General features: G+C 65.2%; 87 protein-coding genes and 8 pseudogenes (1 of these 95 only partly in view). 53 read left to right on the top strand and 42 right to left on the bottom strand.

Going from position 1 to position 115,343, the window contains the following annotated elements:
* Nucleotides 1-95: 95 nt before the first annotated feature.
* Together ACQPZ2_RS28690 and ACQPZ2_RS28685 are read left to right on the top strand one after the other, a co-directional pair.
* Nucleotides 96-721: pseudogene (locus tag ACQPZ2_RS28690) on the top strand (DUF401 family protein); the annotation flags it as partial.
* A gap of 9 nt (nt 722-730) precedes the next feature.
* A complete protein-coding gene (locus ACQPZ2_RS28685) occupies nt 731-1,351 on the top strand; it encodes a gluconokinase (protein ID WP_433521306.1) in 621 nt (206 codons plus the stop codon).
* A gap of 413 nt (nt 1,352-1,764) precedes the next feature.
* Here ACQPZ2_RS28685 and ACQPZ2_RS28680 read toward each other — a convergent pair whose 3' ends face one another.
* Complete coding sequence (locus tag ACQPZ2_RS28680; protein WP_433521305.1) at nt 1,765-5,073, bottom strand: protein kinase domain-containing protein; 3,309 nt, start codon at nt 5,071-5,073, stop codon at nt 1,765-1,767.
* A gap of 999 nt (nt 5,074-6,072) precedes the next feature.
* Nucleotides 6,073-7,248, bottom strand: a complete 1,176-nt coding sequence (locus ACQPZ2_RS28675) for a PucR family transcriptional regulator (RefSeq protein WP_433521304.1) — start codon at nt 7,246-7,248, stop codon at nt 6,073-6,075.
* A gap of 313 nt (nt 7,249-7,561) precedes the next feature.
* Here ACQPZ2_RS28675 and ACQPZ2_RS28670 point away from each other — a divergent pair, with 313 nt between their 5' ends.
* The 5 genes and pseudogenes from ACQPZ2_RS28670 (at nt 7,562) to ACQPZ2_RS28650 (ending at nt 12,063) form a co-directional block, all read left to right on the top strand.
* Complete coding sequence (locus ACQPZ2_RS28670) at nt 7,562-9,250, top strand: thiamine pyrophosphate-binding protein (protein ID WP_433521303.1); 1,689 nt, start codon at nt 7,562-7,564, stop codon at nt 9,248-9,250.
* A complete protein-coding gene (locus ACQPZ2_RS28665; protein WP_433521302.1) occupies nt 9,247-10,269 on the top strand; it encodes a pyridoxal phosphate-dependent aminotransferase in 1,023 nt (340 codons plus the stop codon). The genes ACQPZ2_RS28670 and ACQPZ2_RS28665 overlap by 4 nt, the downstream gene beginning before the upstream one ends.
* Before the next feature lie 193 nt (nt 10,270-10,462).
* Nucleotides 10,463-10,738: an isopentenyl transferase family protein gene (locus ACQPZ2_RS28660; RefSeq protein ID WP_433521301.1), complete on the top strand. Its 276-nt coding sequence runs from the start codon at nt 10,463-10,465 to the stop codon at nt 10,736-10,738.
* Entirely contained in the window at nt 10,726-11,151 is a 426-nt protein-coding gene (locus tag ACQPZ2_RS28655; RefSeq protein ID WP_433521300.1) for an isopentenyl transferase family protein, read from the top strand. The genes ACQPZ2_RS28660 and ACQPZ2_RS28655 overlap by 13 nt, the downstream gene beginning before the upstream one ends.
* Nucleotides 11,152-11,525: 374 nt before the next feature.
* Nucleotides 11,526-12,063: pseudogene (locus ACQPZ2_RS28650) on the top strand (TIGR00730 family Rossman fold protein).
* A 147-nt stretch (nt 12,064-12,210) separates the two neighbouring features.
* On the opposite strand, the gene ACQPZ2_RS28645 reads toward ACQPZ2_RS28650, so the two are convergent.
* Nucleotides 12,211-12,618, bottom strand: a complete 408-nt coding sequence (locus ACQPZ2_RS28645) for a TerD family protein (protein ID WP_433521299.1) — start codon at nt 12,616-12,618, stop codon at nt 12,211-12,213.
* A 1,095-nt stretch (nt 12,619-13,713) separates the two neighbouring features.
* Here ACQPZ2_RS28645 and ACQPZ2_RS28640 point away from each other — a divergent pair.
* Both ACQPZ2_RS28640 and ACQPZ2_RS28635 read left to right on the top strand, forming a co-directional pair.
* A complete protein-coding gene (locus tag ACQPZ2_RS28640) occupies nt 13,714-16,635 on the top strand; it encodes a hypothetical protein (RefSeq protein ID WP_433521298.1) in 2,922 nt (973 codons plus the stop codon).
* A 19-nt stretch (nt 16,636-16,654) separates the two neighbouring features.
* On the top strand, nt 16,655-21,877 hold the full coding sequence (locus ACQPZ2_RS28635) for a hypothetical protein (protein ID WP_433521297.1): 5,223 nt from the start codon (nt 16,655-16,657) through the stop codon (nt 21,875-21,877).
* A gap of 150 nt (nt 21,878-22,027) precedes the next feature.
* Here ACQPZ2_RS28635 and ACQPZ2_RS28630 read toward each other — a convergent pair whose 3' ends face one another.
* Nucleotides 22,028-22,777 (bottom strand): IclR family transcriptional regulator, encoded by a 750-nt coding sequence (locus tag ACQPZ2_RS28630; protein WP_433521296.1) that lies wholly within the window; start codon nt 22,775-22,777, stop codon nt 22,028-22,030.
* A gap of 298 nt (nt 22,778-23,075) precedes the next feature.
* On the opposite strand from ACQPZ2_RS28630, the gene ACQPZ2_RS28625 reads away from it, so the two are divergent.
* The gene (locus ACQPZ2_RS28625) at nt 23,076-23,897 is read left to right on the top strand and encodes a hypothetical protein (protein WP_433521295.1); all 822 of its coding nucleotides are present in this window, start codon (nt 23,076-23,078) and stop codon (nt 23,895-23,897) included.
* 683 nt (nt 23,898-24,580) lie between these two features.
* Here ACQPZ2_RS28625 and ACQPZ2_RS28620 read toward each other — a convergent pair.
* From ACQPZ2_RS28620 to ACQPZ2_RS28610, 3 genes are read right to left on the bottom strand one after another with little or no spacing between them, the layout of a single operon-like run.
* Nucleotides 24,581-25,456 (bottom strand): TniQ family protein, encoded by an 876-nt coding sequence (locus tag ACQPZ2_RS28620; RefSeq protein WP_433521294.1) that lies wholly within the window; start codon nt 25,454-25,456, stop codon nt 24,581-24,583.
* A complete protein-coding gene (locus ACQPZ2_RS28615; RefSeq protein WP_433521293.1) occupies nt 25,453-26,502 on the bottom strand; it encodes a TniB family NTP-binding protein in 1,050 nt (349 codons plus the stop codon). The genes ACQPZ2_RS28620 and ACQPZ2_RS28615 overlap by 4 nt, the downstream gene beginning before the upstream one ends.
* Nucleotides 26,493-27,380 carry a Mu transposase C-terminal domain-containing protein gene (locus tag ACQPZ2_RS28610; RefSeq protein WP_433521292.1) on the bottom strand — a complete coding sequence of 296 codons (888 nt, stop codon included), beginning with the start codon at nt 27,378-27,380 and terminating at the stop codon, nt 26,493-26,495. Before ACQPZ2_RS28610 ends, ACQPZ2_RS28615 begins: the two co-directional genes overlap by 10 nt.
* A 26-nt stretch (nt 27,381-27,406) precedes the next feature.
* Between ACQPZ2_RS28610 and ACQPZ2_RS28605 the strand changes: the two genes are divergently transcribed.
* The 3 genes from ACQPZ2_RS28605 (at nt 27,407) to ACQPZ2_RS28595 (ending at nt 30,717) form a co-directional block, all read left to right on the top strand.
* On the top strand, nt 27,407-27,655 hold the full coding sequence (locus tag ACQPZ2_RS28605) for a DUF5372 family protein (protein ID WP_433520634.1): 249 nt from the start codon (nt 27,407-27,409) through the stop codon (nt 27,653-27,655).
* Between the two features lie 189 nt (nt 27,656-27,844).
* A complete protein-coding gene (locus ACQPZ2_RS28600; RefSeq protein WP_433520635.1) occupies nt 27,845-28,330 on the top strand; it encodes a helix-turn-helix domain-containing protein in 486 nt (161 codons plus the stop codon).
* 287 nt (nt 28,331-28,617) lie between these two features.
* The gene (locus ACQPZ2_RS28595) at nt 28,618-30,717 is read left to right on the top strand and encodes a recombinase family protein (RefSeq protein WP_433520636.1); all 2,100 of its coding nucleotides are present in this window, start codon (nt 28,618-28,620) and stop codon (nt 30,715-30,717) included.
* Here the strand turns inward: ACQPZ2_RS28595 and ACQPZ2_RS28590 are convergent.
* A complete protein-coding gene (locus ACQPZ2_RS28590) occupies nt 30,694-31,932 on the bottom strand; it encodes a hypothetical protein (RefSeq protein ID WP_433521291.1) in 1,239 nt (412 codons plus the stop codon). The genes ACQPZ2_RS28595 and ACQPZ2_RS28590 overlap by 24 nt on opposite strands.
* Complete coding sequence (locus tag ACQPZ2_RS28585; RefSeq protein ID WP_433521290.1) at nt 31,929-32,657, bottom strand: TnsA-like heteromeric transposase endonuclease subunit; 729 nt, start codon at nt 32,655-32,657, stop codon at nt 31,929-31,931. Before ACQPZ2_RS28585 ends, ACQPZ2_RS28590 begins: the two co-directional genes overlap by 4 nt.
* 356 nt (nt 32,658-33,013) lie before the next feature.
* On the opposite strand from ACQPZ2_RS28585, the gene ACQPZ2_RS28580 reads away from it, so the two are divergent.
* The gene (locus ACQPZ2_RS28580) at nt 33,014-33,493 is read left to right on the top strand and encodes a transposase family protein (RefSeq protein ID WP_433521289.1); all 480 of its coding nucleotides are present in this window, start codon (nt 33,014-33,016) and stop codon (nt 33,491-33,493) included.
* Between the two features lie 220 nt (nt 33,494-33,713).
* Here ACQPZ2_RS28580 and ACQPZ2_RS28575 read toward each other — a convergent pair whose 3' ends face one another.
* On the bottom strand, nt 33,714-34,127 hold the full coding sequence (locus ACQPZ2_RS28575; RefSeq protein ID WP_433521288.1) for a transposase: 414 nt from the start codon (nt 34,125-34,127) through the stop codon (nt 33,714-33,716).
* Between the two features lie 131 nt (nt 34,128-34,258).
* Between ACQPZ2_RS28575 and ACQPZ2_RS28570 the strand changes: the two genes are divergently transcribed.
* Nucleotides 34,259-35,716, top strand: a complete 1,458-nt coding sequence (locus ACQPZ2_RS28570; protein ID WP_433521287.1) for an AAA family ATPase — start codon at nt 34,259-34,261, stop codon at nt 35,714-35,716.
* Nucleotides 35,717-36,186: 470 nt separating this feature from the next.
* Here ACQPZ2_RS28570 and ACQPZ2_RS28565 read toward each other — a convergent pair whose 3' ends face one another.
* The 5 genes from ACQPZ2_RS28565 to ACQPZ2_RS28545 all read right to left on the bottom strand — a co-directional run bounded on the left by ACQPZ2_RS28565 (nt 36,187) and on the right by ACQPZ2_RS28545 (nt 45,360).
* Complete coding sequence (locus tag ACQPZ2_RS28565; RefSeq protein ID WP_433521286.1) at nt 36,187-37,416, bottom strand: TIGR02679 family protein; 1,230 nt, start codon at nt 37,414-37,416, stop codon at nt 36,187-36,189.
* Nucleotides 37,413-41,531 (bottom strand): TIGR02680 family protein, encoded by a 4,119-nt coding sequence (locus tag ACQPZ2_RS28560; RefSeq protein ID WP_433521285.1) that lies wholly within the window; start codon nt 41,529-41,531, stop codon nt 37,413-37,415. Before ACQPZ2_RS28560 ends, ACQPZ2_RS28565 begins: the two co-directional genes overlap by 4 nt.
* Nucleotides 41,528-42,766 (bottom strand): TIGR02678 family protein, encoded by a 1,239-nt coding sequence (locus ACQPZ2_RS28555; RefSeq protein ID WP_433521284.1) that lies wholly within the window; start codon nt 42,764-42,766, stop codon nt 41,528-41,530. Before ACQPZ2_RS28555 ends, ACQPZ2_RS28560 begins: the two co-directional genes overlap by 4 nt.
* Entirely contained in the window at nt 42,763-44,292 is a 1,530-nt protein-coding gene (locus ACQPZ2_RS28550; RefSeq protein ID WP_433527544.1) for a TIGR02677 family protein, read from the bottom strand. The genes ACQPZ2_RS28555 and ACQPZ2_RS28550 overlap by 4 nt, the downstream gene beginning before the upstream one ends.
* A gap of 801 nt (nt 44,293-45,093) precedes the next feature.
* Complete coding sequence (locus ACQPZ2_RS28545; RefSeq protein WP_433521283.1) at nt 45,094-45,360, bottom strand: hypothetical protein; 267 nt, start codon at nt 45,358-45,360, stop codon at nt 45,094-45,096.
* On the opposite strand from ACQPZ2_RS28545, the gene ACQPZ2_RS28540 reads away from it, so the two are divergent.
* From ACQPZ2_RS28540 to ACQPZ2_RS28515, 6 genes are all read left to right on the top strand, one after another.
* The gene (locus ACQPZ2_RS28540; protein WP_433521282.1) at nt 45,271-46,092 is read left to right on the top strand and encodes a hypothetical protein; all 822 of its coding nucleotides are present in this window, start codon (nt 45,271-45,273) and stop codon (nt 46,090-46,092) included. The two genes, ACQPZ2_RS28545 and ACQPZ2_RS28540, sit on opposite strands and share 90 nt — an antisense overlap.
* Before the next feature lie 507 nt (nt 46,093-46,599).
* Complete coding sequence (locus ACQPZ2_RS28535; RefSeq protein WP_433521281.1) at nt 46,600-47,667, top strand: hypothetical protein; 1,068 nt, start codon at nt 46,600-46,602, stop codon at nt 47,665-47,667.
* A 789-nt stretch (nt 47,668-48,456) separates the two neighbouring features.
* A complete protein-coding gene (locus ACQPZ2_RS28530) occupies nt 48,457-49,200 on the top strand; it encodes an SAM-dependent methyltransferase (protein ID WP_433521280.1) in 744 nt (247 codons plus the stop codon).
* Between the two features lie 107 nt (nt 49,201-49,307).
* Nucleotides 49,308-49,790 carry a hypothetical protein gene (locus ACQPZ2_RS28525; RefSeq protein ID WP_433521279.1) on the top strand — a complete coding sequence of 161 codons (483 nt, stop codon included), beginning with the start codon at nt 49,308-49,310 and terminating at the stop codon, nt 49,788-49,790.
* A gap of 15 nt (nt 49,791-49,805) precedes the next feature.
* Nucleotides 49,806-50,543: an ABC transporter ATP-binding protein gene (locus ACQPZ2_RS28520; protein WP_433521278.1), complete on the top strand. Its 738-nt coding sequence runs from the start codon at nt 49,806-49,808 to the stop codon at nt 50,541-50,543.
* Complete coding sequence (locus tag ACQPZ2_RS28515) at nt 50,540-51,379, top strand: ABC transporter permease (RefSeq protein ID WP_433521277.1); 840 nt, start codon at nt 50,540-50,542, stop codon at nt 51,377-51,379. Before ACQPZ2_RS28520 ends, ACQPZ2_RS28515 begins: the two co-directional genes overlap by 4 nt.
* 135 nt (nt 51,380-51,514) lie before the next feature.
* On the opposite strand, the gene ACQPZ2_RS28510 is transcribed toward ACQPZ2_RS28515, so the two are convergent.
* The gene (locus tag ACQPZ2_RS28510) at nt 51,515-52,828 is read right to left on the bottom strand and encodes a cytochrome P450 (protein ID WP_433521276.1); all 1,314 of its coding nucleotides are present in this window, start codon (nt 52,826-52,828) and stop codon (nt 51,515-51,517) included.
* 539 nt (nt 52,829-53,367) lie between these two features.
* On the opposite strand from ACQPZ2_RS28510, the pseudogene ACQPZ2_RS28505 reads away from it, so the two are divergent.
* The 5 genes and pseudogenes from ACQPZ2_RS28505 to ACQPZ2_RS28485 form a co-directional block, all read left to right on the top strand.
* Nucleotides 53,368-53,541: pseudogene (locus ACQPZ2_RS28505) on the top strand (three-helix bundle dimerization domain-containing protein); the annotation flags it as partial.
* A 621-nt stretch (nt 53,542-54,162) separates the two neighbouring features.
* On the top strand, nt 54,163-54,591 hold the full coding sequence (locus ACQPZ2_RS28500) for an ester cyclase (RefSeq protein WP_063043916.1): 429 nt from the start codon (nt 54,163-54,165) through the stop codon (nt 54,589-54,591).
* Nucleotides 54,592-54,754: 163 nt separating this feature from the next.
* A complete protein-coding gene (locus ACQPZ2_RS28495; protein ID WP_433521275.1) occupies nt 54,755-56,005 on the top strand; it encodes a TetR/AcrR family transcriptional regulator in 1,251 nt (416 codons plus the stop codon).
* Nucleotides 56,006-56,176: 171 nt separating this feature from the next.
* Nucleotides 56,177-58,009 carry an acyl-CoA dehydrogenase gene (locus ACQPZ2_RS28490; protein ID WP_433521274.1) on the top strand — a complete coding sequence of 611 codons (1,833 nt, stop codon included), beginning with the start codon at nt 56,177-56,179 and terminating at the stop codon, nt 58,007-58,009.
* A gap of 2 nt (nt 58,010-58,011) precedes the next feature.
* Nucleotides 58,012-58,857, top strand: coding sequence for an SGNH/GDSL hydrolase family protein (locus ACQPZ2_RS28485; protein ID WP_433521273.1), 846 nt, complete (start codon nt 58,012-58,014; stop codon nt 58,855-58,857).
* Nucleotides 58,858-59,067: 210 nt separating this feature from the next.
* On the opposite strand, the gene ACQPZ2_RS28480 is transcribed toward ACQPZ2_RS28485, so the two are convergent.
* Nucleotides 59,068-60,081, bottom strand: a complete 1,014-nt coding sequence (locus tag ACQPZ2_RS28480; RefSeq protein ID WP_433521272.1) for an NAD(P)-dependent alcohol dehydrogenase — start codon at nt 60,079-60,081, stop codon at nt 59,068-59,070.
* A gap of 4 nt (nt 60,082-60,085) precedes the next feature.
* Nucleotides 60,086-61,594, bottom strand: coding sequence for a mannitol dehydrogenase family protein (locus tag ACQPZ2_RS28475; protein ID WP_433521271.1), 1,509 nt, complete (start codon nt 61,592-61,594; stop codon nt 60,086-60,088).
* Nucleotides 61,595-61,681: 87 nt separating this feature from the next.
* On the opposite strand from ACQPZ2_RS28475, the gene ACQPZ2_RS28470 reads away from it, so the two are divergent.
* From ACQPZ2_RS28470 to ACQPZ2_RS28450, 5 genes are all read left to right on the top strand, one after another.
* On the top strand, nt 61,682-62,686 hold the full coding sequence (locus tag ACQPZ2_RS28470; protein ID WP_433521270.1) for a sugar-binding transcriptional regulator: 1,005 nt from the start codon (nt 61,682-61,684) through the stop codon (nt 62,684-62,686).
* A complete protein-coding gene (locus tag ACQPZ2_RS28465) occupies nt 62,683-64,035 on the top strand; it encodes an ABC transporter substrate-binding protein (RefSeq protein WP_433521269.1) in 1,353 nt (450 codons plus the stop codon). Before ACQPZ2_RS28470 ends, ACQPZ2_RS28465 begins: the two co-directional genes overlap by 4 nt.
* A gap of 2 nt (nt 64,036-64,037) precedes the next feature.
* The gene (locus tag ACQPZ2_RS28460; RefSeq protein WP_433521268.1) at nt 64,038-65,006 is read left to right on the top strand and encodes a carbohydrate ABC transporter permease; all 969 of its coding nucleotides are present in this window, start codon (nt 64,038-64,040) and stop codon (nt 65,004-65,006) included.
* Nucleotides 65,007-65,080: 74 nt separating this feature from the next.
* Nucleotides 65,081-65,875 (top strand): carbohydrate ABC transporter permease, encoded by a 795-nt coding sequence (locus ACQPZ2_RS28455; protein WP_433527543.1) that lies wholly within the window; start codon nt 65,081-65,083, stop codon nt 65,873-65,875.
* A 9-nt stretch (nt 65,876-65,884) separates the two neighbouring features.
* The gene (locus tag ACQPZ2_RS28450; RefSeq protein WP_433521267.1) at nt 65,885-66,997 is read left to right on the top strand and encodes an ABC transporter ATP-binding protein; all 1,113 of its coding nucleotides are present in this window, start codon (nt 65,885-65,887) and stop codon (nt 66,995-66,997) included.
* On the opposite strand, the gene ACQPZ2_RS28445 is transcribed toward ACQPZ2_RS28450, so the two are convergent.
* Together ACQPZ2_RS28445 and ACQPZ2_RS28440 are read right to left on the bottom strand one after the other, a co-directional pair.
* Nucleotides 66,987-67,133: a hypothetical protein gene (locus tag ACQPZ2_RS28445; protein ID WP_433521266.1), complete on the bottom strand. Its 147-nt coding sequence runs from the start codon at nt 67,131-67,133 to the stop codon at nt 66,987-66,989. The genes ACQPZ2_RS28450 and ACQPZ2_RS28445 overlap by 11 nt on opposite strands.
* A gap of 707 nt (nt 67,134-67,840) precedes the next feature.
* Nucleotides 67,841-68,206, bottom strand: a complete 366-nt coding sequence (locus tag ACQPZ2_RS28440) for a hypothetical protein (RefSeq protein WP_433521265.1) — start codon at nt 68,204-68,206, stop codon at nt 67,841-67,843.
* A 319-nt stretch (nt 68,207-68,525) separates the two neighbouring features.
* Here ACQPZ2_RS28440 and ACQPZ2_RS28435 point away from each other — a divergent pair, with 319 nt between their 5' ends.
* Nucleotides 68,526-70,223 carry a phospholipase D-like domain-containing protein gene (locus ACQPZ2_RS28435; protein WP_433521264.1) on the top strand — a complete coding sequence of 566 codons (1,698 nt, stop codon included), beginning with the start codon at nt 68,526-68,528 and terminating at the stop codon, nt 70,221-70,223.
* Nucleotides 70,224-70,767: 544 nt separating this feature from the next.
* Here ACQPZ2_RS28435 and ACQPZ2_RS28430 read toward each other — a convergent pair.
* Nucleotides 70,768-71,274 (bottom strand): hypothetical protein, encoded by a 507-nt coding sequence (locus tag ACQPZ2_RS28430; protein WP_433521263.1) that lies wholly within the window; start codon nt 71,272-71,274, stop codon nt 70,768-70,770.
* 28 nt (nt 71,275-71,302) lie between these two features.
* On the opposite strand from ACQPZ2_RS28430, the gene ACQPZ2_RS28425 reads away from it, so the two are divergent.
* Together ACQPZ2_RS28425 and ACQPZ2_RS28420 are read left to right on the top strand one after the other, a co-directional pair.
* On the top strand, nt 71,303-71,809 hold the full coding sequence (locus ACQPZ2_RS28425) for a hypothetical protein (protein ID WP_433521262.1): 507 nt from the start codon (nt 71,303-71,305) through the stop codon (nt 71,807-71,809).
* Complete coding sequence (locus ACQPZ2_RS28420) at nt 71,806-72,444, top strand: hypothetical protein (RefSeq protein ID WP_433521261.1); 639 nt, start codon at nt 71,806-71,808, stop codon at nt 72,442-72,444. The genes ACQPZ2_RS28425 and ACQPZ2_RS28420 overlap by 4 nt, the downstream gene beginning before the upstream one ends.
* A gap of 799 nt (nt 72,445-73,243) precedes the next feature.
* Here ACQPZ2_RS28420 and ACQPZ2_RS28415 read toward each other — a convergent pair.
* Nucleotides 73,244-74,089, bottom strand: a complete 846-nt coding sequence (locus tag ACQPZ2_RS28415; protein WP_433521260.1) for a 3-hydroxybutyryl-CoA dehydrogenase — start codon at nt 74,087-74,089, stop codon at nt 73,244-73,246.
* A 603-nt stretch (nt 74,090-74,692) separates the two neighbouring features.
* On the opposite strand from ACQPZ2_RS28415, the gene ACQPZ2_RS28410 reads away from it, so the two are divergent.
* The 7 genes and pseudogenes from ACQPZ2_RS28410 to ACQPZ2_RS28380 all read left to right on the top strand — a co-directional run bounded on the left by ACQPZ2_RS28410 (nt 74,693) and on the right by ACQPZ2_RS28380 (nt 82,344).
* Nucleotides 74,693-76,018, top strand: a complete 1,326-nt coding sequence (locus tag ACQPZ2_RS28410; RefSeq protein ID WP_433521259.1) for an MFS transporter — start codon at nt 74,693-74,695, stop codon at nt 76,016-76,018.
* A gap of 849 nt (nt 76,019-76,867) precedes the next feature.
* A complete protein-coding gene (locus ACQPZ2_RS28405; protein ID WP_433521258.1) occupies nt 76,868-77,365 on the top strand; it encodes a MarR family winged helix-turn-helix transcriptional regulator in 498 nt (165 codons plus the stop codon).
* Nucleotides 77,366-77,402: 37 nt separating this feature from the next.
* A pseudogene (locus ACQPZ2_RS28400) lies at nt 77,403-78,914 on the top strand (MDR family MFS transporter); the annotation flags it as partial.
* 48 nt (nt 78,915-78,962) lie between these two features.
* Complete coding sequence (locus ACQPZ2_RS28395) at nt 78,963-79,946, top strand: MSCRAMM family protein (protein WP_433527542.1); 984 nt, start codon at nt 78,963-78,965, stop codon at nt 79,944-79,946.
* A complete protein-coding gene (locus ACQPZ2_RS28390) occupies nt 79,946-80,767 on the top strand; it encodes a YceI family protein (protein ID WP_433521257.1) in 822 nt (273 codons plus the stop codon). Before ACQPZ2_RS28395 ends, ACQPZ2_RS28390 begins: the two co-directional genes overlap by 1 nt.
* Before the next feature lie 576 nt (nt 80,768-81,343).
* A complete protein-coding gene (locus ACQPZ2_RS28385) occupies nt 81,344-81,553 on the top strand; it encodes a zinc transporter Slc39a7 (RefSeq protein ID WP_433521256.1) in 210 nt (69 codons plus the stop codon).
* 50 nt (nt 81,554-81,603) lie between these two features.
* Nucleotides 81,604-82,344 (top strand): class I SAM-dependent methyltransferase, encoded by a 741-nt coding sequence (locus ACQPZ2_RS28380; RefSeq protein ID WP_433521255.1) that lies wholly within the window; start codon nt 81,604-81,606, stop codon nt 82,342-82,344.
* Nucleotides 82,345-82,382: 38 nt separating this feature from the next.
* Here ACQPZ2_RS28380 and ACQPZ2_RS28375 read toward each other — a convergent pair whose 3' ends face one another.
* The 6 genes and pseudogenes from ACQPZ2_RS28375 to ACQPZ2_RS28350 form a co-directional block, all read right to left on the bottom strand.
* Nucleotides 82,383-82,559 (bottom strand): hypothetical protein, encoded by a 177-nt coding sequence (locus ACQPZ2_RS28375; RefSeq protein ID WP_433521254.1) that lies wholly within the window; start codon nt 82,557-82,559, stop codon nt 82,383-82,385.
* Nucleotides 82,560-82,740: 181 nt separating this feature from the next.
* Nucleotides 82,741-83,664 carry an esterase/lipase family protein gene (locus ACQPZ2_RS28370; RefSeq protein WP_433521253.1) on the bottom strand — a complete coding sequence of 308 codons (924 nt, stop codon included), beginning with the start codon at nt 83,662-83,664 and terminating at the stop codon, nt 82,741-82,743.
* A gap of 198 nt (nt 83,665-83,862) precedes the next feature.
* Nucleotides 83,863-85,587: an enoyl-CoA hydratase-related protein gene (locus tag ACQPZ2_RS28365; protein WP_433521252.1), complete on the bottom strand. Its 1,725-nt coding sequence runs from the start codon at nt 85,585-85,587 to the stop codon at nt 83,863-83,865.
* Between the two features lie 129 nt (nt 85,588-85,716).
* Nucleotides 85,717-85,950: pseudogene (locus ACQPZ2_RS28360) on the bottom strand (GTP cyclohydrolase I); the annotation flags it as partial.
* 49 nt (nt 85,951-85,999) lie between these two features.
* Nucleotides 86,000-86,425 carry a hypothetical protein gene (locus tag ACQPZ2_RS28355; RefSeq protein ID WP_433521251.1) on the bottom strand — a complete coding sequence of 142 codons (426 nt, stop codon included), beginning with the start codon at nt 86,423-86,425 and terminating at the stop codon, nt 86,000-86,002.
* 27 nt (nt 86,426-86,452) lie between these two features.
* The gene (locus ACQPZ2_RS28350; protein ID WP_433521250.1) at nt 86,453-86,965 is read right to left on the bottom strand and encodes a DUF2231 domain-containing protein; all 513 of its coding nucleotides are present in this window, start codon (nt 86,963-86,965) and stop codon (nt 86,453-86,455) included.
* Between the two features lie 120 nt (nt 86,966-87,085).
* On the opposite strand from ACQPZ2_RS28350, the gene ACQPZ2_RS28345 reads away from it, so the two are divergent.
* Entirely contained in the window at nt 87,086-87,805 is a 720-nt protein-coding gene (locus ACQPZ2_RS28345; protein WP_433521249.1) for a helix-turn-helix transcriptional regulator, read from the top strand.
* Between the two features lie 330 nt (nt 87,806-88,135).
* Here the strand turns inward: ACQPZ2_RS28345 and ACQPZ2_RS28340 are convergent, their stop codons facing one another.
* On the bottom strand, nt 88,136-88,402 hold the full coding sequence (locus tag ACQPZ2_RS28340; protein ID WP_063038195.1) for a hypothetical protein: 267 nt from the start codon (nt 88,400-88,402) through the stop codon (nt 88,136-88,138).
* Here ACQPZ2_RS28340 and ACQPZ2_RS28335 point away from each other — a divergent pair, their 5' ends adjacent.
* Nucleotides 88,403-88,594 carry an Rv1535 domain-containing protein gene (locus ACQPZ2_RS28335; protein WP_433521248.1) on the top strand — a complete coding sequence of 64 codons (192 nt, stop codon included), beginning with the start codon at nt 88,403-88,405 and terminating at the stop codon, nt 88,592-88,594. It abuts the gene before it with no gap.
* Nucleotides 88,595-88,692: 98 nt separating this feature from the next.
* On the opposite strand, the pseudogene ACQPZ2_RS28330 reads toward ACQPZ2_RS28335, so the two are convergent.
* The 5 genes and pseudogenes from ACQPZ2_RS28330 to ACQPZ2_RS28310 form a co-directional block, all read right to left on the bottom strand.
* Nucleotides 88,693-90,918: pseudogene (locus tag ACQPZ2_RS28330) on the bottom strand (cation-translocating P-type ATPase); the annotation flags it as partial.
* A gap of 1,976 nt (nt 90,919-92,894) precedes the next feature.
* The gene (locus ACQPZ2_RS28325; RefSeq protein WP_433521247.1) at nt 92,895-93,323 is read right to left on the bottom strand and encodes a hypothetical protein; all 429 of its coding nucleotides are present in this window, start codon (nt 93,321-93,323) and stop codon (nt 92,895-92,897) included.
* A 386-nt stretch (nt 93,324-93,709) separates the two neighbouring features.
* Entirely contained in the window at nt 93,710-93,985 is a 276-nt protein-coding gene (locus ACQPZ2_RS28320) for a hypothetical protein (protein ID WP_433521246.1), read from the bottom strand.
* A 180-nt stretch (nt 93,986-94,165) separates the two neighbouring features.
* Nucleotides 94,166-94,321: pseudogene (locus tag ACQPZ2_RS28315) on the bottom strand (hemerythrin domain-containing protein); the annotation flags it as partial.
* 323 nt (nt 94,322-94,644) lie between these two features.
* Nucleotides 94,645-95,109, bottom strand: coding sequence for an aminoacyl-tRNA deacylase (locus tag ACQPZ2_RS28310; RefSeq protein WP_433521245.1), 465 nt, complete (start codon nt 95,107-95,109; stop codon nt 94,645-94,647).
* A gap of 256 nt (nt 95,110-95,365) precedes the next feature.
* On the opposite strand from ACQPZ2_RS28310, the gene ACQPZ2_RS28305 reads away from it, so the two are divergent.
* From ACQPZ2_RS28305 to ACQPZ2_RS28295, 3 genes are all read left to right on the top strand, one after another.
* Complete coding sequence (locus ACQPZ2_RS28305; protein ID WP_433521244.1) at nt 95,366-96,826, top strand: cytochrome P450; 1,461 nt, start codon at nt 95,366-95,368, stop codon at nt 96,824-96,826.
* An 8-nt stretch (nt 96,827-96,834) separates the two neighbouring features.
* Nucleotides 96,835-97,260 (top strand): hypothetical protein, encoded by a 426-nt coding sequence (locus ACQPZ2_RS28300; RefSeq protein ID WP_433521243.1) that lies wholly within the window; start codon nt 96,835-96,837, stop codon nt 97,258-97,260.
* 125 nt (nt 97,261-97,385) lie between these two features.
* Complete coding sequence (locus tag ACQPZ2_RS28295) at nt 97,386-98,378, top strand: D-alanyl-D-alanine carboxypeptidase family protein (protein ID WP_433521242.1); 993 nt, start codon at nt 97,386-97,388, stop codon at nt 98,376-98,378.
* A 338-nt stretch (nt 98,379-98,716) separates the two neighbouring features.
* Here ACQPZ2_RS28295 and ACQPZ2_RS28290 read toward each other — a convergent pair whose 3' ends face one another.
* Nucleotides 98,717-98,971 carry a putative quinol monooxygenase gene (locus ACQPZ2_RS28290; protein WP_433521241.1) on the bottom strand — a complete coding sequence of 85 codons (255 nt, stop codon included), beginning with the start codon at nt 98,969-98,971 and terminating at the stop codon, nt 98,717-98,719.
* A 17-nt stretch (nt 98,972-98,988) separates the two neighbouring features.
* On the opposite strand from ACQPZ2_RS28290, the gene ACQPZ2_RS28285 reads away from it, so the two are divergent.
* The 3 genes and pseudogenes from ACQPZ2_RS28285 to ACQPZ2_RS28275 form a co-directional block, all read left to right on the top strand.
* Complete coding sequence (locus ACQPZ2_RS28285) at nt 98,989-99,768, top strand: WD40 repeat domain-containing protein (RefSeq protein WP_433521240.1); 780 nt, start codon at nt 98,989-98,991, stop codon at nt 99,766-99,768.
* A gap of 170 nt (nt 99,769-99,938) precedes the next feature.
* Nucleotides 99,939-100,097, top strand: a complete 159-nt coding sequence (locus tag ACQPZ2_RS28280) for a hypothetical protein (protein WP_433521239.1) — start codon at nt 99,939-99,941, stop codon at nt 100,095-100,097.
* A gap of 202 nt (nt 100,098-100,299) precedes the next feature.
* Nucleotides 100,300-100,407 (top strand): annotated as a pseudogene (locus tag ACQPZ2_RS28275) (MBL fold metallo-hydrolase); the annotation flags it as partial.
* A gap of 60 nt (nt 100,408-100,467) precedes the next feature.
* Here the strand turns inward: ACQPZ2_RS28275 and ACQPZ2_RS28270 are convergent.
* The 5 genes from ACQPZ2_RS28270 to ACQPZ2_RS28250 all read right to left on the bottom strand — a co-directional run bounded on the left by ACQPZ2_RS28270 (nt 100,468) and on the right by ACQPZ2_RS28250 (nt 105,807).
* Nucleotides 100,468-101,160, bottom strand: a complete 693-nt coding sequence (locus ACQPZ2_RS28270; RefSeq protein ID WP_433521238.1) for a response regulator — start codon at nt 101,158-101,160, stop codon at nt 100,468-100,470.
* Nucleotides 101,157-102,392 (bottom strand): sensor histidine kinase, encoded by a 1,236-nt coding sequence (locus ACQPZ2_RS28265; protein ID WP_433521237.1) that lies wholly within the window; start codon nt 102,390-102,392, stop codon nt 101,157-101,159. The genes ACQPZ2_RS28270 and ACQPZ2_RS28265 overlap by 4 nt, the downstream gene beginning before the upstream one ends.
* A 96-nt stretch (nt 102,393-102,488) precedes the next feature.
* A complete protein-coding gene (locus ACQPZ2_RS28260; RefSeq protein WP_433521236.1) occupies nt 102,489-104,720 on the bottom strand; it encodes an MMPL family transporter in 2,232 nt (743 codons plus the stop codon).
* A 212-nt stretch (nt 104,721-104,932) separates the two neighbouring features.
* Nucleotides 104,933-105,535: a hypothetical protein gene (locus ACQPZ2_RS28255; protein ID WP_433521235.1), complete on the bottom strand. Its 603-nt coding sequence runs from the start codon at nt 105,533-105,535 to the stop codon at nt 104,933-104,935.
* Nucleotides 105,536-105,627: 92 nt separating this feature from the next.
* Entirely contained in the window at nt 105,628-105,807 is a 180-nt protein-coding gene (locus tag ACQPZ2_RS28250; RefSeq protein WP_433521234.1) for a hypothetical protein, read from the bottom strand.
* A 624-nt stretch (nt 105,808-106,431) separates the two neighbouring features.
* Here ACQPZ2_RS28250 and ACQPZ2_RS28245 point away from each other — a divergent pair.
* Nucleotides 106,432-107,673 carry a lipase family protein gene (locus ACQPZ2_RS28245; RefSeq protein ID WP_433521233.1) on the top strand — a complete coding sequence of 414 codons (1,242 nt, stop codon included), beginning with the start codon at nt 106,432-106,434 and terminating at the stop codon, nt 107,671-107,673.
* A gap of 463 nt (nt 107,674-108,136) precedes the next feature.
* On the opposite strand, the gene ACQPZ2_RS28240 is transcribed toward ACQPZ2_RS28245, so the two are convergent.
* The gene (locus tag ACQPZ2_RS28240; protein WP_433521232.1) at nt 108,137-108,883 is read right to left on the bottom strand and encodes a hypothetical protein; all 747 of its coding nucleotides are present in this window, start codon (nt 108,881-108,883) and stop codon (nt 108,137-108,139) included.
* A 364-nt stretch (nt 108,884-109,247) separates the two neighbouring features.
* Here ACQPZ2_RS28240 and ACQPZ2_RS28235 point away from each other — a divergent pair, with 364 nt between their 5' ends.
* The 3 genes from ACQPZ2_RS28235 (at nt 109,248) to ACQPZ2_RS28225 (ending at nt 114,951) form a co-directional block, all read left to right on the top strand.
* Nucleotides 109,248-111,116: a peroxidase family protein gene (locus ACQPZ2_RS28235; protein ID WP_433521231.1), complete on the top strand. Its 1,869-nt coding sequence runs from the start codon at nt 109,248-109,250 to the stop codon at nt 111,114-111,116.
* The gene (locus ACQPZ2_RS28230) at nt 111,113-112,237 is read left to right on the top strand and encodes a catalase family protein (protein WP_433521230.1); all 1,125 of its coding nucleotides are present in this window, start codon (nt 111,113-111,115) and stop codon (nt 112,235-112,237) included. The genes ACQPZ2_RS28235 and ACQPZ2_RS28230 overlap by 4 nt, the downstream gene beginning before the upstream one ends.
* 113 nt (nt 112,238-112,350) lie before the next feature.
* Complete coding sequence (locus ACQPZ2_RS28225; protein WP_433521229.1) at nt 112,351-114,951, top strand: LuxR C-terminal-related transcriptional regulator; 2,601 nt, start codon at nt 112,351-112,353, stop codon at nt 114,949-114,951.
* Between the two features lie 73 nt (nt 114,952-115,024).
* Here the strand turns inward: ACQPZ2_RS28225 and ACQPZ2_RS28220 are convergent, their stop codons facing one another.
* Nucleotides 115,025-115,343, bottom strand: partial view of an LmeA family phospholipid-binding protein gene (locus tag ACQPZ2_RS28220; RefSeq protein WP_433521228.1) — the 3' end only. The gene runs 332 nt beyond the window's last position; the window shows 319 of its 651 coding nt (coding positions 333-651); its start codon lies beyond the right edge, outside the window — the gene reads right to left on this strand; it ends in the stop codon at nt 115,025-115,027.

Below are 115,343 nucleotides of genomic sequence, written 5' to 3'. Positions count from 1 at the left end.
GCCGGGAGAATCGCCGCCGGTCTGCCAAGCTAGGCGGTGACAGGCCACGGGGAGATCATGGCTCGGTGCACGTCGTCGGCGGCGGCGGAACATACGTCTTCCTGATGCTGGGTAGCGCCGTATTCGACGTAGTGTCACCGAAATCCGGAGCGACCGCCAAGAAGGTCGTGGACGTGCTCGGCACGCCGGTCGTGGCCCTGGGGATCGCGCTCATCGTCGGCATGATCGTGCTCGGCCGGGCGGCCGGATGAGCCGAGACGCTTTGTCCGACACTATGAACAGTGCCCTGCCACCGATCACGGGGATCCTCCTGATCGTGGGCGCAGGCGGTGGTTTCAAGCAGGTGCTCGTGGACACCGGCATCGCCAACTCGATCGCCGACGCCATTCGCGACAGCAGTCTGCCGGTTCTGCTGCTGGCCTGGTTCGTGGCCTTACTCATCCGCATCGCCACGGGCTCGGCGACAGTCGCGACCGTGACCGCGTCCGGCATCCTCGCCCCGGTGGCCGCCGAACTGACCAATACCCATGTCTCCCTCATGGTTCTCGCCATCGGCGCGGGCTCGCTGTTCCTGTCGCATGTGAACGACGCCGGATTCTGGCTGGTCAAGGAATACCTGCGCATCGATGTCGTGCAGATCTTGAAATCCTGGACCGTGATGGAATGTCTCATCTCGCTCACCGGCCTGGCGGGCGTACTCGCCCTCAGCGCGATCATCTGAGCGGCGCCCATGACGTCCACCCCCACCTTGCATCCGCACATCGTGATCGTCATGGGCGTTTCCGGCTCCGGAAAGTACACGATCGCGGGCATTCTCGCCACCAGCCTCGGCTGGGATCTACTCGAAGGCGACGACCTGCACCCTCCGGCCAATATCGCGAAAATGACCAGTGGCCAAGCCCTCACCGACGCCGACCGCCTGCCCTGGTTGCAAGCCATCGCACACTGGATGTCAGATCACATCCACGACGGCCGATCCGCCATCGTCACCTGCTCGGCACTCAAGCGCTCGTACCGAGATGTCCTGCGCCACACCATGACCAGCCATCCCGAGGCGCTCCTGACGTTCATCCACCTCAGCGGCAACCGCGAACAACTGCAATGCCGCCTCACCGCCCGCATGGACCATTTCATGCCACCGGGTTTGCTCGACTCCCAGCTCGACGCTCTCGAGGCCCCGGTCGCCGAAGACGACGTCGTCGCCCTCGAAATCGGGCCGCCGCTGAACGAAGTCGCAACCGCCGCGCTGACACTGCTGTCCAGGCAAGGCAGGCAGTCGATGAGCCAGCGGGACCGGCGGAGGACTCTTCGTGGTGATACAAGTCCATGTGGGTCGCGCCGTCGATGTTGAAGAGCTCGGTGGTCCCCCGGTCCTGGCGACGGCATCTTCGCTGAAGTGGCGTGCATCTGCGATGGTGCCAGCGATTATGAACAGCGGGGCGCGGTGCGATCCAGTCGATATTGCGGTACCGGTCGATTGAGCGAAGACGCCGAAGCGGAAGGTTCTCCACCTGGTCAACCGAATGTGACGTCCGAGCAGGCCGCAGCAGTCGGCATAGCTCTCGCCGGACATCATGCTCGTCGCTGCTACTCGCTTCGATCCACAGCACCGGTCGCATGCGCCCGCTGATCACCAGAGCCGCTAGATGCAGGGACAGGACCGGTCTATGGCAGAGCGCCCGCTCATCTTCAACTATCAAGCACCGGAACGTATTCGATCACGTTGGGGCACGAGCCTCGCTGGATCGTGGTCGGCGGTCGTAGTCAGGCGTCGGTGGCATTCGGTCGTGGTTCTGAAGGTTGCTTTTGCGATGCCGCGATCCAAGCGGCGATCTGTGCCCGCGATGTGAACTCTAGCTTGGTCAGCAGATTCTCGACGTGTCTCTCTGCAGTGCGCGGCGAGATCACCAGGCGGGCGGCGATCTCCCTGTTCGTCAGCCCTTCGGCTACCAGTTCGGCGACTTGCCTCTCGCGTTTGGTGAGTTTGCCGCCGCCAGCGTCTGCTGACGCAGGTGAGAAGTGTTCACCAAGCGCGTACGCGATCGCGGCGTCGAAACCGAGCGCGGCGCCTTCCCGCTGGGCTGCGGCGTAGGTCTGGCTGCTCATTGCCCGTCGGGCTCGGCGCTCGCACGCTTCTTGGTGGACCTGCAGGTCTGAAAACATTGCGGGCGGGGTCCCCACTGACTGGCCGATCTGCTCAGCAGCGGCTGTCAACACGACCGCACGCTCGGCATTTTCTGCCTCGGCGGCAATCCACGCCAGTGCTTGTAGGCACAGGCTCGTGTTCATGCGGTCTTTTGCAGTCCGGCTTACCTGCAAAGCCTGTGCAAGTAATCGAGTCGCCTGCGCGGGATCGCCCTGCAGCCACAACGCAGTAGCTAGCCAGTACAGTACGTACGACCGATATAACAACTCTCCGTGTTCCTCGGTGATCGCGAGCGCGCGCTCATAGTATTTGATCGCCCTTTCGCTGTCATGGCGCAGTTCATACGTGAGCCCTAAGGCGGTGACAGCCAAGACCTGGAAGAGGAGGTCGCCGCTTTGAGCGTACACATGGGCAGCCCCTTCGAAATACTGGGCTGCATCGGAGAAATTCCCGCTGAACAATGCGTGGGCTCCGTCGGCGAAATCGATGTGTGCGTGGGCTAGAGGGTCGGTTGTCTGCTCGACGAGCGCACGCCCGTCGCCCACGAGAACGGCCACGGCGGGAAGGTCGCCCTGCAGCCCTGCCATTTGACAGGCGGCGAAGAGCGCTGCGGCATATTCGACAGTGGCTTGCCCGGTTCGGCGTGTCAGGAGGCGGTCCATCCAGCGTCGCCCCTCGCTGAGCCAACCTTGGGTTACCCAGAACGGAAACAATGCGACGGCGATCCGGATTCCGGTTTCAGGGCTGCCGGACGCGCAGAATTCCAGCGCTTGCCGCAGGTTTGGTAGCTCCCGGCGAAACCTGGCGATCCATTCGAGCTCCCGGGGACTTATCCAGTCGGCGACGGCATCGATCGCCAGTCGTTCATACCAGTCGCGGTGGCGGCGGCAAAGCTCGAGGTATTCACCGGCCTGCTGTGCCTTTTCCTTGCCGTAGTCGCGCACGGTGTCGAGCATTCTGAACCGCACTACGGTACCCGACTCCTCCCGTGCCAGGATAGATTTGTCGACCAGGTCGGTTACCGTGTTCAGGAACTCCTCTGCTGCAAGATCATCGCCACACACGTATTGGGCGGCCTCGAGTTCGAAGCTGCCGGTGAAGACCGACAGCTGGGCCCACACTTGTTGGCCCGTCGGTTCGCAAAGGTCGTAGCTCCAGTCGATACATATGCGCAGTGTCTGTTGCCGTGGCGGGGCGCTCCTACTGCCCCGCGTCAGTAATGCGAACCGATCGGTCAACCGCTGCAGTATCTGCTCGGGCGACATTACCCGCAACCAAGCCGTGGCCAGCTCGATCGGCAATGGCAACCCATCCAGCCGCCGACAAATCTGGGCGATGGTGACTTTGTTGTCTTCGGTGAGCTCGAACCCCACGACAGCCGTGGCAGCTCTTTCGGCGAACAATCTCATCGCGTCGTTATGGGTCAGGTTCCTCGGTCGATCGGGATCGGGGACAGCAAACGGATGAATCGGCAATACAGCCTCCCCAGCGACCCCGATCGGTTCGCGGCTTGTCGCGAGAATCCGCAACCCGGGACACGAGCGAAGCAGCGAATCGGCGAGCTCGGCGACTGCGGCCACCATGTGCTCGCAATTGTCCAGCACCAGCAGTAGTTCCCGATCGGCGAGGAATTCGACGAGGACCTCGTGCAAGGGGCGCTCCGACCGGTCCTGCAATCCCAGCGCGCCCGCAACGATACCCAGCAGCAGCGACTCGTCACGCAGTTCGCCCAGCACCACAAAAGCCACACCGTCGGCGAAGTCACGCCGCACGCCGGTGGCGACCCGCACCGCCAGCCGCGTCTTGCCGACGCCGCCGATCCCGGTCAAGGTCACTATTCGCGAAGTCGACAACGAGTTCGTTGCTGCGGTCAGTTCCGTGCGCCGGTTGACGAAACTGGTCAGTTCCAGTGGAATTCGCCCTGGCCGGGCTGAACCCGATGAAGTATCCGACGGTCGAAGGTCAGGCGATCCGGCCGGGACGGACTTCTCGGGCCCGGATGAAGTGGCCCCGTGCGCGGCTGCAGATGGAGGGTACAGAACCAACTCATCGACGGAGAAGCCATGGTGGAGTTGGGATGCCTGGAGTTGTTCACCCAGTTCTGCTGCGGACGGGCGGCTGCCCGGGGCGCTGGACATGGCGCGTTCGATCATGGTGCTGACGTCCTCGGGAATGCCCGGCCGCCGCAGGTCCGGGACCGGCTCGGAGGTGATCCTGAGGAATTGGGCCACCAACTGTTCACCGCTACGACGTTCAAAAGCGGCATGACCGGTGATCGCAGCGAACAACGTCGCGCCCAAGCTGTAGACATCCGCAGCAGGACTCGGTGGCTCGCCGGCGACCACCTCCGGAGCAGTGAAAGCCGGTGTACCTGTCACAATACCGGTGCCAGTAACAAACCCTCCCGCGACATGGGCGATTCCGAAATCCGCCAGCGTCGGCTCGTCATAGTCGGTGAAAAGTATGTTCGCGGGTTTGACGTCGCGATGGAGAACCCCGTAGCGATGTGCCGTCTCGAGAGCCCCTGCCATCTTTACCCCGAGCCGCAGCCCTTCCAGTAGTTCCAGCGGCCCGTTGCTGCGGATCCGTGCGTCGAGGGAGCCCTGTGGATAGTACGGCATGACGATATAGGGACGACCGTTGTCGGTGGCACCGGCATGAAGGACACTCACGATGTTGGGGTGTCCGGTCAACCTGCCCGCTGCCTGCTGCTCGCGGTAGAACCGCGCCCGATTGTCCTCATCGAGATCGGCGGTGAGGACCTTGACCGCCACAACGCGGTCGAGCGAACCCTGTTTGCAACGGTAGACAGTGCCGAACCCCCCGCGGCCGATCTCTTCAGCCTCATCGAACCCGGCGGCTGCCAGTTCCGCCACGACCGAACCGGACATGTCGCGTTGCGTTGCGAAGGGATCGATATCGGTCATTTACTCCTGCACCGATTCAAAGACCATGGCGAAACACCACTGCTCACCTCTCGATGATGTGTCCCCTCAGGATAGCCCCGGTTGAGGGATGGCCATTGCTTACGTTCGATCGTTCGGCACCGTTACTTACCGGCGCGCGGACCAGACTTTATACCTTGCCCCCGTCACCAGGGCTCACCGCCCGGTTGGTGGGACGTTGGTGGAGATCCAGGCTGTGGCCGTGATCGAATGACCGAGGTCACACGACGTTGTGTCTTCCGAGAGGATCAGAATTCGACGCGCTGCCTTCCATTGCACGCGGATTCCTTGTGCGGGGATCACCACAACTCCGAGCCGAGGCGTGCGGGCAGCGCAGTGAGTAGCGTCATTATCACAAGGGTGGTCGACTGGCAGGACACCGACGCAGCCGGGCAATACCACCGCAGCACTGTCATCAGGTGGAGGCAGCTGAGACCCGTCCTACTGGGACGCCTCGGGTTGCAGTGGTTGTTCGGCCGGATTCCACGGTCCGATACGAAGTCGACTACCTCGATAGGCTCTGGTTCGGTGAGACTGTCTCTGTCGAATGTCCTTCGGCGATATTGGGCGCACTTCGGTGCGCTATGACTTTCTGATCACCAGAGTGCCGGTGGGAGCCACGGTGCTGCTGTCGGACCCGCCGACGCCAGCGGTACTCGGTGTTCTTACCGCTGTCCATGCGCCCGATCCCGAGACCGGCTCGCAACCGTGATCGCCTTGTGTAGCAAGCCGCTCTGCGGGCGCGTGGCCGCTGCCCCATAGGGCTTGCAAAGACAATTTCTTCCGAACCGCGTTTCCGCGTATGTAGCTAGGCCTCGATGCGTAGCTTCGTGATCGGCGGAGGGGCGTGGGCCAGCACTTCTCCGCCTTGATTGACAGCTCGCACCGAACCACAAGATCGCCATCTGTATCGTGCTCTCCGACTGCAGCGAACAAGTCGATGACGAATCCCCGTTGGCAAGCAGTGCGATACCGGGCCGCTCATCGGTCGGCGGACCACGCTATTGCCGCGATGCGCAGCAGCGGGAAGGTGGAATAGTCGGCGGGGTCCAATTCGATGACTGCGCGGATGCGCCGCAGCCGGTAGTCCAGGGTTCGCGGATGTATCCCGAGATATCGAGCGGTTGTCCCGCGCCGAGCGTTGAGTGCGATCCAGGCGTACAGGGTTTCGGCCAGTTTGGGCTGGTTCTGTACGTCCAGTAAGAGTGCTTGTGCCTTGCGTAGGAGCGTTGGATCCGCGCTGAGGATGATTCTTTCGAAGAGAATCAACCTCGATTCGTAAACTCTGGGCGGATATCCTAGACGATGAATGCAGCGGATGCTTTCCTTGCATTCGGCAGTGGCTTTCGGGATATCAGATGCGGGCACCGGGGGGGAGACGGCCGCCCAGCATGGTTTATTCATTCGCTGTGCCGCCATGTCTCGCGCAATTTCCGCCGATCGGGCGTCCAGCGAATGCGGGTAGATCAGTACGAGGTCGTTGTCGGCCAATGACCAGTAGACGTCGGATTCCTTCAGGTCATCGGCGACGCGGAGCCAGATACTTCGGATGTACTCGGTTCGGTCTTCTTCGGTCCGCGTCGTGATTCGCAGGATTGAATACGAGGCTTCGAGATCTGACTCCGTGAGTGTGGGGTCGGTCGTATCGCCGCGTAACAAGGCATTTCCGGTCAGCATCCGTACAGGATGATCTCTGCCCAGTTCGAGCAGGCGGGTTCGAAATTCCGTTATCTTGACCTGGTTGAATACCGTCGCTGCGGGGCGGTTGTATGATGCGTACTCCATCAGCCCGGACACCATGTTTTCTGCTCCGTGTTCGAAGACATATCGCATCGTGGTCTTTATGGCGACGGTCGTGGATAAGCACAATTCGTGCTCGGCGAGGCCCGAATCCGCATAGATACTTGCCATTTCACGTACCGGTTCGGTATCCACTCGATCGAAGCTCCTGCTCAGCCGGAACTCTTCAACAATACTCGAGCCGAGTCGATGCATCAGTTGCTTGAAATGCAGGCGCTGTCGAGCAGAGAGCTCGTTATGTGCAGCGATGGTGTGATCGTTCGCGGTCATCGTCACGTCGCCGATATTCGAGAGATGTGATGTCAGGAACTCGACGAGCCGATCGGTCTCGTTGTCGGTCGTGATTCGATCCGCCATACAAAAAACCCATATCTTTCAGGCTGTTTCCTCAGCGGGTCAGCCGGTTGCGATGTACCTGTGGATCCAGGACCGAGAATCTATGTCGGTCCACAGGAGCAACCACCACACTGGTTCAATTATTTCCGTAAGCGGACCCATGTTCAATGTATTGTTGATTACATACCAACCGGTCGTATTTTTCGAAGCGCCGTCGGGCATTATGCTTATTGACACATTGCGCAATTCGCTGCCTCGGATCTAACTATTGTGAGCATTGCGCAGGTTTGAATGCCCGGCATAGGTTCGGTATCTGAGTCGTTTCAGATTCGGTGTGGCGGAAAAGTTTCCAGCAATTCTCCTGCTATTTTCAGAGGTCAGTGTGCGTGTGCGTGAAGGTTTAGCCGACGCCGTCCGCGATGCGGGTGTCGATGTCATATTCGGACTGATGGGCAGCGCTAATCAGAATTTGATGTGCGACCTGGGTTTCCGACACCGTATGCGAATCGTGCGTGGTCGACATGAGAGTGCCGTGGCGAGTATGGCCGACGGGTTCGCTCGCTTCAGTGGCCGGTTCGGGGTCGCGACGGTGACGGCAGGTCCTGGGCTGACCAACACGGGGACGGCGCTCGCCGTTGCGCGTGGGCACAGGTCGCCTGTGCTGGTGTTGGCGGGAGAGGTCGCCAGGGGAGACAAGCGCAATCCACAACAGTTGGACCAGTTACGGTTCGGCCACCTCGTTGCCGGCGGCTCGGGCCGGATATCCGACGCGGCGCAGTGGCGCGCTGAATGGGAGCGTGCGGTCACGATGCTGCGATCCGGCCGCCCGTATGTATTGAGCGTGCCGGTGGACGTGCAGGAGTCGCCGATTCCCGCGACCGCGACTCCACCAACGCGCGCAGAGCCGGATACGTTGCCGTCGGAAGCCGTTGCCGCAGCGGCGGTGTTGGCCGACGCCGAACAGATCGGCGTAGTCGCCGGCTCCGGAGCCCGCGCGGCCGCGCACGAATTACGTTGCTTCGCAGATCGATTCGGCGCCGTTTTGACCACTACCCTGCCAGCGGCCGGACTGTTCGCCGGGCATCGCCTCGATGCCGGAGTATGCGGGGGCATGGGCGACGGTCGGGCGTTGCGTGCCTTGGGCGAGTGCGACGTCGTGCTCGCCGTCGGAACGAGTTTGCACCCCATGGCGATATCCGGGTTCGCTGACTCCACGCGGGTGGTGCGCATCGATAGTGATCGATCCGTCGTCGCCGAGGTTCGCGACACGGAGATCGCTCTTCATGCGACGGCCGCCACCGGCGTCGCCGCTGTGCTCGCCCTCCTCGACGGTACTCCGGCCCGCACACCGTGTGCTGCCGTTGTCGACATAGTCGCGGACCGGCGCCCCATCGACGATCGGCCGTGGCACAACACCGAGAGCACTCTCGATCCGCGGTGTGCGTTGGAGGCCGTGCTCGGGCAGCTACCCCACAAACGTGCGGTGGTGATCGGTGGTGGACACGCCGCGGTCACGGCAGCTCAGCTCATACCACCGACAGGAGCCCGGGAATGGGGTTGCGTCTCTACCGATTTCGGTGCGATCGGGCAAGCCCTTCCGGTAGCGATCGGAGCCTGCGTGGCCCGGCCCGAGCTGCGTGTCTTCCATATCACCGGAGATGGCGAACTGATGATGAGCTTGGCCGAACTTGATTCGGCAGTGCGCCAGCGGTTGTCGCTGACCGTCGTCATCCTCAACGACGGTGGTTTCGCGCAGGAACGGCACAATCTTCGGCGCGCAGAGCTGCCGCTCGACTACGCCGATTACGAATCGCCCGACTTCTGCTCTCTTGCTGCGGCTTTCGGAGCCCGGTCCGTCCGGGTCGCTGGCCCGAACGATTTGCTCAGGCTGCGTTCCGCGCTCGGTCACTCGTCGGGAGTAGTCGTCATCGATGTCGCGGTGACCCCGGAATACTTGAATCCCGCGTCGCAGTCGATAGCGCACGCACTACATCGTGGTGCTGGAGAAGGTGCACAGCGATGACGGAAATTCCGACCTTACCGCTGTATCTGCACACGAACGAGTCGCCATACGGTCCACCCGATGGCGTGTGGGAGGCGGTATCCGACGAGGTCATGGCGAACTGCCACCGGTATCCCGATAGCGAGTGTCGGGATCTTCGTGCAGCCATCGCCCGCCACGTGGACCTGCCCGATGACATGGTCGCGGTGGGCAATGGGCTCGATGAGCTGATATTGCTCGCCGTACACGCCTACGCGGGGCACGGCGGCAACGTCGTGCTGACCGATTGCACCTTTCCGGGCTACGCCGCGTGCTCGGCATTGGTCGGCGCCAAGACCCGCATCGTCCAGTTGGAGAACTATCGCGTTGCTGCGTCGGCCATGGTCGAGGCCATCAGCGCGGGAACCGATCTGGCCTTCGTTTGCAACCCGCACAATCCGACCGGAACTCTCCTCACGCCGGACCAGATCCGTGACCTCATCGACGCGGCCGAGGCGACCGGTGCCGTTCTCGTCGTCGACGAGGCCTACATGGATTTCGTTGCAAACCAGTCCGCGATCGACGCGGTACGGGCAGGTCGGCAGGTGATCGTCTTGCGCACCTTTTCCAAGGCATGGTCCATGGCGGCACTGCGAATTGGTTACGCGGTCGGGCCGACGCGACTCATCGACAAGTTGTGGCAAGCGCGGCGTCCGTTGCCGTTCAGCGTGAACCCGATGGCGCAGCGAGCAGTTCCGATCGCGGTGCGAGATGAGAAGTTCATCGACACAGTCCGGCGGCAGACCGCTCGCGCGCGGGGACTGATGTTCTCTCGGCTGCACGAGGCGCGAGTGCGTTATCTGCCGTCGGTGACCAACTTTGTTATGGTTTCCACCGGTGATCGAAACAGTGCAGCGGTCACCGCTCGACTGGCCGACGAACACCGGATCTACGTTCGTGATCTCGCCGGGTTCGAGTTACCCGGATGGATCCGCGTCACGATCGGGACCCAGGCGCAAACCGAGTACACCTGCGCAGTCTTGGCGGCCGTGCTCACCTGAGTCGGCCACGGTCTTCCCTATACCGAGGGCGGGTGGACAGTGCTGCCCACTCGTCGCGCAAACCTTCGCACCCGAACTACTGAATCGGTGAATTATGTTCGAGCATAATCAATCTGACCACGTATCAAGTCGAATTGCGACGACATCGGTCGTCGAGGTCTCGGCATCGTTACCCGGCCGAGGTGAGACATCCATGGAGAGCGGCATTTTCCCGGAGACGGCGGATGTGTTGTTGATCGCCGGACCCACCGGATCGGGGAAGACCGAAGTAGCCATGGAGCTGGCCGATGCGATGCAGGCGCCGGTCGTGGTCGCCGATCGCATCCAATGCTATGTGGATCTGTCATCGACCAGCACGCGATTCGCCGACGCGGCGAACAGATTTCACCTGAGTGACCGAGTTGTCCCGGACGGTGACTACCGGCTGCCGAGGCCGCCTAATCGCTGTGGAACCACGTGCAGACACTGACCCGACACCACCAGCGCATTGTCATCGAGGGCGGCTCGATCTCGGTGCTGCGTAGTTTCGCGCGGCACAGAGACCAGTTCGCGTTCCGGTTCGCCGCACGCGTTCTTGACCTGCGCGATGAATCGACCTACCTCGATCGCCTCCGCGACCGGGCGCTGCGGATGCTCGGCAATGGAATGTTGGAGGAGTTCGCCGCGGCCTGGCAGCACACTGGGCACCGGCGATTCGTCGCCTCCATCAACGGATTCGAGGCGCTTGTGCAATGGTGCGAGCAGACCGAGACGGACCCGCGGGATCTGGTGGGCATCACCCCCGATGAACCCATGGCGGTCGAACTCGCTGAACGCATAGCCCAAGTCCACGCCGAGCACGGCCACGAACAGTACGCGGTATTCGCCCACCTGTTCGGCTGAGGATTCCCGCCGCCGTTCCATATCTGGAGTGATTCGCACAAATCTGAAACTCGCGGCCTACACCGACATCGAAGAGGGCGGCCCCTTCTCGTTCCGTCTTCGGCGGATAGGAGTCGAAGCCGTCCGTTGGACCGGTACCAGCTGCACCGAAATCGCGGAGTGGGCTGGAAATCTCGTTCATATCGAACAGGCGCGGCCGGGCGGCCGATCGGTGCCGGTGTTGCTACTGCATCGAATCCACGGCGTGCAGACCATCCCGATCGGCCACTGGATCATGCGGGTTCGCACCATGTCTATGACCCGCACACATTCGCTGTCAGCTACGTGCGAACTGACGCGGACGATAGCCATCGCCGTGGAATGGAGGGAAAACGGTGCGCGGGACCGCGCGCCGATATTCGGTATTCGGGTGTTGCTCGGTGAGCACATTCGATCCCGTACACCTGGCCTTGGCCCAGGAGGGCACCGAAATCGCGGACCGGAGTTGGCAATTGGTCTCTGGCGGCGGTCGCGTCGCCATGATGGGCGCTATCGCAACCGCGGAGCGAGCTGGCGGTACACACACGTTGGTGTAAGCCCGAGACACTTGGTGCACCGTGAGGTCGCCGACATCCACGCTCATGAAACACTCGTCACACAAACCATGCGAGAAGGCAAGCAGATCATGGCCGATCGCGCCGACGCCTTCCTGACCCTCCCCGGCCGCATGGCACTCTCGAGGAGTTCCTCGAGATCTGGACCAGCGTTGATCTCGGCGTGCATGACAAGCCCGTGGTCGTGCTCGATCCACACGGCCACGACCGCAGGCTCGTCGAATGGATCGCTGAACTACATTTGCGCGGGTTCGGCGGAAAAGCAGTGCTGGAGCGGATGACGGTAGCCACCGGCGTGCCTGATGCATTCGCGGCGTAGGGAACCCGCTCGCAATGGTGGATCACCATTCCACCAGCGGCAGATGATACGCGGTGGGTATTCCTGCAGCGCAGCGTAGTTGGGCTCGAGCGGATGGTCCCACCGGAGGTCGTGGCGGGTGGGTCGTCGATCTCGACGCCGAACTCCTCAGCTAGTCCACGTAGCCCGCCTGCCCATCCCTGGCCGACCGCCCGGAATTTCCATGCCCTGTTTCATCGGTAGAATTCGCCGCATTATCGCTGTCACAGCATCGGGCTGGTCGACCTCGAACAAGATCGGTGTGCTGTTCGTGTCCTGGACAGCAGCGTGAGATCGGAGACATCTCGGAACGATCCCCGGTCGACCGATCCAGAAAATGACGATTCGGGAAATGATGCCTTCGACATTAGTCAGGGCGACAGTGATTTTCGCGCGCCCCACCGCCGAATCGTCAAGCGATGCGGCACCAGTCGGATGTTTCGCAGCGTTGTAGAACACGAAGTCGTCGTTCGTCCGAATCTTTCCGGGTTCGGTCAGCAGCAGCGCTTGGGGGTCGACCTCGCACTGGGACCCCATTCGAGTGTCACGGTCACGGTCGACGCGGTAACTGGAGCGTTTCCGCCGCGTACGAGCTTCACGTTGTGCACACCGTTCCCGCGGGGCCCGCTGTTACGCGCTGCAGCGGCGTGTCTGCTTTGCCGATGGAGTCTTGCGTGTCGTCGCCCCCGGGTGCGTGTGGGCGATCGGTGGCGCACACATCGGCTACTTAGAATACGTTTACCTGACGCGGCTCGCCCACTGCGACACACTGGTCCTCGACGTGACTTTTCGCCGATACAAATGGATCTCGGCCGCGACAGTCGGCGTCGTAGTCCGCCGACCGACGACGTCGGGAGTTTACCGATGTCCGCCGCAGGCGGGCGAACGCCGCGGCGGACCAGGAATACGAGATCCGTTGTGGACGCGCGTGGTGGAGACGGTCTGGGGTCAGGCGGCGGCACGGCAGTGGTCGCTGCAGGCGCGTCCGCGGAAGCAGTGGACACTCACCCAGCCTTGCGGCGGTGGCAGGGGTGTGGTCGTAGTCCACGCCGTTGGCGAGGAAGGCGGGCAGTCGTCGTCGCGGATGTCGGCCTGGTTCGGGTGCGGACGATCATGTCGGCGTCGAAGTCGTCGCGGGTCCGTTCACCGGCACTGTCGCGTTGGGCGCGGATCGCTCGGCGACCTAGCGTAGTGCCGATCCCTGTGCTGAGGGCTCGTAGGGGCGGTCGGTTCCTGGGAGGAAGCGGGTGCGGATGTAGTTGGTGACGACCGGGTCCTCGTGCACCGGACGACGTTTCGTTGCGAATGCTCCCGGCAGATTCTTGGGAGGACACCCAGACGGTCACGATCTACAACTTCACGAACGGCACCGCCTACCTCCACACCAACTGCCGGTGAACCCACGACGAGAATGTCCATAGCAGACCGGTCTCGTGAGCCGTCACGCGAGACTGAGTAGCCAAGTCCTGGAGTCGGTTCGGTAGCCGGACCACAGGGTCCGCTGGTTCGAACACACCCTGTCCGGGGAGGGCGGCTCGGGTCACTATGGGTCCGTCGATCCGTGCCGACGCCGGGGGTTGTTGTCGGGTCGGCAGTGATCGGGGGAATCAACACCGAGACCGGGGAGATCCGATGGTTGAGCTTTTTCGTTTTATTCAGCAGGAGTTCGTCGTTCCAGACGGCGGCGACGCGGTGGATCTGACAACGAAGTCGGCGTTCCAGATCAAGCTGCGTGACCTGATCAAGACCGGACCGTACAGCGCGGTTCGCGTCGAGGCTGAGAAGTACATTGACGGTGTGGTGGCGGGATCGACCGCGACCCTCGTCGACCCGGGGCTGGCCCGCCTGGCCAAATACACCGACCTGCGGGTGAAATTGCTCGCGCTACCCGCCTCGGCGCAGGGGTTGACCGGTACGCCGCCACCCACCCTGTCCACCCGGGTGAGCAAGGCGATCAAGGATGTGTTCGCCCAGGAGCCCGCCGATCTCGTCGCCTCGCAGAAGTTCAAGGACGAGTTGGCGGTGTCGAGCGACGTACTGGTGGCCGTGAAGATCACCACCCGGTTCGACCGAGTGGATGCGCCGGCGATCACCGCGATGCGCCAGGTGGTGGCATTCATCGCCGATTTCGTGGCCGGTCGGGCTGATCCGCTGAGCGTCGACAGGATTCGCGCGCTGTTGGAGCGACCGGTGCGGATTCCCGAGGAGTTCTTTCCGCGCAAGGCCCCGGATCCACAGCTGGCCGCGGCACCCGCGCCCGATTCTCAGGTGATCCGCCGCGCGGCACTGGCGACCGAGCAGGCGGCCTTCCAGCAGGCTTACGACACTTTGATGGCGGCACGGCCGAGCCAGCTGGCCATTCATCGACCGTTGGTGGTCGAGGACCCTGTCGTGCACGCGACGCAGGACCAGGAGCAGGCGTTCGCCCGCGCAAGCGCGGTGCCCAGTGTCCTCGGCGTCGCTCCGGAGACTATCGAGTCTATGAATTCGGTTGTCCAGGAACATCTTCGGGTGGAACTGGGCGATGCCGCGACCGCTTCGGTACAGGACATTCTCGACGTCGTGAAGCGCCGCTGGCTGACCCTCGCGCGCGAAGTGGAACCGAGCAGGGTGCCCAAGCCCGCGCGGGTCTACCGGCTCGGCGCGAATCTATTCGCGATCGAAGATACCAGCCCGAACCTGTCCGTGATCGAAGAGCTCGGCTCGGGAACCGCAGCCACCGATCCGCCGCCGGATTTCAGTCATGCGATCACCCGTCCGGTCGGTGTCGGTGATCTGCAGGTTGTCCGCCAGGAGCTCATCGGCTATGTGCCCGCGGACATTTCGCACATCGAGAACGTGCTGCCCGGTGAGCTGCTGCGCAAGACGACCAAGCGCGAGGAGACCTCGGAGCTGACTCTCACCTCGGAAACCGAGACGGTGCAGAGCAACGAGCGCGACGGTCAGACCACAGACCGCAACGAGCTGGCGACCGAGGCGCAGCAGGAGGCGGGCCAGCAGAGCTCGACCACGCAGGATCAGACCTCCACGAGCAACTACGGCAGGCTGGTCGAGAACAGCAAGACCGATTACGCGCGCAGTGTCACCGACCGGGCCGTCAACAAACTCACTCAGTCGGTGAAACAGCAACGGGTGCAGCGGGAAAAGAAGGTGTACACCGAGGAGACGGTGCACCAGCTGGACAACAGCCACGGCATCAGCCCGCTGCGCGGCATTTACCAGTGGGTCGACAAGAAGTACAAGACCAAGGTGTTCAACTACGGCAAGCGGCTGCTGTACGACGTAGTTGTCCCCGAGCCCGCTGCTTTTCTGATCCAGTCGCTCGAGTCGGCCGCGCAGCCGGAGAACTTCCAGCTGACTCGGCCGGCCGTGCCGACCATCACACCCGGCGAGCTGAATGCGGGGAACTATCTGGAGTGGGCCACCCGGTACGGGGTGACCGGGGCGGTGACGCCACCGCCGGCGGAATTCGTGCAGACCGTCGCGGAGACCCAAACCGCCGAGCCAGGCAAGGCGATGGACGGTCACTACGGCACCGGCAGTCCCGATTTCGCCCAGTACTACACGGCTTTCAAAATCCGGGTGCCCGAGAACTACACGGCAATCAGTGGTTACGTACAACATACGAACCACCACTTCGCGCTCCCCGAGACCGATTACCCGTACTTCGAGTTCTATATCGGAGAGGACACTTTCGTTCAATTCCGCAAGGGCTCGCCGATCAACCAGTCGTTTTCGTTGAAGGGGGAGACCGGTGACCTTCCGGTCACGATGAACACCTATCCGCGGGTGCTCCAGTTCAACTTCGCCATCGGCGTCAACTGCAGGCGCACCGACAAGCTGCTGGAGAAGTGGCAGCTGGATACGCACGCGAAAATCGTTGCGGGATACCAGCGACAGTACACCGAGTACCTGGATCAGCTCGGCAAGTACCAGACCGCCGTGCGCACCCAGATGAGCCTTGCGACCGCGTTCGCGCACGATTCGACGACCGAGCGTCAGGAGTTGAAGAAGGCTTTCATCCACTTGCTGATGAGCGAGCACTTCGGCGATGTGTACTACCCCGCACCTGATCCCGGGCAGTTCCCGCCGGATCCGCGATATGTCAAGCAGTGGGGTGCGGTGGTCGCCTTCTTCGAGCGGGCCTTCGAATGGGAGCACCTCATGTACATCTTCTACCCGTACTTCTGGGGCCGGCGGGATCAGTGGTCCGAGCTGGTGTTGATCCAGGACATCGATCCGCAGTTCGAGGCCTTCCTGAAGGCGGGCGCCGCGCGCGTGGTGCTGCCGGTGCGGCCCGGTTTCGAGGCGGCGCTCGCACACTTCCACGAAACCGGCGACGTGTGGATGGGTGAGGAGATCCCGGACATGTTCAGCGACCGGTACGTCTCCATCATCGCGGAGATCAAGGCTCGCAACGCCGCCGCGGATGCCGAGGTGTGCGTCGCCGAATGGGAGGTCCGCCTGCCGACGACGCTGGTCATGTTGAAGGAAGACGCGCAACTGCCGCAGTGGTCGCCCGCTGCGTGCCTGCCCGGCGACAGCAACAACTGAGAACGGGGGACCGGGGGCAATGGCCGACGAAAAGAAAGATCTGCGTGCCGAACTGGAGAAGCGGCGCCGCTGGTTCTTCGAAACCCAGCTGCGCAGGCTCAACCTCCAGACCTTCCGTGGGATCACCAGTAACAAGACCGGTCCGGAGGACCTTGCGCTGCTGAATCTGTTCACCGCGTCGCCGTTGCCCGTATCCGTGCCCAATCGACCGGGTGCGCAACCACATCCGCGCGGGCGCGTCTATCTGGACAGCGAGCGGCCGGTCTGGGACGACGACGAGCTGATGCGGCGCAACGCGTTCGCGGGCGTGCTGATCGGCAAGAACGTCGACTGGCTCGGTTACCGGGATCCGCACCGCTTGAAGGAGCGAATCGCCGGGCTCGTAACGGTTTCTGAACCGGACGTGTTCGCCTCGACCCGGGAGAAGGACGCGCTGGCCGAGTACCGGCGCAAACCGGCCACTCTGACGCCCGAGCCGCCGGCGGCGGTGCCCGAACCGGTGGATCCGTTGAAGAACGATCCACTACCCAAGGAGGTGGAGGACTTCTTCACCGATGGCCGCGGGCAGGCGATGAGCCGTGCGTTCCTCGCGCAGGCCAAGCCGTGGTTGATCCCCGAGCTGTACCACCCGGCCCATCGTGACCCGGCGAACCATGACAACTCGAAGGGCGCCGAGTGGCTCGCCGATCTGGAGAAGTTCCTCAGCGACTTCGAGACCGAGCTGCGGCTGGTTAACGGCGAAAGCGCCGCGCCGACCCTGTTTCCGCCCGACACTCCCGTCGGCTACAGCCTGTACCGGCAGCTGATCCAGGACGGGTTGCGCCGCTCGACGGCGGGCGATGCCGCGAACGCTGTGCAGGCCCGATTCCTGCACAGCTACACCGTCTTGGACGACAAGCGCGTCCCGCGGCCGCGCTATCTGTATGGAATCCAGATCGGCACAACGGGATTCGAGCTCGATAGCGTCGAGAAGTTCCCGTATTCGGAGATGACGAAGTACTGGCTGCGCTGCTTCGCGCATCCAGTGAAGGAGGTGATCGCCAGCAAACCGGACTCGGATATGGGTCTTGTGCACCTCATGCGGACCGTGTATCTGTTCGGGACCATCCCGAACAAGGTGGCCTCGGCCGACGAGCTGCGGCGGTGGCGGCAGCGAGTGAAACCGGACTCGACCTTCGACACATTCTTCGCCAACCGTCGCGCCGAGGAGGACTTCCAGAAGAGCCCCGACCTGACGACACGGCTCAATGCCGCCCAGCAGAAGCTTCGCATCATCCTCGAGGAGAGCGCCGCCGATCTGGGCAGCGCGGCGGTCACCTTCTCTCCCATCGCCCAGGAGGCGCTGCGAAAAGCCGTCCACGGCTACAAGTTCTGGCTCGACGAGCCGCTGCGGGCGACCGAGAACCAGGCCTTTCAGAAGGTTCGCGGCGACCTGGGCTACGACAGCACCGCCGAAATGGAGTACTGGTCGGAGAACCACTACATCATGTTCGCCTCGTCGGAGTATCTGGCCGGACAGTTGTGGGAGGACGACGACTTCCAGCCCGGTGCGCTCTACACCTCGTTTCCGGACACCGAGTTCGGCCTGCTGACCGGCACACAGCGCAGGGAACGCGGCAAGGCCAGGGTGCTGCGCTGGCTCAACCACCGACTCCTGTTCGGCTGGACCGAATTCAACTCCTCGGGCTACTACCGCGAGCATCTGTGGTCACTGCTGAACCTGGTGGACTTCGCCTTGGACTCCGATGTGCGGATGAAGGCGACGATGGCCGTCGATCTGCTGCTGTTCGACGTCGTGCGTTTCTCGCACCGCGGGTCGATGGGAGCGCCGGGCGGACGCAGCCAGTTCAAGTCGAAGGCCTCCGGATTCGACAATGCGCTCGGCGACGCCAGTGAGATCCTGTTCGGCGAGCGCGGATTGTTCGACGATTCCGATTCCGAGATCGGAGCTGCGCTGGCCACTTCGACCTACCAGGTACCCGACGTACTGCTCGAAATTGCCGCGCATCCACCGAAAGCGGGATTCATCGACCGCTCGCGGGTGTCGATCACCTTTGCCGAGGCACACAGGTACGGTCTGTGGTTCTCCCAGCAGTCCGACGAGATCGATTCCTACCGTGCGGGATACGCGCCAAAACTGGCCCGACACGCAGCGTTTCTCGGTGAGATGTATCGGGACATCGAACGCACCCACACCCGCGACGACACGGTTGCTTATACCGCCCACGACGACAGTGTCGTGTTCTGGTGGAGCGCATCGGGTTTCCTCAACAAGCAGGTGGTGACGGGGACCTTGGAGCGGGTCGACAAGTTCGGCCTGCACGACTGCGAGGTGTTCAAGAAGCTCGCTACACTGGTCGGCACCACACTGCCGAAGGTCAAGGGGGCCGGGCTGCTCGGCGTGGTCGGCGGCATTGTCGGCGGCGTCTATGGGGCCATCGCCGGTGCGGTGCTCGGCACCGTTCTCGACATCTCGGATGCGGAGGACATCGCCGACGATCTGTCCATCTTCGTCGAGGGCTCGACGCGCACCCGCGCCAATATCCTCACCTATCGCAATCCCGACATCATGCTGGCGAGCATCCAGAACTTCCGAGTCGGGCAGATGAACATCCAATCGAATGTCAACCAGGCGACGGTGAACGGCGCGCTCAACGTCTTCACCACATCCGGGCTGGTGAACCTGGATGTCTCGCCCGTGCTCGCGGGGCTGACGGGCGCCTTCCTCGGCAACGCGCTCGCGGGTCCCCCTGGAGCGGTGATCGGCGGTATCGCCGCGATCGTCGGGAACGAACAGGCGGTCACCGGGACCAGCCCGTTCGGTAGTGGCGCGGACGGGTTGGATTGGTGGACAGGGTATTTCGCGCTGCCCATGGTCGCGCAATACGGCCCGGCCGCGATCATCGCCTACGACTTCCATGCCGTGCAGAACGATCTCGCCGACTGCGGATCACATGTCTTCTTCCCCAAGAGCGGCTTCGACCGCACCGATGAGCTGCGCAGCTCGGCCTACGACGACGCCAACTCCGCACTGTTCGAAAACTTCGACGTATTCCATTACGGACCGAAGGGTTTCTGGGTGTTCGGCAAATACACGCACGCGGATCCCGGTGTGCCGGTTGCCGATCGGGGCGAGGCATACATCGGTGTGTTCTCCAATCAGCACCCGACCTGGCTGAGCCTGCAGGAGGACGAGGTCGACGTCTACAACAAGGCGGTGGCGAAGGAGGGCAAGGACAAGATCGGCGCGCTCGTGCTGCAGATCGCGCAAGAGAAGGACGCGACCAAGCGGACCGAACTGGCCAAGGCGCTGGCGGATCTGCAGCGGCTCTGGCCGGACCCGTTGCCGCAGGACTACTTCGCCGATCGCGATTGGCACCACGACGGCAAGAACATCTGGATCATCCAGGTGGGTAACAAGGCCGAATACGGTGACTACGAGACGTTCAAACAGCGGGTCAGCAGCGCGCGCGTGCATCTGGACGACTCCGGCGACATGGAATGCAACTACCACGTTCCGCTGCCCGGCGGCGGCAGTCGAGTGCTTGCCTTGAAATACGGTGACGGCGGCGAATTCCATTGGGCCGATGAGCCGTTGCAGACCGACCACTATCCGCGCTTCGAGAACCCGTTCGTGCGTGGCGGCCGGGTGGAGTGGGGCCAGCGGTCCTACGTGATCGAATACAACGGCAAATCGCTGCTGCACGACCTGCGCGACTTCCGCATTCCCGAACGCGCCGAGAAGTTCTCGGTCGGCGACCCCGACGCGGTGCTCGGCCTGGTGATCTTCATCCGCACCAAGGACGAGGATATGGACGAGAAGACGCTGGGCACCGCGACGGTGCGGATCGGCTGCACGACGGTAGCCGACGATCAGATCATCGCCGTCGGCCCAGTCGATGACGACACCACACACGATACCGAGTGGATATTCTTCGACACCCGCGCCGTGGCGGCACCAGATATGACAATCGACGTGCGGCACAAGGCATTCAGCGACGGTGACAACGAGGCCGACTGGAACATGGGCTTCCGGCTACAGGCGCTGATGGGCGATTTCACGCTGTGCGACTGCACTCTGAACTGGGACTCCTCGGACTTCGATGAGGACAGGCGCAGCACCGGCCCGCTTCCGTTCGCGATCCGCACCGACCGTTGGCGGCCCTGGGAAGCGGTGCCGCACAGCGGGATTCTCGGACAAACCGTGCTGGCCATCCAGGCCTCGACTGATCAGCGGTACTACGACCACAGTGAATTGCTGATCACCACACCGCAACAGGTGCGGCATCGCCGACTCGACCCGTGCTCGGCCACTGAATCGCCGGTGCTGGACATACCCGGTGGGCCCGCGTTCACGGCGGAGTGCGCGGTCCGCGCGGTATCCCGTTATCCGGGCCATCTCGTCGCGGGCGCGCTCGATGCCGGCCGGTTCTACCTCAGTGCCCTCGACCGGAACGGCACCTGGACGCACTGGGCGCAGGAGCGGCCCGATTTCGGTGGCGAGATCCCCTTGGCCACGGCCGCAACGTTTTTCGCCGGCCCGTCCTATGCGTCGTTCGACGGCATCGAACTGGTGGTCCCCGGTGCGGACGGACATCTCTACGCGCACTTCGATCGCCACCTCACACCGTCGTTCACCGTCCCGAGCGGGTCGGGTTTGCTCGGATGGGCCAAACTGATCGTCGACAAGTTCACGCTGCGCGCGGACGGCGACATCGTGCTCACCGCGGACCGACTGTTCGCCTTGGACACCGCGGGCGGGCTGTGGACCTCACCGATGCTGCGCTCCACCCTGCTTCCGCCGAGCCCGAACTGGACGAAACTCACCGAGGGCCAACAGATCCAGACCTACACCGTAACCACCGACGGGGACAACACCCGGATCGTGGCGACCTCGGTGGACGGGCAGGTGTTGGATGCCACCGTGAACGGGGACAAGGTCATGGACTGGACCATCCTCACCCCGCCCGGCGGTAAGACGCTGCCTACGGGCACGGGCGTCGCCTGCGCGGCGACCGAGGAGGGGCGCATCGATCTGATCGCCGTCACGGCCGACGGTGAGGTGGTCACCGCCGTGTGGAAGGCTCCGACCGGCTGGTCGGGCTGGACCCCGATCCCTCAGGACGCGTTGCGTTTTCGCGCCGCACCAGGCACCCCACTGCTGGTGCAGCGGGTGCGCAGGCAGCTGGAGGTGCTGGTGCGGACCGACCGAGGCGAGTTGGTACGGGCCTGGTGGTCCTGACGTCACCGCGCCCGCAATGCCACCAACACTGCGCGGGCTGCCGGCGAAATTGCCAGTGGAATGTGGTGGTCGCGCCTGCCCGACCATCACATCTGCATATCCAAAGGGGCGGGCACCCAAGATTCACCTGGATGCCTGCCCCCAGCACAGTCAGAGCGATATGACTCCTCGCGATCTGAGCAGCCTGGTGAGGTTGGTACTCACCAGGCCCGCCGCCCGCAGTACTGCTTCGGCCATAACCGGGATCCGCTGGAGTTCGGTCACAGTCGCCGCCAGCGCCGCGACGATCTCGCCCGCGGGGCCGCGCACCGGTGCGGCGACGCAGGCGAGTCCGAAACGGCTCAGATCGGTGTCGTAGGCGAGGTTCTTTTCTTTGGTCACGGCGAGTCGGCGATTCCACTCGTGCGGCGAAATGCCATCCGGTGGTGTCGGGTTCGGGTGGCCGATGGCCAAGACCTGTTCGGCGGCGGTGCCCGGTGGCAGCAGTACCCCGGCACGTAGTGGAAAGATTTCATCGATTTCGCGCCCGATGCCGCCGATGAGCATGGTGTGTCCTCGGTCGGTCACCGCGAGGCTGAAGCCACCACGATCGGACGCCGTCGTCAGTTGGCCGAGCGGATGTGCCGATGCCGCCCGCAGCAGCCGCGCGGGTTGCCAAGTTTGCCCGAGCCGGAAGACTCGGGGGCCGATCTGATAGCGGCCGCTGAGCCGCTGTACGGCCCCTTCCGCGACCAACTGGTCGAGCAGCCGGTAGGCCGTTGCCTTGGGTAGTCCCGCGGCCGACGACAGTTGGGTCAAACCCATCTCATCGCCGCGCGCGAGGACCTCGAGCAGGGCGAAGGCCCCCTCGAGGACGCCGCGGCCCCCCAAGGCCGTCTTGTCGATCGTCGCTTCGTTCACTGTCTGTCCTCCCGTGCAGATAACGCAACGAACCGAGCACCATGCGTCTTATCGCTCGTGGTCCGGCGAATGGAACGCCCGGTTCGCTCATCCGACCGGTGACTACTGCGGGGCGGCGGATCGGCTCCACCATTGATCCATCGCGCCGAACTGGCGCCGGGGGTTGCTCTTACAAGCGAGAAGTCTCCGGCTCTCGCGTCTCGCCCGCGCTTCATCGACGTCTCACGGCGCCGAAGCGGGGTGACCGGCGGTGCGACGGCTCGGGGGAAGTTTCGGCAACGAAATCGAGGGAGATCAGATGGTCGACAGCCTTTTTGCTGATGTGTCATATTTTCAGGCGCCGGTGGATGATTCCTATCCATACGCAATCCTGAGCTTCCGGTCGAACGACGGCACGTTCCGTGATCCGAACTTCGCCGCGAACTACGAATGGGCTTGCCGGGCGGTCGAATCCGGTCGTTTGGCGTGTTTCGTCGTGTACTTCTACTGGCGGCCGAACTGGCTCGACACGGTGTGCACGCACCGGGAGATGATCGAGCAGGCCGGTGGTCCGCATCGGCGGATGATCACGATGATCGACGTCGAATCCGGTGGCAATCCCGGCGGCGATCAATCCGACGGCATCAACCGCGCGTACTGGAATATCGCCGACTGGCTGGGGGATACGCGCCGGGTCGTCGGCTACGCCAACCACGGAGATTTCCACGGCATGTGGCCCGACCGTCCCGACGGGTTGCGGGTGATCGGCGCGGGTTACGGCCGCAACCCGAATCTGCCCGGTCAGATCGCCCATCAATACACCGACGGCCAGGGCTTCGGCGGTGGCCTGCCCGAGGGCTGCCCACCGTTCGGGGATTGCGACATGAACGCCGCCAACGGCATGTCGCCGCAGGATTTCGCCGCGGCGTGCGGCGTGGGAATAGAGGAGGAATTCATGTCCGCATTGACCGAGGCCGAACAGCGCGAACTGCTGGAGAAGACCCGGGAGATCTGGATCCAGCTGCGTGGACCGGAGGGTAAAGGCTGGCCGCAGTTGGGGCGGGACGCGCACGGCGCGAACCGCACTCCGGTCGATGCCCTCGCGGCGGTCGAGGACGCGCTGGAGCGCCCGCGGAAGTAGTCGCCATCCCCAGTAAAGACGACCAACTGTGTCCCAGCCGGTGCAGTAATCCTGGATTCGGAGCCCGATCATCGACTCGATACGGGGCTCCGGGTCCGCCGCTGTGCCCTCACTGTCCCTGCGCAAGGCTGGTGGCGCGGTTCACGGGATGGGGAGAAGTTCTAGACCAACCCGATCACACGGCACGCACCTCACAGACCGAGCACGCCGAGGATACCCACCACGTGCCTGCCGATCCGAGTCGGTTGCAGCGGACGGAATGGGTCACCGACCCGCTCAGTACCGTCGAGGCCCGCGCGTCAGCGCATCCCCTGAAGACCGGTGACGACCGAACCTGGTGGTATGGGCCGCTGAAATGGGGAGATCGCTAAGGTTGTTCGGCGGGAGCGGCGTGAAAATGTTTTGAAGGGCGGCTCGATTCCCCTCGCCGTGTACAGCGAATTTCGCAGACCCGCCGGGCGCCGGATACGTTGGTATCCGTCAATCACTGAACGATCGGTTGGTAGGCGCGAATACCCCTGAATGAGCCCCGAACCGTCGCAGACCGGTCCGGGGCTCATTCGGACTCTGTGGACGGGCAGGCGGCGGCTCTCATGATGCTTGTGTCCCAGCTCAGGGGATGTGGCGAACGAGTAGTTCGGTGACCTGGGGTTCGCCAGTTTGGATGAGTCTGTCGTATTGGCTTATGGCTCAGTGAATCTGGCGAGTGCGGAAATGAGGCTGGCTGGTTCGGCTTGGAGGGTGGCGAGGTCATCGAGCCAGGTGCGGAGGGGGTGGCCGGGCGGTGGCTGGTAGTGGCGGTCGCTGAGCAGGATTCGGCCGGCCTCGGCGAAGAAGGCGCCGCCGAGTCGATGGTCGAGGGCGACGTCGCGCCAGTAGGGGGAGGTGAGCAGGGTGGTGATCGTGACGAGCCGCGGGTAGATGGCTGCCTGGTATTTCGGGTCCTCGGGTGAGCCGGTTTTGCCCAGGTGGCTGGGGTCGAGGGTTGCGCCGACGGTGTCGGAAAGTTGTGGGGTGCGGGTCCAGATCCGGCGCGCGTAGGTGAAAGCGTGCGCGGTGATCGATGTCCCCCGCCGTCGGGCGAGACGTCGGTGCCGGGTCTGGGCGGCGATCACGTTGGCCGCCGCACTGATGTCGACGAATGTGCGGGGCTGGTGGTGGCGGGCGGGTTGGTGGCCGATCCAGAGGAGATGTTTCGGGCAGGTGCGGACGTGGTGGGGGTAGTAGCGGGTGACCGGTCCGCCGCGGTGGCGGCTGGTGCAGCGGGGGCAGGCGGGCATCGGCTGGCGGCGGAACAGGGTCGCGGTCGTGTGCCGGTGGTCGAGTTCGGGTAGCGCGCGAGCCAATTCGGTTGGCGGGTAGCCGGTGACGATGGAGAGCCCGTTGAGGTTGTTCGGGCTAATGGTGTCGATCGGCAGGGTGGGGTCGAAGTCGAGGTGGTGTTTGAGGTCCTCGGGGTGGACGCGATTGGTGGCGCTCAGCCGCCGCAGGTAGGACTCGAGGGTTTCGTGGAGCGCGGGAGGAATGGGGATCGGGAGTAGCCGGGGCCGTGGTGTCATGCGATGCCGCGATGGTGCTTGGCGTCTTTTCGATCGGCCGGTCGGGTTCGGTGTTGGGCTGCGCGGTCGAGCGCGATGGCGTCGAGGTGGGCTTTGGTGATTTTCTCGGTGCCGTCGAGGATGGCGTCGACGGCGGCCCCGCGGATTAGGTGGGACAGGCTGCCGAGCATCCCGCCGGTGCGCTGGTAGAGGTATTCACCGTGTCGGGCAAGGGTTCCGGGTTTGTGCCGGTGCAGGCGCAGCGCTTGTTCGAGGGTAGCGACCACGGCCCTCCATTGTTCGCGTTGGCTGGTGGTGCCATAGGCGAAGGGGTATGTGGTGATGCTGGTGAAGCGGCTGGCGATCTGGCTGCCGCGGACACCGGAGAACAGGCCGGCGTGTTCGAGGTCGATACCCGCGTAGACGAATGTCGCCCGGATGCGTTCGGAGAAGTATTTCAGTTGATCGGAAACCTCTGCGCCGGAGCGGGTTTGGAGAGAGATATTGTGGATTTCGTCGACGATAACCAGGTCGCAGCCGACGTCGCAGAGCACCCCGCAGACCGCGTCGGTGACGTCGGTGAGGTTGGCGCGGCTGGTGATGGGCAGGCCGAGGAACCGGGCGAACTCGACAGCGACCATGCGCGGGGTCGCCGCGGGCGGGAGGGTGATGTAGAGGACCGGGATGCGTGAACCGGGCACTGGATTGCGCAGGCGGACACCGAGTTCGTGGGTGCGGCCGAGTTGGGTGATCGCGGTGGTCTTGCCGGTGCCGGCGGCGCCGGTGACGATCAACCCGCGGCGGGCGGAGATCTGGCGGCGGTTCAGGATCAGTAGTCGCCGAACGGTTTTGACGACTTCCTGGATCGTCGGGGTGTTCACCACGATCAGGTCGCTGTGATAGTCCAGCCGGGCATCGTCATAGGTGGCTCGCTGCGATAGGTCCAGATCCGGCCAGTCCTCGCGTAATTCGGGTGCGCTGCGGTTGCGCGCGACCCAGTCCGACCAGCCTTCCTTGGTAGTGAGCGGTTCGTCCGGTGGCGGTTCGGCGGTGTCGGTCACGGCCATCTCTCGGCTTCGGCGGCGGCATCGAAGACGCCGAACGGGATCACCGTGGCGAGGTCGCCGGAATCGTCGCTGCCGTCGTCGAAGTCGTCGTCGGTGTCGGGCTCGGTCACCGCAGCTGTATCGACCGGTGGGTGCGCGATGGCCGCGCGGGTGCGGGCAGCGACCTTGCCGTCGATGGCGTTCGGTGTCGCCGCGACGGGCCCGGTGCCGGCGCGGTCGAGCAGGTCGGCCAATGCCCGCGCGGTCGCGGTCTCGGCGGGTTCGGTGCTGGGCGAGGCGGCGGCGAGGCGGCGGGCGTGGCGCCAGGTGAAGTCCGCGAACGGCGCGGTCACCATCGGCAGGTGTGTCCAGGCCGCGCGGATCCAGCCGCCGTGGTGGTGGTTTCGGACGAATACTTGGGTCAAGTCGTAGGGGTCGTAGCGGATCTCCCAGGCGCCGTTGCGGGTGTTCACCCCGGAATGTAGGCGGCGGTAGGGGTTCAGGGCGCGGTCGTCGTAGGTGCGTCGGTCCAGGCGGATGCCGTAGTCGTTGATGGTGCGCCATTGGCAGGGCAGCAGTTCCAGATAATCCTCGCCGGTGAGCATCAGCGGCAGATATCCGGCGGCGCTGACCAGCAGCGAATACATCTCGTTCGGTGACACCGCCCGACCGCTGTCGGGGCTTGGCAGGCCCTCGTGGGGGCGGCGCTGCCAGTGAATCACCCACTCGTCGAACAGCTCCTGCAGCTGCGCCAGCGACCACACCGCCTCGGATTCGACGGTTGCGCCGCGGCGGGTGACGTCGCGGCCGACGTAGCCGCAAATGTATTGGCAGAACAGGGTATTGATGGACTGGAAGGTCCGTTCGATCACGCTGTTGGACCGAGTCGTCGAATGCACCCGATGCCCCTGATACGCGACGTGTTGTGCGTGTAACCCATCCCTTCCATCCGTGGTGCGGGCGGGAGTTCGAGTTCGTTGCGCTGCGCAACAACTGGGGCGAGGACCGGGTGTGCTTCCACGACGAGCGCGGCGAGTTGAAGTCCCTGCCCACTGCCTGGACCGACGCGGCCGAGCCGGACCCGTTCGTGATCATGGCGGCGGGCCGCTGCGCGTTCCGGGTCGGCGATCTACTCGCCCTCGCCGTCATGATCTCCCAGCTGCACTCGGCGTGATCGGCCTGTCAATCAGACTACGCCGCGAGTGTCAGGAAGATTATGCCGAGAGGTTGGATAGCGTCCGATACATTCTGAGATGGCAGGCAGTAATTCCTTGATATGACTGGACTTTCGTAGTGCTTCTCGGCTAGCTTCCTTGATCGTGTTGACAGAATCCTATTGACACATGGAAGGGTGGAGGTTGGCGTGGCCAAGCGGCGTGAGGATCAGAAGGCGCGGGCGTTGCGGGAGTCGCGGACGCTGAACCCGCGCCCGGAGGTAGTGTCCGACGAGCGGTTCGCGTCCTCGGAGTTCTTCGACGCGCGGGACATGGTGCAGGTCAAGTACGAGATGGTGCGCCGCGTCGAGGTCGATGGCGTGCCGGTCGCCCGCGCGGCGGCGGCGTTCGGGTTGTCCCGCCAGACCTTCTACCAGGCCGCTGCCGCGCTGGCCGAGGGCGGCCCGGCCGCCTTGGTGCCCGGCAAGCCCGGCCCGAAAGGGCCGCGCAAGCTCACCGCCGAGGTCATCGACCACTTGGAGGAGCTGCTGGCCACCGACCCTGCCAGACGGCCTGGCGAACTGGCCGAGCGGATCGAGCAGCGGTTCGGAATCCGGGTGCACCCGCGGTCGGTCGAGCGGGCGCTCGAGCGCCGCCGCACCGAATTCGAGGAGGGACCCAAAAGCGGCCCCTGAACCCGCGCGGGGCGAGGGCGCCGCGGAACGATACGAGCGGCTGCGGCGGGCCGTGTTGTCCGGTCGGCCCGGTGGGCACCGGCTGGGTTGGGGTGTGCTGGCCGGGCGCGGCATGGCCGCCTGGCTCACCACGCAACAGCAGATCCTCGTTGCCCCGCAACATAATTCGCGAGATATCCCTGTCAGGCAAGCGATCGTGCCATCAGGCCGGACCGATGAGTTGGTTCGGGTGATGGCCGGCATGGCGCTGGCTTGCCTGCGCGCACCACACGATCAAGGAGCAGTTGATGCACACCCTCGCCGCGAACGCGGCAGGCAAGGTCGGCCACGAGCACCTGCGGCGTGACGCCTACCTCTATGTTCGCCAGTCCAGCCTCAAGCAAGTGCTGACCAACACCGAGTCCGCCACCCGGCAATACGCGTTGCGCGGCCGGGCAGTGGCCCTGGGCTGGGCCGAGTCGCAGATCATTGTCATCGACACCGACCAGGGCCAGTCCGGGGCCTCGGCTGCCGACCGGGAAGGCTTCCAGCGCCTCGTCGCCGAGGTCGGTATGGGCAGAGCGGGGATCGTGCTGGGCCTGGAGGTGTCCCGGCTGGCCCGCAACAACACCGACTGGCACCGGTTGCTGGAGATCTGCGCCCTGACCGGCACCCTGATCTGCGACGAGGACGGCCTCTACGACCCCGCCGACTTCAACGACCGGCTGCTGCTCGGCTTGAAAGGCACGATGTCCGAGGCCGAACTGCACTTTCTCAAAGCGCGGCTGCGGGGCGGTCAACTATCCAAGGCCCGACGCGGTGAGCTGGTCATGCCGCTGCCGGTCGGCCTGGTCCGCGACGGCACCGGCACAGTCACCCTCGATCCCGACGCCAGCGTCCAAGGCGCGGTGGCGCGGGTGTTCGACACCTTCGACGCGACCGGGTCCGCCCTGGCCGTGGTCAAGGCATTCGCCGCCGACGAACTGTTGTTCCCCCGCCGCCTGGCCACCGGGCCGCGCAAGGGCGAGCTGTCCTGGGGCGAGCTCGAGCACTCCCGGGTGCTGCAGGTGCTGCACAACCCCCGTTACGCCGGCGCGTTCTTTTACGGCCGCCACGCCCACGCGCGCAAGCCCGGCGGCGGGCAGAGCACCCGCGTGCTCCCACGCGAGGAATGGACCGTGCTGATCACCGACGCCCACGTCGGCTACATCGGCTGGGAACGGTTCGAGGCCAACCAAGCCAGACTGGCCGCCAACGCCACCGCCCACGGCACCGACCGCCGCGCCAGCCCACCCCGCGAGGGCCCCGCCCTGCTGCAAGGACTCGTGATCTGCGGCAAGTGCGGTGGCCGGATGACCGTCCGCTACCACCAGCGCAAAGACCAACTCACGCCCGAATACGTCTGCCAGTCCGAGGGCATCGCGCGGGGCAAGGCGATCTGCCAGCGCGTCCCCGGCGCCTCGATCGACGCCGCCGTCGGCACACTGCTGCTGGACACCCTCACCCCACTGGCCCTGCAGACCGCCCTCGCGGTCTCCGACGAACTGGCCGCCCGCGCCGAGGAAGCCGACCGCATCCGCGCCACCACCGTCCAACGCGCCCAATACCATGCCGACCTCGCCCGCCGCCGCTACCTTGCGGTCGACCCCGCCAACCGCCTGGTCGCCGACCAACTCGAAGCGGCCTGGAACGCTGCCCTGCGCGAACTCAACGACGCCACCGAAACCTACGAACGCGCCCACCACAGCCACAACGGGCCCCTCGACCAAGCCCAACGCGACGCGATCACAGCCCTGGCCGCCGACTTCCCCGCCCTCTGGAACAACCCCAACACCCCGATGCGCGAACGCAAACGCGTTGTCCGCCTGCTGATCGCCGACGCCACGCTCGCCCGCAACGACACCACCATCACCGTCCACATCAGACTCCGCGGCGGCCAGGACCACACACTGACCCTGCCAATCCCGTTGGCCTCCTGGCAGATCCGCCAAACCCCCACCGAAGTCGTCACCGCCGTCGACACACTGCTCGACGAACACACCGACTCCGAGATCGCCGCCATCCTGACCAACCAAGGACTCACCAGCGGCACCGGAGGACCCCTCCACCTCGGCATCATCCGCCACATCCGCCACGCCTACCAGCTACGCAGCCACACCCAACGACTGCGCGACCAGGGACTGCTCACCCTCAACGAGATCGCCCGCCACCTGGCCATCAGCCCCAACACCGTCAAGACCTGGCGCAACAGCGGGCTGCTCACCGGCAAACGCGCCAACGACAAAGGCGAATACCTCTACCAACTCCCCAGCCCCGACCTCGCCCGACCACGACCCGGACGCCCACCCCGCAAACCAACCCCCGCCACCACAACAACCACCGCATCAACCACAAGGAGCGCAGTATGAAGCCAGAGGTTTGTCGGTCGGGGTGCGCGGGTGCGAGGGCTGCAGCGAGATCCCGAGCGTCTCGCAGGACCGTATGAACGTCTCCGATAGGTAGACCTTGCCGCGGTCGCAGCCGATCACTTCCGGCACGATCACCGGCTTGCCCGCCGCCTGCTCCATGCGGTCGTCGATATCGGCCAGACTGCGATGAGGCAGCCGCGAGACCGACATCGCCAGCGCCTGCGGCCAACCCGGCCGCATCAGCTCGGGCACCAGCATCCGCGCCAACAGCAGCGACGCGTCCACCGCCTTGGTTCCCATCGGCCGAAGCACCCCGGCCCCGATCGTGCGGGTCGCGACATCGATCACCGCGGTCAACTCGACCCGGCGGGCGATCCCGTCGTCGAACACCGCCAACACATCCAAAGGGGTCGTGTCGATCTGAACATGCTGGCCCGGCCGAGACGCCCAGGTCGCAGTGAACGGCCCAGCGGGACGGTTGGCCGCCGAACGCCGCGTCTTCGCCGAGCCGAAGGTGTGCCGGCCCGTCGACAAGCCCGCGACGAGCCGGTTGAACGTCGCCTTCGACGGCAACTCCACAACGCCCTCGCCGTAACGTTCGACCAGGACCGCTTCCACCCGCCGCCGCAGCCGATCCCTCGTGCCCGTCGACCGCGTCGTCTCCCCATCCAGGATCTCCCGGATCGCTTCGGCCACCCGCTCATCGGTGCGCGCATAGGTCGAGGTCCGACGCTCCGAACGGCCGTCGACCAGCGCCCGCACTCCACCGGACCGATAACGCGCCCGCATCCGCTGAACAGTCCGAACACTGGTGCAGATCCCGGCAGCAGTGAGTTCCGCGGCTTTGCTGGCCTCTCGCTCACGCAAGGGCAGCCCCGGATCGTATTCCGGCCGCGCCCGCGCATCCGGCGAACTCCCCGGCGGCAGACCGGTGTCCAACTCGATGAGGTGACGCTCCCAGAACCGGGCCAGTTCAGCCTGTTCCTCAGGCAGATCATCGAGACTCTGCCCGGCCAGCCCGCGCGATCGCCGCACCTGGCCAGCACCTGCGCTGATGATGCGGAAGCCGTCGGAGGCGACCAAATGCATCGGTGACACCGCCATCGGCTCGCCGTCCGGATTCACCAGCCGCACCATCGTCGCCGACACCGCGACCACCTCATGCTCGACATCATCGAACATCACCCGGTCTCCGACCGCGAGCGCATTAGTCATCGGACCGTCCTGGTCACCATCGACCAACCCTCCAGGCGGACAGCAAGATCGGCGACCAGCTCTCTCGACCACAACAGGTGGTAGAGAACCGGCAGAACTGCTATCGGATCACCCACCGAACAAGCGCCCTCGATCAAGGGCCGCGGTCGCGCGAACGCCCTCGACAGTGCCGACGCCGCAGGCTCGACCCGATAGCGCAGATGTCGATACCCGCCAAGCCAGCGCACATTCGCCAACCACACCGGGTCGTGCCCGGTGACCAACCGATACGACCAGCCCAACTCCGAGCAAGCACGCTCGGTCACCGCGAACACCGCCGCGTCCTTCGGTTTGATCCGATCCGAAGGGCGACAGTCGATCACCACACCCACCCCGTCGCAGCGGCGGGCAAAGAAGTCCGGCGCATGCGACCGCGTGCGCACACCATCCGGCCATGACAGCCAAAACGGTTGCGCCGCAAACCCAACCACATCCGGATCGAAGTCCAGCGCCATCGCCTCGTCACGCTCGAGCCACGACTCGAATCCCACATGCGCCCCGGTCGTCGCCGAGTAATACAACCCCGGATTGTTCCGCTGCCCCCGAAACGACGGAATCGACCGAACCGGCGCCACCGCCTCGAACGCCACACCGGACGCCTCCGACAACGGACCCCGCGCGGTGCCGCCATCCGCGTCGGCGAACACCACCTCGAAACCCTGCAGCCCTGTCCTTGTGGCAGCCATCCTCGCCCGTTCATGCCATGCCGATGGCCAGGGATCCTGCCAGATTCGCCAGATATATTGAGCCATTCGCCAGATAATCGAACTGACTCGCCAAATACCTTGAGTCTCCGCCAGATACCTTGAGCCAGGACAGCAAAAATGGACGGGCACCTTGATCGGTTCGAGGCGTTTGCTAAATATTCACTGGCGCTAACTTTGCTCGGTGTGTCGGAAAATCGACACGCTGACGGTAGTCACCCCTGCAGGCCGGACTGGGTTCCGGCAAAGTCCGCGCACGAGGCCTGACCTGCGGTTTTATGTCCGATTTGTCCGACACGCCAGGAAAGAAATGAGGGGCGGGCACGGCAGGGCTCGAGATGATCGCCTCTTCCACAAGTGCGTCATATCCGGAGTCTGCCGTGCCCGTGTCATCATCTCCCATTCCTGCCCGTGGCGTCGAGATGTGTTGGGAGGGTGGTGCATCGGCTGCTTTTCCTGGTGTTGTGAGTTTGCTGGATTTGCTGGGAGAGGTGGCTGATCCGCGGGCTCGTTGGGGTGTGCGGTATTCGGCGCGAGCGATTCTGGCGGCCGCGTTGGCGGCGGTGGTGGCTGGTGCGCGGTCGCTGACCGCGATCGGCCAATGGGTCGGTGAGGCGTCGGCGACGGTGCTGACGCAGTTGGGTTTCGAGGGATCGGTGCCGACGGAGAATCGACGATCCGCCGGTTCCTGCAAGCCCTGGACGCTGACGCGTTGGACAAGGCGATCGGGGAATGGATGTGGCGGCGAACGGCGGGGAGGCCGGGCCGCCGAGTGGTGTCCTTCGACGGCAAGTCATTGCGTGGCATCCGTGTGGTGACAGAGAACCATCCGGCGCCATCTTCGACCTAGCGGGTGCACCTGGCAGTCCGATCCCCGGCTCGGCCTTGGCGGTCGGCACGATCGATATTGCCGCCGATAAGGTCAAAACTGCAATTCCGGCAGCTTTGACCAAACCTGCACGGGTGATGAGCGAGAGGTCTTGCAACTTCTAGTCCTGTTTCTTCTACGTCGCAGTCAGATTCAGAGCGGCAACTGTTTCACATATGGCCGAATGCACCGGAGGTCTGCCGAGAAGTTTTGAAGGACGGCTGATTCTTCGGAAGGCGAGATTCGCGCTTTGGTCTGTCGTGACCTTGAACGGCACCTTGCCGCGCTGACGCATGTGTGCGAACAACTCGGGTGCGGTCTCGATCACCGCTGTCGCGGGTCGTCGTCCCGCACGAAGAAACTCGTTGCAGCCTCGAGGATTTCGTCTGTTCCAGTTCGGCGATCTTACGTTCCTGCTCCCTGATCGCCCGCGCCGATTCAGTCGAGACGCCCTCAGTCTCACCTGCGTCGACCGCACTCTGACGGATCCATTTGTGCAGGGTCTGCGCGGTCATGCCCAGCCGGGCCGAGACGGCCTTGATCGCGGCCCACTCGCTGTCGTAGTCGTCGCAGTGATCGACCACCAGACCACCAGCCGCACAGCCTTGGCCTTGGTCGCTTCGTCGTACTTCGATGGCAGGGTCTGCCCATCCTTCTCAGCAAAGAAGATGAGCACCAAACCCGGGGCGATTCAGACTTGGTTAAGCCGGATCGGGTGTTCGATCGGGACCGTGAGTGGTCGGGGCTGGTGCGGTTCGCGACCTCGCCGAGTCCGGATGTGCGGTTGGGGATCGTCAGTGGGCGGCGGCAGGGTAAGACCTTTTTGCTGGACGCGTTGGCCGATGTAATGGGGGGTTTCTTTTTCACCGCGACCGATGCGACGGAGGTCGAGGCGCTGGAGGGTTTCGGGTCCGCGGTTGCCGCGTATGCAGGGGGTGGCCGGTATACGTTCCGGGACTGGGATGAGGCCCTCGAGCGGCTATTCGCTGTGGTGGGGGATGGGCTGGTTGTCATCGACGAGTTTCCGTATTTGAGTAAGGCGAGTCCGTCGTTGCCGTCGGTGTTGCAGCGTGCGCTGGATCCGCGTGGCTACGCGCGGCGGGCGGGTTCACGATTGTTGTTGTGTGGGTCGGCTATGTCGCTGATGGGGCGGTTGCTGGTCGGCAGTGCGCCTTTGCACGGTCGCGCGAGCTTTGAGTTGATCGTCAAACCGCTCGATTATCGGGAGTCGGCGCGGTTCTGGGGGATCGACGATCCGCGGCTGGCGGTGCTCGTGCACTCGATCGTCGGTGGCACGCCCGTGTATCGGCGGGAGTTCGTCGCGGGTGATGCGCCCGAGTCACTGGCGGATTTCGACTCCTGGGTGTTGCGGACGGTGCTCAATCCGCAGGTGCCGCTGTTTCGGGAGGCGCGATATTTGCTGGCCGAGGAAACCGAGATACGTGACGTGGCCTTGTATCACGCGGTGCTCGGAGCTATCTCCGGTGGGCACACGACGCGAGGGGGGATCGCGAACATGATCGGGCGTAGTTCCACTGATATCGTGCATCCGCTGTCGGTGCTGGGGGACGCGCAGCTGATCACTCGTGAATCTGACCCGTTCAATCAGGGCAAGTCGACCTATCGGGTCGTCGAGCCGCTGATCGTGTTCTACGAGGCGATCATGCGCCGTGAGTGGACTCGGTTGGAGCGCGGGAATCCCGAAGCGGCATGGCGTAATTCGCGCGCCACGTTCTTGTCGCAGGTGGTCGGTCCGCATTTCGAGGGGATCTGCCGGGACTGGGCGATGTCGGTGGGGCCCGAGGTGTTCGGTGATCTCCCGGGGCAGGTGGCTGCCGCCGCGGTAAACGATCCGCGGGACAAGCGGCAGGTTCAGATCGATGTGGTGGTCCTTGCGCCTGAGGACACCGGACAGCCGCGGCGCATTCTGTCGCTGGGTGAGGTGAAGTGGGACCGCACCATGACGATCGGTCACCTGAACCGACTGCGTCGAGCCCGGGAGTTGTTGTCGGACAAGGGGTACGACACCAGCCAGACCGTCCTGGCTTGCTACAGCGGGGCGGGATTCGACGAGAACCTGCGTGCCGTCGGCACAGCACCTGGGCAGCGAACAGGCAATGTAGACGACCCGATGCTGATCGATCTGAACACCGTGTACGCGCCGGTGCAGTAGAGGCCCACGCAGGCCAGCAGTAGACGGCAGGTTTCGACTGACTATCGGCTTATCCACATCCGGTGCTATGGGTCAGCAGAGCCCGAGGCCGGGTCGTCGACGGATGTCGCGATCGACGCTGGAGGTAGGTAGCCGACTACTCGTGACTGCTGTTGTGGGCGCGGCATAATCAGGTTTCGGGAAGTCGAAGGCGCTGAGGGTGGGGAGTTCCGGATGTCTGGATGGCGTAGGTCGCGGTCGTTTGCTTCGAATGGTGAACCGCCATTGCGAGGTTGTCGGCGGGGGAGGTGTGCGGGCAATCGAGACTGCGGTGGTGCCGCGTCGGACGCGGGTGCACGCCGATTCGTTCGGTGCTGTCGCGGTCGTGGCCGACGCAATGACTGTTGAGAGTGTCACTATGCGGCGATCGGGCGCGGGCGCTGCTCGACTCGTCCCGAGTGCCGCATCGCCACGATGGCAAAGCCTTTCACCTATCGGCGGAGGTCGGCGAGGAGGTCGTCGATCACCAGTTCCTCCTCGACCTGCCGGTCGTAGTGGCGCATTGTATCGCAGAGTTCGGCGTCCCAGCGTGCCGCCGTCGGTTTGCCGGTCAGTGGGCGGGTGCTGGCCACGGCGGCAGCGCGGGCGTACTCGGCTGCACCGAATCGCCATGGTGTCCAAACGAATCTGCGGTGCAGGAAGTTCGCGATGCCGATGCCGTACCAGTCGAAGTCGCCGTGATAGCGCAGTCGCGCGTCGGCCGCGACCGCGAGTTCCAGCAGGGTGAGTACGGCGCCGCCCGGTTGGCCGCCCGTGCACACCAGCGGCAGGCAGTCGGGGCCGTGCCGCCCCGCCGCGGCCGCCACCACGGCGGGGTTTTCGCAGATCGAGATTGGCTCGTCGGAGTAAAGAACCGGTGGATCGAGCATGAGCTGGCGCAGAGTGAGCACTACGGGTTGCCCGGCCGCACGCCATGCCTGTAGCGCCCGGCCGGTGGAAGTCCGCGCATCGCCCGGGAATCCGACGGTCAGGACGGTGCTGCTCAACTCGTCGACCACGACGCCCACCGCGGCCCAGACGGTGCGGCGGTCGGCGCCCTCGGGAATTCCACCGAGTGTGCGTGCCGCGCCTGTGGCGAGTGTGGACAGCGGCGTGCCCGCATCGAGGGCGTGGGCGCTATCGAGCACTTGTGCGGCCAGCTGTCCCAACAATTTCCGTTCGGCGGGCAGAGCGGCGAGGACCGACCGTAATTGCCGCACGAGTGGTCCGGCGATATCCGGTGTGCTCGTGAGTCGTCGGACCAGCCCCGTCCGGACGGTTTCGCCCCACCAGTCGAGCAGTTCGGGCCGCTCGTTCGCGTATGTCCACATGGGTTCCAGCGCGTCGGACCAGGCCTGTTCGACTCGAGCTTCAGCTTCGGCGCGATTGGCAACCGGTCCGCCGAGCGCGATCGCCGCCGCCGCCAACCCATCCGAATGGATTCCGGATTCCCGCAGTACCGCGTCGAGTTTCGCCAGCGGCACACTGACGGTCGCCCCGCTGCTCGGGCGTCGGCCGAGTAGCCGGTCGACGGCGGCGCGTTCGGCGGCGGTCGGATCGCGCAAGCTGACCGATTCGGTGAGCGAAAGCCCGCGCGCCATGCGCTCGCGCACCCGGGCCACCAGCCACGCGGTATCGGCGCCGCCGAGCACCTTCGCCAGCCGCACCGGATCGTCCGTCATTCCCACAGGCCACCCTGATCGGCGCCGCCGGCCGAGTCGTGGTCGGCGGATACCGACACCAGGGGGGCGGGGCGTTGCACTCGGCTGCGCTCGCGGCCGTCCCATTCCCAGTTGGTGACCAATACCGCGGCCACGTCGTCGGTGCGAGCCAGATGCGCGATGGCGAGTCCGGGAACCTCTGGGTAGCAACCCCATTCGCGTTCGCTGGTCATCACGACATCCAGGTCGAACGCGGCCAGCAGGCCGAGATACTTGGCGCGGGCGTTGTCGTCGACACCGGCGAACGCCTCGTCGAGCATTACCAGCCGCGGAGCATGCGGATTGCCCGCCGAGGCATAGTGCGCGGAGGCGGCCGCGAAAAGTGGCACGCTGGCCGCGAGGACGCGTTCTCCGCCGGAAGCGGGTCCGGTCGCCGACATCCATTTGCCGTGCTGATGCCGCTCGATGACGAATTTGTTCCACTGCCGATAATCGAGCGCCTTGGTCAGATGCTCTAGCCAGGTGCCCGCGACATCCGCCGAGCGGACCCGCTCGATCTCGTGCTGTAGGAATTCGCCGACCGCCGCGCGGTCGGTCTCGTTCCACACATCCGCGGTCCGGCGCAGCTGCCGCAGCGCCGCACCCGCACCCGCGGGGGCGTCGTCGCCGGGCACCCATTCCATCCGCAGCTTCATTCCGGTGCTGGTCGGCCGGGCGGCCAGTTCGGAATTCATCTGTGCCACTTGCTGTTCGGCGGTCAGGATGAGTTCCTGCAACGCGGATGCCACCTCGCTGACCAGGTGGTTCTCCAAGATCTCGCGTTCACGTTCGGTGAGCAGCCGACTGCGGTCGGCGACTTCGGCATCGAGGGTGGCGGCCAGCGCGTCCACCGTGGTGGGTTTGCCCCGGAACACGACATCGACCACGATGCCCTCCGCCCGCAGCGACGCCGAGGTCGAATTGCCCTGTCGGCTCAACAGATCGCCGAGACTCTTGTGTTCCTCGGTGACACGGCGCTGGGCGCGGTCGAGGGTCTTGTCGTCCTCGGCGACCTCGGTGAGCTCGCTGTCGAGAGCGCGAGCGAAGGTGACCGCGGGATTGGGCGCCCATGGTTCGGTGAGGTCCGGGACGACCGTCTCCGCTAGAGCGATATCGAACAGCCCGGTCTCGGCGAATCGATGCAACCCCGCCACGGCGCTGTCGCGCTCCTGGCGTTCCTGCTCGAGTAGATCGGTCAATTTGTTGAGTTCGCCGCGGGCCTCACCCGATTTGCGCAGCGTCTGCTCGAGATTCGTCGTCAGCTCGGTGTGCCTCTGACGGTTGGCGTGCAGTTCCTCGGCCACCGTCGCGAGTTTGGCCGCGAGTTCGGCGACGGCGGCGCCGACATTTTCCTCGAGAGTGTCGAATCGTTGCCGCGCTCCGATTGCCTCGAGGCGTTGGGCTGCTGCCAAGTCCGCGGCCCGTTGGTGTCGCTCGATCGCGTCGTGCAGTTCGCCTTCGGTTTCCTGGGCCCGCCGCGCGGTGTCGCGGGCCGTCGTGACCGCCGACCAGAGTTCTTCGACCGCGACGCGATAGTCCGTCAGTGCCTCGGCCACCTGCTCGAGGTCTGCGCGGTCACCGGGCAGAGCGCAGTCGGCGGCGTCGTGATCACGTTCGGCGACCGCGGTCGCATGATCGGCCTCGGCGCGATCGGCGGCGGTCACCGCGACGGCCCGTTGCTCGGTCAGTTGCTGCTGTTGACGGATCACCACGGCCAGATCCTGATGTGCCGCACGCACATCGGTGTCACCGGGCAGTTCCGCGAGTTCCGCACGCAGGGTCTGCTGCCGTGCCGAAAGCACTCTGCGCTGCTCGGTGACCTCTGCCAATTGATCGGTGACCGCAGTGATCGCCGCGCGCAATTCGGTGAGGCGTCGCTGACGCGCGTGTTCGCGCGCACCGGCGCCCAGGTACTGTGCGGCCGGTTTGTGCCAGGTGCCGTCGAGCACACCGATCTGGAATCGGCCGCTGGGGTCGACCCAGGTGTGGTGGGTGGAGTCGGCGCCTGAGCCGATGGCGCGCAACACCTTGGCGACCGTCTCCGTGCCCACGGCGCCCGCATGCGGATCCGCTTCGTTGATAGCGGCGACCATGAGGTCGGTAAGGCTGGCGCCCGGTGCCGGATCGTTCCCGGTCAGCACCGCATCGCCCGAGCTGGTGTGCAGCGTGCCATCCGGGGTCACCCACGCGTCCAGGATTCCGGCGGCCTCCAGTGCGGCCTCGATACCGGCCCGTTCGGTCGCGCCGACGGTGTCGGCGAAGTCGACGAGCTGCCACAGCGGCGCGCCGTCGCGGCCGGACCGGCTTTCGGCGTCGCGGGTGTAAGGCGTTGGCGGCGTGTCGATTCCGCCCTGTTCCAGCCGATCCCGTTCGGCGCTCGATTCGTCGAGTTCGGCCTGTAGGCGCGACTGGTCGGCCTCGGCGGCAGCGTCGGCTCGGCTGAGCTGCCCGGCAACCAGATCGGCGCGGGCCCGGGCGGCGGCCACGGCGGGGTTGTCGCCCGCGAGCACGAGTGCCCACTGTGACAACTGTCCCAGCAGTGTGTCGATATCGTCGACGGTGAGTTCGGTGGCGGCCCGCAAATATAGGCCGGTCGCCTCGGCCAGGCCGTCGGCCTCGGTTGTGACCCGCTGCCGGGCGGCATCGTACCGATCGACCAGTTCGGCGGCGCGACTGTCTATTTCGTCGATCCGGCCGCGCAGCGTGCGCAGCTCCCGTGCAGTGGCCTCGGTGCGCTCGATACGGGCCCGCAGATGTTTCACCGCTGCCTGTTGTGCGGTCACCAGTCCGGCCGCCGCGCGGCGCAATACCTCGATCGGCGCGATGTCGTCGAGCCGCGCCACGATCTCGGCGCCGTGTGTGCGGCCGATCGCGGCCCGTTCCGCCGCGTTATCGGCGGCGGCCCGGCGGGCGGTCAGCGTGCCGCGCGCCAACTCGGCCGCCGCAGTGGCGTCGGCATGCTTGCGCGTGCGTTCCCCGGCGGCCGTTTCCGCGTCCTTGCGTTCCGAATCACGCTGTCGTGCCGACTTTTCCGCGCTCTGAGCGAGGGTGCGCGCGGCCTCCAATTGGTGTGTGGCCTCCATGGCCTCGCTGTCGCGCAAGGCCTGACGGCGTTCGGTCAGCCGAGTGTGTTCCTCGTCGGTCTCGACCAAGTCCGCCCGCAGTTCGCCTTCGCGTTCCTCGGCGGCGGCGAGCGCCGCCTTGGCATCACCGAGATCGCGCCCCACCTTTTCATAACGGGAGTGGGCCTGCCGCAGCACGGTGGCCTTGCGGCGACTGGCGATGCGTGCGTAACCGCGATAGTGGCCGAGGAAGCCACGCGTGCCTGCCAGCGCGTCACGCATTTCGCTCAGCTCGTCGCGATCCTCCTGCAAGCTGCGGAACGCCTCCGCGACATCGGCCAGGATGGCCTGGTCCAGCGGCGGCAGCGATTCGGTCAGCGCCTGGGAGAGCACTTTTTCGCTGGGACGCTTGGACAATTGCGGCTGGCGCAGCTGGATCAGCAGATCGACCAGCGCGCCGTAACGTTGTTCACCGAGTCCGAACATGGTTTCGTCCACCGCACGGCGATAGTCGCGGGCTTTGTCGTAGCGCTCGCCGGTCTCGCCGAGGGCCTCGGTGAGCCGATCGCGGGTGAGCGGGAAGCCTTGACCATCGACCAGCCGCAGATCCGCGCCCATCCGGGCCGAGGTGAGAAAATACCAGTGGCCCGCGATCCCGCGCCCGGCGACGGCCTTCATACCGCACCCGATGGTGCGGAAGTGTTGCTCGCCCGCGTCGTCGACGCGGCCGAATTCCAGCCAGGAGTAGCCGATCCGCTCGGGATGCTGATGCGCACCGCCGAGCAGCAGGTTCCACTCCATCCGCTTCTTCGGATCGGCGTCGGGCTCGACGCGATGTGCGGACAGGTCGCCGTCGAGTAGGAACGGCAGCAGCAGCGCCAGCACCTTCGACTTGCCGGTGCCGTTGTTGCCGCGCAACAGCAGGCGCCCGTCGCGGAACCAGAACTCCTGCAGATCGTAGTAGAACAGGTCGACCAGTCCGGCCCGCAGCGGCTGCCAACGCGTCGAATGCGGTTGCGGCATTGGCTGTTTCATCGACGACTTTCTCTTCGGGGGGTCGGTTCGGCGACGGTGGGGGTGTCGAGTCCATACCGGGCGATGGCGGCCAGCGGGCGCACCCATGCCGGGTCGGCCCCGCGCGGTGCCCGCTCCAGCAGCCGCAACGCCGCCAGCTTGTCCACAGCGGTCTCGACCAGCCCGACCTCGGCGCCGGGCTCGGCCGAGCCCGCGCGCCACACGCGTTGTCGCACGTACTCCTTCGCGAGATCCCGCACCAAGGCGTGCAACTGGGACACTGGCACCTCGGCGCCGACCGATTCCGCCAACCGTCCGGCGATCAGCAACGTGACATGACCATCGGTGCCGACCTCGGGCATCCGGATATCGGTGAGCTCGTCGTGCGGATCGACCATGGCGATCCCTTCGGCCCGCACCTCCGGGACCAATCCGGTGAAGGCGGTGATCCGCCCGCAGATCGCCGCGCGCTGACCGGTCAGATACGCCTGTTCGTCGGTGGCGAGGCGGTCGTAATAGAGCACCGGCTCGTCGAGCAGAATGCGGGTGAGGTGCTGGCGGGTGCGCCGGTTGCGCAAGTCGTCGGTGGTGGCGGGCAATTCGTGATTCAGCTCGGTGAGGCGATCGGCGAAGGTGTGCTTCTGCACCACCGACGGGCCGCGCACGCTGGTCAGCAGGGCCGAGGTGACCCGGCGGCGCACGTCGTAGAGCACATCGCCGGAATGGTCGACGAACGACTGTTCTTCTCCCGCAACGCGAACCAGCACCCCGAGATCGAGCAACAGTCGTACCACCGCCACCAGGTCGCCGCGCTCGTCGCGGCGGTCCAGGGTGAACACGATGCCGGCGTCCCTCAGTTCCGGATCGGCCGCGGCCAGCATCACCTGCTCGGCGAGTCGGCCGAGAGTGATCTGATTGTCGGATCGTTCGAGCACCGCGAGCGCGAGACAAACCAGCACGTAGCGCCGCCGCCCGAATGGGATCTTGCGGGCGATGTCGGTAGCGGGGTGGGTGGGGTCGGTGTGATCCGGGACGGTCTTGGCCAGGCGCGCCACTTCGCTGGTGATCGACAGCCGCCACCCGGTCTCGCGGTCGAACCATTCGCGCAATTCCCGCGCGTGCCTGGCGACCAACACGAACATCTCCGCGTCCCGGCCGTCGGCGCGCAACAGCGGACGTCGCAGCAGGGCACGGGCGGCCTTACGCTGTTCGGCGGCGCGGGTGGCCGCGACGGCGTCGGTGAGCGCGCTCGTCACGATGCCGCCTCGCGCGTATAGGCGCCGGTCAGATCCTCGATCTCGAGCAGATGATCCGGACCGCGGAAGATGCCGGCCTCGGTCTGGATTTCGGCGATACCGGCATCGGGCAGCTCGACCAACCGGACCTCGATACTGCCATCGGAGGTCACCGTCCGCACCTCGGCGCGGCCGGGAGTCTTCCCGGCCAGCACATCACCGAGCAGACCGAGGAACAACCGGAACGCCCCCGGTTCGAGTTGCCCGACATCCGAGAGTCGGGTGGGCGCACCGACCTTCGCGAGCAGCGCGGTCCGCGCGGCGGCCGTCTCCTGCGCCTCCCTGGCCGCGAGTTCGGCCAGATACCGGCGCTCCGCACTGCGATCGATCACCCGATTCGGGCGTCCGCGTCGCTCGTACTGCCCGGTCCTGCGCAGCCGTGGACTGATCATGATCGGCGGTGCCGCCGCCCACGGCGTCGCGGCGGGCACCGGACGCTGCGACCGCGCCTCGAGGGTCTCGGCGTCGACGGTCAGATGCCGAGAAGAATGCAGGCCGAACGCGGCCCGCCACAGCCGATGCATCGCCGCGTCGTCCGGCGCCTGCGCGAACCACCGGGCCAGGGTGTGGAAATCTGCCGAACGGTCCGAGCGCCCGGCGCGACGATCATTGAGCGCCGCGACAACGGCGAGCATCCGTGGTACCGCCGATCTGGCCTGCCCACGCAGAATCGCGGCCTGGCTCGCATTCCCTGGCGCGCTGATGAACCAGGCATGGAAACCGTCCCAGCGTTCGGCCCACAACGCGCGGCGACGCTGGAACTCCCGCTCCCGGAAATCATCGGTACCGTCCGGGGCCGCGTCGGACGATTCACGTTCGGCGGCGATGTCGAGCAGCGTCGGCACTCCGCGACGTTCCAGCTCCAGCACCAGTTGCGAGATCTCCGCCCCGGTGGCGACCAAGTCCTTGATGAAGCGCTCGAGATATTCGATCAGGCGATCCTTGTAGGCGAGGAACGCCTCGACCCGTGCGTCCTGCAGCTCGATCGTGCGCTGCAGCGAACCCATGAAGGCCGCCGCATTGTCGGCCAGATCCTGGAACCGTCCGGCAAGCGCGTTGAGCGACAGGTGAATTCGCACCCGATCCGGATCCGGGTCGACAGCGGGCTCCAGTAACGCGCGCAGGTGCATGACGATGTCGGCCAACGCGACCGATTGCAGCGCGCCGCGACGCCCCAACGCCGCGTCATAGGCGGCCAACGCCTCCTCGGCGGCTTCACCCTCCGGTGTGAGCTGATAGAGGAATCTGGCGCGGTGAAACTCCTCGACGGTGGTGACCCGGCTGGTGTCCGGGTCCGCACGAAGGTTCCCCCACTCACACAACTGACCCAGGGCATCGACAACGGCGCCTTGGTCGGGCGGATGCCCGCCGGGAAGCCGCAGGTGCGCCAGAACGTCCTCCGGTCGCAGATGCACGGTGAACCGCCGCTTGGCCACCGCGAACGCGCCCATGATCCCGCGATACACAACGACGTTTGCCGCATTCACGTGAGCAAACGGCTTCGCGCCCAAGGCATCGTGCCGATCATGCGGGGTATCGATGGCGGCGCCCTCCAATCTGTCCTCCCGTTCACGACCGCGCCTCGAGCCGTTCGATTCAATCGCGCTCGCCGCCGCCGCACCGGTGGTTCGCCGACCTGCTCGCGCACGTGGCTGGAAGTCTACGGCGGCGCGGCGACACCATGAACAGCCGGTGCTGGCCGAGGTCGGTCATGCGGTGAAGGTCTTGCCCTGCTGCCATGACTCGTCAGTAGGTTGAGCGAAATGTTCGGCCGATTATCTGACCGGCAGCTGTTGGTTGACCGAGCTGTCCAGTTGCCGCGCGAGTTCTGGTGGTCGACGGTATTGCGATCGCGCATTGCCCGACGACGCCGCGCCGAGGACCAATACCGTATCGTCTTTGCTCACCTGGGCCAGGCGCGCGGACCGACTCGAGGCGGCGGTGGTCGCCCGGCCGCCGATCGGCGTTCGCGCTCGGTGCACCGGGCCCGACCCGGTCTCCACACTCGTTGCGCGAGGTCCTGCTGCCGCTGCACCTGATCGGGTTTGCCGTCGCGTTAGTCCTTGTCGTCGGCGCGGGGCTGGGGGCCACGATGTGGTCGACCGGCCCCTACCACATCATCTTCGGTCCGCGCGGCAGTCTCGATGCCGAGCTACGGGCGACCCCCAATGTGTCGTCGCCGGATCGGATGCGGGGTCGGACGCTATCACCTACCAACCAAGGCTTGTAGCAGGCAGCCCGCGGCCCGCATCAGCGGCACGACTAACACCGCCACTCCCGGAAGCTGGTCAACGACCGCCTATGCCCGAGGTCCCTCGGTGGCTAATGTGCTGTGGGCCGTCGCATTCGATGTCGTCGGTGTCTTCTGTTTCACAGCCCGAAGTCGTCGTAGCCGAGCGTTGGATCGATGATCGGGTCCGGCTCGTATTCCAGTGCAGCAATTCAGTTGGTGTGCAGCCTTTTCCGTGAGTCGCCGCGGCGTGGCTCGCTGCGGCGGCGACCGCCATGGCACCGACGATCGCTTCCGGGTGCCGATGGGTGACCTCGGCGGACAACGCGGCCTGCGCTGCGGCTCGGGGCAGGTCGCCTGTTCGGTATACACCCAAGTCCGCGGCCGCGCCCGTATCGATCGAGACGCCCTCGCAGCCACCTTCGCCGATCGCTGCGAACCCTATCGCGGCTACGGCGGCGGCACAGTCGTTGTGCTGCACGAGATCCGCGACGGACGCCCCTGGAACGAAGCAGCAGGCGCTGCTTTCGGCGGACGCGGATCATGGGAAACGGGGCCGCGATGCGGGTCGCCCCACTCGGGGCGTACTTCGCTGGACATTGCTCGTCAATCCGAGCCGGTCGAGGTGATCTTCGACTACCTGCAGTCGGCAGACACCGACGAGGATCGTGCGCAGCTGCAGGCGCGCGCACATCGAGCGGCAGCTGTCGGCGAACCCTGGTTCAGCTACTTCACTCCTGACGACATCGCCGCACAGTTGCGCGCGCTCGGCTTCACCGACGTCGAAGACCACTCCGCTGCGGACCTCATTGCTGGGTACCTCAATGGATCCGCGGAATTCGAGGGCGAACCACCCCAGGCACTGCGCCCGGTCCGCAACTACGGGCGAGCCGCTGAGGATTTCCCCGAGGTGACCCTACTTGTCAGTTTGTGCACCGAGTGTGCTCAGCGACAGGGCGACTTTCATGTCGAGGCGGTTGGCAGTGGGAACGTTCCGCTCTACAAGCAGACCGACTACTACCAGCCCAAGCAGGACGACGACCCGCCGTCCGCCTAGGGCGAGACCGAAAACTACAGGCCCACAACCTGATCAGCTGGATTTCCCTGTGGCCATACCCCTCGGAACGACCCAGCTGATCCAGACCCGCACTCAGCTCGCCGATACGCCCACCGGCACCAGCGGCGAATGGAGCGGCGGCTGGACCGACATCTATCCGCCCGAGCCCCAAACCGGCTTGTTGTTCTACCCCGCGAATTTCGATCTGGCCCTGCCCGTGGCCGCGGGGGTTCCCGCGAGTGAGCATCGGCTACCGCTATCTGAATACGACGGAGCTCGGCCAGCCCGAGAAGGGTTGGGGCCGTCGCTTTTTCGATGCCTGCCGGGTGCCGAAGATCTTTTCGGCGGGTCCTCCGCAGGTCCGAAGGTTCCCAATCCATGGCGATGGCCCGGCGTGATGCTGCGTCGTTCCGGTGGCCGCCGGAATAGCGTGGGGAACGCCCACGTCTCGGGGGACGGCTGATATGCGACACTGACGCTGTGCAGCCCAAGCGTAGGATTCACTTCGTGGGCAGCTTGCCCGCACAGTTGGACAGTCCAGAGAAGGCAATGGCGTTCGCCGTCGACACAGCCGGTGAATTCCTGGACGGCATGGTTCCGGGCGGTGAAGCGGATCCATATCGCGCCCAGTGGTACGTCAGGCCCATCATCGACCGGCTCGGCAAGTTCCCGGCGCTGGCGCCTGTGCGCCGCGGTGATTGGTCGACGCTGCGTTCCCGCGACACCTTTCGGCTTCGGGCAGGCCGATCGCTGGGCGAAGCCGATATCGACGCCGCGCTCGGCTATGCGGAGGAGGCCGGGCGTGCCATGGACGCGTTGGTCGATATGCGCCGAACCGATCCCGGACTTCGTTTGCAGGTAGGCATACCGACGCCCTTTGTCATCGGTTTCATCGCCTTCGAGGCGCGGATGCTCATGTGGCGTCGAGGCTCGGCTGGCCGTGATGATCGAGGCTTCCCCTATTACCGCCCGATTGTCGACGCCACTGTCAGGGAGATCATCCGTATCCATGCGGCGTTGCGGGACAACGTCGTATTCCAACTCGAACTGCCAGCGGAGACGCTCATCTGCGCGGGGACACCTGCGGGCCTGCGGCAGGGCCCGGCCGCCGTGGCGGGTCGAGCGATCGCACGCCTCGTCGCACGGGCGCCCCATGATTCCCGTTTCGGTGTGCACTTGTGCTACGGGAGCCTCGACGACAAGCCGGTCGTGGCGCCGAGATCGACGGCCCCGGTCGTCGCGCTGGCCAACGCGATAGCGCGATACTGGCCTGCGGGGAGGCGTCTCGATTTCGTCCACCTGCCCATCGGCGACGGCAGACAGGCGCCGGTCCGAGCGCGGTACTACGCGCCCCTGGCAGGCCTCGAATTGCCTGCCACTACGCGTGTTATCGCCGGGCTCGCGCATCCGACGCAGCCGCTCGCGCAAGCACGACAGGGGTTGGCGGCGGCGGAGTCGGCCTACGGCGGCCTGTTGGACGTCGCGGCCCCATGCGGTCTGGGCCGCTATTCGACCGTCGAACGGGCGCGGTCCGCGGTAGAACACGCAGTCGCCTTGGCTGGAACAGATCTGTGAAACGGCCGGAACGAGCCGTGAATTGTGCTGCAACCGAAGGTTTGTCCCCATTCTTCCGTCAGAAACCACACGCAACTCCCTGGCGGTGCTCCACGCCGACCCGCCCGCCCTGCGGGCGAACTCGCGGACCTCGTCACGCAACTGCTGAACATGGAGCCAGACAGACGCCCCGTCGACTTCCGTCATCACGTCCGTGTTGAAGCGCATTGTTGGTCCGGTGACACCGCTACCCGGAAGGAGTTGCAGAACAACCGGCCGGACTCGAAACAGTGTGAGCCGTAGGGTATTTGGGCTCACCCAGTGGTCACGGCGGCGACCGTCGTCGTGGGTCTGAGCGGTCTCGGAGCCGACGGTGCGCCGGGCAAGATCGCGGATGCCCTCGGCCTCCGCAGTAAAGGCCCCGGTACTGGTACTGGCAGTACACGCCGACAGTGGCACGAACACCGGTGGCGACGAACTCTTCGACGGTGCCGCGTACACGTCCAAGCCCCACCAGCGACGGCGGTTGGGAGTAAGTGCTGGGTAGATGTCGTGGAGTGTTGGATTGTGTTGTGTCGGAGCATGGTTCGTCGATGGCTCGGATCGGGGGCGGCTCGGTCGGGCGGAGCAGCGCCTCGTTCGGGCAACGCATACTTCCACCACATCCGGGCGACAGATCTCTGGAGGAGCACCCGTCTGAGGGGTACCGATCGGCTACGGTTACACGCTACGGTTACACCTGTGGTCGAAGGAACTGAAGGGCCTGCGTCGGAGAACAACCGAACGCCTCAACCGTTCAACCCCGGTCTGGTGAACTCGGCCCGGGTGTATGACTACCTGTTGGGCGGAAAGGACAATCGCGAGATCGACCAGGACATGGCCGATCAAATGCTCTCTCGCGCACCCGAAATCAAGACCTTGGCCTGGTTCACCCGGAGTTTCATGCTCAAAGCGGTCGAGATGGCCGCGGAAGCCGGTATCCGTCAGTTCCTCGATCTCGGTTCGGGTATCCCGAGCTCGCCCAACGTGCACGAGGTGGCTCGGGAGATCGAGCCGTCGGCGCGGGTGGTGTATGTCGACTACGACCCGGTCGTGCACGCCCATTGCGACGCGCTGCTGGCCAAACCACGTGGTGTCACAGCACTTCTGGGCGACGTTCGTCGTCCCCACGACATCCTCGATCAGCTGAAGAACCACGCCTTGATCGATTTCAACGAGCCAGTGGCTATCACGCTCATCAGTGTGCTGCATTACGTGATGGACGACGAACACCCCGCCGAGATCATCGCCGCCTTCCGCGATCAGTTGGCCCCAGGCAGTTACCTGGCGATCAGTCATGGCTCCGTTGATTCCGCCCCAGAGATACTCCAGGTGCTCACCGGAACCAACAACACCTCAGCCCAAGTCGCCTTTCGGTCCACAGCACAGACGGAGGCATTCTTCGCCGGCTTCGAGTTGCTCGAACCTGGTGTGGTGCCGGTACAACAGTGGCTCCGCCCCGACTTGCCGGACACTCGAATGGTCATGCTCGGTGCCATCGGCCGCAAACCCTGAGGATCCGACATGAACACGAGTAATCTCGAACTCGCCAATTTATTGTTGGCCGCCTGCACATTTGAGCGTGCAGCAGGTGCTGTCCCAGTCGATCAGAGGATGAAATAATGAAGACCCTCAAAAATGTCGCTGGTGTCGTGTCGGCGATCATAACGGTCGCCGTGGCCACGACCGGCGCCTCGGTTGCCAATGCCCCTGTCGCCTCCGCCGATCCCGGCGAGTTCCTCATCACCCGGGAGGTCCCCACCCTGGACGATCTCGACGCCCAGGTCGCGTTCCTGATCGAAACACCCGCCTCCGACGAGGCCAAGGCGGCCAATATGGAAGGCGGCATGAGGGCGGTCGTGGTTGCGCGCACCCTCTACAACATCGGCTGGTACCGAGCTCCGCGCGGGTCGAATGAGGTCACCGGTCCCGAAACCCACAACGGCAACGTGCACACCGCTATGCTGCGCAGCAAGTCAGCGGGACAACCGGATCTGGTTGCGCGCGTGGTCTGGAAGCGTATCGATGGTGTCTGGAAGCTGTCCAACAGCTCCGTGTGCGAGGGCGTCAAGGCCGTTGGGCTGGCGATGGCCTGCGACTTCTGACCGGCTCCGAGCGCCGTGATCGACATCCGTGACCTCGCCCTGAGCTACCCAGGCGTCACCGTCCTCGAAGTCCCCGAACTGACCGTGGCAGACGGGGCACTCACCTACCTGATCGGTCTCAACGGGACCGGCAAGACCACGCTGCTGCGGTGTATCTGTGGCGTCATCGCGCCTGCCATCGGCACCGTCCGGGTCGACGGCACCCTCATCCGTGCCCATCACACCACACCGGCAACTCTCGGAATGCACCTGAACTACCGAGCTTTCGACCCCCGCCACTCCGCACGTCGGCACCTACGCTGGATCGCCCGCGCCCGTGGACTACCCACCGGCCGGGTCGGCGACGTCCTCGAGATCGTCGACCTCGTCCGGGTCGCCGATCGCCGGCTGGGGCACTATTCGCTCGGCATGCTCCAACGTGTCGGCATCGCCGCCGCATTGCTCTCCGAGCCGCGAACCCTGCTGCTCGACGAACCGCTCAACGGCCTCGACATCGCGGGCATCCGCTGGATACGCGAACTGCTGCGTCAGCTCGCCGATGCCGGGACCTGTGTCCTGGTTGCCACGCACCTGCTCGATGAGGTCGAACGCAACGCCGACCACATCGTCATCCTCGGGGACCGGCGCATTCTGGCCGACCAGCCGTTCGCCCACCTCATGAACACCCTGGGTCCTGGCGAGACCAGCCTGGAAGACGCCTACCTGCGAATCGCCGGCCTGCCAACCCATCTCACGTCCGGTGTGGCCCGATGAACAGTCCCGGTCCAGCCACCCTCATCCGCCGCGGCGTCGCCGCCGAATGGACCCGCACCGCCGGACGCAGCTTCCTGTGGACCGTCGCTGTCCCCCTCACCTTCGTGCTGCCGCTGGTCGTCACCTTCGCAATCGCCGCCGTCGCAGAACGACTCGCCGACCTCCCCGGACAGAGTTACGTAGCCACGGTCTCCACCACCAACTCCGTGTACTGGGTGATCACCTTGTCCGTGTCGGTCATGATGGTCACCACCGCCTACGCCCACGCCACCCAATGGCGCGGTCAGACAAGCGATCTCAATGCCTTCCTGTTTCCCCGGTCTTGGACGGTCGCGTTGGCGCGGTGGATCTACTACGGCGCCATCACGGCGATATCGATAACTGTTCTACTCGTCGTCGTCATGGTCGCGCTTCCACACCAGTTCCCCAAAATCTATGGGGCGGTGGACATCACCGATTCCGCCGGTATCCGGTTCCTCTGGACCGTCCCGAGCTACGCGTTCGCCGCATGCGGAGTGGGTGTCGCGGTCGGGTCACTGATCCGCACTCCGTCCGCCGCCGTCGCGGTCCTCCTGTTCTGGGTCTATGTAGCCGAGAACTCCATCAATCTGCTGCCCCATGGATACACCCTGCAGGCCTACGCCCCGTTCCTCAACGCCGTCGCCGCGACCGGCCAGGAAGTCGCCTTCCTCCCTCGCTTCGGCCGCACCGGATCTCTGCTCTACTTCATCCTCGTCGCCGTCACCCTCTTCGTCACCACAGCCGTCCTACCGATCCTCATTCGCCGGATGTCCGGACATCGCAGAACGACGCTCACCAAATCAGGCACAACCTGAGCCAAGTCCCACGAGCCCGGTGGCTACGGTGCCGATTGTTCGACCGAGGGCGCGCAGCGCGGTGATGAACGAGCCTCTGATGGCACCGAAGTCCGGAAATCCACTGCGGGGGCGTTACAGCTTTCGGCCGCGCGATTACTCGGAGACTGGATGAACCTCGAGCGGAAGCCTTCTCATCCCAGGGATCGGACCGAGAACTCGCGGGAGCTTCTTGGTGGTGACCGGCTGGAACTCCCACTTCGACAGCAGACTGTGGAGAGTCGTTTGCAGTGTCACCCAGGCAAAATTGTTACCGATGCACATCTGATTGCCCATGCTGAACGGAACGAAGCTCCTGCATTTCGACCCAGAGTTCGAAGGCGACCACCGATCGGGGTCGAAAGTGTTCGGCTCGGCAAAAATGTGCGGGTTGCGGTGAATAGCTGCAATGCTGTAGCCGATATTGGTCCCAGCGGGAAGTGTGAAACCGTCGAGTTCGACTGTGGTAACGCTGCGTCTGGTCTGCAGTAGTGGCGAATGGGTCCGCGTGACCTCGTTCAGGAACCGGTTCAGGTAGTCGAGTTGGTCGAGGCTTCGGGGGTTGAGTTCTTCTGCGGCGGAGATCTCGTGCTTCAGTTTCGAAGCTACCTCCGGACGCTGTGACAATTCGTGCAGAGCCCAGGTCAGCGTGGCGGTCGAGGCGTCGATCCCGCCGAAAAGAATGGTCACGGCCTGCTCTGCCAGGAACTTGTCACTACGGTGTTCGTCATCTGACGAATTCAGCAGGATATCGATCAGGTCGTTCCGGCGGTCACCGCTGACCCGGCGCGCGACGAGCAGCTCCCGGCAGTAGTCCCGCAGTTGCGTTCCAGCCGACAGGAATTTGCGGTTCACCGGCAATGGCAGGCTCGCCAGCTTCTTGGGCAGCACACTGCCTACTATGGCTCCTGCGCCTATGTCCGCGATCAGACCCGAGATGAGTTGTATTTCCTCGGTATCGGGTTCGTGCGAGAACATGGACTCGAGCAGGTTGGCGATCACCAACCCCAGCAATGCGGAACGGATCTCGACAATCTGGCCCGGCCGCCATGAACTCGCCAACGCATCCGCGTTACGCTTTATGATGTGCGCGTGGCTTTCCAACTGTGTTCGATGGAACGCTGGTTGCAGCAGACGACGAAGATCCCTGTGTTGCTGACCATCCGCGACGATCAGCGATTCCCCGAATATGAGACGGATGCGTTCGAAGAGGAGCCCTCGCTCGTACGCATCGGAGTTCTCTACCAACACCCTGTGGAGTAGTTCGAAATCGGTAATGACATAGACAACGAGATTGCCGATATCGACACGCGCTATTTTCCCGACGCTGGCCAGATCCACCATGAACTGGACTGGATCACGCCACATTTTCCAACCGTGTCCGAGAACCGGCAAACGTCCGGGCCCGCACGGGACGTCACGAAGATCCACTGCGTGTTGCCTTTCTCTCGGCAGGTTCGAGGCCAGAGACTTCGGGTGATCGGATCACAACCAAGACAGCAGCGATCCCACTTCTTCCCCGATGCCCGTCGGCGAGGTCGCTGAAAAACCGGTCCACACCGTCGACTGTGGTGGGGTCGGCTCGTGCCGAAAAGGCTTGTACTCCTGGTTGTTCTATCACGACAACCGTCTCCCTCACCGCCACGTCACAGCCGTTGCCGGGTACTCACTACCCCGTCGGCGGCACGACGCTGAGTGATCACCCGGCCGATGCCGCTGGACGCCCCGGCTACGAGAAGCGGTCCTTCCGACTAGGTCAGTCATAGCCAACTCCTGGATCAGTGTGTCGGGCAACGATCTCCTCGCAACTCTCGACAAACCTGCCGCGGTTCCGGACTTCTCCGATCGTCCGTACAGGGACTCCTGCACGAATAGCTGACAACCGAGCTGGATCACTGAGGCCTGTTGTCCATCAACACGTTACATTAGCTGGACCTTGGCCCGGCCTCGACTTTTCTGCCGAACCGCTCGCGCTCAACACTGTGGGGACCCGCCTGCAACGTGAGTTCGATGGCTCCTTCGGAATCGACACCATCGAACGATTCGTGCACTCCTCCTACGACCAATTCGCCGGTCGCGCAACAGTCGTCGACGTCCTCCCGCTGCTGGCCGAACGCTTCGCCCGCCAACGCCTCAACGCCCTGGGCTGCGGCGACACCTGCCCGGTCTTCCCCGGCGTCAGCTACCGCGATCGGGTGCTCGAGGGATCCGCTGCGTGGTCTCGGATTTCTGCGAAAGAACTATGACTGCTGCGGAATTCGGGAATCGGGCGGTGAGGTCCACTTGTCGCAGCGTGACGGTCACGTCGATCGATTCGCTCGGATTGCCGTTGTCGATCTCGTCGGGCCGCTCGTCGGCTGATTCACGCGGTATGCGGGCTCGTGTGGTGGTGCGACCAGGAGCGCGATGTCGGTGGCCGGGTCCGTGCGGAACGAGATCGAACCGGGTCTGGATGGTGTTGTTCGGATCGGTCTCGATATCGCCGGAAACGAGGGCGAGCCGCCGACTACGAGTATGGGTCCGCGCCGCTGCTCCGCATTCGACACCGCACCCGTGCTTCGCTGTGCTCGACATGGGCAACGCGCCGATTCATGGTCGGATTAGGCTTATCCCCCTCGCAATACTGGTTTCGATGAGGAACTCGGACGAGACACCGACCCTGCAGCCGCTGATACGACTGTTGACGTGCCGTGGTGAGCACGAGTAGGCGACGGCCGAGTGAACCGCCACCGTTGTCACGCCCGCAACCGAGGAGGAGGTCGATCGTGTCACAAGAAGCCAACAAGGCCCTGATCCGCCGGTTCTATCACGAGATCGACGCGGGAAATATCGAGGCCATGGACGAGCTGGTCGCCGAAAACTACCTCGACCACTCGCCTCCCCCCTTTCCCGGCATAGGTCCGGGTCGGGAGGGGCTTAAGCAGGCGTTTCGTATGTTCTGGGATGCTACTCCGGGGCGGCACGAGATCGAGGATCAGATCGCGGAGGGCGACCGCGTCGTTACCCGGATCACCGCCTACGGTCGCCAGGTTGGCGACCTACCGGGGATTCCGGCAACCGGACACGAATTGACGATGACCGGCACCACGATCCACCGGATCCAGGACGGAAAGATCGCCGAGAAATGGTCCGACAAGGATGTGCTCGCGCTGTTGCAGCAGTTGGGAGTGCTGCCGACCTTGGGAGAGCCGTGATCAATCCCGTGCCATGACGCGAATGCCCCCGAGGCAGTCACCGCAAGCCACGCCGGATGTGTTGTCACCCAGACGATGCCCGCCGTGGGGCGACCGTGATGAAGTCGGCGCGGACGGTGGTGGCTTCCGAATGGATGTCCAGCGATGCGCGAGACTGTTCACGATGGCTACAGGTGGACATTCGGGTCGACGGCCGGACGCGGGGCGTCGGCGGCCGCGGGATCGGCGTGCGACGATTCTGCGGGTCGCGACCGAGGCATTCGTGCGCAACGGGTATCACGGGACGTCGATGGCCGACATAGCGGGCGAGGTGGGGATTTCCTCGACTGCGCTCTATCGGCATTTCAGGAGTAAACAGGATCTGCTCGGCAGGTGCTTGCTGGCCGGGCTCGATGCGGTGCTGCTGCGTGTGGAGACGGCGGCCCAGGTCGGCGATGCGGGTGATCCGGTGTTCGCGGAAATGGTGAGTGCCTGCTTGGAGTTGCGTGGACTGCCACGATTGTGGCAGTTGGAGGTGCGCAGCTTGACCGCCGCCGACCGGAGCGCGGTCTTGGTGCGGGCGGTGCGGTTGAGTGGGCCACTGCGGCGAGCCGTCGCTGCGCGCCGGCCCGACCTGAATCCGCCCGAGGTGGAGTTTTTGGCGTGGTGCGTGTTCTCGATCGCGACCAGCCCGTCGTACCATCGAATCCGGTTGAGCGAGGCGGTCTTTGCCGAGCTACTCGAAACACTGATCCAGCGGGTGGTCGAGGCCGAGTTGGCGTCGACGGCGCGCAGATCGGTCGCGCAACGTGGCGCGCGGACCGCCGGTGCCGAGGTCGAAGAGCTCGATCGTGTGGTGCGCCCGGAACGGATCGTGCGGGCCGCGGCGCGACTGTTCAACACGTACGGATACGCCGCGGTGGGCATCGAGGACATCGGTGCGGCTGTCGGCGTGAGCGGGCCCGCGCTGTATCACCATTTCTCTGGCAAAGCGGACGTGCTGAACGAGATCGTCCACCGCAACGATCAGTGGATCAAGCTCTACACCTCGCGAGCGGTGGCCGAGGCGGATTCTCCGCGTGACGCGCTGCAGCGTTTGATGCGGTATTTCGCGCAGTTCGCGGTCGCGGAACCTGATGTGCTGGGTACGACTTTCAGCGAGGCCGAACATCTGCCACCCGAACAGGCGCGCCGGTATCTGCGCGCGCACCGCGACGGCATCGTCCGCTGGGCTCGGATGCTTCAGGTGGTCCGCCCGGACCTGCCGCTGGATGTGGCACGTGCGCAGATTCAGGCTATGACCAGCATGATCATCGACGCGGTTCGCAACCCGCGCCTGACCTGGCGACCCGATCTGGTCACGCGCTTGGCCGAGCTCGGCGATCGTGTTGTCTTCGCGGCGCCCGACATCGATCGCCATTCGACGACAGCTTAGTCGCTGTTAACTTTCAACGCACTGATGACGAACAGTGGTTGACATATGAGCAGATTCACCTTAGCCATGAGTAACTTACGGTTGCGTAGTCGCTGATCGGTGCGGAAAGGTATCCCCGGACGGGCGGCGATTCGCCCGGTGGAGCTTCACGATGTCCGAAGGGGACGGCCGGTGGGTCACTACAAGAGCAACGTGCGCGATCTGGAGTTCAACCTGTTCGAGGTGCTCGATCTGGACGCCGTACTGGCGGATGGGACATTCGGCGATCTCGACGCCGACACCGCACGCACGATGCTGGCCGAGGCGGCGCGCCAGGCCGAGGGCGCACTGGCGGACTCCTTCGCCGAAACCGACCGCAACCCACCCACTTTCGATCCGGAGACGCACTCGGTGACGCTGCCCGAGTCGTACAAGCGGTCGGTGCGAGCCTGGCAGGCCGGTGAATGGTTCCGCGTCGGGAAGCGCGAGGCCGTCGGGGGCGTACCGGCGCCGAAGGCGCTGGCGTGGGCGATCAGCGAATTCATTTTGGGCGCACAGCCGTCCGCGTACATGTACCTGTCCGGACCGACCATGGCCGAAATCGTGTATGGGATAGGCACCGAGCAGCAGCGGCACTGGGCCAAGCTCGCGGTGGAGCGAAACTGGGGCGCCACCATGGTGCTCACCGAACCCGATGCCGGTTCCGACGTCGGCGCCGGGCGCACCAGGGCCATCCAGCAGCCCGACGGAACCTGGCACATCGAGGGCGTCAAAAGGTTCATCACTTCGGCCGATTCCGACGACCTCTTCGAAAACATCGTGCACCAGGTACTCGCCCGGCCGGAGGGCGCGGCGCCCGGCACCAAGGGCTTATCGCTGTTCCTGGTGCCGAAATACATGTTCGACCCCGTGACCGGCGAGCCGGGGAAGCGCAACGGCGTGTTCGTCACCGGCCTGGAGCACAAGATGGGTTTGAAGGCGTCGGCGACCTGTGAGGTGACATTCGGCGGCGGCGAGCCCGCAGTCGGATACCTGGTCGGCGATGTGCACAACGGCATCGCGCAGATGTTCGAGGTGATCGAGGAAGCCCGGATGATGGTGGGCACCAAGGCGATTGCCACGCTGTCCACCGGCTACCTGAACGCCCTGGAATACGCCAAGACTCGGGTGCAGGGCGCCGACCTGTCCCGGATGACCGACAAGACGGCACCCAGGGTCGTCATCACCCACCACCCCGATGTGCGTCGCAGCCTGATGTTGCAGAAGGCATACGCCGAAGGCATGCGCGCCGTATACCTCTACGCCGCAGCACATCAGGACGATGTTGTGGCACAACATGTTTCCGGCGTGGACCCCGGAATGGCCGCGCGGGTCAACGACTTCCTGCTGCCGATCGTCAAAGGCGTCGGCTCCGAGCGGGCGTACCAGTGCCTGACCGATTCGCTGCAGACTCTGGGCGGCTCAGGGTTCCTGCAGGACTACCCGCTCGAGCAGTACATCCGCGACTCCAAGATCGACAGTCTGTACGAGGGCACCACCGCGATCCAGGCACAGGACTTCTTCTTCCGCAAGATTGCCCGCGACCGTGGTGTCGCGCTCGCACACATCGGCGACGCGATCCGCGCCACGATCGGTTCGGAACTGACCGGCGGCCCGCTGAAAAGTGAGCGGATGCTCCTCGCGACCGCGCTGGACGACGTGCAGGCCATGGCCGGTATCCTGACCGGCCATCTTCTCGCCGCCGGCCAGCAGCCGAGTGAGCTGTACGCAATCGGCCTCGGCTCGGTGCGGTTCCTGCTGGCCGTCGGAGATCTGCTGATCGGGTGGCGACTGCTCGTCGGCGCCGACACCGCTGTCACCGCGCTCGAATCCGGTGCACCGGCCGCCGAAAAGGCCTTCTACGAAGGAAAGATCGCGGCAGCACGGTTCTTCGCCACGCAGCTGCTGCCCGAACTCACCGCCTCACGGGCGATCATCGACGCACTCGACACCGGCCTGATGAGCGTCGACGAGCAGGCGTTCTGACCATGAACGCCACACCCGCAGGAACCCCGCGGATCAACCGGTATGTCGCGCTCGGGGATTCGTTCACCGAAGGGGTCGGAGACGACGACCCCACCCGTCCGAACGGCGTACGCGGCTGGGCCGACCGTGTGGCGTCGGCCCTGGCCGCGATCGATGCCGACATCGGATACGCAAACCTCGCCATCCGCGGACGCCTCATGGGCGGTGTCGTCGACGAGCAGCTGCCGCGGGCGCTGTCGCTGCGACCGGACCTGGTCACCATCTCCGCGGGCGGCAACGACATCCTGCGCCCGTCGGTGGATCTCGACGACATCGTCGCCCGCTACGCCGATATGGTCGCGGCCCTGCGCGACAACGGTGCACGAGTTCTGGTTTTCACCGCGTTCGACGGCACCTGGAATCCGATCTACCGCATGTTGCGCGGCCGTATGGCCATCTACAACGAGCTGATCCGTGAATTCGCCGACGATCTCGGCGTAGAACTCGTCGACTTCTGGCGCATGGACCACTTCGCCGACCCGCGCCTGTGGTCCTGGGACCGCCTACATCTCAGCCCCGCAGGCCACGAACTGATGGCATTCGAAGTCCTCCGTGTGCTCGGACTCGAACACACGCTGCGACTCCCCCCGTTGCCCCCGGCCGAATCGCTCACCGACAGCGAACGCCGCACCGCCGATCTCCGCTGGACCAAGGATTTCCTCGCCCCCTGGGTACTCCGTCGGATCACCGGCACCTCCTCCGGCGACTGCATGGAACCGAAATATCCGGCCTATGTCGACGTCGGCGAATTGGGCCATGGGGCAAGCGAATCGGCGCGAGGTGCTGCCGCCACCATGAACGTCGGATAGCTTGGAGCCGTCGAACGCCTGGTCATCGGGCGCAGCAGCGACAGGTGGATCAGTTGATGCTCGGATTCCAGTAGTCGCCGCAACGTTGCGGACTACGAGGCTTCCAGTCGAGCAGCCATCCGTTCTGTAGAGGTGTGCTAGGCGAGGGATCTGCGGGGACGGTCGTCGAGTTCGTCGGCGAGAACCCTGCGTGCTCGATCTGGTGGCAGGTTATCTGCCCGGTAGCACAATAGGTTTGATCGAGCTGTGATCGTGGCGGCCGCTGGTCAATGCCGCGGCCACTTGGTCGAGGCCGAAGTGGCCGGTGACCAGGCGGTCGAGATCGACTCGTCCGGTGGCGGCGAGGTCGATCGCGGTTGGCCAGGTGTTCGCGTAGCGGAACGTTCCGGTCAGCTCGAGTTCGTGTTCCTGAAGGTAGGGCAGGGGGAGTGGAATATCGTCGCCGCCCATGCCGACCAGCACCACCCGTCCGGCGCTGGCCACAGTGCGTATCGCGTCGTTGATCGCCCGGGGATGTCCGGAGCATTCCAGGAGGACACTCGGTTCGAATCCGATGTCGCGCAGTGCGGTACCGCCGACGTCGACCGCTTGTGTGCAGCCCAATTCGATGGCCAGTGCCAGCCGCTGCGGGTTCACATCGGTGATCACTACCTCGGATGCGCCGAAAGCCAGCGCGGTCTGTGCGGTGACGAGTCCGACCGGGCCCGCGCCGTTGACCAGCACACGATCGCCCGCACTCACCCGTCCTTTACGGCATGCCCATACGCCGACCGATAGTGGTTCGAGCAGGGCGGCCGCCTCGTCGGTCAGCGCATCCGGTACCGGATGGGCGAATTCCCGGTGCAGCACCACGTATTCGCAGAATGCGCCGTCGATCGGAGGTGTGCCGAAGAACCGCATGTCCGAGCACAGGTTGTAGCGGCCTGCTCGGCATCGGCGGCAGGTGAAGTCCGGTATCCCGGGTTCGAGCGAAACTCGTTGGCCGAGGTGATGGTGTCGCGCACCGGGGCCGAATCCGACCACTACACCGCAGGCTTCGTGGCCGAGCACCATCGGTTGATCGACAATGTGGTGGCCGATCCGACCGTGCTCGAAGTAGTGCACGTCGGAGCCGCATACGCCCACCGCGCTGATCTCGATGAGCACTTCGGCCGGACCCGGTTCGGGCACGGCGCGTTCTTCGACCGCGATCTTTCCGACGGCTTCCAGAACCGCTGAGCGCATAGTGTCATCGCCTTTCGTCGCGTGCCAACTCGGCCACCATCGCCTGGGCGCCACGAGCATGCAGTGCGCGCAGTGCCGTGACGTAGGCGTCGAGGAATCGGGGTTGGTCGATCAGATCGCCGAATACTGTTCTTTCGCTGAGGAATGCGGTGGGGTCGTCGCGCTGGCGGTGGGCCAGCGGTGTCAGCTGTTCGCGGAGCCGGTCGATGATCTCGATCGGCTCGCCGTGCTCGTCGACGCCCTCGGCATAGCGCGCCCAACCGGCGACGATTGCTGCGGCACAGTCGATCTCGCCGGATCCGTCGCGGGTGTCGAGCTGCTGCCGGATGACCGGCAGCAGCCATTTCGGGATGCGGTCCGACGATTCGGCGCACAGTCTGGCGATGGTGTCGCCGATCGCGGGGTTGGAGAACCGTTCGATGAGGGTGTGTTTGTAGCGGTCCAGGTCGACGCCGGGCACCGGGCGCAGGGTGGGCGTTGCCTCACGGTCCATGTAGCGCAACAGGAATCGGCGGAAGTCCGGATCCTGGGCCGCTTCGTGCACGAGGCGGTAGCCGCTGAGATATCCCAGATAGGCGATCCCCTGGTGGCTCGCGTTCAGCAAGCGCAGTTTCATCAGCTCATACGGTGCGACGTCGGCGACGAGCTGCACCCCGACGTCATCGAAGTCGGGACGGCCGAGGGTGAACGAATCCTCCAGCACCCATTGGGTGTACGGCTCGGTCACCACCGGCCACTGATCCTCCAGGCCATAGCGGCGCAAGAGCTCGGCGGACGCCTCGGCGGGTGTCACCGGCGTGATGCGGTCGACCATCGAGTTGGGGAAGCGCACCGCACGCTCGACCCAGTCACCGAGCTCACGATCACGCAGCCGCGCGAACGCGCTGAAGGTGGCCTGCGCGATATGCCCGTTGCCCTCGATGTTGTCGCACGACATGACGGTGAAGGGCGCGATGCCCCGCGCCCGCCGGCGCACCAGCGCCTCGGTAACGAGTCCGAATACGGTGCGGGGCAGACCGTCCGGCGCGAGATCGGCCCGAATCGCCGGATCGGCGGTGTCGAATTCGCCGGTGGTCGCGGAGAAGTTGTATCCGCCCTCGGTGATGGTGAGTGAGACGATCCGGACTGCCGGATCGGACAGCTTCTCCAGCACCGCTTCCGGATCGTCTGGCGCATAAAGGTATTCGATGATCGAGCCGATCACTCGGGTCCGCCAGGTGCCGTCCGGCTCGATGACCGTCAGGGTGTACAGGCCATCCTGCGCCGCCAGCGCATCGCGCATCCGCCGATCGGCGGGCAGCACTCCGACTCCGCAAATACCCCAGTCGGTCGCGCCGCCCTGCTCCAGTAGTCGGTCGATATACATCGCCTGATGGGCGCGATGGAACCCGCCGACGCCGAAATGGACTATGCCGGTGCGGATCCGGGTGCGGTCGTAGGTCGGCACCGAAACTTCGGGGGTGAGCTCGTCGATCCTGTCGGCACGTAACGCCGTGCTTGTGGCCCCGCTCATAACGACCCTTCGACTGTTGTGTACGTCACACTCCGATGGTAGCCTCTTGAACAATAGCTCACCTATTGAGCAGATGATCAGGCATCGATGAGGAGCGCAGTGGCTACCGAAGCGTCCCGACCGGGCAATCCGGACGATGTCCGGTTGGCATTGCGGGCTGCGCAGCTCTATCACCTCGACGGCGCCACCCAGGCGGAAATCGCCGTCAAGCTGGGTGTTTCTCGTCCAACCGCGGGGCGGCTCATCGCCCGTGCCCGGGCGCAGGGGCTGGTGCGCATCGAGATCAATGTCCCGGACGAACTGCGCTCGGCCGTGCATGCCGATGTCGAGAGTGAACTCGAGGCGAGGTTCGGGCTCACCGAAGCGGTGGTGCTCGGTGAGGTGCCCGATCGATCCCAGGCGAGCCTGCTCCCGTTCGGCCGCGCCGCGGTCGGCGTCCTGAACCGTCGACTACGGCCCGCGGACACCCTCGGATTCACCTGGGGCCCGGACACCATCGCGGTCGCGCATGAACTGTGGACGAAGTCGGCACGGTGCGCGACCGTTGTGCAGTTGGACGGTTCGATGACCTCGGGTGATTACCAGACCGGCGTCGACTACACACTCGGCCGCTGCGCCGCTCAACTGCAGGCCACCCCCGTCCGGTTGCACGCACCGCTCTACGCGGATCCGGCGACCGTGACCGCGCTGGAACAGGATTCACTACTCGGACGCGCCATGTCGTTGGGGCGAGATGCCGACGTCATGATGTTCGGTGTCGGACCGGTCTCCACCGCTACCACTTTGTTCGAGGGCAGCTATCTCGACTCCGCGATCCTCGACGAACTGGGCGAACTGGGCGCGGTCGGTGAAATCGGCGGTCGATTCTTCCGTGCCGACGGCAGCGATGTCGCGGGATCCCTTGCCGCACGCACGGTTTCGGTCGGACTCGACGCCATTCGGGCCTGTCCGACCTCGCTGCTGATTTCCGGCGGAGAGTCCAAGCACGAAGCCGTCCTCGGTGCGCTGCGGGGCGGACTGGCCACCATTCTCGTCACCGATATCGAGTGCGCGCAGTGGCTGCTGGAAAAGAAGGAGAGTTCTGGCCGATGAACAGACACCATGCGAAGGCCGCAGCGGCACTGGCTGTCGCGGCCGTGATGGGGGTGGGCGGCTGCGCGGGCGCCGGATCGTTCACCTCGAGCGACGACACCGTGACCATCGCGATGGTTTCGAACTCACAGATGCAGGACGCCATCGCCCTGTCCGGTGAGTTCGAGCGCGAAAATCCCGGGATCGAACTCAAATTCGTCTCGCTGTCGGAGAATCAGGCTCGCGCCAAGATCACCGCCTCGGTCGCCACCCACGGTGGTGAATTCGATGTGGTGATGATCAGCAACTACGAAACACCGCAGTGGGCCAAGAACGGCTGGCTGGTAGATCTGTCGAATTACCAGCGCGAGACGTCCGGCTACGACTCTCAAGATTTCATCCCGTCCCTGCAGAAATCCCTGTCCTACCAGGGGGCTATGTACTCCGTGCCGTTCTACGGCGAATCCTCGTTCCTGATGTACCGCAAGGATCTGTTCGAACAGGCGGGGCTGACCATGCCCGCCGCGCCCACCTGGGATCAAATCGCCCAGGCCGCCGCGAAACTCGACGATCCCGCCGGTGGTCGCTCCGGTATCTGCCTGCGCGGCAAGCCCGGCTGGGGTGAATCGCTCGCACCGTTGAATACCGTGATCAACACCTTCGGTGGCCGCTGGTTCGATGAGAACTGGCACGCCCAGCTCAACAGTCCCGAAGTGGTTCGTGCCGTCGAGTTCTACATCGACCTGGTGCGCGAACATGGTGAACCCGGTGCGGCCGCCAGCGGATTCAGCGAATGCGCCACGCAGCTCTCCCAGGGCAACACCGCCATGTGGTACGACGCGACCTCGGCGGTCTCGGTGCTGGAAGATCCCGCATCCAGCAAGGTGGTCGGCAAGATCGGGTACGCGTCGGCGCCGGTGATGCTGAAGCCGAACTCGGGCTGGCTGTACACCTGGTCGCTGGGGATTCCCAAGTCCAGTGAAAAGCCCGATGCGGCCTGGAAATTCATCTCATGGATGACCGGTAAGCCCTACATCAAAATGGTCGGCGAGAAGCTCGGGTGGTCACATGTGCCGCCGGGCAGCCGGATGTCGACCTATCAGATTCCCGAATACGCCGCGGCGTCGCAGGCATACGGACCGTTGACGCTCTCGTCGATGCAGGGGGCCGATCCGGAACATCCCACCGTGGCGCCGGTGCCCTATACCGGAATCCAGTTCCTCGCCATCCCGGAGTTCCAGGACCTCGGAACCAGAGTGAGCCAGCAGGTCAGCGCCGCCGTCGCGGGTCGGATCAGCGTCCATGACGCACTCGACCAAGCCCAGCAATATGCCGACGCGGTCGGCCGGTCGTATCGAGGAAACCAGTAGTCATGTCTGAAACAACGACAGCGCCAGCGGTTTCCGAGTCGCTCACGGAAGACACACCACGACCGATCCTCGCGCGGCGCGACCGGCTCGCACGGGCCGAAGGCTGGCGCAGGCGCGGTCCGCTGCTGCCCGCACTGATCTTCATGGTCGTGGTCACCCAGGTGCCTTTCGTCTTCACGCTGTACTACTCGACGCAATCGTGGAACCTGGTCCGGCCGGGATCCCGCCACTTCATCGGATTGCAGAACTACGCGGATGTCTTCCGCGACAGCCAGTTCCGGCAGGTGACGCTCAACACCGTCATCATGATCGTCGGGACCGTCATCATCTCGGTGATCCTCGGACTGCTGCTGGCACTGCTGCTCGACCGCGCGTTCTTCGGCCGCGGCATCGTGCGCACCCTGCTGATCACGCCGTTTCTGGTGACTCCCGTCGCGGCGGCACTGATCTGGAAGACCACCATGCTGGATCCGGTGTTCGGGTTGGTGAATTTCGTGCTGAAACCGTTCGGCGCCGGCCAGATCGACTGGGTGAGCAAGTATCCGCTGCCCGCGGTGATGGCGGATCTGGTATGGCAGTGGACGCCGTTCATGATGCTACTGATTCTGGCCGGGCTGCAATCGATGCCACGCGATATCGTCGAGGCTGCCCGCGTCGACGGCGCGAACTCACTGCAAGTTTTCCGTGAACTCACCCTCCCGCATCTGCGCCGGTTCATCGAACTGGGAGCCGTGCTGGGGGCGATCTACCTGGTCAACACCTTCGACGCGGTGTACATGATGACCTCGGGTGGACCGGGCATCGCCAGCTCCAATCTGCCCTTCTATATCTATCAGCGCGCTTTCCTCGGTTTCGATATCGGTCAGGCCGCGGCGATGGGGGTCGTCACCGTCATCGCAACCACCATTGTCGCGACGTTCGCGCTGCGACTGCTGTTCAAGTCCTTCACCGGAAAAGAGGAAGCCGCATGAACGCGCATGCGCTTGCCGACAAACCCACTGCGGCACAGCAGGTTCCGATACGTCGTCGGCGCAACCGGTCCGGGATGCTGTGGGGTGTGCTGGCTTGGGTGATCGGCATCGGAATGTTCTTCCCTGTGCTGTGGATGGTGCTGACGGCGTTCAAACAAGAGGGCGACGCCTACACCGATCCGCCGAAGCTGTTCTTCACCCCGACCCTGGACCAGTTCTCCGCGGTTCTCGACAGCGGTATCGGCACCACGCTATTGAACTCCACCTTCGCCACCGGGATGTCGACGATTCTCGTTCTGGCCCTGGGAATTCCGGCGGCATTCGCGCTGTCGCTGCGCCCGGTGCGCAACACCCGCGACGCGCTGATGTTCTTCATCGGCACCAAGATGCTGCCGATCGTGGCGGCGATCGTGCCGCTGTATGTGATCGTCGGCAATACCGGTCTGCTGGACAACATTTGGGCGCTGGTCATCCTCTATACCGCGATGAATCTGCCGATCGCGGTGTGGATGATGCGCTCGTTCTTCCTGGAGGTACCCGGCGAGCTGCTCGAGGCCGCGAGCATGGACGGCGCGAGTCTGGGGACCGCGGTGCGCGAGGTGATCCTGCCGCTGGTCTCGCCCGGCATCGCCGCCACCGCACTGATCTGCGTCATCTTCTCCTGGAACGAATTCTTCTTCGCGGTGAACCTGACCGCTGTACAGGCGCAGACGATTCCGGTGTTCCTGGTCGGCTTCATCACCGGCGAGGGCCTGTACTGGGCGCGGTTGTCCGCGGCCGCGGTGCTCAGCGCCCTGCCCGTTGTCCTCGCCGGCTGGCTCGCACAGAACAAGCTGGTGCGCGGCCTGTCCTTCGGCGCCATCAAGTAAGGAAAACTCATGGCCACAATCCATTACGACTCCGCATCGTGTGTCTATCCGGGCGCGGAGACGCTCGCGGTCGACTCGCTCGACCTCGATATCGCCGATGGTGAGTTCATAGTCTTGGTCGGGCCGTCGGGCTCGGGTAAATCCACCGCATTGCGTATGCTCGCGGGCCTCGAGGAGATCGATGGCGGCTCCATCCGCATCGACGGTCAGGACATGGTCGGTGTGTCGTCCAAAGATCGCGATATCGCCATGGTGTTCCAGAATTACGCGCTGTACCCGAACAAAACCGTCGGGGAGAATATGGGTTTCGCGCTCAAGATGATGAAAGTGCCGGTGGCCGAGCGTAAACGTCGCGTGGCCGAGGCGGCCGAACTGCTCGGTCTCACCCCGTATCTGGACCGCAAACCGGCGAAACTCTCTGGCGGACAACGGCAGCGCGTGGCGATGGGGCGCGCGATCGTGCGTGAGCCGCGAGTGTTCTGCATGGACGAGCCGCTGAGCAACCTCGACGCCAAATTGCGCGTGCAGACCCGTACCCAGATCGCCGCGCTACAGCGACGGCTGGGCACCACGACCGTCTACGTCACCCACGACCAGGTCGAGGCCATGACCATGGGGGACCGGGTGGCGGTACTGCGCGACGGCCGGTTGCAGCAGTTCAGCACTCCCGCCGAGCTCTATGACCGGCCCGCGAACGCATTCGTCGCCGGATTCATCGGATCACCGTCGATGAACCTGTTCCGGGTGCCCCTCACCTCCGGTGGCGTCGACATTGCAGGCACCACAATGGAATTGCCGCGCGAGCAGATGACCAGCCTCGCCGAGGCGGGCCTGGGCGAGGTGACCATCGGCATCCGGCCCGAACAGCTCGAACTCCGCCGCGACGGAACGGGTTTCGCGGTCACCGTGGAACTCGTCGAGGAACTCGGCAGTGAATCGTATGTGTACGCGCGCATGCCGGGTGCGCCGATCACCGGCCTCGACGGCGAGCCGTTCACCTTCGTCGCGCGCTCGGCGAGCCGCGCACCGGCCGAACTCGCCGAAACGGTAACACTCCAGGTCAACGACCCCGCCGCAGTACATCTGTTCCATCCCGGGAACGGAACCCGAATCACGGCCTGATACCCGGAATAAGGAGGACCACACCGGCGCCTCGGGTGGTGGGAACGTCGCGGAGTTGGTAGTGGTCGAGGCCGCATTGGTCTTTGGCGGCGTGGAAGGATTCCTCGACCGCCCACCGGGCCCCGGCGACGGCCACGACCTGTTCCCGCGCGATCGTGGCGGGGTGAAAGTACAGGTAGTAGGCGATATCGGCGGGGTTATCGAGGGATCGGCGGGCCAGCAGGGTTCTTGTGTATCAGGCGGGGGCACCGAAATGGGCACCAGGCCCAGTCGTATTCACGTTCGCCGCGCTCACCCAGCCCGGCCGAGACCCGGTGCCAAGCTTGTGCGGACGCTCGAGCGACGAGGATGTCGACACGGCGGCGGCCGTCCTCGGAACGTAGGACAGGCGACGGGCTTAGCAGAATGCCCGGAACCGGCCGTCGCGGCCACCCACCCGGCGGCTACTCCGGCATCCGGGGTCCGGGCGATCATCATCTCGGCAAGTCTGGGGCTTCGTCAGAAGGCCTGAGCTGCAACGGCTTTCAGGAATTCCTGCTTCGGCGCAGCGGTTACCGATCCACGGCCCGGCGGAGGTAGAGCTCTCTATCGATCACCTCCCGACCCGAGCGCCTGGCATAGGCGAGGAACACCCCGAGCTGAAAATTCTCCACACGTCCGGCCGTTCCGGAGTGCAGGTGTTGCACACCTCCCGACCTCACTTTCTTCTTCAGTCCAAGCCAGGTGTGGTCGGGTGCTGCGGCGTTGCCGACGTCGATTGCGTCGTGGCCGATGTGGGCTTCGGGCAAGTGAGCAGATGATTCGCCTTGACATGCAACTATCTGGTTTGCCCAGGCTGTGCATTCATACCTGCGATGGTTGCGATGTCTCCAGAGGTTCGAAATCGCCTACCACCGATACCGATGATCCGCTGGGGAGCACTTTCGCGAGCTCATCGACCAAACGTCCGCCAACGATGTCGACGTCGAGTAGGAGCAGGTAGTGGTTGAGGTTCGACCACGTGCTGGCGCCGAGTAGTTCGAACCCGAACACGTTTCCGGCCCGCCGGGGTGGCCGGTGCGGCAGCGATTGGAGGAACGGCACCAGGGACTGGAGAACCTTGTCCCGAGCCGCTTTCTCCTCGCGCATTTGTTCATCGCTGAGAGGTGATCCGTCGCCGGATCCTTCTTCGAGTTGTCCGATTGCAGGTGTCTTGATGGTGATGGTCATTGTGCCCATTGGTCTTCTTTCTTTGCGGGTCGTAGGCATGTGAGTGATGCGATGCCGATGTCGCAACCTCAGCATCACGTTGTGGTGCTGGTCTGTCGCGAGTGACGCCTACTCGAATCGTGGAGGCATGCCGGGGCCCGATGTGTCGGCTGCTCAGCCGTCGCGGCGGAAGTCGCTCGCGTGTCCCGCCAGGCAATTCGAGTGCCGGGTTACTCGCGACACCGAGCGGCGGCGTCGGCGACCGTTGAGTGAGGACACGGCGGCGACGCGGTTCGCATCGGTGCCCATCGCAGGCCGCCCCGGAGATAGGAGGGCCTCGATGAAGGTCAGTGTGTGCCACAACGGGGATGACGTTTTCGTTTCCTGGAAACCGCCCGGGCCGATCGATGACTGCCGCGGTTTCGCGTTGCGACGCCGGCGCAACGGCGCCGGTGAAGTCGTCAAAACGTGGGTCGGTTTCGCCGGCCAGAAGCACAAAGAGGGTGAGCGGCGTGACTCCACGCAGTGGCCGATTCAGCGCTTTCAGTGGACCGACTACATGGCCGATCCCGGTGACCGGGTGGCGTACCAGGTGGTGCCGATGGTCGGACCTGACAAGGACCACCTCTCGCCGGCCGAGGACCTGGCCAGCGAGTGGACCGATGAATTCACTCTCGATCACCAGGTCTCACCGCACATCGATGCGTACTTCAACCGCGGAATCGTTGCCGCACAGTGGGTTTCACGGCGGCTGCACCTCACCGACGATGATCCGCGAACGAAGAGCGCGGCGACCAAGGAGCTGGAGACGGTCATCGACACCCCCGACGACCCGTTCCGCAACTACCTGACCGGCCCGCTGGGCGCTCGGCTGTTCGAGCTTCTCGCCGCGGCGGCCGACGACGGCCGCGAGGTTTTCGCCGCACTGTATGAGCTCGATGACGAACAACTCGAGTCTGCGCTGGAGAAGCTCGGTAAGAACTCCCATATCGTGCTCGCCAACGGCAGCGTGAAAAAGAAGGGGGAGGACCAGAACGCTGCGGCGCGGGAGCGGCTGAAGGACATCGTCGATCTGCACGATCGCATGGTGTCCCCACGTGCCCTGGGCCACAACAAGTTCCTTGTCCTGTGCGATGAGAACAACCAGCCTCGCTGGACATGGACCGGTAGCCAGAACTGGACCAAGACCGGGCTGTGCACCCAGGCCAACAATTCGGTACTCATCGACGACGCCCGCCTTGCCGGTGAGTACCGCAAGCAATGGGACCGGCTCGAAGACGCCGAAGCGGCCACCCCTGACACACTCGAAAAGTCCAACAGCGAGCCCCGCAAGCGCACGATCGCACCGGCCGAAGTCACGCTGTGGTTCACCCCGACAATCGGCCAGGTCGACCTGGCCGAGGCCCGCGCAGCCATCGACAAGGCCGAACGAGCCATCCTGTTCTTGATGTTCAATCCCGGCCCGCGTGACACGCTGCTCAACCACATCATCGATGTCGCACGCAAGCCGCAGACAGCGCAACGTCTCTACATCAAGGGCGCCATCAACCAGGACCCGAGCGTGCAGAACGTCACGGTGCCTGTCTTCGCTCAGGACAACATCGTCAACGCCGATTTCGACGTGGTGCTGCCCGCCGCCATCGACAAACCGACCAGCTGGTTCGTCGAGGAATTGAAGAAGCTGCCCACGGCGAGGGCGATGGTGCACAGCAAGGTGGTGCTGATCGACCCCTTCGGTGCCAGCCCCGTGGTGATGACCGGGTCGCACAACCTGGGCACCAAGGCCAGCGGCACCAACGACGAGAACTTCCTGATCGTCCGAGACGCCCCGGGGTTGGCCTCTGCCTATGCGACCAACATCATGGCCGTGTACAACCAGTACCGGTGGCGCTTCAACCGCATCAACAAGGTGTCGTCCACGAGCTGGGACGGCCTGAAAGACAACGAGTTCTGGCAGCCGTGGTTGTGGAAAGGCGAGAAATCCCAAGCCATCAAGGACACCAAGCTACGCGAAATGGACTTCTGGGTCGGCGACTGAGGCTGCCCGAACGGCGCCGACTGGTGTCCGCTGGATAGCCGTCCCGACCTCGCTACGGTTGGGCCGTCGGTTCGATCAGTGGGGCTGGTGGCGCAGGGCGCGATGATGGCCAACGAACAGCCGATGATCGGCGTCGCGATATCGGGAGGGGGACATGCCCAGACCGCGCCTCGGGAATCCCCGTCACCTCGGCGATCGCGTTTCCGGAAACCCACCCCGTGCGCCCCGCGCCGTTGGCCGTGAGTGAAGGCGACACGACCGCACGCTCACCCGTGTGTGAGACCGTCCCGACGGGCAGAACGACGTCATGGACCCTGCACGAAGAACTGCTGGCGACCCTGCTGAGCCCGGCGTGGGATCACGCGATCACCGCCGCGGCCGATCTGGCGTTGAGATGGGACGCTACTACGAGGGGTTTGCCCACAACGCCGTGGAGGTCGGCGGCGGCAGCGGTCTGCACCGCTATTCGGTCTCCCGGTCATTGCTGGATGAGGCCACCGTGCCGGTCATGTAGGACCCGCATGATGTGGACACAGGTAGCTAGTTACTCGTGCGCAATCACAAAGGTCGGGAACAGACTGGGCGCACGAAATTTCCAGAAATCCGTACTGGAGATCGGGATGGACTGTGACGCACGAATGGCACTGCTTGCGGTAGTCGCGGCGGGAGTGCTCGGTGTGTCAACGCCGATCGCGGGAGCGGCGCCGGCGACGGAAGCGCCGAATGCGACGGCGGAGTCGGCTGAACCGACGTGGCCGACCACGCCGACCACCGAACCACCCTGCTGTACCGGTCCCACGACCCCCACAACCACAACCACAACAACCACAACAACCACCACAACCACAACAACCACCACGACCACAACCACGACCCCCACGACCACAACCACGACCCCCACGACCACAACCACGACCCCCACGACCACAACCACGACTACGGCCGAACCATCGTTGCCCGATGCGAGCCTCGAGGCTGCTCCATCAAATGTCGAACGCGGAGCGGAGGTCACCGTACGCGGCTCCAACTGGCCATGCGGCGAGGTGATCATCAGACCTCAGCGGTCGAAAACGGTCACCGTGGGGACGAGTCGACGTTCGTTCGCGAAATCGATCACCGTGCCACCGGATGCCGAATTCGGCTCCTTTTCGATCATCGCCACCTGTGACCGCTCGGAGCAGCTCACCCGGACGGTGACCATCCAGATCGCTCGCCCGCCGACCGGCACCACCACCACGACGACGACATCCTCGGCGGGCGAACCCGACTCCGGAGTCGGGGCACAACCGTCCGACTCACAGTTCGCCCTACCTCCGCCCGCTCCACCGACCGGATCCCACCCGACCGACCGCCTCGACGACGCTCTCGCGCTGGGCGCGCTCATGCTCGCGATAGCCGTGGCGACCTTCGTGCTGAACCGGCTCCGCAAGCGTGCGCACCACCCGGCCGAGCCACAGCTGCGGGTGCGCGTGGTCGAGGGCGCGGCCCCGACGATCCACGTCCACCGAATCGGTGCGACGCCGACTGTGCGGGTTCGACTGTTCGGCGAGAACCCACTGCTGCAGATCAGGGAGATACCACAATGACAGCTCCGCCGATCACCGCCGAATCTCTCCTCTTCCCGGCCGCCGCCCACGCCGCAAGAATGGACGACCTCGCCCGATGCCTGCACGAACGCGATGTGGAACAGTTCGTGCTGCGTCGAGCGCCGATCGTCACGGCCGTCCTGCGATCGACGGCGCTGCGCGAGGTCACCGCAGCGCTCGACCGGCTGCTCCAAGTCGATCTCGGCGGGCTGATGGTCGAGGGCTGGCGTCGCTACGACCGGCTGCACGGCGCGGCGATCCGCACCCGTTCGGGCGGCACCGAACAGGTCGAACTCCTCGAACACGAGGTCACCCAGACCTACAGTCCGCACCTCGAGATCACCGTCGACGGCAACCCGGTCGGCGAACTGGACTTGGAACTGCGTATCGCGCTGCTACTGCGACCGCTGACCGCGACCGTCCGCGGTGGTCTGCTGGTCGCGTTGGGGCCCGGCGACTGCACCGCATCCGCGAGCGTCGCTGCCGCGCAGGTGGGCAATCTCCTTCGTCGCGAGTACAAGCTGCCCGTGGCGACACTGGTGGACCTGCGGCGGCCGATCCCGCTGGTCCGCCGCGAGGTCGAGGACCCGACGGTCCGGATGAATCGCCTACCGGATTCACGGCGAGCTGGGTGAGGACTATCGGCGCCTTCGACATCCACTTTGATGATTCTGGCGTTCTCCACGACTGCCAAGTCCCTCTTTGCCTGGGCGATTTCGGGGACCGTACCGAATGGTCTGAGATCGCCCGCCACGGTGGGGACATTCAAGTGGCGACCGCATGGGTGCAGCTCACTTGACCAGGCGATCGCGCCGTCTCCGGTCAAGTCGCTCGCTTCACCCGGCCGGACTGCGGTTCAGCCGCATGATGTGTGCGTGTGCGGCACGGCTGGTGCTGCGGGAAATGGCCTGAGTCGGCACACGTCGTGTAGGAGCCGAAAGCGCGCGGGTTCGCCGATCGCGACGGAAACCCGCGGCGATGCCAGTGTTTGGGTATCGCCCGGTTACCGAGGGGTGCGATCAGTTTGTCGAAATCCTCTGGTGACGTGGTGCAAGCGAAGCGGAGTTGGAGACCGCCGATCCGGCTGGAGGGTGGGTCAGAACGATCGTGCAGATATGGGGCTCGACGCGGGGACCTCACGGGGCGACGGTGTCGCATCCCGGCATGGCGGCGCGGCACACGGTTGACCGTGAGTTCCGCACACGCGCTGACCGAACCGGCCGCGGTGCTGCGGGCAAATGTGATGTCGGATGGTTGAAGGCTTCGCGGCTTTGTCCGGAGAGCATCGTGCAAACGAGGACGATGTCGCAGGCGGGTCACCGAGTCTCGTAGGTGTCGAAATCGGTGACCGCCGTCGACTTCTCGCCATCGAGCAGCAGATGCGTCGGTGGTGGCCGCCCGCAATTCGTCGCGGGCGGCCGGTTCCATGACCGATCAGTAGGTGTAGAAACCGCGGCCGGTTTTGCGGCCCAGGTATCCGGCGTCGACCATGCGGCGCAGCAGCACTGGGGGTGCGTACTGGGGTTCGCCGAACTCGGCGTGGAGGGACTCGGCGACGGCGAGGGTGACATCCAGGCCGACGGTGTCGGTCAGGCGCAGCGGACCCATCGGGTGGGCGCAGCCGCTGACCATGCCTTCGTCGATGTCCTCGGCGCTGGCGAATCCGGTCTCGAACATGCGGATCGCGTTGCACAGGTAGGGGATCAGCAGGGCGTTGACGATGAAGCCTGCCTGGTCCTTGGATTCGATGGTGCGCTTGCCCAGCACGTCGCGGGCGTAGGCGCTCACCTTGTCGACGACTGCGCGCTCGGTCTTGAGCGTTACGACGATCTCGACCAGCGGCAGTACCGGGACCGGGTTGAAGAAGTGCACACCCACCACCCGGCCCGGGTTGGCGGTGGCGTTGGCCAGCCGGATGACCGGGATCGAGGAGGTATTGGTGGCAAGGATGGTCTCGGGGGAGACGATGGCATCGAGCTTGGTGAAGAAGTCGGCCTTGAGCGATTCGATCTCCGGCGCGGCCTCGATGACCAGCTCGCGGTCGGCGAAATCGTCGATCGAGGTGGTGAGCGTGATGTGGGCGCGGGCCGCGTCGGCGGCGGCCTGTTCGAGGCGGCCCGACTTCACCGCGCGGGCCAGGGACTTCTCGATACGCCCGGCGGCCGCTCCGGCCGCCTCGGTGTCGCGTTCGAGAATCAGGACCGATCCGCCCGCGCGGGCGGCTACCTCGGCGATACCGGCACCCATGGTGCCGCCGCCGATTACGCCGATGCGTTCCACTTTCGTTTTCTCCTCAGTACTCGGTTTACTCGCAGACATCCTGCTAGACCGCGCGCACCCACCCTCGGGCGGGCGGGCACTGTGAGGTCTGATCAGCTGAAGTGAGTTCCCTTGGGCGAGCGAGGGCTTCGGTCGGTGACATCGCCTCGAGGTGGTTGATGGTCGGATTGCGCGCTGAGTGCTGCGGGTGCGCGGGCAGTGACAACGACAGCTTCGGGGCGGATTTCGGCGTCGAGTTCGAACATGATCGACTTCATGTGCGCCTTTGCCTTCCAACGGCGCCGTCATGAGCTGACCCCTGTGACTCGATAGCACCCGCCCTATCTCGGAGACCTTCAGGCATGCCCGGTCGCTGATCAACCAGTCGGCAAGATCACCGAGTTCGCTGGGCCCAGCGCCTATTATTAATTAGATAGGCTAAGCAGTGTGGCGCGGCAGACCGGAAACCCGCAGGCCGTGTGATTACTACAAAAGTTCGTCGCCGGGCCGCCGCGCGCTGTCGTTTGCACCCGTGCCGCACCACATCTGCTCCCCAGGCCCATCTGTGGCAACCGAGCGTTGCTTCTCCACCGAACAAGGAGCTGAACAGCAGGAAAGGCAGTCTTGACCACGACCCGCCCCGACGACTACGAGAACACCACCGTCACCGATTCAGTCCGGTCCGATCTGCCGGATCTGTCATCTCGCACGGGTGGGATGTTCGCCTCCCTCACCGTCCCCAATTACCGCTATTATTTTGCTGGCCAAGTGGTTTCGAATACCGGTACCTGGATGCAGCGGATCGCCCAGGATTGGCTGGTGCTCGGTCTCACCGGCAGCTCGTTCGCCGTCGGCATCACCACTGCCATGCAGTTTCTGCCGATGCTGCTGTTCGGTCTCTACGGCGGCGTCATCGCCGACCGCTTCCCCAAGCGGGGCCTGCTGGTCATCACTCAAGCCATCATGGGGCTGCTCGCCGCGGTACTCGCCGTCCTGACGCTGACCGGCACGGTCGAGGTCTGGCACGTATACCTGCTGGCGCTGCTTCTCGGCATGGTGACCGTGGTCGACAACCCGACGCGGCAGTCGTTCGTCCCGGAAATCGTCGGCCGCCAGCGGCTGCGCAACGCCGTCAGCCTGAACTCCGCCAACTTCCAGGCCGCTCGGCTGGTCGGGCCGGCGGTCGCCGGAGCCGTGATCGCCGCGGTCGGATCCGGCTGGGCCTTCGTGATCAACGCCTGCTCCTTCGCGGCCGTCATCGGCGGCCTGCTGGCGATGCGACGAACAGAGTTGACGCCGGTGCCGCGCTTGCCGAGACGGAAAGGCCAGCTGCGCGAAGGCCTTCGCTACGTGCGCGCGCATCCGCAACTGCTCTGGCCGATCGTGATGGTGGGCTTCATCGGAACCTTCGGCTACAACTTCCCGACCGTGCTGTCGGGTTACGCATACCACGTCTTCGATGTCGACGCCGGAAAATACGGCCTGCTCAACACCGCACTGGCCGCGGGATCGCTCGTCGGCGCGCTCCTGGCGGGCCGCCGCGCCCGGGTGCGGATGCGGATGCTGGTCGCCACCGCGATCGGCTTCGGAGTGCTGGAGGCGGTCACCGCATTCGCCCCGGGCTTCTGGCTTTTCACGGCCATGCTCACGGTGGTCGGTCTGCTCGGCCTCACCTTCAACACTTCGGGCAACTCGATGGTGCAGCTCGAGACCGACCCGGCTATGCGGGGCCGGGTGATGTCGCTGTACATGATGGTGTTCACCGGAGGCACCCCGATCGGCGGCCCGATCGTGGGCTGGCTCACCGAACGGTACGGCCCCCGGTTCGGATTTTTCGCCTGTGGGGCGGTATCCGCAGCAGCGGCGGCACTGGTCGGTCTCGTTCTCGCCCGATCCGCGGGCCTACGGGTGCGGATCTCCGGTGGGCGGCTGTCGCTCGTTGCCCGCTAGGAAGCCGCTTCGCGGCCATTCCGCACAGCACGGCGTCGCCCCCACGGCGTAAACCGAAGCGTCACATCATGACTGCGCGATGCCCGTCCACGATTATGTCGACCGCCGACGCGATCAGCTCCGGCGGTATCGCCCGGCCCAGATGCGTGGCGTGCAATATTGAGACCCATCCAGAAAACTAGAACCTCGGCCGTCGGCGAGAAGGTCGGCCACCTCTCGCTCCCGCGCGGTCAGCTCCGCAGGTGCGCGCGGCTTGGGCGCATTAGCCGCGAGCCGTTCTCCTAAGGCGAATCCGGTCGCAGCGTCTAGATCCAGCGCTGCACCGTCGCGGCATGCGGCGTCGAAAGTTCGCAGGCCGAGCCTGCGACGAGCCATTGCCCGGCGGTCCTCGTGGTGGACTGCCAGGTTTGCGAACAGTATTGCGGAGGTCCTCGTCGACTGAGACAGTGCTGCCGCGGCACCCGGCAACACCGCGCACCACCCTGGCTTCCGACAATCCAAGACCAGCGTTTCCGTGGCTATCGCCCCGATGAGCGGGTCTTTCTGCTGTCTTGTCGAATGCGGCAACTGCGGCACCAGGTGCAGGGCGCGGTCGCGATCTGCTGACCTCAGGCGTCAAATCTGGTCGCCCACAAGGCGTATGGCCGCTCGATGGAGTTCGCTGGGGGAGTCGATGATCGCGAGGGCCTTCTCGTGAGATGGGGGAGCGGTTGCGGTGTCTTCCTTCGTGCGGTCAGTCCGGGCGTGTCGCCTTGCCGGCTGAGGCGCCGCTCCTAGCTAATTGCTTAGCGCAAGTAAACTGTGTATAGTTGCGTAGCACAAGCAACTAATCTCGTGTGGGGAGTGGGCATGGCAGTGTCGCCCGATACGGCTCAGAGCCTGATAAAGGAGCTCTACTTCATGGGCCGGGCGATCCGCGCCGCCCTCTCGCACCCCGAAGAAGGGCACCTGCTGCCAGGGGGAGTGGGCGTGCTGGGTTCCCTCGAGGCCAAGGGGGCGTGCCGCCAGGTGGATCTGGCCGTGGACTTGTGCATCACCCCATCGACGCTGAGCAGGCATGTCGCCGAGCTGGTGAGCTCCGGCGACATTGCCCGCCATGCCGATCCCAGCGACGGCCGGGCCACTCTCATCCAAATCACCGACCAGGGACGCGATCTGCTGCGGCGGGTCCGAGTGTCGCGGGCACGGGGGTTGCAGGCTGCTCTGGCCGATTGGAGCGAGGACGAGGCCGAGCAGGCCGCCAATGTTGTTCAGAAGCTCAGAAATTCACTGGCCGCGATTGCGCACCACACCGTGATGGGCGAGCGCGAGCCGGTTTCGACGGAGAGTCAGGAAGTGGATGTCTAATTCAGTCGATGCGCAGACGCGCCGCGATCCGGACGCGATGACCCATCGTCAAATCCTGGAAGCCTTGACCGGCTTGCTGGCCGCGTTGTTCACGGCGTTGCTCAGCACCACGATCGTCTCGACCGCGCTGCCGACGATCATCGGTGATCTGCAGGGATCGCAGACCGCATACGCCTGGGTCATCACCACGGCGCTGCTGGCCAACGCCGCATCCACCCCGATCTGGGGCAAGTTCGCCGATCTGTTCAATAAGAAGCTGCTGGTCCAATCGGCCATCGTCATCTTCGTCGCCGGGTCGATCATCGCCGGACTCGCCCACAACGTGCCGGTGCTGTTGGTCGCGCGCGTTATCCAGGGCATCGGCATGGGCGGGTTGACCGCCCTGGTCGTGGCGATCATCGGTTCGATCGTCGCGCCTCGCGAACGCGGTCGGTACTCGGGCTATATGGGTGCGGTGATGGCGGTGTCGATGTCGGGTGGGCCGATCCTCGGTGGCGTCATCGTCGACAGCCCGCTCGGCTGGCGTTGGTGCTTCTTCGTGTGTGTGCCCATCGCGGTGATCGCGCTGGCGCTGCTGCAGCGGACGCTGCGGCTGCCCACCGAGCGCAAGGCGGATGTGTCGATCGACTGGCTCGGTGCGGGCCTGCTGACCGCCGGTGTTTCGGTGCTGCTGATCTGGGTGTCGTTCGCCGGGAAGGCGAACTACTACGCCTGGATCTCTACGGAGTCGGCGCTCTACGTCGGTGCGGGTGTGCTGCTGCTGATCGCGACCGTGTGGGTCGAGTCCCGCGCGAAGTCGCCGATCATCCCGCTGCCCATCGTCACCGAACGCACCACGGGTCTGGCGATCATCGCCTCGATCGCGGTCGGTGTCGGCATGTTCGGTGCGACTACTTTCCTCGGTCAGTACTTCCAGACCGCGCGCGGCTACTCGCCGACCGTTGCGGGTGTGCTGACCATCCCGCTGGTGGCGGGCATGCTGACCGCTTCGGTCGGCTCCGGCCAGCTGATCACCCGGTTCGGCAAGTGGAAGAGCTTCGTCGTCAGCGGCGGTGCGCTGCTGGTGGTCGGTTTCGGGTTGCTGTCCACGATCGACCACGCGACCAACCTGTGGCTGGTCGGGGTCTACATCGCCGTTGTCGGGCTCGGTGTCGGCATGATGATGCAGAACCTGGTGCTGGCCGTGCAGAACACCGTGAGCGTGCACAATATCGGCGCGGCATCGAGCAGCGTCGCCTTCTTCCGCACCTTCGGCGGCGCGATCGGCGTCTCGGTCCTGGGCTCGGTGCTGGCTACCCGAGTGAGTGAGCTGTCGGCGGAGGGGTTCGCCAGGCTCGGGGTGAAGACTGGGTCCTCCGGCGGCAGCAACCTGAATCTCGATGCCTTGCCAGCACCGATAGCCACGATTGTGCGCGTTTCCTACGGTGATGCGACCGGGCGGATCTTCCTCATCGCCGCGGCTGCGACGGCCGTCGCCCTCATCGCGACCATCCTGCTTCCGAACCGTCCGCTGCGCCGCACGATCGATATCGATCCGACCCTCGACCCGACCACGAAAAAGTCTGCGTCGCAAGACGATCCAACCATCGCGGACGACATGGCGGCACTGGATGCCGAACTGGCCGCATTCGCGGAGTCGAGCTGGAACGAAACCCACCCCTGGGAAGACGCCGAGCGGGTGTTGTCCGAGCCCGAACCGGTGTCGGCCGCGTCGGTCACGGGGCATGCGCCGGTAGAACAGAACGGTCGTGTGTACCGGGTCGTTGCGTCGTCACAGACCGGTCTGTCGACCGACGGGTCCGGGTCGGACTTGGCCGGTGGGGCGTTGGGCGGTCGTGTCCATCGCGAGGACGGTCGTCCGGTGCCGGGTGCGGTATTGACGTTGATCGATCACGGTGGCCGTCAGGTCGCGCGGGCGAGTAGTGCCGCTGATGGTGGCTATGCGATCACCGCACCGGAGACCGGTGGCTACGTGTTGATTGTGTCGGCGATCGGGCACCAGCCGACCGCGGTCAATGTGTCGGTCGGTCAGCGATCCCAGCGCCTGGATGTGACCCTGGTGGGTTCGGGTGAGTTGTCGGGTGTGGTCCGTTCCGTCGGCAACGGTGTGCCGCTGGCGGGTGCGACCATCACGTTGACCGATCTGCGTGGTGAGGTGGTCGGAGCGGCTGTCACGGGCGGCGACGGCAGCTACGTGTGTCACGGTGTGGTGTCAGGTGTCTATACCTTGGTCGCGGTCGCCGAGCATATGCGTCCCAGTGCCACCACGTTGACGGTGCCGGACAGCGGTGTGCTGCGTCATGACATCGAGCTGGCCGCGATGGCGGTGCTCGCCGGATCCGCGCGGGCCGACGGCGGCCGGGCGGTGCCCGATGTGCTGGTCAGTGTGCTCGACGCGGCGGGAGAGGTAACCGCGACGACACGCACCGACGAGAACGGCCGCTATGTTGTGACCGATCTGCTCGAAGGCCAGTACACCGTGGTTGCGCGTGGCTATCCGCCGGTGACCGGGCAGGTCACTGTCTCCGGTGGCGAGATCGCCTACGACGTGCGGCTCGGCTACGAGCCCGAGGATCGCTGATGAGTGGGTTGACCGGTCGTGTGTGCACCGCACAGGGATGGCCGGTACCGGATGCGATCTTGACGGTGACCGATATGCGGGGGCGCCAGATCACCCGTGCGGTCGTCGACGCGACCGGGGCGGTGAGCACCGAGCTGTTGCCGGCGGGTGTTCATACCGCGGTGCTCACCGCTGTCGGGTTCGAACCGGTGGCGCGGACCGTACCGATCTCTCCGGCGGGGACGGGTGTGCTCGGCGAGGTGGTGTTGGTGCCGGTCGCGGGGGCCATGGCGGCACCGCCGCCGGGACCGTGGACGATCGATCCGGTGCATTCGACGGTGATCGCAACCGCACGTCATCTGGGTATTGCGAGTATCAAGGCCCGATTCGCGGAGATCAGTGGGCGCCTCGATATCGCCGAGCCGTTCGAGCGGTCCACCGGGCACGCGGAGATCAAGGCCGCGAGCATCGATACCGGTACCTCGATGCGCGACAATCACCTGCGTTCCCCGGATTTCTTGGATGTCGACACCTATCCGCTGATAACTTTCACCGGCAGCGGGTTGCGTCGCACCGGTGGTGACACCTGGGTGATGCCGGGCGAGCTGACCCTGCACGGGCAGCGTCGCCCGGTCGATCTCGACGTGACCTACGGTGGGTTCGGAGCCGATCCGTGGGGTGGCGTGCGTGCCGCATTCCACGCCGAAACACTCTTGCACCGCAACGATTTCGCAATCGACTACAACGCCGTCGTGCGCGCGGGAGTGGCCGCCATCGGCACCACCGTCAAACTCGACCTCGACATCGAAGTCGTACAAGGCGACCAGTTACCCGCAATGTAAGTAACCACCTGCCTCCGAAATCGATAATTCGGCATTGCGATACGCGAGGGTGGAGACAGCTCTCAAATTCAAGTGGAGGCTGTTTGGATTCGCTGGAGCATGGCATAGGTTTGTCGATAATATGGCAATGTTTGTATTCTATTGAGCTGTAACAATTTTCGATACTTTGCAATGCGGCGCTATCGACGAGGTCCCGTCCGTCCAACTCGGCGCAGCCCTCGCCGAAGCCCGCCGCCACAGCCAGTTCGCGCTACCCGACATCGCCGGCCTCACCTCGCACGGCGTATGCCCCGACTGTCAGCGAACTCGTCACTGAGTACATGTGCTACCGCCGGGCCGCGCCCTTCCTCCGTGCTTGACGGGCGGAGCCATCGTCTGGCCCACGAAGACGCCGACACTCCCGACCTGGCGGTAGCTGGGTGATAGCACAAGCGTATCGAGCGAAGTAGGCTGTGCCGCGATCATCGCCGCCGCGAGCCACCACCGAGGACGGCCGTTCGACGCTGGATTCGGCTGGGCTGCTCGATGGCGTCGCGACCGTGCAGTGTTGGCCGAGGTTCGACCGAGGAGACGACGTTGACAGAGGTGTCAGATCAGCACGCCCACGACCATCCACACGACCACGAGCACAGCCACGGCGAGTTGACGCACTCGCATTCGCACACCACCCACATCCACGACCACGTCAGTCACACCCATACCCACACCCACGCCGACGGGACCGTGCACTCGCACTGGCACACACACCAGTCGGATCTGCTCGACGAGCACTCCCACTCTCACTAGGCGAACAGACGCTCCGCGCATGACAGTCCCTAACACTATTCGGAGGCGTGATGAATTGGGAGCAGTGGCAGCGCAGTTGGGACCGGCAGCAGGAGTTCTACATGCCCGACCGCGAGGAGCGGTTCCGGGTGATGCTGGACCTGGTGGAAGCGGCCGCCGGTCGAGCGCCTCGCGTACTCGATCTGGCATGCGGTACCGCCACCATCAGTCTGCGATTGTTCGCTCGGCTGCCTGATGCGACATCGGTCGGTATCGATCGGGACCCGGCGCTGCTCAGAATCGCCGAGAGATCGTTCGAGGGTGATACGCGCGCCAGCTTCGTCACAGCTGATCTCGACACTCCCGACTGGATCGCGGCCCTTCTCGACGAACCATTCGACGCGGTCCTCACCGCGACCGCGACGCACTGGATGACGGCGACACCACTGGCCCGTCTCTACGGCGACATCGTTAAACTGCTGCGCCCCGGCGGGATCTTCCTCAACGCCGATCACATGCCCGAACCTGCCAATCCACTGCTCAATGCCCTCGACGAGACGGTGCAGAAAGCCCACCGAAAACAGGCGGGAAAGGCCGGCGCCCTGGACTGGGACCGCTGGTGGGCGGCCGCGGCCGCTGATCCGCAGCTCGCCGAGGACGTCGCGGCCAGCCGTGAAATCCTGAGTAGACACGACATCGGACAGGAGCACCCTGCCGACTGGCATCTGACCCGGCTACGCGAAGCCGGATTCCTCGAAGCCGGTGTCGTTTGGCGATCGGTCACCGACGCCGTGATCGCCGCCATCCGCTGAGCGCCGCCACACGAGACCTTTGCGCTGATGAGTGGCAGCTACACCAACCGGCTGCGGGAACCACGAGAAACCTTGGGGAACAACGGTTGCCGGGGCGCGGTTTCGCCGTCGATGGTCTCGGTGCTACCCATCATCATGCGCACGTCCTGGACGTGGAGGTGGTCGAAGCTGATGTAGTCGACGTCGGCATTGCGTAACCTCAGGCGCGGCAGCACTGTGTCGGGGTCGCTGTAGTACTTGACGAGAAGCTTCTGGGGCGCCGAAGCGCTGAGAGAACTGCCCCAGCGTGCCGTCGAACGGCGCCTCTGCGGGACCGGCCGCGACCGTGGGGCTTCCAGACCAGGGTCGCGAGCTGGCCGCCGAATCCCTCCGAATTGGATGACGAACATCCGTCGGTTAGAACTGCGGCCCGCTCCCACACTCCACCGGCACCGGTTGCCCGGGATCGAGCGCGTTCAGGATCATCGAGTCCACGCTCGGGTCGTACGCCAGGCCGCTGTGCCCGACCGGGTCGTCCGGGCACTGGTCTTGGACGACGATGTCGGTGACGCCAGGCTCGTCTATGGCCGCGGTGGAGGGCGGGGACACCATCGAGTCGTGTGTCGAGACGATGGTGGTGTAGCGGATGCCGGTCCGGGCGATCGGGCCGTCGTGCAGCCGGGCCATCGCGGTCGAGCCGGGTGAGACGTCCTCGCAGATCCCGCAGATGCCTGCGACCAGTCCGCGTAGTCCGAGCCGTGTCGCGTCGGCGACCAGTCCTCCGGTGATTCCGTGCGTGGGTGGTGCCAGGCCGACGACTGCGCCGATCTTCTCAGTGGCTGCGGGGTCGGTCTTGGCGAGGTAGAGCGAGACGAATGCGCCGCCGGAATGCCCGACGAGGTCGACCTCGGCGGCGCCGGTTCCGGCACGCACCTTGTCGATGAAGGCCGATACCTGCGGCACGGACGCCGACACCCTGGCGATGCCGCCGTCGAAGGCGTTGGTCCCGCCGTAATTCAGGGAGTACACGCAGTAGCCGCTGTTCGCTAGTTTCGGCCCGATGTGGGCGAACCCGTTGTATTGATTGGCGGGGAAGCCGTGCACGAGCACTACCGGCTGCGGATGGGCTGCCGATGGTGTGCACGGCACGTTCACCCCGGGCGGTGATTGCGCGGGGTCCTGCCCGGAGGCCACGAACCAGGCTTCGCGGGCGATCATCTCCGCGAAGGTCGCCTCCGGTTGCGGACCGTCGGCTGCGGCACTGCTGGGCGCAACTGCGTTCGGTCCCAAGGCAATCAAGGTAGCGGCCAGGATGGGGCCGACGTATCCGTGTGTTCCCATATCGAGCTCCCAGGAACGACCGAACTTTTCTTCAAGTCTAGTCCTATAAAATCCCCGGACGCTGGTTCGGGGACCCGCGACCATCGCCGTCAGCACCCGTCCCCGCCTATCGCGGACCACGGTGAAACACCAGCATCGCGCCACCGCCACCGTTGGACCGCCGGGCGGTGGATCAACGATGGCAGTGGCGAAGGGAGTTCATGAGGTCATGCCGAGCGCGCCTTGCCCTGTCGAGGGTCGCGGAGAGGCTTTCTGCATGAATGCCCGCCTCTTCGCAGCGAAGCCGAGCGAGTCGTCGAACAGGTTTGCCGCCATCTCCGCCAGTTCCCGACACTCGTAGACCTCCAGTGGTCGGTGTCCGAGATCGCGGGCAAGGTGTTCGTGCTTGCGGCGGATGGTCTTCTCCCAGAGTTCCGGCAGCGCGTATTCGTGGGCTAGCTCGTTCAGCCAGAGGTCGAACTCGATATCGGGGCCAACGTGGTCGACCAGACCGATATCCAGCGCCTGTGTTGTGTCAACGGGCTCGCATTCGGTGAGCAGGCGGTGTGCTGTGGCCGCTCCCACACGTCGTGGCAACGTGAGTGAGTGCAGTTCGGAACCACGCAATCCCATTGTGGCGTAATGCACGTCGAGGACGGCACGACCGATCGCGACCACGACGTCGCCGGCTTGCGTCATCACCGCACCGCCCGCACCGCAGGATCCGGTGATTGCGACGAGGGTCAGCTTGGGGCACAGCAGAAGTTCCTTGCACACTTCGTTGAGGGCGACGATGTTTCGCCAAGCCGCATTGGCGGGGTCATCGGCGCACTCGATGGCGCCGAGGTGCATTCCGTTGCCGAACGTCTTCCCGGTCTCACCGCGCACCACCAGTACGCGACTGTCGCGCAGCGACACGGCGCGGATCGCGCGCGCTAGCCGTCGACACAGATCGGTGGACATTGCGCCGTTGTAAGTGCGGAAGGTGAGCTCACCGACCTGTTCGCCGATCGATCGGTAGGCGATGTCTTCGAATACTTCTGGTGTGGCTGACGCCGGAGCCTGTCCCGCAATGGGCGAAAGTGAGCGGGCCGGGACCCCGGCTCGGTCCAGGACCGAGACAGCGGGTGCTTTACACGACCAGCGGTCGCCGAGGTCGACTCGCAGGTGTCCTATCCAGATACTCTTGCCGTCGCCGCACGCGATTTCCAGCGCGTGATGCCGTCGTCCGACCACCGTTCCCGCTGATGCGAGGACGCCTCCGCGGCCTGGATGGGCATCGTAGAGATATACCGAGCGGTCAGCGATGTGTGAACGCACTCCGGGAGATCCATCGGCGGCGAGGATGCGTCGCCGAATCAGCTCGGAATCGTCTCGCCAATCGAACGCCCGGTCGGACTGACGCATCCTCGGCCGGGTTCGTGCGTGCGTGATCGGGCGATGCGCGTCAGCTTGGTCGATGGGCCGGTACGTGGGGTCGGCGGCTTTGTCGGCGACCTCCACGATGCATTGAACAGCGGCATCCGAGATGATCGAGCCATAGATGTCGGACTTTCTCTGGCCTTGTGGGAGCGCGACAGTTCGGGTGGCCCAGAGTGGCCCAGCGTCCATGACATCGGTGGCTGTCACCGCGATCACGCCCCACATGGGTTCCTGGTCGGTGATGGCCCAGTCCAGGCTGCTGGGGCCTCGGTCGCCGACCGGTCCCGGATGGATGACGACCACGTTCGGCCACCAGCGGCGAGTTACCCACTCGGGGATGCGTGCGGTCAGGTACGGGCAGATGATGAGGTCGAAGTCGGTTCTCGCGACGACTTTTCCGATGTCGTCGCTGTCAGCGACCGTCGCCGTGCGCACCGTGTTCCCGCTGCGTTGCAGGACGAGCCGCGCACGACGGCACAGCCCGTTGTCCGCGCTGCACAGCAGAAGAATCCGCAGTCCCATCCCAGCTCCTGTGATAAGAAAGCGCACCAATTGTGTTGCGGTAGCCTGCCGCGCTGTGGCCCGGGCCGGATAGTTCGGTTAGTGCGGGAAGTCTACGTGTTGACCGGACCATCGACTCGGTACACGGCGGAAGGGCAACAGGTGGTGTTCGCAGACCGCAGCGGGATGCGGCGGGCGAGTACCAGTTCGTCATAGCCTTGGTCGTTGGGGAAGGTGGTCAGATCGAACGGGCGTGGGGTGAACAGTTCGGCGTAGGCGTGGGCCATCCGACCGGGAGTGGCGTGCAGGTGTTCGTCGTCGAGGCCGACGCCGAGCGCGGGTCAGGAAGTTCCGGGCTGCGAGCTCGGCGGCGGCCAGATCGATGGTGTTGGCTCGGTCGTGGACGACTTGTGGCGCGGGTGGGACACGATGATCAGTTCCCGCCGACACCGAGGGCGGTCAGCAATACGAGGACCACGGTGGTGACGGCGAGGACGCCGTGGCCACCGACGACGGCCAACGGGAAGTGTTTCTCCGCCGGTTCGGGGTTTGTGGTAACTGCGGTTTGGGTGCGTGCTCGGTAGACGGGCAGCCAACGCAGCAGCATGACGAATCCGAGCAGTGCCACCGGGATCAGTAGTGCGAATGCGATCCAGGCAAGGGCGTCGTTGTCGAGGGCGAGGTAGACGATCCACACGACCAGCCCGGCGACGGCGAGCGCGAAATGTCCGAATAGCACCGGTACGGGCAAATGACTCGCACCTGGTTGGCGTGTACCGCCTTTGGCGATCCAGGTGCCGAGCAGGACGAACCCGCCCACGGCGGTGAGCAGCCAGAGGATCAATGCTGCGATACCCATGATGTCTCCTGACGGGTGATAAAAGGTTCAGCGTCGATAGCCGGTGGCCTGGGTCTTTTCGTCGGCGACCCGCACGCCGTAGTGGTAGGCGAGTTTGCCGCCGAGGTAGCCCGACACCGCCAGTGCGGCCAAGGCCAGGATCGACAGCGCTAAAGGCCCGGTGGGTACGACACCGCGCGGGCCGTCGCCGGAGCTGCGCCACCAGAAGTTGAGTGCGTAGGCGCTGGTGACGGCCAGGTTGAGGCTCATGTGCACCAGTCCAGTCCGGAATGCCGGGGTGCCGGTCGGGATGGCGAACAGGTCCAGGAAGCCGACCATGGCGGCGGCCAGCGCCCCGAGGACACCGATAGCGATCAGCCATTCCGCCGCGTGGGCAGGAAAGGCCGGGTCGTCGACGAACTGAGAGGCGATATCGAATACGAGGCTTGCCACCCAAGCACCGATCGGCACGGTAACGAGGATCGGGTGGAACGGATGTCCGTACGGCCCGGCCAGCGCGGCACTGACTGGCTGTTTGGCCTGCTGCATGTCACTGGTCACGACATCCTCCCAATAGTTACACCAAAGATTATTGGTGTTATTGCTTGGCTCGGTCAAGTCACCTCGCTGGGCGGGTACCCATCGCGTTTCAACAAACACAGTCGGCGTTATTGTGGTCGTGTGACCAGTGAATCGGCGATCGGCGCGGTGGCCGCGCTGGAGGACGAGCTGCGTCGCGGCATGTACTGGTTCATCCGCGCTGCTGGGCGGCCGGTCACCCGCGACGAAGCCGCCGAGGAAGTCGGAATCTCACGGAAGCTGGCCGCATTCCACCTCGATAAGCTTGTCGACGCCGGACTGCTGCAGGCTCGTTATGAACAGGTCGGCGGGATCCGGCGGGTCGGGCGGGCGCCGAAGGTGTACGAGCCCAGCGATACCGAAGTCCGGGTGAATATCCCCGAGCGCCGTCACGAGGTGCTGGCCGACATCCTGATCGGCGCGGTACTCACCGAGAGCACCGACGAGACCGCTCGCGCCGCGGCGCAACGGGTGGCAGCCGAGCGTGGTGCGGGCATCGGAGCGGCCATGCGTGAGCGCTTGCGGCCCGGGCGGCTCGGTGCCGAACGCGCCCTCACACTGCTCCACACGATGCTCGCCGAGCACGGATTCGAACCCGCCCGCGCCACGCCGGACTGTATCCGCCTGCGCAACTGCCCGTTCCATCCGTTGGCCGCCCACGCTCCCGAACTGGTGTGTGGACTCAACCACGCCTATCTCGTTGGCGTGCTCACCGGCCTGCAGGCCGACACGGTCACCGCGGAGCTGGCACCGAAAGCCGGTGAATGCTGCGTCCAACTCCGTCCCGCCACGTCGGACACGGCCCGGTCTACGACCGCATAACCTGGGGACGCGCCCTCGGGCACGCACGCCGTCTACGCATGGGCCGACGAGTGCAAGCCCAGCTCTCCGTGTTGGTCTGGGAATTCGGTTGGGGCGCAAGCCAGCTGCACGGTCGACCGGCCGAGCTCGCTGCCCCGATTCGCGGCCTGGGGCCGGACGCCGCCTTGCGCGCCCGTTCGAGCGGCTCTGCGCAGCGTGGCAGGTGCCGGAACGCCCGGCAACCGCGCGACTGCACCAGTGGAACGATTGAAATCCAGCATTCTGCTATTCGTCCAGCTATCGGTGCCGCAGCAGGGTCTGCGCGGTTAGGGATCTCGCTGATGTGCTGATCTACGCGTCTTCGAGGGCTTCGCCGATCTCGTGGGCGACGCGGTTGTGCTGATTCTGCACCAGCCAGTGACCGGTCGCGAGGACGACCGCCACGGGCCATTCGATGATCTCCGCGGCGGCCAGGGCGCCGAGGGCGCCGTAGTACGCCAACTGTTCGGGCCGGGGGATGCGGACACGGCCGAGGACCGGCAGATCCACCGCGAAACCTTGGGCGGCCAGCACCCGGTCGACGGCGTTTCGGTGGCCGGTTGACGATTTTTCGGCCATATGTTGCCTCCCGGTCATGGTGTGTTCGAGTATTCGACTCCTGGCATCCGCATGGTGTCCAGTGTGATGAGTAGTGGCGCGGGCGTTGGCTCTGATTCTTTGACGGGCGCATTGACGCACGTGCTGACCGTGCCGTTGCGCGAGGTGTACGCGGTGCTGTGGCGGCTCGGGGTCATCGAGATCCTCGACTGACGATCCCGCTGGCGACCGCCCGCGGCGAACAGTCGGGGAGCGATAGCGGCGACGGCGGTGGCGACGGCGGCGGTCGACAGGGCCTGCCACCAGCCGATCGGGCCCAGGGGTGTGCTGCCGAGTAGTTGGCTGATTCCTGGGGTGCTGATCAGGGCGGCGAGGACCAGCAGTGAGCCGGCCGCGGTGGCGACGACCAGCGGGCTGTGGGAGTCGATGAGCGTCTGTCCCAGCTGTGTGGCGACCAGTGCCACCAACGCGACCGTCGAGGCGCGCTGTCGGCGGCCGGTGAATTTCGCCCGCACCCACGCGACCATGGCGGCGCATGCGGTCGTCGCGCCCCGCACTGCTACCGTCCGCCACAATGCGGCTCGGTCGGGTCCGCGGCCGGTGTACCGCGATTCGGCGTTCGGCGGGCTGACCGCGAGTGCTGCGGCGGGCAGCGCGTCGGTGAGGATGTTGACCAGCAGCAGTTGGCGGGTGTTCAGCGGTGCCCGGCCGGTGAGGGCAGTGCCGGCGATTGCGAAAGCCACCTCGCCGGCGTTGCCGCCGAGTAGTACAGACACCGCCGACTGCACGCGCCGCCACAGTTGCCGGCCTTCGTCGAGGGCGTCCAGCAGTGCACGGATTCGCCCGTCGAGCAGCATGACGTCCGCCGCGGTGCGGGCGGGGTCGCTGCCGCGTGCGGCCACGCCGATGCCGACGGTTGCGGTGCGGATGGCCGCTGCGTCGTTGGAGCCGTCGCCGACCATGGCGCACACGTGACCGAGCCGCTGGATCGTCTCGACGATCTGTACCTTGTGCTCGGGTGACATCCGCGCGAAGACTCGCCGATTCTGCACCGCCTGCTGTTGTTCGTGCCGGGACAGCGCCTCCCATTCGGGCCCGCTGATCACCTGATCATCGTCGATGGGCATGCCCACTTCGGCGGCCATAGCGGTGGCCGTCACGGGGTGGTCACCGGTGATCAGTCGCACCCCGATGCCGCGGGCGGCTAGCTCGGCAAGCACCTCGGGCGAGTCCGCGCGCGGCGTGTCCGATATGCCGAGCAATCCGGCGAATCTCAGTTCGTCGCCGCATAATTCGGCTAAGGCGTCGGTGTCGTCACGAACCGATTGGGCCTGCGTCGGCGAAAGCTGCCGGGTGGCGACGGCGATCACCCGCAGCCCCTCGGCGGCCATCTCGCGCACCTGCTGCTGTGTTGCCTCGTCGACATCGACGCATGCGGCGAGCACCACCTCCGGTGCTCCTTTGATCGACAACTGTGTGTCGTGCACGGACACCGAGAACGCGCGATCGGACCGGAACGGCAGATGCGCCGCCGGCTCGCCGTGGTACAGGTGTCGCCCGGCGTCGACGACCGCGCGGTCGGTGGCGTGTTCGTGCGGCTCACCGTTGGCGAGTGGGGTGGCCCGCAGGGCGTGGATGAGTACATCGTCGGCGGATAAACCGGAAGCGGCACGCACCCTGGTCACTCGGAGTCGGTTCTCGCTGAGCGTCCCGGTCTTGTCGAAGCACACCACGTCGACACGGCCGAGGGCCTCTACCGAGCGCGGGCTGCGCACCAGTGCGCCCGCGTGGGTCAGTCGCCGCGCTGATGCCTGCTGCGCCAGCGTCGCGACCAGCGGCAACCCCTCCGGGACCGCGGCGACGCCGACGGCGACACCGCTGCTGACCGCCTGGCGCAGACTCGTGCGCCGCAATAGCCCGAGCGCGGTGACCAATCCGCCGCCGACGAGGCTGAACGGCCACGTCTTGTTCGTAAGATCTTTCAGTTGCGTCTGCAGGCCGACCGCGGGGCTGTCTTCGTGTCCGGCGGCGGCGGCGTGACGTGCTTGGGTCTGCTCGCCGATGTCGGTGACGATCGCGACCGCGGTGCCCGCGACCACCGTGGTGGTGGCGTAGAGCATGCAGGCTCGTTCGGCGACGGGCGCGGCCGGAGTGGCGTCGATCTGTTTGGGCACCGGCAGCGATTCCCCGGTCAACGACGACTCGTCGACTTCCACGTCGAGGGCGTGGGTAAGCCGGGCGTCGGCGGGCACGACTTCACCGGGCCGTACCTCGATGATGTCACCGGGGCGCAAGTCGGTGGCATCGACCATCGCGTAGCGATCGGCGTCGACGAGCTGGCGAGCTGGTGGGGCTTGGGCGGCGAGCAGTCGCCGCAGCAGCCGTTCGGCCCGGATCCGCTGGGTCGCGGCCAGGGTCGCGTTTCCGGCGAGCACCGACCCGACCAGGATCGCGTCGACGGGTGAGCCCAGCACCGCGCTGGCCGCGGATCCCACCGCCAGCACCGGGACCAACGGGTCGGCCAGTTCCGCGCGCATCGCCCCGGCGAAATCACCGAGCGCTCGGCGCACCGGCGCCACGATCCACTGCGCGGGATGGGCCGCGAGCGCCGACTCCGTTCGCTTGTCCGCTTGCGGTGCGAGCACCCGACGCACGTGTTCGACGGACATGGCGTGCCATTCGTGCACGCTCGCGGTTGGTGGCGGTGGGCTTGCAAGCGCTGCACGGGCAAGCCGGTATCCCGTCCAGGCGCCGGCGGCGGCGCCGACGTTGACCGGGCCCGTGCCGCGGCCCCGGACCCCGGGAATCATCAGCAAAGCGCCCAAAAGGGAAGCGCCGGCGGCGATTTCGACGCCGCGCTCGCTGGCTTGACGGGCGGCTGGCAGCGCGTGCAGGATCCGCCACACGTCCTGCAGGTTGTCGACGAGTACATCGGCGTGCCATGGCGGCGGTCCGCCCGCGGTGATACCGATTGCGACGTCGGCGTCGGCCAGTGCCTGTGCCGCGGCACTCGACACCACCGTCACTGTGCGGCCCTCCCGCTGCAACCGGTGTACCGCGTCGGTGAGCGCTTCATCGAGGGACCCGGGTACCGGATCGAGCTCGTCGAACGACGAGCGCAGGTCATCGAGCATGTCGACGTCGACCGAGACTGCCTCCGCACCGCCGCGGCGCGCTTCGCGCAGCACCGCCGACGCCAGCGGATGATGCGCGAACCGCGTGAGCACCGCACCGCCCCCGCCGTTGCCGGACAGTTGCCGTGGGACCGGGTGCCATCCGGGCTGCCATGCGCCGCGGTCCGATTGTTCCTGTGCCCACTGCCATGCCGCCGCCCGCTCGTGCTCGGGCACATCGCGGATGCGCGCGACGCGCAGTTCCTCGCCGCACAACACCCGAGGATCGACCACTACGGCATCGACGCGGTCCAGGCGTCGGAACATCCGGGGCCGCAACGGCAGCACACCGTGCCGGTCGGCCAGGCCGCGGGACAGTGTCGCCGCGAACGACTCCCGGCTGGTGCGGGCGGCTCTCGGCGCGACAACGGTGACGGTGCTGGCGGCGGCGTCGAGGTCGGCGGTGAGAATGCCGATCGCTGGTGCGGTGGCGGCTTGCGCTACCGCGCTGCGGTCTCCGTGGCGCTCGACCGGTCCCGGCGGCAGCGATGTCGGCCGGTCGCCGGCGCGGACACCGTCGACACATCTCGCATGCGCCGCCAGACGGGGTTCGCGGCATTGCCAGAGTGTGGCCGCGGCGCGGGTCTCGGCGGCTTTCGCGATATGGATGAACATCTCGACGCCCAGCGATGCCGGTTGCTGGGTGACGGTGTAAGCGGCGGCTGCGGCGAGCGCGATCGCGGAGTCAGCGGCGCCGGTGCCGAGGCGCTGTTCGACCGCGCGACGCAGCCGCGGCTGGTAATCGACGAGTGCGACAACAGCGTTGAGGCCTGCTGGCAGCCGCCGCCAACCGCCCACCCGGCCGGCCAACGCGACACCCAGACCCACGGCGTTCGCCGCCGCCGAAACCACGTTGCCGGCCAGCACGATGCCGTCGGCGGGCAGGTCGACCGGCCGGAGACCCGAATCGGACCGATGCGGCCGTTCGGCAGCCGCTACCACCGCGCACAGCTCGTCGACGACCGTCGGGTCGTCCACCTCGGCGATGACCCGCGACAGCGGATAGTTGAGCGCCGCCGAGGTCACGCCCCGATGCGAACGCACGGCGGCGAGCACCGCGGGACCCAGCTCGTCGCGCGGCTCGCCCAGGCCACGCACTTCGATCCAGCAGCGGCGCTGACCGCACCAACGTCGCCGGACCGGCGCACCACCGAGCAGTTCCGATGCGGCCTCGGTGACCGCCTCGACCACTCGGCGATCGAGCACCGTGCGCACCGGCGAGGTGACCAGCTCCACACCCGCGGCGGCAGCGCCCGCGGCCGAACGCACACCCGCGCCGACGACGCGCGAGGGCAGGGACGACGCGGTCCGTAGCAGTAGGCCCAGGTCCACGTCGACGACTAACGCTTACTCGGCGAACGTCGTGCCCGAGTCGTGCTCTTGGGCGCGGAGGCCGCCTTCGTCGCGGTGGCGGGCCGTTCGGTCGCCTTCGGCGTGCGGGTAGGGGTCTGTCCGGCGCGATCGCCGACGGCGGGTGCCGCCACTCGACCCGATCGCTGCCCGAGACGCTGGACTACCAGGGCAGCGCCGCCGATGCCCAGCAGCACCGGCCAGTCCACCAGACCCGTGGCGCCGATCGCCGCCAATGTCAAAACCGCCGCCGGTGCCGAGTGGCTACCGCTGCCCAAGCCGTGCTTCACACCGGCCGCCGCACCTCGGATACCGCCGACCACGCCCTCGACAGCAGCGCCGCCCACGGCCCCGGCCGCTGCCGTCGTTGCATCGGCCGTCCGCGTGATCACGTCCACCACGCCATCGGAAATGTTCATCACCACTCCGTCGCGTTCAGCTTATGGACACCAATGAGCAAATCGGGAGTTTACCCTCGTGCGGCGGGTATAGAGCGACTTCAGATCCGAATTCTTACCGTCTTCGCCCTTGACAATGGCGCTCACGTTACTGGACAGCAACCCGTCGACGTCGCGTATACCGCATCGAGCCGGGAAGTGAAGCTCGGCTATGGCTGGATCGCGACCAAGGTGAGATGGAGATCAGATTCGGATTGTGTCGGATCGACGATGCGGATTGCTTCGATCGGCAGAACTGCTGGCGCAGGTTCTCGTAGCAGTGAGTCCGGATACCCGATTCGAAGCCCCATCGCATACCGCAGCGCGAAGCGGCAGCCCCGGACAGACTGCGTCCGGCTCGTGTCGGTCTAGTCGTTGCGGAACAAGTCAGCCCTATGGTGCAGACGCTGAGAGAAGCTCTCGGTCCAAGCCGCCGTTTCACTGTCGTCGTCGTGCGATGCGCCGTGCCGCGGAAGATCACGAGGTACTCGCGACCGCGCCATGCGGGGCTGAAGCGCGACCAATCGTGCGCTGCGGGCCAGGTAGTCGGGGACGCTCATGCCCGCGCACTCGGCCGCATCACACAGCTGGGCCCACTCGGTGTCGTCCACGGTCACCGTTACGGTGACCTCCTTGGTCGCCATACCTGCCCACAGTAGACCCCGCCCTCAGCGTCCGGACTCAGCTCGAGCGCCTCGACCGCAGCCAGAGCGTCACACGGATGCCGGTCAACCGACTCCGCAGAGCGTGACTGTTTCGGAAAGTCGCCTGGCACAACGGGTTTCACAGCGCTGGGGCGGTGATCGTTTTTTGCGGGGTTTGCTGATGGCGTCTTTGGCGCGGTCCATCATGGCCGCGAATGGCCCGACGAGCAGATTCCCGCTCGCGGACTCGACGCCGGGGTGCGGACGTGTCGGCGCCATGGCTTCGGCGAATTTCACCGCGTTGCGCAGGCGCGCCAACTCGCCGGGTTCCAGCTGGGAACGTCGGTTCCGGCGGCGCGCTGACGGTCCGCAATAGAACAGGCCGTGCTACGCGCTGGCCATCAATCCGATGCTCGCGGTCCGTTCCACGGCGATGCGCTACCCGTCCTAGGCGAACCGGGTGTCATCGATCGTCCACAGTCAGCGCCGACAAGCGCACATGCCTTGCGTGACAGCGTCTTCCGAACCGGAACGCCATTTCACAGCGAGGTCGTCACGAACTTCTGCAGCCACGATGATCGGTCCGCCGCCGCTCCGCTATCGGCCGCATCGACCTCAGGTGCCATCCAGCGGCGACGAGAACACCTCGCAACGCAGTCCTACTTGGAGAAGTGTCCTTTTTCTGCGTGTTCCATCAAGCGCATGAACTGCTCGGTACGCATGTGGATGAGCGTCTCGTGGTCTCCGGCCTCGAAGTAGATGTCGGGCTGTGTGCTCAGGCTTTCGTCCATCAGTGTCTTCATGCCGTAAGCGGTGCATACGGGAGGGATGGCGCCGAGTTCGCAGTCTTTGAAGACCTGGCGGATGTCCGACTCGTCGGCGAATGACAGGCGCCGTCCGGTTTGGTCCCACAGTTTCGGCAACCGTAGGTGATGAGTGGACGGCAGCACGGCACCGATGTAGCCGTGTTCGTCTTCGAGCAGAATCGTCTTGGCGAGTCGGTCGCCCGGGATAGCCGCAATTTGGGCGGTCTCGGTGCTGCTGTGGCTGTGCGGATGCCGCACGAGTTCATACTCGACGCCCGCATCGCTCAGGCACGTGTGCACGGTCGGTGAGATGGGCATGGCGCAACCTCCACTGGCTGGTTGGTACCACCGCCGAACCCGGCGGCCCCAACTTTCAGCATAGGCGCAGGGGCGCCATGCGGCGATCGCTGCTGACTGGTCGCCATGTGCGGTAAACCGCCTCGTCGCGAGCGGGCTCTTCGGCTGTTCGAAGCATTGCTGTGGCTGCTGGCGGCCATACTCCGATCGCCTCGTCCGCAGCGCTGTCCCGCCGTGGGCAGTACAACAGCGGTGCGCCGGGGACGGGATCGACGAGGTGTTGTTCGACGATCCACCATTGGCGAATGCGTGCGGGCGATTCCCGACGCAAATGCAGCTCGTCGCCGACACCCGGCTGGAGAAACATCAACCGGTGCTGATCAGCCTCGTCGGCTGCCTCACCGACCCAGAGAGCGAAAGCGGAATCACCGACGACCGCAAGGCCGAGGACGCCACCGCTCCCACTCCCGAGCTCGAGGAGAACCCGGCCGTGCCGCAGAACCTCTCTCCAGCCCTTCCGGTCCCGATCGAAAACGTCGGTCCCGGCGATCGCTACGCACTCCACACCTCGGAGTTCGCGCGGGATCCGCACCAGGCCTACCGACATATGCGCAAGACCTACGGGTCGCTGGTACCGGTTTGGCTCGCGCCGGGTGTGGAAGCGACGCTGGTGATCGGCTACCAGCTCGCCGTGGACATCCTCGGTGATCACGAGCATTTCCCCGCGGACCCGCGCACCTGGGAACGCACCGTGCCTGCGAACTGCCCGATCTTGCCGATGGTGGGGTGGCGGCCCAACGCGCTGCGCAGCACCGGCGAAACCCACTCCTTCTACCGCGCGGCCAATCAGGCCGCCCTCGACGGCATCGACCAGCTGGGCCTGCGTGACCAGGTAATCCAGACCGCCGAACCGCTGATCAACACCTTCTGCGGCATCGGGACGGCCGACGTGATCAGCGACTACTTACTGCCGCTGGTCTTTTCGCTCGTGAACAAGATGCTGGGCTGTCCCGACGATATCGGCGAGCAGGTCCGAGTGGCGATGGCAGCGATGTTCGAATCCACCGACACCGCCCACGTCAACGAAATACTCGGCCGGGCACTGGGCCAACTCATCGCCATGAAGCGTGCCCAGCCTGGCAACGACATCACCACGAGGCTGCTCACCCATCGCCCTCCGCTGTCGGACGAGGAATTGGTCAACCAGGTGATCACCCTCTACGGCGCGGGCATCGAGCCGACGGTGAACCTGATCGCCAACACGTTGCTGATGATGCTGACCGACGACCGATTCGTGTGCGGTGCAGCGGGATTCGGTGCACCGACCATCGACGCGGTCAACGACATCTTGGTCTACGACCCCCCGATGGCCAACTACTGCTTGTCCTTCCCGCCGCAGCCGATCAACAAAGGCGGGGTGTGGCTGCCTGCGAACAAGCCGGTCGTGATCAGCATGGCCGCCTGCAACAACGACCCCGCAGTGAACAACGGCGAATTCCTCCACGCGGATTGGGGGCTGGCCTTCAGTACCGGCAAGCACGCCTGCCCGATATCCGCACGCATTGCGGTAATCCAAATCGCCTGTACTGCCATCGGTTACCTGTTCGACGCATTGCCCGAACTGACGCTCGCACGGTCCAAGGAGCAACTGGTCTGGCGGCCCGGGCCTTTCCATCGGGCTCTGGCCGAGCTTCCCGTCACTTTCCCCAAATCCCCGCCGCTGCCCATCCCCGCCTAGGAACGATCATGACCGCCATCTTCCGTCCGGTCCCGCATCCCGTACTCGACGCTCACGCTGTAGCGTTCTTCGCCCGCCAACTGGCCACCATCACGCTGACCGAGACACAGGCACTGGCCCTCTGCGACATCTTCGAAGGTCACCTCGCTTACGCCGATGCGTCGTGGCTGCTCGAACGCCCGATGGCGGACCAGATCCGGGCTCGGGCCGAGGAAGATCCCCACCACGGCGAGCGGTGGGGCGTGGACTTCGCCGCTCTCGCCGAACTCTGCGAATCCTGGCATCCAGCACAAGCTTTCGCGGTATTGAACGCAATCGAGCGGTACTGGATCAGCGCGGAAGACGACGCCGTGTGCACGGTAGGTCTGGTCCGCGGACCTGCGGCCGACGTTGCACCCATTCCAGCCCTACCGCAGGCACCCGGCACGGCCTGACACGAAAGACCGTGCTGCAGCGCAGAAGAATTCGTCTTGTCCGCGGAGCGGCACGGCCATGCCGCCGAGCGAGCGGTCGCACGCGAGAAGCGTCGGGGTCAGAGCATCCTGGATTAGCCGGTTGCATGCTGTCGCCAGAGACGCGCGGTATCCGGTCGGGTGAAATCCCGCTGTTCGGCTGGATCGAACGGCAGAATGTGGCCATGCGGACATTTGCCCGATTGTTGCAGAATGTCGTCGCCGTGGCGCTGGTCGTGGCAGCCGGTCATGGCGTCGCGGCCGCCCCCGCGGCGAGCGAAGCCCATATTCAGTTGCCCTGGCTGACTTCCGAGCCGGATGGAGTGCAGGCGACGGGGGCAGCGCTGGCAGACGGAATCACTGGCACGATGCTGTGGTCGCGACAGCCGAACACACCGGTCCCGATAGCCAGCATCGCGAAGGTGATGACGGCACTGGTCGTGATCAATGCCGGTGACCTCGACCGGACCACTACCGTGCCGCAAGAAAGCATCGCCTACTGCACCAGGTACGACGGAAGCAACGCAGGCCTGGTCCCCGGCGAGGTGCTCGCCACGCGACAGCTCCTGTACGCGATGATGCTTCCGTCAGGCTGTGACGCCGCCTATACCCTTGCCGAGGCCTACGGGCCCGGCCAAGAAGGCTTCATCGCCAAAATGAACGACACCGCGCGTCAAATGGGCTTGGCGGGCACGCAATTCACCGACCCCAGCGGGCTGCCCACCCCCACCGACGACTCCACCTACTCCACGCCTGCGGACCTGGTGGTCCTCGGTCTGCGCGCGATGAGCCTGCCGGTGTTCCGCGAGGTGGCCGGGGCGCGCAGCTATCACCTGCCCGCCGGCCCGGACAATCGCGATCACTTCTGGCAGACCACGAACCTGCTGCTGCGCGACTATCCGGGCACTATCGGCATCAAAACCGGATCCACCGACGCCGCGGGTGCCTGCCTGCTGTTCGAGTCGGTGCGGGCGGGAATACCGCTGATCGGTGTGGTCCTGCACGGTTCGCCCGGCAGCGGCGTCGTCGCGAAGAACGACGCCGAGCGCATGCTGAACTGGGCCTACGACCCGATCCTGACCGCGCTACCGATCGGTTAGCGCGGAATGCGGTAGGTTGCTCGCGGATCCCGGTGTGCACGAAGATGATTCACGGCCACCTGCCCGCGAAACCGGCTACAGTCGGCGCGAGTGCACACAGTGCCGCTTATCGCGGGGGCCGCAGGCGAGATCGACTGCGGCCCAGGACTTCCGCCGCTGCCGGTGGCTGGGCACCGCTGTGACCGAGGGCAGTTGGGGGCGCGCACCGGTCAGTTGTACTCGACGGTGCCGATTACTTGCCTGGTTCGGCCCTGCAACAGCACCAGTCGTCCGAGAACGGGTAGTTCGCAACGCGCACCCGAACCCGTGCGGGGTTGGCGAGGTCGCGGCAGCCCGACTCACCGAGGAGAAGCGCAATGATCTTCATCGTCGTGAAGTTGGGACCAGTCGAACCAGAGGTTGCCCGGCTCGGCGCGGGTGGCGGCGGTGAACGGAGCGACGAGGTCGAGCCAGCGATCGGTCCACTCGGGCTTGGTTTTGAGCGGTACAGCCAACGAACTGCTCTTCGCACCGGATGCGCAGTGGCTGCTGGTCACGGAGAGTGCGATGCGCTCGTCGCTGTGGACGATGCGCCCCCGCAACTCGGAAGGCAACCCCGAGCGGTGGGACCTTGCGGACGGTCACCGGTCTGGTGTTCACCGACGACGGTGATCGTCTAGCCGTATCAGATGCCGAATACATTGTCCAGTTGGACATCGGCGCAACGGGTTTGACGAAGACCATGGGCAACCCGTGGCCGTACTACCATCGGCCGCTGGCGGTGAGTCTGTCCAAGCATACGATGGCTCGTATCAAGGCGACGGTTCTCGCGGGGGAGACGCCGATCGGAGGGCAGGTGGAGCTGTGGCCGGTTGGCACGGTCGGGCCGGTCGGAGGTAGCGGTGCCTACGAGCTCCCGGGACCCGGCTCCACTGGTTCGAAAGTCGTATTCGACCGGGCGGGAACAGTTTTGGCCGTAGGTGGGTTGGACGGCAGCCTGACCTTGTGGGATCCCCTCGCCGATTACGCCCATCGCCGTAGTCTGCCCGTGTCCGCGCACGCATCGGCGGTATCGGCGATCGCGTTCACCGCCGATGGACAGCTCGCCATGAGCGCCGGTTACGACGGAACTCTGACCGCGTGGTTGATCAGCGACAGCGGGCCGTTCCGGTTGGGTGGACTGATACAGGCCCACACCGGCGAAGTGACCAGAATCGCCTTCAGCGCCGACAACCGTACTGTGTTCACCACCGGTCACGACGGAATGTTGCGTAGTTGGGAGATCAGCCGACTGATCGATCTGCTCGCCGACCCGACTCGAATGGCGTGCGCACTATCCGGTGGCGGGCTGGAACGGGAAGCCTGGACAACGTTCGTGGTCAACCAGCCTTACCGCGAAACCTGTTCATAGACATCGCCGTCCCCGTCGAGCGTACTCGAGATTCACGATGCCGAGCTGTTTCCTCGGAGACAACCCGACCACCTGGCTGCGCCCCGGCACGACAGCTACCTCGCCGAATTCCTGATGCACACCGAAGGCAGGATCGGTTCCCGAGGATTCCGGCGTGCCATGCTGGTGGGGTGAAGTCGGCGGCGCCGGAGATACTCGACATCCTCGATCAGGTGATGGCGATCGTGCAGTCCGGGCCGCAGGATATGAGCTGGCAATCTCGGTATGCGGATGTGGCGGAGCTCGTGGGCGATCTCACCGACCATTTCCGAGCGGATTCGGCGAGGTGACACGAGTCGACTGCCCGATCTGAGGTTTCTGTTCGTCGCGACCGGCCCGCTGTGTGAGATCGCGGCCAGCAGTGGGTGGTTGGCGGCTTACACGGTGTTGGGCAACCGGTTCGATCGGTCGTATGAGCGGTCGCGGTAGCGTGCCGCCGGCTGGACAGTCCAGCGTCGAACTTGGTTGTGGGCGTGCCTGTTAGGGCTCGTCGTCGGTGATCGGACCGTCCCGGGCACGCACGCGCCCGGCGATGACATTCGCATCGCTCCCGAATTGTCAAGGGCGACAGGAGCTCCCGCCTTGCTGCATGCAGGCGAGCTCCTGTCACGGCAGCTCATACATTTCTGGTCCTGATCGCGCTGCATTGCCGGATGGCTTTCATGGGTGGCGGGTATCGTCCTGCCGTGGCGGCTCGACGCGTACCAGCCCCGACTGGAAGGCGATTACTACGAGTTGGGCGCGGTTCTGGACGCCCAGTTTCGACATGGCGCGCTGGACGTGGGTGCGGACAGTCAGCGGGCTCACGTACATCTTCTCGGCGATCTCCTCATTGGACAGGCCCTGGGCGACCATGGCGAGGACTTCGCGTTCGCGGGTGGTGAGCACCTCGAGGGATTCGGCTGCGCTGATGCGGCTTTCGGGGCGGGCGAGGTAGCGGGCGATCAGGGTGCGGGTCGCGGTCGGGGAGAGCAGGGCATCACCCGCTGCGACGGCGCGGATGGATCGCAACAGTTCTTCGGGGCCTACGTCTTTGCCGAGGAATCCGCTGGCCCCGGCGCGAAGGGCCTGTGCCACATACTCGTCGAGTTCGAATGTGGTGAGGATCAGGACGCGGGTCTCGCGCAGGGCCGGGTCGTCACAGATCTGCTGGGTCGCGGTAAGGCCGTCGACGCCGGGCATGCGGATGTCCATGACCACCACATCTGGTTTGGCCGCTCGGGCCAGTTCGACTGCCGCACGGCCATTTCCGGCGATGCCGACGACCTCCATGTCCTCGGCCGAATCGATCAGCAGCCGGAAGGTACCGGCCAGCAGGGCTTGATCGTCGGCCAGCAGTACCCGGATGGTCATGGTGTCTTGTCCTCGTGGTCAGGGGGTATGGGTGGCTCGAGGGGAAGTTCGGTGGTGACTTCGAAGCCGCCGTCGGGTCTGCGCCCGGCGTGCAGGTGGCCGCCGACGGAGACGGCTCGCTCGTTCATGCCGATCAGACCGTAGCCCTGGCTGTCGGAATCCTGTTCGCCGTGGTCGGGTTCGGATAGTGTGCCGCCGTCATCGGCGATACTGATCGTCAGCAAGAGCCGGGAGTAGTCGAGCCGCACCGTCGCCGCGGCGCTGCCAGCGTGCTTGGTGACATTGGTGAGTGCTTCCTGGATGATCCGGTACGCCGTCAAGTCCGCGCCGGGGGACAGCGGGCGCGGCACCCCGGTGATCGACAGCGACAGGGTCAGGCCGGTCCGCTCGAAAGAGGTGAGCAGTTCCGGCAATTGAGCCAGGCCGGGAGTTGGTTCCAGCGGGGCGTCGGAGTCGTCCTCTCGCAGCAATCCCACGGTGGCCTTGAGTTCCCGCAGCGCCGCGGAGGTAGTGCCGGCCAGTTGATCGAGCATCTCCTGCGCCTGATCCGGTTGGCTACCCAAAAGGTATGCGGCAGTGGAGGCTTGGGCGTGTGCGAGGGCCATGTGGTGGGCGACGATATCGTGCAGTTCGCGCGCGATCCGGAGCCGTTCCTCGCCGACTCGTTGCCGGGCCTCCTCTTCGCGGGTTCGTTCGGCGAGTTCTGCTCGCGCGTGCAGGGCCGCCAGGTAGTTGCGCCTGCTGCGCCCGGCTTCGGCGAACGCGCCCGCCACCAGCACTCCGGCGATCAGCGAGATGCGTCCGCCGGTCAGCACCGGCGTCAAATTGTGGACAAGGGAGGTGAGCAACAAGGCCGCGCCCGAGACCACCGGTGCGATCTTGGCCGTGCGCAGATCCGATGACCACAGCCCGAGCGAGTACGCCGCGACGAAGGCCGCGCCCGCAGTGAGGATAGAGACCTCGAAACCCAATGCGCCGATCGCGATACCGCAGGCGGTGGTGACCACCAGCACCGCACACGGAAACCGTCGCCGCCACAGCAACGCGAGCGACGCGATCGCCGACAATCCGAACACCGCGAGCGACGCCGGACGGACCACCACCGGACCCTGCCCGTGGCCCTCATCGGCCAGCCGGCTCGCGTAAGTGGCCAGAGCGCACAGCAGAATGGCGATGACCACATCGACGGCACGACTGTGCCGGCGCGGCCATTGCGACCATTCGGCGGTCATGCGTGTACCTCCCTGTCGTTGAAAACCCTAATCGGCAGGGGCTCCCAAGTGACCGGTAGGCCGCCCACCAGGGACGGCCTACCAGTGCGTTTCCATTCAGGCGTTGGCGGACTCGAGTTCCCGGACCGGCTCGACGGCCTGGATCCGGTTCAGGCTCTCGCCCTCCACATCCACGTTCGGTAGGATCTTGGCCAGCCACCGCGGCAGCCACCAGGCCTTGTCGCCGAGCAGTGCGAGCACCGCCGGGACCAGGGTCATCCGGACGATGAAGGCGTCGAAGAAGACCGCCGCCGCGAGCCCGAGCCCCATCATCTTGATCATCGGTTCGCCGCCGCCGATGAATCCGGCGAACACCGCGATCATGATGGCCGCCGCGGCCACCACCACCCGGCCGCTGTGCCGGAATCCGGTGACAATGGCGTTGTCCGCACTCTCGCCGTGGGCGAAAGCCTCACGCATTCGAGTGACGAGGAAGACCTCGTAGTCCATCGCGAGTCCGAACACCACGCCGATCAGGAAGATCGGCATCATGCTCATCACGGGGCCGGTCTGCTGAACTCCGATCAGGTTCGCCAGCCAACCCCACTGGAACACCGCGACGATCACACCGAATGCCGCACCGACCGACAGCAGAAAGCCCAGCGCCGCCTTGATCGGCACCGCAATCGAGCGGAACACGATCATCAGCAACAGAATCGCCAGCCCGACCACCACCGCGAGGTAGGGCAGCAGTGCATCGGCCATCTTCTGTGAGACGTCGATATTCATTGCGGTCGCGCCGGTGACCAGTATGGTCGCACCGGTAGCTGCCTTCAGATCGCCTGCCTCATCGCGTAGCGCGTGCACGAGATCCTTGGTCTGCGTGGACGATGGACCCGTCGCGGGCACGACGGTGAGCATGGCGGCGTCACCGGCCTGATTGAACATCGCGGGCGACACCGAGACGACGCCATCGGTCCTTGCCAGCGTCCTGGATGCCTGCTCCAGCGCGGCCTTCGGATCGCCGACGCCCTGCACGTCCACGGCAATGGTGAGCGGCCCGTTGAATCCGGGACCGAACCCCGCGGCCAGCGCATCGTAGGCGCGGCGCTGGGTCGTCGAGGTCGGCTGCGATTCGTCGCCGGGCATGCCGAGTTCGAGGCTGCGCACCGGCAAGGCCAGCGCGCCCATGCCGAGGAGGCCGATCAGCAGCACTGCCACCGGGCGGCGCACGACGAACGTGGCCCAGCGCGTGCCCATACTGTGCTTTTCCGTTTGAATCGGGTTGTCCGCCAGCGTATTTCCATCGACCGGTGTCCGCGTATCAGTGGTTTGCGCTTTGCGGAATGCCCGCGGCATGACCGCCCGCTGAAAGAATCCGAGCAGCGCGGGCAGCAGCGTCAGGGCAATCGCGACGGCGACGGCGACGGTGCCCGCCGCGGCCAGCCCCATCTTGGTGAGGACGGGGATACCGACGACGGCCAGTCCGGCCAGTGCGATGACCACGGTGAGTCCGGCGAAAACCACCGCCGATCCGGCGGTCCCGACGGCTCGGCCAGCCGCTTCTTCGGCGCTGTATCCCTCGGCTCGTTCGGTCCGATACCGGGAGACGATGAACAGTGCGTAGTCGATACCGACCGCGAGCCCGATCATCATGGCGAGCGTGGTGGTCGTGGTGGACATGCCGAGCGCCACGATCGCGGCGATACCGACGCCGATCCCGACCAGCGCGGTGAGCAGGGGTAGGCCGGCGGCCGCGAACGCGCCGAAGGTGATCATCAGTACGACGGCCGCGATGGCTATGCCGACGGCTTCGGTGGCGCCACCCATTTCAGGCTTGGCCTGCAGCGCCGACCCGCCGATCTCCACCGTGACCCCGGCGGTCTTGCCGGTGTCGGCCGCGGCGGTGAGCGCCGCCTTGGTAGCGTCGGTGAGATTGTCGCTGCTCGCGCCGTAGCTCACGGTCGCGTAGGCGGTCGTGCCGTTCTCGCTGATCGCACCGGTCTGGAACGGGTCGAGTACGCCCGTCACCTGCGCACCGCCCGCCACGTCCGAGACGATCTTCTCGACCGCCGCCTTGTTCGGTTCGGAGCTGATCTGCTGGCCGTCGGGTGCTACGAACACGATTCGCGCTTGTGCGCCATCGGATTTGGTGCCGGGAAAGCGCTCGCCGAGCAGATCGAAAGCCCGCTGGGATTCAGTGCCCGGGATCGAGAACGTATCCGGCGGGGCCGTCGGCGCATTGACCGCCCCGGCCACGAGCGCGGCCATAACCCCCAACCACAGCACGACAACCAGCCGCCGCTTCTCGAACGCGAACCGACCGAGCCGGTACAGGAATTTCGCCATGCCCCATGGTCGTTCGGCGGCTCCGTAGTCGGCATCGTGCGAGTGAAGGCCGTTGCGCGTACTACGGATGCAGTACGCGCGCCCGCGACGTACTGGATCCGCAGGCGGGCAAGCTCGCGGTCATCACCCACCCAGATCGGCAAGGTGCCGACGCCGGTGCGGCCGAGGCGACACCGGAGTCAATGGCCGACCAGGTCGGCTTCTGGGAAGGACTATCTCGGCGGCCAGGAGGAGTGCGGTGGGTACTGGTGCTGCGGGTATTGGCCGGGTGGTTGTTGGGCGGGTGGTTGTTGCCACCGCGGCGGGGCCGGGGTGCGCGGCGCGGACGATCGGGCCGAGGCGATGATTGCCGTCACCGACGCGCCCAGGGCGAGTAGCGCGGCGGGAATGGCGAGGGCGAAATCTTTGGCCTCGGCGAATTCCGAGTGCTGCGCCATGCTGACCACGAACGAGAGACCCGGGGCGAAGAGCGCCCCCGCGGCCACGGCGGCGAGGGCACGAAAAGCGCCGTTCCTGGCGCCGGCGCCGGTCATCAGGATGATGGCCGCCACCACGGCGATCGCGGCTGTGAGCAGGAACGGGATGTGGTCACCGAAATCGAGGTAGTCGTTGGTGAATCGCCAGATTCCCATGAGAATCGCGGACAGTACGAGAAGTCCCGCGGTGCCCCAGTCCAGCGGTGAGGCGCCCGTTCTCGGCGGTGCACCGAACCCGGGCGGCGGATATTCCGGACGCTGCTGCGGATACGGGTACCCTTGCGGATTGGGGTAATTCCCTTGCGGCGGAAACGATTCGGGTTGATGTGGCGTAACCACGGCGAACTCCTTGCTGACCCCCGGGGCCGACGTGCGATCGATCAGGTCGGTCCGGCAACCATACCGAACGCAGGCCTGCGGCCCACAGAGTTCTACGGCCCGACATATAGCTCCTCGTTGGGCAGCCGCGGGAGGCCGCGCACGTCGCCCGGGATTACCGAAACAGCGTCGACATAATGGTGGGTCTTGTGGTCCTCGATGAACTGTGCGGCTGCGCTGGCCCGGGCAATGAAGTCCAAGATCACTCCGCGCAGGTTGATTCGGAGGTGCACGTCCGGCTCGTAGGATGCTCCGGCTCTCGTTGCGTCTCCTGGGGATGTGCGGGTATTTGTGAGCATGGTCGCCCCTGGTACGGGATGCCAGATCATCGGTTTCACGCAAATTCCGGCAGCTAGTTTCTTGGTGAGGTATTAATCCAATACTCGTCCAGGACCATCGCCTGACCCTTCCCACCGATGGTGAGCGCGATCCGGCAACCGAGTTCGGCGAGCACGGCGCAGAATTGTGTTGGCGCGCTTGTGTTCTGCGTTATCCCGCCGCAGCTCCGCTGACTAGTCGGTAGTGACACCGGCCAGAGCTACAAGGTGCAATAGGCACCTGTCAACTCGGTGGTTACCTCGGCTGACGGTCGCCGATTCAGCCGGCGATGCCCCGGCTTCTGGCGTGTGCCAGCGGCGATGGCCGATCGCAAAGGTCCCGGCTGTCCGAATGGCTGTCGCGGGTACACGATCCCGACCCCGCCGCACCGACGCCGAGGTTTGCCACAATCGAGTGCCCAATGCTATTTTCCCAGCGCATCGGCTATTTTCAGCATATCGCTGGAAGTTTGCCGATAAGGTCGCACGTGAGCTCGGACTTGCTGGTCAAACGAATGCCGTGAACTACCCATGGAGGTCATGGTCGTGACTCGTCGGTTTCTTCGCTTTCTCCGCAGCAGGCGCAGTGGTTCGCTACGAATCCTGAGTGCGCTCGGTAGCGTGGCACTCGGGCTGCTGCTGGCGACGACGGCAACCGCAGAACCGTTGTATCCGCAGCCCGATCCGGACCCGTTCTTCGCCGCACCGGCGGATCTGGCGGCGCACCGGCCTGGTGATGTGCTCGACGTGCGGGCGTTGCCTCCCGTGATCCTCTTTCCCGGCGCCACCGTAACGCTGGTCTCATTCCGCTCCACCAACTCTCAGGGCGCGCCGATCGCGGCGACCACCACGATCCTTACCCCCTTCGGCCATCAGCCCGACGGGCCGCTGCTGTCGTATCAGCACTTCATCAATGCGCTCGGCACCGCCTGCGCGGTATCACACCAGCTGTACAGCGGCGATCCGAATCTGGTGGCGACGGCGTCGATTTTGAACGCGGCGCTGGCGCAGGGCTGGAGTGTCGCGCTGCCGGATCATCTCGGCCCGAACTTCGCTTTCGGCGCTGCGCGTTTGGGCGGCCAGATCGTATTGGACGGTGTCCGCGCGGTGAAACGGCTGCCCGAACTCGCCGTGCAGCACAGCCGGGTGGTGCTGGCCGGTTACTCCGGCGGGGGCATGGCCACCGGATGGGCAGCTGCGCTGCAGCCGTCGTACGCACCGGAACTGGAGCTTGCGGGTGCGGCCATCGGCGGTGCTCCGATGAACATGGAGATAATGGCGGAGGCGGTGGGCATGGAGACGCATCCGGCCTTCGGGCTGGCCATGGCGGCGGCGATCGGCCTGGAGCGGGAGTACCCGCAGCGGATGCCGGTCAGCAGGTATCTCAACAAGCGCGGCTTGGCGGTCCGAGACGCCATGGCCAACAGTTGCACCAACCAGATCCTCGTTACCGGTGTCGGCGGCAGCGCCCGCGAATACCTCGCCAGCACCCCGACTGCTGCCCTCCCTGAAGCTCGGGTGGTATTGAGGGAGAACAGTCTGGAATTCTACGATGGGGTGCCGGAAATACCGGTGTTCGAATGGCATTCGCCGACCGACCCCCTGATTCCGATCGAAGCGATCGACCATGTCGATAGCCGCTGGTGTGCGGCCGGGGTGCAGGTGCAGACGCTGCAAGTGCCCGCATTCGAGCATCTGTCGGCTGCGGTGATCGGTGCCCCCGAGGTGCTGACCTGGCTGAACGCCCGGATTCTCGGCGAGCCCGCACCCACCACCTGCTGACGGATCGGCACCCGGAACAGCGCGATACTCGACGGACCGCCCCTATTCCAGTTCGCGGAACGGAAATTGACTCGACCCAGTTGAGCCTCTGATGCGTTCATGCAGAGGCCGAAAGCGCTCTGGTGAAACATATCGACAATTGCGCTCGTTGATACCAGGCGCAATCGTCGACGTGGGGCGGTCCGGCCGTGCGCGATCCGCGGTCGTGTGGACTCTTGGCGTAAGCGGGTGTTGGGCGGTGCGGTGCGGCCACGTCGTCGTTGTCGTGGCCACCGAACCTTATGGGAATGCCACATCGAATTCCCGGAAAGTGTCGCCGTCGGGCTTCCTTATGAAGGTGTGAATTCTGTTCCTGCGCAAAGCCATCGTCCGCTGGGTAGCAATGTCGAGCTAGCGTATTCAGCTACTCCATCCCCGCGATTTTGTCCAACTCGCGCGGTGGATTCAGCAGCGTCCGGCTGGACTACCGGATTGTTCGCGCTGTCAACGCGGCGAGCACCTGCTGGGTCTTGGTATCGCCGGTCGCGATGTGCAGACCACGTCGACGAACCGCGGCCTCGAATTTACGCTGCCGATGGAGGGCGCGGTTTCGTACCTCGTGGTGTGACTCACCGTGTTCGGGAGTGACTCTCAGGGAAAGCTCGAGTAGGTCGAGGTCGGCGATGGTCCAGCGTTCGGCATCGACGTGCAGACCGCCCACGTGCACCTTCGTCCACTTCGTCGACGCGATGGGGCCCATGGCCAGGAGGCGATCGACTGCTACCCCCGGAGGGGTGCAGCTCACCAGGAGTTGGCGCTGGGCGGTGTCCAGGACGGTGGTGACGTCGGCGCCGAGCACTGTCGCGTCGCGCAGGGATCCGGCCGGTCGGTCACTGACTGCCGAGGCGGACAGGACGCGGCGTTCCGCGTTCCAGTCTTCTTCGATGCGGTATCGCAGTGCGTCGTCGGTGAAGGAGGCGGTCCATCTGCCGACCAGTTGCGATGGCAGGCAGGGGCGCAGTTTGACGGTCAGGTCGTCGGTCTCGCCGCTGCGTAACCGGATGACGATTCGGCTCGAAAGCAGTGTCGGCGCTGTGTAGAGGCCGTTGGGACGGGGCTCGGCGAACCAGATGCGACGTTCGATGGCAGGTCGGCTCGTGCACTCCAGCCGGGTCAGTGCCTCCGCGACGTCGCCGTCGAGGTTGATCTTGATCTCAATCGGAGTGATCACCCGAGCGCCCCTTTCTCGCAGTTGCCGCGGATCCTCCCGCTGTCCGGCAGCACCATCGAAGACAGCGTGGTCCAACCGGGGCGGGTCGGCGCGCGTACCGCGCTACCCGATTGCGTGCGTCTGCCGTGCGACGTCGGCGGCGTACAGGGAGTAAGAGCCCGGATTGCTCGGAACCGAACGGCTCGCCCGGCGGTAGGCGCAGCTACAGGAAAGTGTCGCGGTCGTGAAGGATCGGCACTTCTGCTGCGGCGATCGGGTTTGGCGTAGTCGACTACTCGCGACTGGTGTCCGGTCGCCCCGGAGACTGGCATTCGAATTCGATCTTGGCGCGTCGCAGCTCGCGCCAGCCACGCGGAGGTTCGTCATGGTCAGCGAAAAGTCGACAATTCCACCACCGGTGACCGATCCACCGTCGTCGCGTCGCCTGCCGCCCGTCACCCGGCTGTTGGTCGCGGTCGCCGAGGCGCTCGATCGCGGTGTCGGCTGGTTCAGGTTGCCCACGCCGCTGGGGTTGGCCGTCCTGGTCGGCTTGCGCAGCCGCCTGCGCGCCGAGAATCTCTTCGACACCGGTCCTCATCCGGACGGACCGTTGCCCGCCGACGGGTCTGCTGTCGGCGAGCATCTGCACGCACGAACCGTCGACGGGACCTACAACACTCTCGCCGAGCCCCGCACGGGCTCGGTCGGCTGCCGGTTCGGTCGCAACATCCCGCTGGAGTACACCTACCCGGAAGATTCCGACCGGATAATGGAACCCAATCCGCGGCTCATCAGCCGGGATCTGTTGACCCGCGACCGATTTCAGCCTGCGACCACGTTGAATCTGCTGGCGGCGGCCTGGATTCAGTTCGAGGTCCACGATTGGCTCAGCCACGGTGACAGCGATACCGAGCCATGGACGATTCCGTTGACCGATCTGGATCCGTGGCCGGTGCCGCCCATGACGGTCCCGCGCACCCCCACGGTCCCCAGCCCCGAACCCGAGGACCCCCCGACTTACACGACCCAGGAATCCCATTGGTGGGATGCCTCCCAGATCTACGGCAGCACACCAAAATTCGCCGCAGCGCTGCGGACCAGGGAGAAAGGGCGACTCCAGGTCGACGAAGTGGGACTACCGCCGCTGGACGTGGAAGGTCTGCTCGACCTGTCCGGCACGGCGGCCAATGCCTGGGTCGGACTCGCTCTGTTGCATTCGCTGTTCATGCGCGAACACAATGCGATCTGCGAGCGCCTGGCCCGCCGCTACCCCGATATGAGCGACGAGCAGCTCTACAACACCGCCCGTCTGGTCAACTCGGCATTGATCGCCAAGATCCACACCATCGACTGGACACCGGCCATCATCGCCCATCCCACCACCGTCGCCGCCATGCGCGCCAACTGGTTCGGCATCCTCGGGGAGCGAATCGCTCGCCGGTTCGGTCGCCTCAGCGGCAACGAAGTGTTGTGCGGCATACCCGGATCCGCCACCGATGACCACGGCGTCCCGTATTCGCTGACCGAGGAATTCGTCGCCGTGTACCGGATGCATCCCCTCATCCCCGACGACTTCGTGGTCCGCAGCCTGGCCGACGACAGTGTCGTCGCCGAGCACGAGTTACCCGATCTGGGGGTCGCCCACATCCGCGAGCGTCTGGCCGAGACGCCGATGGATGCGTTGTTCTACTCGTTCGGCCGTGCCAACCCCGGTGCGCTGACCCTGCACAACTATCCGGTGCACCTGCAGAAACTCGCCCGCCCCGGCCACCCGCTGATGGATCTCGCGACGGTGGACATCCTACGGGTCCGTGAACGAGGAGTACCGCGCTACAACGAGTTCCGCCGCCAACTGCGGCTGCCACCCGCCACCTCGTTCGACGAGTTGACCGACAACGCGGTGTGGGCGCGTGAACTCGAGCGGGTCTACGGCGATGTGGAAGATGTCGATCTCATGATCGGTCTCCTCGCCGAGCCCAAACCGCCCGGATTCGGTTTCAGCGATACCGCATTCCGCGTGTTCGTGCTGATGGCCTCGCGGCGGTTGTCGGGTGACCGGTTCTTCACCACCGACTTCCGTCCCGAGATCTACACCGAGGCCGGTATGGCATGGGTCCGCGACAACACCATGCGCAGCGTCCTGCTGCGTCACTTTCCCACTTTGGCGCCCGCGCTCGACGGTGTCGCCAACCCGTTCGCTCCGTGGCGCAGCGTCGGCCCGCTGCGTGAGCAGGAAAGGAAACGCCCGCGATGACCGACCTGACCGCACCGCGCACGATCACCCGCTCCTATCTTCGCTACCGCGACGACCTCGAACGGCCCCGGCCCGACGAAGACCGCGACATCGACAGGATCATCGCGGTGCTGCGCAGCAACAACGAACGCGCCTATCGCAAGCACAAGCACGGACTGCGTGACGCACACGCCAAGAGTCACGGCATCCTGCGCGGTGAACTCACCGTTCACCCCGGCCTGCCACCCGAACTGGCCCAGGGCTTGTTCGCCACCCCGGCTACCTATCCGGTCGTCGCCCGGCTGTCGAGCACCTCCGGTGTAATCCGCAGCGACCAGCTGCGCGGCGTGCGCGGGCTGGGAATCAAGGTGCTCGGCGTGGACGGGCCGCGCGCACTGCCCGGCGACGAGGCCACCACCCAGGACTTCATCATGGTCACCCACCGTGAATTCCTGTTCGCCGACGCCCACGCCTACTACACCCGGGGCATGCCCACCGCGTGGGTGCTGGCCCGGTTGCCGGATCCCGCCCTGCACACGGGCAGTACCGTCCTTTCCGCGCTCGACGCGCACGTGTTGCGGCGTATCGGACTTCCTCTGCCACCCAACCTGGGCGTGTTCGTACGGCCCAACACCCACATCCTGGGCGAGACGTTCTATTCCTCGGCACCTCTGCGCTACGGCGACTACATCGCGAAGATCCTCTACACCCCGGTTTCACCGGAAGTCAGCGCCCTGACGGGTCAACCGGTGGACCACGACGCGGGCATCAACGCGCACCAGGACATGATCGTCGACTTCTTCGCCTGCCACAGCGCCGAATACGAGCTGCGCGTGCAGCTGTGCACCGACCTCGACACCATGCCGATCGAGGATGCCACCGTCGAATGGCCCGAAGCCGACTCACCACACCGGACGGTCGCGACCGTCCGCTTCGACCGCCAGGACCCCTACACCCCGCAACGGCGCGCCTTCGGTGACGACGTGTTGTCGTTCAATTCCTGGCGCGGTCTGCAGGCCCACCGGCCATTGGGGTCGATCAACCGGCTCAAGCAGCGCGTGTACGAAGCTTCCAGCAACTACCGTCACAACGTCAACAACGCCCCCCGACTCGAACCCACCCCCGACCAACTTCCACAATGACCACCGCGCCGCCCGCGCCATCGGTGGCAGGAGTCCGGTCCGGTACCGAGGCAGTGCGCTCGCCAGCGAAAACCCGTCGCAGCACCGGCGGGCAAGATCTAGAATTGTTGCTCATGGGGGAGCGCTGGCAACTGCTCGATCGTCCCGTCGAATACGAGGCCGTTCGCACGGCGTTGACGAGCGGCGATGTCGGCGGTGTCGTGCTCGTCGGTGCCGCCGGGGTCGGCAAGACCACCCTCGCCCGACTCGTGACCTCGGCACTGGGCACCCCCGTCCGGTGGGCGGCTTGTACCGAGTCGTCCCAGGCTATTCCGCTGGGTGTATTCGCGCCGTGGGTCGCCCCGACCGCGTCTCGCGATCCCATCGCACTGCTCTGCTCGGCCAGGGAAAACCTACTCGTCCAACAAAACACCGTGATCGGCGTCGACGACGCGTACCTGCTCGACCAGCTCTCGGCGACCCTGCTGCACCAGATCGCCGTCGACCGCGCAGCTCCTATCGTGGCCACCGTCCGCTCCGGTGAACCCGTCCCCGATGCGGTCACTTCGCTGTGGAAGGACGGCTACCTCGAACGCGTCGAACTGGAACCACTGACCAAACGGCAGTGCGTCGCTCTGGTCGAGACCGTCCTGAGCGGCACCCTGGAAGGCCTCAGCGCCGACGTCATGTGGGAGTCATCGGGCGGAAACCCCCTCTTCCTGCGCAATATGGTCGAAGGTGCGGTCGAGGCGGGCACCTTGACCGAAGTCAACGGGGTCTGGCAACTACGCGGACCCGCCGCGGTGCCCGCCGGGCTGGTGGCTCTGCTCGACGGCAGGCTCGCCCGGGTGGGCGAGCCGGTCCTGGAGACCTTGAAGATGCTGGCCCTCTATGAGCCACTCGACATCGACGTCCTCACCGACCTCGTCGGCGAGGATGCCGTGGACGCCGCCGAGATCTCCGGCCTGATACGCACCAGCCGCGACGGCCGGTCTGTGAGCGCCTGCTTCAGCCACCCGCTGCTCGGTGACGTGGTGCGCCGCCGAATCGGCACGGCCGCTGCACGCAAGCGGCGGGGCCGCATCGTCGAGCGGCTGCGCGAGCAGGATCTGAGTACCGCTGCCCATCGCATCAGACTGGCACAACTGTGCATCGACAGCGCCCAGCCCATCGACAACGACCTGTTGATCACCGCCGCCAAAGACGCTGTCGCCCTGTCCAATCTGCCGCTGGGCGAACGCCTCGCGCGTGCCGCATGCGAGCGCGACGGCGGGCTGCCCGCAGCCGAGGTACTCTCCCGCGCCCTGCTGTGGCAGGGCCGACCACAGGAAGCGGACAAGATCCTCGCCGACTTCGATCCCGACCGCCTCGATCAACTTCAACTCGTCCAATGGGGTGTTCCGCGAGCCAGCCTGCTGTTCTGGTGTGTGGGCGATGTCGAACGCGGCCATGAAATAATGGATCTGCTCGGCGACCACGTCGAGCATCCCGCGCTGCGCCTCATCATCGATGCCGTGAACGCCACCATGGCGATACACGAGAACAAAATCGCGGTCGGCATCGAGGGCGCCGAAGCTGTTCTCGCCGACGCGAACTCCCCGAAACAAGCTGTCGACTGGGCCGCGTTCGCCCTCGGCCTGGCGATGCCGGTCGCCGGGCGTGGCGCCGACTTCGCACCGATCGCGGCCCGCAGCCGGGCGCAGCAGAAAAACACCGACGGCATGATCCGGGTCATGGTGCGCTACGGCGACGTGCTGTCACTGACGATCATCGGCGAACTCGACCTCGCCGAGCAGCGGGCCACGGAATACAGCGAGTTCTCCTCCTCCGCACAGTTTCTCGGCTGGGCAATCGCCAAAATCGCGGGCGGTGTCGTAGCCACCTACCGTGGCCGCTTCCGCGAGGCGATCACCTCGTTCGAACAAGCCCTCGCCGCACTCAACGCCGAAACCTCACTACCCTGGAAACTGCCTGCGCAGCTGATTCTGGCCCGCGCCTATGCGGCGCTGGGCGACTCCCAGCAAGCCGAACGGGTCCTCGGCGAGGCCGAGGAATACACCGGACCGCACCTGGCCCTGCACGAACCGCAACGCATGATCGCCCGCGCATGGCTGGCGGCGGGCTCCGGCAGTCAGCATTCCGCGGTCGAACTCGCCCGTCAGGCAGCAGCCATCGCTCACACCGCGGGCCAGTACGCATTGGAAGCCGAAGCCCTGCACCACGCCACCCGATTCGGCGACCGAACCCTCGCCGCACGGCTGGCCGCACTGGCCGACCGCGTGCAGGGACCGGTAGTGGCGATCTACGCCCGCCACGCCGCCGCCTTCGAAAACTCCGACACGCGTGCGCTTTCCGCGGTCAGTGTCGAATTCGAAAGCGCCGGACTGCTACTGGCAGCCGCCGACGCCGCCGCGCAAGCGGTACCGATCCATGACCACGCGGGCCAACGCCGGCTCAGCGCCCAGGCCGCGGCCCGCGCCCTCGACCTCGCCGCCCGGTGCGACGGAGCGACCACCCCCGCCATCGCATCCGCTGCCCACCCCTTGCCGATCACCGACCGTGAACGTGAGATCACCGCCCTCATCGCGCGCGGGCTGTCCAACCGCCAGATCGCCGAGCGGCTGTTCGTCTCGGTACGCACCGTCGAAGGCCACATCTACCGGGCCTGCACCAAACTCGACGCCGCCGACCGCGACCAACTCGCCAAACTGATCTGGGGCGACGTCACACGATAGCCACGTGTGTGCATTCCGTTCGGCCTCACCCGAAGTGGGCTGTCACCCTGGCGGCGACTATTCCGGGGCATGATCAGCAGCTGCCCGAGCTTGCTTCCAAGGTGGTGTGGCCGCCGGTGAGGTGGACTGTGATGCCGGTTCCGGTGACTTTCAGTTCGTCGGCCTGCAGATTCAGCGGGTAGCTCTGCAGGCTTTCGGTGATGATGTCGATGACGTTTCCGGTCAGGTCGGTTGGAATGCCGCGGGTGGAGACGGTATCGATGTGGATCTTGTGGTCGACGACGTATGGACGTAGCTGGAGGTGGGCCAGGCCGCCGAGCGCGGTGACGTCGATGGTGCCGGTGCTCGGGTCCGAGGTGATTCCGGATACCAAGCCGCGCAACGTTTTCGCG

Origin of the sequence: Nocardia pseudovaccinii (genome assembly GCF_050942345.1) — a bacterium.
Lineage (GTDB): Bacteria > Actinomycetota > Actinomycetes > Mycobacteriales > Mycobacteriaceae > Nocardia > Nocardia pseudovaccinii.
This window is presented reverse-complemented; position numbering and strand designations above follow the sequence as displayed.

Bases quoted from the DNA above. Each gene is read 5' to 3' on its own strand.
- ACQPZ2_RS28685 (WP_433521306.1), top strand. From the start codon at position 731: ATGACGTCCACCCCCACCTTGCATCCGCACATCGTGATCGTCATGGGC.
- ACQPZ2_RS28680 (WP_433521305.1), bottom strand. From the start codon at position 5,073: ATGACCGATATCGATCCCTTCGCAACGCAACGCGACATGTCCGGTTCG.
- ACQPZ2_RS28675 (WP_433521304.1), bottom strand. From the start codon at position 7,248: ATGGCGGATCGAATCACGACCGACAACGAGACCGATCGGCTCGTCGAG.
- ACQPZ2_RS28665 (WP_433521302.1), top strand. From the start codon at position 9,247: ATGACGGAAATTCCGACCTTACCGCTGTATCTGCACACGAACGAGTCG.
- ACQPZ2_RS28660 (WP_433521301.1), top strand. From the start codon at position 10,463: ATGGAGAGCGGCATTTTCCCGGAGACGGCGGATGTGTTGTTGATCGCC.
- ACQPZ2_RS28645 (WP_433521299.1), bottom strand. From the start codon at position 12,618: ATGGGGTCCCAGTGCGAGGTCGACCCCCAAGCGCTGCTGCTGACCGAA.
- ACQPZ2_RS28640 (WP_433521298.1), top strand. From the start codon at position 13,714: ATGGTTGAGCTTTTTCGTTTTATTCAGCAGGAGTTCGTCGTTCCAGAC.
- ACQPZ2_RS28635 (WP_433521297.1), top strand. From the start codon at position 16,655: ATGGCCGACGAAAAGAAAGATCTGCGTGCCGAACTGGAGAAGCGGCGC.
- ACQPZ2_RS28625 (WP_433521295.1), top strand. From the start codon at position 23,076: ATGGTCGACAGCCTTTTTGCTGATGTGTCATATTTTCAGGCGCCGGTG.
- ACQPZ2_RS28620 (WP_433521294.1), bottom strand. From the start codon at position 25,456: ATGACACCACGGCCCCGGCTACTCCCGATCCCCATTCCTCCCGCGCTC.
- ACQPZ2_RS28615 (WP_433521293.1), bottom strand. From the start codon at position 26,502: ATGGCCGTGACCGACACCGCCGAACCGCCACCGGACGAACCGCTCACT.
- ACQPZ2_RS28595 (WP_433520636.1), top strand. From the start codon at position 28,618: ATGCACACCCTCGCCGCGAACGCGGCAGGCAAGGTCGGCCACGAGCAC.
- ACQPZ2_RS28590 (WP_433521291.1), bottom strand. From the start codon at position 31,932: ATGACTAATGCGCTCGCGGTCGGAGACCGGGTGATGTTCGATGATGTC.
- ACQPZ2_RS28585 (WP_433521290.1), bottom strand. From the start codon at position 32,657: ATGGCTGCCACAAGGACAGGGCTGCAGGGTTTCGAGGTGGTGTTCGCC.
- ACQPZ2_RS28580 (WP_433521289.1), top strand. From the start codon at position 33,014: ATGATCGCCTCTTCCACAAGTGCGTCATATCCGGAGTCTGCCGTGCCC.
- ACQPZ2_RS28565 (WP_433521286.1), bottom strand. From the start codon at position 37,416: ATGACGGACGATCCGGTGCGGCTGGCGAAGGTGCTCGGCGGCGCCGAT.
- ACQPZ2_RS28560 (WP_433521285.1), bottom strand. From the start codon at position 41,531: ATGAAACAGCCAATGCCGCAACCGCATTCGACGCGTTGGCAGCCGCTG.
- ACQPZ2_RS28525 (WP_433521279.1), top strand. From the start codon at position 49,308: ATGAAGACCCTCAAAAATGTCGCTGGTGTCGTGTCGGCGATCATAACG.
- ACQPZ2_RS28515 (WP_433521277.1), top strand. From the start codon at position 50,540: ATGAACAGTCCCGGTCCAGCCACCCTCATCCGCCGCGGCGTCGCCGCC.
- ACQPZ2_RS28495 (WP_433521275.1), top strand. From the start codon at position 54,755: ATGGCTACAGGTGGACATTCGGGTCGACGGCCGGACGCGGGGCGTCGG.
- ACQPZ2_RS28485 (WP_433521273.1), top strand. From the start codon at position 58,012: ATGAACGCCACACCCGCAGGAACCCCGCGGATCAACCGGTATGTCGCG.
- ACQPZ2_RS28480 (WP_433521272.1), bottom strand. From the start codon at position 60,081: ATGCGCTCAGCGGTTCTGGAAGCCGTCGGAAAGATCGCGGTCGAAGAA.
- ACQPZ2_RS28475 (WP_433521271.1), bottom strand. From the start codon at position 61,594: ATGAGCGGGGCCACAAGCACGGCGTTACGTGCCGACAGGATCGACGAG.
- ACQPZ2_RS28470 (WP_433521270.1), top strand. From the start codon at position 61,682: ATGAGGAGCGCAGTGGCTACCGAAGCGTCCCGACCGGGCAATCCGGAC.
- ACQPZ2_RS28465 (WP_433521269.1), top strand. From the start codon at position 62,683: ATGAACAGACACCATGCGAAGGCCGCAGCGGCACTGGCTGTCGCGGCC.
- ACQPZ2_RS28460 (WP_433521268.1), top strand. From the start codon at position 64,038: ATGTCTGAAACAACGACAGCGCCAGCGGTTTCCGAGTCGCTCACGGAA.
- ACQPZ2_RS28455 (WP_433527543.1), top strand. From the start codon at position 65,081: ATGCTGTGGGGTGTGCTGGCTTGGGTGATCGGCATCGGAATGTTCTTC.
- ACQPZ2_RS28450 (WP_433521267.1), top strand. From the start codon at position 65,885: ATGGCCACAATCCATTACGACTCCGCATCGTGTGTCTATCCGGGCGCG.
- ACQPZ2_RS28440 (WP_433521265.1), bottom strand. From the start codon at position 68,206: ATGACCATCACCATCAAGACACCTGCAATCGGACAACTCGAAGAAGGA.
- ACQPZ2_RS28435 (WP_433521264.1), top strand. From the start codon at position 68,526: ATGAAGGTCAGTGTGTGCCACAACGGGGATGACGTTTTCGTTTCCTGG.
- ACQPZ2_RS28430 (WP_433521263.1), bottom strand. From the start codon at position 71,274: ATGATCACCTCGCCGCATGGCCAGTTGGAGCCGCGTACGGTGACCTCC.
- ACQPZ2_RS28420 (WP_433521261.1), top strand. From the start codon at position 71,806: ATGACAGCTCCGCCGATCACCGCCGAATCTCTCCTCTTCCCGGCCGCC.
- ACQPZ2_RS28405 (WP_433521258.1), top strand. From the start codon at position 76,868: ATGGCAGTGTCGCCCGATACGGCTCAGAGCCTGATAAAGGAGCTCTAC.
- ACQPZ2_RS28395 (WP_433527542.1), top strand. From the start codon at position 78,963: ATGGCGGCACTGGATGCCGAACTGGCCGCATTCGCGGAGTCGAGCTGG.
- ACQPZ2_RS28390 (WP_433521257.1), top strand. From the start codon at position 79,946: ATGAGTGGGTTGACCGGTCGTGTGTGCACCGCACAGGGATGGCCGGTA.
- ACQPZ2_RS28380 (WP_433521255.1), top strand. From the start codon at position 81,604: ATGAATTGGGAGCAGTGGCAGCGCAGTTGGGACCGGCAGCAGGAGTTC.
- ACQPZ2_RS28370 (WP_433521253.1), bottom strand. From the start codon at position 83,664: ATGGGAACACACGGATACGTCGGCCCCATCCTGGCCGCTACCTTGATT.
- ACQPZ2_RS28365 (WP_433521252.1), bottom strand. From the start codon at position 85,587: ATGGGACTGCGGATTCTTCTGCTGTGCAGCGCGGACAACGGGCTGTGC.
- ACQPZ2_RS28355 (WP_433521251.1), bottom strand. From the start codon at position 86,425: ATGGGTATCGCAGCATTGATCCTCTGGCTGCTCACCGCCGTGGGCGGG.
- ACQPZ2_RS28340 (WP_063038195.1), bottom strand. From the start codon at position 88,402: ATGGCCGAAAAATCGTCAACCGGCCACCGAAACGCCGTCGACCGGGTG.
- ACQPZ2_RS28335 (WP_433521248.1), top strand. From the start codon at position 88,403: ATGTTGCCTCCCGGTCATGGTGTGTTCGAGTATTCGACTCCTGGCATC.
- ACQPZ2_RS28325 (WP_433521247.1), bottom strand. From the start codon at position 93,323: ATGAACATTTCCGATGGCGTGGTGGACGTGATCACGCGGACGGCCGAT.
- ACQPZ2_RS28320 (WP_433521246.1), bottom strand. From the start codon at position 93,985: ATGGCGACCAAGGAGGTCACCGTAACGGTGACCGTGGACGACACCGAG.
- ACQPZ2_RS28310 (WP_433521245.1), bottom strand. From the start codon at position 95,109: ATGCCCATCTCACCGACCGTGCACACGTGCCTGAGCGATGCGGGCGTC.
- ACQPZ2_RS28300 (WP_433521243.1), top strand. From the start codon at position 96,835: ATGACCGCCATCTTCCGTCCGGTCCCGCATCCCGTACTCGACGCTCAC.
- ACQPZ2_RS28295 (WP_433521242.1), top strand. From the start codon at position 97,386: ATGCTGTCGCCAGAGACGCGCGGTATCCGGTCGGGTGAAATCCCGCTG.
- ACQPZ2_RS28270 (WP_433521238.1), bottom strand. From the start codon at position 101,160: ATGACCATCCGGGTACTGCTGGCCGACGATCAAGCCCTGCTGGCCGGT.
- ACQPZ2_RS28265 (WP_433521237.1), bottom strand. From the start codon at position 102,392: ATGACCGCCGAATGGTCGCAATGGCCGCGCCGGCACAGTCGTGCCGTC.
- ACQPZ2_RS28260 (WP_433521236.1), bottom strand. From the start codon at position 104,720: ATGGCGAAATTCCTGTACCGGCTCGGTCGGTTCGCGTTCGAGAAGCGG.
- ACQPZ2_RS28245 (WP_433521233.1), top strand. From the start codon at position 106,432: ATGGTCGTGACTCGTCGGTTTCTTCGCTTTCTCCGCAGCAGGCGCAGT.
- ACQPZ2_RS28235 (WP_433521231.1), top strand. From the start codon at position 109,248: ATGGTCAGCGAAAAGTCGACAATTCCACCACCGGTGACCGATCCACCG.
- ACQPZ2_RS28230 (WP_433521230.1), top strand. From the start codon at position 111,113: ATGACCGACCTGACCGCACCGCGCACGATCACCCGCTCCTATCTTCGC.
- ACQPZ2_RS28225 (WP_433521229.1), top strand. From the start codon at position 112,351: ATGGGGGAGCGCTGGCAACTGCTCGATCGTCCCGTCGAATACGAGGCC.